We start from the raw sequence: 83,343 nt of genomic DNA, 5'->3' as shown, positions 1-83,343 counted from the left end.
TGATGCCCACCTGGTTGTACTGGCCCCGGTTCAGCGGGTCGTCGGTGAGGATCTTCTGCTCCTGCCGCCACTGCCCCGGCGGAATCCACACGCAGCCGATGGCACCGTTCTGGTTCGCCGTCACGGCCCGCTGGATGGCGTCCGTGTCGTCGATTCCGTCGTTCGGGACGGCTCCGTAGGCGGTGATCGAGGTGCATCCGGCCGGCTGTGCGATCGCCGGTGCCACCTGCTCCAGGTCGACGAGGTCGATGATGTAGAAGGACGCCGAGTCGCCGGCGTCGCGCTGGAGCCGGAACTTCGTACCGGCGGGGTAGCTCTGGCCCAGCAGTGCGTTGGACTCGTCGAACAGCCGCCGCGCGTCACCGCCCGGCCGGTTGGTCAGGCCCTCGGGGCTGTCCGTGTCGCCGTAGAGCCAGCTGTGCTTGGAGGAGAGGGTCAGCTTGCGGGCGAAGGTGCCGTTGACGTAGAGGCTGATCGTGGCCTCCGTCCCACCGCCGCCCGCGGCGTCGGGGATGGAGTTGCGGACCACGATCGAGTTGGACGGAACGGTCGAGGTGACCTCGACGTACTCCCCGGTGGTGTCGAGCCGCACCGACTGACGGCCGGAGGACTCGGTGGCGAAGTTGGTGTGGCCGAAGGTGCGCTTCTTGTCAGAGGTCAGCAGCGTGCCCCGGTAGTCGCCCTTCTCCGCCTCGTACTCGGTGTACGGAACCGCGGCCCCTCGGCCGACGACGATGGCGCGGGAGAAGACGTTGTTGTTCTCGTTCGTCTCGGCGACCGTGCCGGTCGCGTCCGCGGTCGCCGTCAGGTTCGCACCACCGCTCTTCGCGGTCCAGCTCCCGCTGATCGGCACGGTGACCGTGGATCCGGCCGGGATCGCGCCGGTCGTGCCGTTCAGTGTGGTGCTCTCGACGAGAAGACGGGTGACCGTCGGCGTGCTCACCGCGGTGGTCCCGCGGTTGTGTACGGACACGGTGAAGGTGACGGCGGAGCCCACGGCGGGATTCGTCGGGCTGGAGTTGATGCCGACGACCTCCAGGTCGGGGCCGGGGCTCTGCGAGACCACGAGCTTCGACGCGGCGGTACGGCTGTTGTTGGTGTCGTCCTGCTCGATGACCGTGTCGGTCGGGTCGACCACGGCCGAGACGCTGTACGTGCCCATCGGCCGCTTGCCGACATCGACGGACACGGTGTCCGACGCGCCGGCGGCGAGGGCGCTCACCCGTGCGCTGCCGGCCACCACCCCTTCCAGGCTGACATCGACCGTCGTCGCGGCGGCCGGCGCCGTACCCGTGTTGCGTACGGTGGCGGTCACGGTGACGACGTCGGCCTCGGAGGGCGAGGCAGGCGACCACTTCAGTTCGGAGACGGTCAGGTCCGGGTTGGGCGCGGCGGTGCCGACGACCTGGATCTCGGCGACCTGGGCCCCGGGAGCGCCGGTGTTGGAGAAGAACTTGAGCTGGACGTCCGCGTACCGGCCGGTCACCGGGATCGTCACCGTGTTCTCGTTGCCGGTGGGACTGAACGCGTAGTCGGCCCGGTCCTTCAGCGAGGTGAAGCCGGTGGCGGACTGGGAGCGGCCGAGGACCTGGAGACCCTGGGTGCGCGCCGCCCAGGCCTGGTCCGGCGAGAGCTTGACGACGACCGCTTCGAGGTCGGCGTCCGCGCCGAGCTTCACCGTGAGCGTCGCGGGATAGCCGTTCGACTCCCAGTACGTGCCGGTCTTGTCGTCATTGGCGTTGGCCGCCACGAAGTTCTGCGTGGCGGAGGAGGCCTCGATCGGCTTGTTCAGCGCCAGGTTGGAACCGACGGTGGCCGGTGGCCCGGGGTCGTCACCCCCGCTCGCTCCGTAGACCTCCACCTGGGAGAGCTGTGCGGCGTTCCAGCCGGTGTTGGCCGTCACCTGCACCCGGATGTAGCGGGTCTGCTTCGCGGTGAGGCCGATGGTGACGGTGTTTCCCGCCGAAGGGCTGAACACCCTCGCGGCAGACGCCGACAGCGTGCTGAAGCTGCTGCCGTCGCCGCTGCCCTGGACGGCGAGCGTCTGGGTGCGCGCCTCCCAGGTGTTCGGCAGCTTCAGCACCACCTGGTCGACGTCGAACCGGGCCCCGAGGTCGATCCGCACCCACTGCGGGAACGTACCCGGGCTCTCCCAGTACGTCTGCTGGCTGCCGTCGGTGACGTTCGACGCCGAGTAGGCACCGCTCGAAGCACTGGCTGTCGCCTGCTTACCGAGGGCGAGGTCGGGAGCGGGGGCGGCCGCCGAGGCCGTGACCGGCAGGATCCCGACCGTCATCAGTGCGGCTGTCACCGCGCCGATGAGGAACCGCCATCTGAACTGCTTCCATCTCATGCTGTCCTCTGTTCCGTGGGGCTGCGGGACCGGGAGGGCACGACGACGCGTCACCGGCCGCACGGCGCGCAGTGCGTCATGCGGTCGGCCAGGGCCGGGTGGGGGCTGCCGGTGCACCGATGGAGGGACGATCAGGTACGCCGGCAGAAGGGAGAGCGAGCCACCTGCCGGAAAACTCACGCTCATTGCCTAGTATTTTGAGTGATCTGGTCAACTTTTTGCGGCGCTGAGGTGACAGGTTTCTAGCAGGTCACACTTTTGTCAACGGTTCTCGCATCGGCACTCGTCACCGGAGGCGCCCGGTGCCGCCTGTCGTCGGCCTGCCGGTGAATCCATACATCGGATCTCAGTGCGATGAATCCGCGCACGGCACCCCGGTATCGGGAGGGATCACACGATGAGTGATCGCATTTGATCGACTCATCGCAATTTCGAGCATCTCTTGACGCACCTCGATTCATGCACTGCACTAACAGCTCCTACCTTTGTCATGCTCAAGCCGAGTGGCAGGAGTGCCGACGCCATCATGAAGAGAACCCAACGGCGCCACGCGTGGAAGACGATCCTGACCGCCGTAGCCGCCACCGTCGCCCTGGCGGGCACCGTGACCGCACCGACAGCCGAGGCCTCCCCTACGGCAACCAGCCCGAACGGAACCGCCCTCGCCCTCACACCCCCCATGGGGTTCAACAACTGGGCGCGCTACGGCTGCGGAACCAACGTGCCCAACAGCGGAGACCAGGGGCCGAGCCGCCGGCTGATTCTCGATCAGGCCCAGGCACTCGTGGACACCGGCCTCGCCGCGAAGGGCTACGACACCGTCACCGTCGACGACTGCTGGAGCACCATGACGCGTGACGCCGACGGCGGTCTCGTCGCCGATACGAGCAAGTTCCCGGGCGGTATGGCGTCCCTCGGTACGCAACTGCACGCGATGGGCCTCAAGTTCGGCATCTACGGCGACATCGGCACGACGACCTGCGGCGGTTTCCCGGGCAGCTGGGGCCACTTCCAGCAGGACGCGGACCTCTTCGCCTCCTGGGGTGTCGACTTCATCAAGCTCGACGGCTGCAACATGCCGTCCGCAGCGAGCAGCGCCACCGGATACATCGCGGCGTACGACGACTTCGCCGCCGCGATGAAGGCCAACGCCCCGGGGCGCGACATGGTGTTCTCCGAGTCGTCCCCCGCGTACTTCTACATCGGCGCGTCCGATCTGTCCGACTGGTACGACGTGATCGACGGGGCCTCGAAGAGCGGGCAGCTCTGGCGCGGGGGCTACGACGTCAAGATGCACAACATGGGCGGCTCCGCCTGGGACAAGGACACCAACGGTGCCGGAGTCATGGCGCAGTACGCCTACAACTCACCGCTCTCGCGCTATGCCGCGCCCGGCAGCTGGAACGACCCCGATTTCCTCATCCCGGGTGAGTCACTCACCGACGAGGAGTCCAGGTCCCAGTTCGCTCTCTGGTCGATGATGGCCTCGCCGCTGATCCTCAGCGCGGACGTCACCTCGCTCAGCCCCGAATCCCTCGCCACGGTGGGCAACACGGACATCATCGCCATCGACCAGGACCCCCTCGGGCGACAGGCCGGCATCGTCTCCCGCGACGGCACCGTCGACGTGCTGGCCCGGCCGCTGGCCAACGGTGACCGCGCCGTGTCCCTCCTGAACCGCGGCTCCACGGCCGTGCGGGCGAGCACGACACCGGCCGATATCGGCTTCCTGGGCGGCGACGGCTGCTCCGCCTCGGTCAAGGACCTCTGGACCGGGGCCACTTCGACCACGTCGGCCATCGGCGCCACCGTGCCCCCGCACGGCACGGCCATCTTCCGCGTGACGCCCGGCGCGGGCTGCACCGGCCAGCAGCCGACCGGCCAGATCACCGGTATCGGCGGGAAGTGCGTCGACGACAGCGGCGCGGGTACGGCGGCGGGCAACCCGGTCGTCCTGTACAGCTGCAACGCCGGCGCCAACCAGCGCTGGACCCTGCCGGGCGACGGCACCGTCCGCACCCTGGGCAGCTGCCTCGACGCGGAGCACCGGAGCGACAGCACGTACACCGGCTACTGGGCCGTGCTCAGCCCCTGCGACGGGAGCGCCACCCAGAAGTGGACGTACAAGCGCAACGGCTACCTGGAGAACACCGGAGCGCCCGGACGCTGCCTCGACGCCTACGCCTCACGGACCACCGACGGCGATCCCCTGATCGTCGACACCTGCGCCAACTCCCGCCCCAACCAGCAGAACCAGGTCTGGGCCCTCCCCGGATAGCGAGGCGTCCTGATCCAGACGTGCCCGCCCGGACCGACGGCCGCGGTCACCCGCCGCCCGCCGGATCCGGCGGGCGGCGGCTCTCCCCCTGGGACCTGGGACTTGGGACTTGGGACCTGGGACCTGGGACCTGGGACCTGGCAGCTGGCAGCTGGCAGCTGGCAGCTGGGAGCAGCGTGATCGTCGTCGTTGCGGCGCTCCGGGCGGTGCACCAGAATGCCGGTATGACGGGTGAACTCAGGCCGATCGGCGACTCTTCCGGATCCAGCGCGAAGCCCGACATGCGGGCATCGGACCGGGACCGGGACCAGGTCGTTGAGATCCTCCAGGTGGCGGCGGGCGACGGCCGGCTCACCCCCGCCGAGCTGGACGAGCGCCTGGACGCGGCGCTGTCCGCCCGCACCGCCGGCGAACTGGCCCGGCTGACCGCCGACCTGCCCTCGGAAGGAATGCCCCCGCAGGCCAAGGATCTGGTCAGGATCGACCAGCGGTTCGGTGATGTCTCACGCACCGGACGCTGGCTGGTTCCCCGCCGCATGGAGATCCGCCTGATGTTCTGCGACGCGAAGCTCGACTTCACCGACGCGCTGATCACCCACAGCACCCTTCACATCGATGTCGACCTGCGGATCGGGGGGAACCTGATCCTGGTGACCAGGCCCGGAATCGTGGTCGACGCCGACGGCCTGGAGCGCAGCAGCGGCGACATCAAGATCCGCCCGGCGCCGGAGGCCGACGTCCCCACCGCCCTGCGCGTGCTCGTGGCCGGACAGTCCCGCGGCGGCGACTTCACCGCCCGGCCCCCGCGACGGAAGCTCTCTGAGCGGCTGCGCCGTACACCCGGTCAGCTCGGCCGCTGAGCCACGGCCCCGACTGCTCGGGCGCCGATCGATTGAAACCGTTCAATCGGCGCACTCATCTGTAGCGGAAGCGCACATGAATGACGCGCGCCCGATCAAGGCACCGCCAAGAAACTCCCCGCACGCTCATTGACCCCCACCTTGCGCGCCCCTACGTTCGGCTACGTCCAGACTGTGAATCGATTCATCACTTCTCTGTGAGGGGCCGCATTGATCAGCAGGCGGAACATCCTGACGAGCGCCGCCGCCACGGTGGGCGCCGTAGCAGCCGGAATAGCGCCGGCCGGGGCAGCACCGGCACCGGTGCCCGCCCCGGCACCGGTGCGGCGCGGTGCGCCACGCGTCACCGCGCCGACCGTCGAGTACGTGTCGCACCCCCTGGGCCTCGACGCGCGGCACCCGCGGCTCAGCTGGCCGGTCGCCTCGGACAAGCCGGACGTCCAGCAGAGCGCCTATCAGGTCCGGGTCGCCTCCAGCGCCTCCGGCCTGTCGGACCCGGACATCTGGGACAGCGGAAAGGTGATGTCCGGCGAGTCCGTCCTCGTCCCCTACGCGGGGCCCGGGCTCAAGCCGCGGACCCGCTACTTCTGGTCCGTGCGGGTGTGGGACACGGCCGGGGGCGAGTCCCGCTGGAGCGCGCCTTCCTGGTGGGAGACCGGACTCATGAACCCCGCCGAGTGGTCCGCCGCATGGGTATCCGCTCCCCCGGCCCTCACCGACGCGCCCTCGCTGGAGAACAGCTTCTGGATCTGGTTCCCCGAGGGGGACCCGGCCAACAGCGTTCCGGAAGGCACCCGTTGGTTCCGTCACGCCGTCGATCTCGCGGACGGGATCACCGCGGCGACCCTCGCCATCAGCGCGGACAACGTGTACGCGGTCTCCGTGAACGGCACCGAAGTGGCGCGTACGGACCTGGCGACCGACCACGACGGCTGGCGCCGGCCCGCGGTGATCGACGTCCTCGCGCAGCTGCGTACCGGAACGAACGTCCTCGCGGTCGCGGCGGCCAACGCGAGCGAAGGGGCCGCGGGGCTGATCGCCACGCTCGCCCTGCGCACGGCGTCCGGCGAACAGAGCGTCGTCACCGACGCCTCCTGGAAATCGACGGACCAGGAGCCCGCGGACGGCTGGCGCGGGCCCGGCTTCGACGACAGCGGCTGGCCGGCGGCGAAGGAGGCCGCCGCGTGGGGAGCCGGCCCCTGGGGCAGGGTCGTTCCGGCCCTGTTCCCGGCCAACCAGCTGCGGCACGGGTTCGAGCTGCCGCGCAGCAAGAAGGTCGCACGGGCGCGCCTGTACGCGACGGCTCTCGGTCTGTACGAGGCCCATCTCAACGGCCGCCGGGTGGGCCGCGATCAGCTCGCTCCCGGCTGGACGGACTACCGCGAGCGCGTCCAGTACCAGACCTACGACGTCACCGCGCTGCTGCGGCCCGGCGCCAACGCCATCGGCGCGTATCTGGCGCCGGGGTGGTACGCGGGAAGCGTCGGCATGTTCGGGCCCCATCAGTACGGCGAACACCCCTCTCTGCTGGCGCAGTTGGAGATCAAGTTCACGGACGGCACGAGCCGCCGGATCACGTCCGGCACGGACTGGCGGGCCGCCGCCGGGCCGATCCTCTCCGCCGACCTCCTCGCCGGAGAGACGTACGACGCGCGCAAGGAGACGGCCGGCTGGACCTCGCCCGGCTTCGACGACCGCACCTGGTCCGAGGTCAGCGGTGCGGACGAGAAGGCACCGCGCCTGATCGTCGCGCAGGTGGACGGCCCGGTACGGGTGGCGAAGGAGCTCCCCGCCAGGAAGGTGACCGAGCCGTCTCCGGGCGTCTTCGTCTTCGACCTGGGCCAGAACATGGTCGGCTCGGTGCGGCTGCGCCTTTCGGGCGACGCGGGCACGGCGGTGCGTCTGCGGCATGCCGAGGTCCTCAATCCGGACGGCACCGTCTACACCGCGAATCTGCGCAGCGCCGCGGCGACCGACACCTACATCCTCAAGGGCGGCGGCTCCGAGACGTACGAACCGCGCTTCACCTTCCACGGGTTCCGCTACGTCGAGGTGACCGGTCTGCCGAGCGCTCCCCCGGCCAGTGCGCTGACCGGCCGCGTCATGCACACGTCCGCCCCGTTCACCTTCGAGTTCGAGACCGACGTCCCCATGCTCAACAAGCTGCACAGCAACATCACCTGGGGCCAGCGCGGCAACTTCCTCTCCGTCCCCACGGACACGCCCGCACGCGACGAGCGCCTGGGGTGGACGGGCGACATCAACGTCTTCGCGCCGACGGCCTCGTACACGATGGAGTCGGCCCGCTTCCTCACCAAGTGGCTCGTGGACCTGCGCGACGCCCAGACCGCCGAGGGCGCCTTCACGGACGTGGCACCCCTCGTCGGCAACGTCGGCAATGGCGCGGCCGGCTGGGGTGACGCGGGAGTCACGGTCCCCTGGTCGCTGTACCAGGCGTACGGGGACCGGCAGGTCCTCAAGGACGCCTGGCCGTCCATCCGGGCCTGGCTGACGTACCTGGAGAAGAACAGCGACGGCCTGCTGCGGCCGGCCGGTGGCTACGGCGACTGGCTGAACGTCTCCGACGAGACACCGAAGGACGTCATCGCCACCGCGTACTTCGCGCACAGTGCCGACCTCGCGGCCCGGACGGCCACGGAGCTGGGCGAGGACCCGGCGCCGTTCCGCGACCTCTTCACCCGGATACGCACGGCGTTCCGGGCCGCGTACGTCACCGCGGAGGGGCGGGTGAAGGGCGACACCCAGACGGCGTACGTCCTGTCCCTGTCGATGGACCTGCTGCCGGACACCCTGCGCACGGCGGCAGCGGACCGGCTCGTGGCGCTCATCGAGGCCAAGGACTGGCACCTGTCGACGGGCTTCCTCGGTACGCCCAGGCTGCTGCCCGTCCTCACCGACACCGGGCACACCGATGTCGCCTACCGCCTGCTCCAGCAGCGCTCGTTCCCCAGCTGGGGCTACCAGATCGACAAGGGCTCCACCACCATGTGGGAGCGATGGGACTCCATCCAGCCCGACGGCGGCTTCCAGACCCCGGACATGAACTCCTTCAACCACTACGCCTACGGTTCGGTCGGAGAGTGGATGTACACGAACATCGCGGGCATCGCGGCAGGCCGGCCCGGCTTCCGCGAGATCGTCATCCGCCCTCGGCCCGGCGGCGGCGTCACCTCGGCCCGCGCCACGTTCGCCTCGGTCTACGGCCCCGTCTCCACCCAGTGGAAACTCCGTTCGGGCGGCATCGATCTGCGCTGCACCGTGCCCCCCAACACGACCGCCGTTGTGTGGGTGCCCTCGGACACCCCGGGCTCGGTCACCCACACCCGCGCGACGTTCCTGCGCGAGGAGGAGGGCTGCGCGGTGTACCGGGCCGGCTCCGGGAGCCATCATTTTGTCAGCCAGGACGCCCCGTCAGCGTGACTCCGCCGTAAGGTAGTTGTCCCATACATCTCATAGAGGGAGACACTCGTATGCCGATCCCGCTCGGTCTTGGCCTTCCGCAGATGAAGCAGTACGACATCGGCCGCGACGTGCCCGAGGTGGCACGGGCCGCGGAAGCGGCCGGGTACGAGAGCCTGTGGGTGTTCGAGCGGGTTCTGTTCCCCGAACCGGCCACCCAAGGGCTGTACGGAATCCCGGGCCTGGCCTGGCCCGAGCACTACCGCGGCGTCGCTGACCCGTTGATCACCCTGACGCTGGCGGCCGCGGCCACCGACCGCGCCCGGCTCGGCACCAGCGTTCTCGTCGCGCCGCTCCACATCCCCTTCCAGCTGGCCCGCTCGCTCGCCTCGCTGGACGCCGCCAGCGGTGGCCGGGTGGTCGCGGGGCTGGGGACGGGCTGGTCCCTGGACGAGTACGCCGCCGCGTCCGTCGCCCCCTTCGAGCGGCGCGGCGCGGTCCTGGACGAGCTGCTCGACGTGTGCGCGGCCGTCTGGGGTCCCGATCCGGTCTCGTACGAGGGGACCTTGACCACGATCGCCCCGTCCGTCGTGGGGCCCAAGCCCGCTCGCCCCATCCCGGTTCTCCTCGCGGCGAGCGGCCCCCGGGCCGTTCGCCGGCTGGTCGACCGGGCAGACGGCTGGATGCCCGTGGCCATGGGTGCGTCGGCCCTGGCCGAGCAGTGGCAGCGGGTGCGGGACGTCGCCGCCGAGCGAGGGCGTGAGCGGCCGCTCGCCGTCTGCGCCCGTGCCAACGCGCGGTACAGCGCCAAGCCGGTGGAGGGCGACGACCGGCAGCCGTTCCACGGAAGTGTGGCGCAGATCGTCGAGGACCTGGTGGCACACGCCACCACCGGCGTCACGGAGATCATGCTGGACCTCCAGGGCACCACGCGTGACGCCGCGGAACTCATCGACGTGGCGACCGAGGTGTACGAGGCCGCGCGGGCGGCGGGGGTCTGAGCCGTTCCGTCCGGGGCTCGTTGTCGTACCCCTGTGGCAGGGTCTTTGCGGGGCGCCGGACCATGCGTCCTCATCACACTGCCGGAATCCGGCTGCCCGAATCCCGCCGCTGGGATCACGCAGCCGGATTCACCCGGCCGGACGCGGCCGGACGGCCGCCGAAGGAGCGCACACCATGTCCGGTGCCGACGAAGCCCGTACCTCCCTGGCCGCCGTAGCGGCCTTGCTCGCTCCGGCCCATGAGGCTGTCGCCGCGCGGGTACTGCACGCCCACGACGACCCCGCGGGCTACGTACGCGGGCACGCGGACGAGTTGGCCGACCGGGGTATCGAGGGGCCCGTGCCCGGCCTCGCATGGATAGCGCTCGTCGACGCGCTGGCCGGGCACCGGCTGCTGGCGGAGCTGGACTGGAAGGAGGACTCGCAGGAGATCCGGTCCCAGCTGCGCGGACTCGCGTCCCGGCCCTCGGTGGACCCCTGGGTACTGGTCGAGGCGGACGACATGCGTCTGCCCACCCATGAGTTCCTGGAGGCATGCGGCCGGTGTTTCCGCGACGTCGGCGCGGCGCTCGCCGTCCTCGACATCGAGTCCGACTGCTATCCGGTGGTATGCCTGCGGGCCGCGCGGGTGGAGGAGCTGACCGCGCTGGCGGCCCGCGCCGGCTTCACGGCACAGGGCTTCGGTGGCTGATGTCCGCCCAGCGACGGCTGGCCGGAACCCTCGTGGCCCGTCACTGGCCGGACGGGCGTACGAGGCCGGTCTCATAGGCGAACACCGCGGCCTGGGTCCTGTCCCGGAGTCCCAGCTTGACCAGGATCCGGCCGACGTGGGTCTTGACCGTCTGTTCCGCGACCACCAGATTCACGGCTATCTCGGCGTTGGACAGTCCCTGGGCGATGAGCGCCAGGACCTCGGTCTCACGTTCCGTCAGGTCGCCCGCCCGGCCCCGTTCCGGGATGCGGAGTGTCCGGGTGACGCGGGAGAACTCGGCGATCACCCGCTTGGTGACGCTCGGGGCGAGGAGAGCATCACCGGCGGCCACCACCCGGACGGCCTCGGCGAGTTCGGCCGCCGAGGCGTCCTTGAGCAGGAATCCGGACGCACCCGCGCGCAGGGCCTCGTACACGTACTCGTCGAGGTCGAAGGTGGTCAGGACGAGGACCTTGACGGTGGACCCGGCCGGCTCGGTGATGCGGCGCGTGGCCTCGATGCCGCCGACCCCGGGCATGCGGATGTCCATCAGCACGACGTCCGGGGTCAGTTCGGCGACCTTGGCCACGGCGTCCAGGCCGTCGATCGCCTGGCCGACGACCTCGATGCCCGGCTCGGCGCCGAGCAGGACCGTGAACCCCTGGCGGACCATCATCTGGTCGTCGGCGATGACAACACGGATGCTCATACGGGTTCCTCCAGGGGAAGTATCGCCATTACCTCGTAACCGCCGTCGGGAGTCGCACCGTTGGTGAAGTCGCCGCCCAGCATGGCGGTGCGTTCCCGCATGCCGAGCAGGCCGTGGCCGATATCGCGCGGGGGCGGGGCCGGGTCGGCCGGTGCCGTGTTGGTGATCCGGACGGCGAGGCAGCCGGGCCGGTAGGCGATTCCGACGCGCACCGCCGTTCCGGGCGCGTGCCGCATGGCGTTGCTGAGGGATTCCTGCACGATGCGGAACGCGGAGAGATCGACGCCGGGCGGGATGGGCCGCGGTGTGCCCGTGAGCTCTTCGGTGACCCTGAGGCCTGCCCCTCGCACGTTGTCGAGCAGCTCCGACAGGCGGCCGAGGGTGGGCTGGGGGCTGTGTCGCGCCTCGGCGGACAGCGCGTCCTCCGAGCGGAGCACGCCGAGGACCCGTCGCAGTTCGGTGAGTGCGTCCACCGCGTTCTCGCGGATACCCGCGAGGTTCTCCTTGAGCTCGTCGGAGGGGTGCTCCACGAGGTGCGGGGCGACCTGCGCCTGGATGGAGATCACCGACATGTGGTGGGCGACCACGTCGTGGAGTTCGCGGGCGATGCGGTTGCGCTCCTCCAGGAGGGTGCGGCGACTGCGCTCCCGCGCGGTGCGTTCCTCCTGCACCACGAGTTCGGTGCGGGCGACCTGACGGCCGCGCAGCGCCACACCGACCACGACGGCCACGACGAGCACCGCCACGGCGAACCGTGTGTCGGTGGTCGGATGCGCGAAGTCGTCGGGGGTGCAGGCCAGTCCCGCCAGCACGGAGAGGACGAGTGCCTCGACAGCGACCCGGGGACGCAGTCGAAGTGCCGTCATCAGCAGCACCCCCGCCTGTACGACGACTCCGGACACGGTCCAGGGAAGTGAGCCGTCGCCGGCCTCGGGCCGCGCGGTCAGCGCGACCAGGATCATGACCGTGGTCACCGCCCACCAGGCCGGCACCGGCCGGTACAGGGCGGCGATGAGTGCCACGGACTGCAGCACGCCGAGGAGCACGGAGCTGCGGGTGTCCAGTCCGTACTGCGCCACGAGCGTGTTGACGCTGAAGATCGCGAGCGGCACCGCACCCATCACGAGCAGCATCAGGACGGCCGGAAGCCATTCGCGCAGTGTTGGCCGGTCCGGGCGGGGCGGAGGATCGACGGCAGTGGTCCACAGGTCGTGGACGAGGCTGCGCGGGAGATCCCTCAGACGCTCCGTCAGTTGCGCCCCGGCTCCCGCCCATAGCCTGTGCATGGCTGTCACTTTAGGCATGGCGGCTCTCGCAATCGGTACTGGGTCGTCCTTCACGGACCACCGTGGTGCGTCCTTGCCGACGCTGTTCGTACGTTCTGAACGCCGCCCAGCACGCCGTCAGGGCGACGGCGAAGACCGGCAGCCAGAGGAGCCGGGCGATGATCCACTGCGTCCCGTCCGGGCGGGTGTGCAGTCCGGGCAGGGTGCGGCCGGTGAGAAGCCCGGTCGCGGTGACCGCGAGCATCGCCGTCTGGTGCCAGAGGAAGACGGTCATGGCGCTGAGGTTGACCAGAGCCACCGCCGCCCAGGCGGCAGGCCGCACGAGTATCCGCCGCAGCGGCCCCGACAGGAGCAGCGCGGCCCCGCACTGGGCGAGTCCGAAGGTGACCGCGGCCAGGGTGGGCGGGTCGAGATTGGAGATGCCGGCGCCGGGGACCCCGACCATCGACGCGGGGTATCCGGCGAGGAGGACCAGCAGCGCCGTGGCGGTCGCGCCGCCGACGAGCAGGGTCCAGCCGGTCGGACGCGACCGCAGCTCCCCGCGGGCCCAGGCGGCTCCGAGGCAGTACGGCACCAGCCAGCCCGCGGCCACGTTGATCCAGCCGAGCCGGGCGGGGCCGTCGAGTCCGAGCCTGATGATGTCGACGTGGATCACCACGACGAGGGGCCACAGCGGGTGGAGGCGGGCGACGAGCGGGGTCAGCGCGGTGAGCCCGGCGAAGACCAGCAGGAACCAGAGGGGTGAGAGCACGAGTTTGAGCAGTGCGTGCAGATTGTCGTAGCCGACTCCGGAGACGAACATCGTGCCCGCCGTCACGGTCCAGACCACCAGCAGCGCCGCGACCGGCCGGAACAGGCGGGCGGTCCTGGCGCCGAGCCAGCGACCGTAGGTGACGCCCCGGGCGCGGGACGACTCAAAGCTCTTGGCCGCCACCTCTCCGCCCACCAGGAAGAACACCGCGAGGGTCTGGAACACCCAGGAGACCGGGGCGAGTTCGGGTGTGTGCTGGAGCGGGCTGGCGGCGTGGACGCTGCCGCTGTCGACGACCATGGCGGTCACCAGCCAGTGGCCGAGCACGACTCCGAGAATGGCGAGGGCACGCAGCGCGTCGACGGCCCGGTCGCGGTGGTGCGGGGTCGCGGCTTCGATCCGCTCGATGAGCTCACGCATGCCGGCTCCTCCCGGAGGGTGCGGTGCCCGAGACGATGCGGGCGATGTTCTTGAGGGACCGGGAGCCGGGCTTGAGATAGTCGCTGTGCCCGCCGGTCCCCGCGTCGAAGGTGCGGGCGCCGAACCCCGCTGACACGGGGTCCGGTCCGAAACCGATCGAGACGAAGGGGAGGCGGAGCCGGGTGTGCGGAACATCCGCCACCCAGTCCGCCGTTCCCCGGCCGGCCCAGACGGTGGCACGGGTGTGCAGGGCGCTGACGTCGCGGGCACCGGTGCCGGGGCTGGCGTACAGGACGAGGGCGGCCACTCCCCGCAGGCCGGGCGCGGCTCGGGCGCATACGACCGAGCCGTAGGAGTGGCAGAGCAGGGAGATCCTGGCGGCCGGGCCGGCGGTGTGCAGCTCCTCCGTGAACCGCGCCAGTGCGGGTGCCGCCGTGTCGGCCCGGCCGGTGGTGAGCGCAGCGGGGCTCACCGTGGCCGGCGTCTCGTAGCCGAGCCACGCGACGACGGCGGACTTCGGCCCCAGCTCCCTCTCCAGGGCGGCGGAGTCGTTCCTCAGGCGCCAGTACCGGTCGAGGTTGGTATCGGCGCCGGGCACCAGTACGGCGATCCGTTCGGCCCGCGTCAGATCTCCGAAGACCTCGGCCGTGCGGCCCCCGTCGCGGCCGTCGAAGAGGAGGAAGTGACGACGGGGGCCCGCCATCGCCCGCAGCGCCGCGGCCCGCTTGCGGTCACCGTGCCGCGCGGCCATGCGCCCGGCGGCCAGGATGCCTTCGCGGGTGGCGGCGTACCGTGCGTCGAGGGTGCCCTGAGCGGTGTCCCGCAGCGGGGCGAGCGGGGCCGGGACGGGCGCCGGGACCGCCGCGGGGCTGGAGGCTCCGGAGACGGGCGCGGCGACCGAGGCGGCGATGAGCGCGGCCAGCAGGGTGCGGCGCAGCCGGCTGTTGCGGAGGCGGACGGGCATGAGGCTGGGGTCCTTCCGTACCGGATGCGTGAGTTGCATCCGGTACGAAGTTATGAACCGCGCCCTGTAGTCGGCGTCCCTCCCCGGAGCGCACCTGCCGCGTAGCTCTTGAGTACTACGGGTATCCGGGAGGGGGCCGGCGCTCAAGGGGCCTTCGGCGGGGCCGGGTTGACCTGTCTCCGTCCGGCCGCTTGACCGCGGTGATGAACGCGACGACCAGAACGGACGCGCCGGCCGGCTTGCATGGCGACTGGGTCGCCGGCGAGGCCATGCTCCTGGCGTGGCAGCACGTCCACAACGCCTTCGTTCGCACGGCTGCCCTGTCGCTCGTGGAGGTCGAGGAGCGGTCCCGCCGCAACCGGCTGGCCCTCGCGCTGCTGGGCGATGTCGTGGCGGGCTGCTCCACAGCGCGGCCGCCACCGTGATCGCGCGGGTGCTGCCCGCCCACCGCGGCCAGGGGCGCGGCGGGCAGCTGTACGCGCACGGGCTGGCCGAAGCACGACGGCTCGGCGCCCGTGTCATCGAGAGCTGCTGGAGTCCGACCCCGAGGTGCCGCGGTTCGCTGTGCGCCTCGGATGCGTCGAGACCACGAGGTACGTACTCCCGGGCGACAGCGTGCCGTTCATCGGTCTCAGGCTGGCCTGACGGCCCTCGGGGCCGCCCCGGCGCGCCCGCTGTCAGCCCTGGAGGACGGCGAGTTCGCGGACCGTCGCCATGTCGCTGAACGGGATGAGCTGTTCGCCGACGATCTGGTACGGCTCGCTGCCCTTGCCCGCCACCAGGACGATGTCGTCGGGGCCGGCGCTCTCCAGGGCGAAGGCGATCGCGGAGCGCCGGTCCGCGCGGCGTTCGAACCTGGTTCCGGTGGCTTCCAGACCCGGGACGATCTGGTCCATGATCGCTTCGGGGTCCTCGTTCCTGGGGTTGTCCGACGTCAGGACGCACAGGTCGGAGCGGGTTCCGGCGATCTCGCCCATCCGGGCCCGCTTGGTGACGTCCCGGTCTCCGCCGCAGCCGAAGACCGTGATGACCCGGCCGCCCCGCGAGAAGTCCCGGACCGCGCCGAGGACCTTGTCCAGGGAGTCCGGCGAGTGGGCGTAGTCCACGATCACCGCGGTGCCGCGCGGCGTCTCGAAGCGCTCCAGCCGGCCCGGGACGGGAGGCATCCGGTCGAGTGCGGCCACCAGTCCGGCGAGGTCGTGGCCCAGGAGGTGGCAGGCGGCCACGGAGGCCAGCGCGTTGGACACGGAGAACCGTCCGGGGACGGGAATGGCGGCGGGGTACTTGCCGCCCTGGTGGTGGAGGGTGAAGCGGGTGCCGAAGGCGTTCATGCTCAGGTCCGTGGCCCGGTAGTCGGCCTCGCCGTCGATGCCGTAGGTGGTGACCCTGCCCGGCATCGTCGGGGCGATGGCGGCGCCCACCGGGTCGTCCACGTTGACCACGGCGCTCCTGCACAGCCCCTGGAAGAGGCGGAGTTTGGCGTCTCGGTAGTTCTCCATCGTGCCGTGGTCGTCCAGGTGGTCCTGCGTGAGGTTGGTGAAGATGCCCACGTCGAGGAAGGCACGGTCCACCCGGTGGTGCAGGAGGCCCATCGAGGTTGCCTCCAGCACGACCGTGCCGACCTCGTGGTCGCGCATGTGCCCCAGGAGGTACTGGAAGTCCGGTGACTCCGGTGTGGTGAGGACGGAGCGCGGCATCGGGATGAGCTCGTCACCGATCCTGCTGCCCCCGGTGCCGATCACCCCGACCCGTGCGCCCTCGGCGATCCTGAGCACGGACTCGACCATGTACGAGACGGAGGTCTTCCCGTTGGTGCCGGTGACGGCCACCATGTCCATGCTCCTGCCGGGCTCTCCGTAGTAGCGGGAGGTGACCACCGCGGCCGCCGTGCGCGTGTCCGCCACCCGCACCACGCAGGCGCCGCCAGGCGATGCCCGCACCGCCGCCAGGATGTCCGGCCCCTCGGCGCCCACCAGCACGGCCACGGCACCCCGCGCGAGTGCCGGGCCGACGGCCTCCGGACCGCCCTCGCGGTGTCCGGGAACGGCGATGTAGAGCGAACCCGGTGTCACGCGGTGGGCGTCGAAGCAGGCTCCGGCGGTGATCGGGGTCTCCGGATCACCGAGGAGTACCTCGTGATCGTGCCCGGCCAGCAACTCCCTCAGATTCATGCGGGGTCCTCTCGAAGATGCGGCTGGGCCCCGTCGGGCGCCGCCGGAGGGGTGCCGGCGGAACGTCTCGGGAGCTGCGCATGGTGTGGGGTGCTGCTCCGTGCGCAGCGAATGCGGTGGAAGAACTCCGTGGGCGGAGTGGGCGAGCGCGGCCGGAAGCGGAATGACGGCGCGGCGCGGTCGCCGGTGGTGGGTCCTGGTCAGCCGTGGCCGTGCAGGGCGCGGCAGCGCGCCTGGGTGGCGGCGGGGCACAGCAGGTGAGGTGCCTGTCGCAGGCACTCCCCCACCGCATCCATGTGACCCATGAGTGGAGTGTACGTCCCGTGGGCGGCGCCGGATCCACCTCTTCGTCACGGCCGGGAGCAGAGGGCGCCCCGGTGGGGGCGCGAGTGGGGCGCCGGCCGGTCTCCGTACGCGAAGGGCCTGTCGCACGGAGCGGTGTGCTCCGTGCGGCAGGCCCGGGGACCCGGTGTGACGCGGGCCGGGTGGAACGTCAGGTCGCGCTGGACATCAGGCTGTGTGGAGGGTCAGCCCGTACCGGTTCAGGATCTCGTTGATCGGCTGGTGCCAGGTCTCGCCACCCGAGCTGCAGTTGCCCCAACCGCCCGAGGTGACGCCCTGTGCCTGGTCGCCGCTGATGAAGGAGCCGCCCGAGTCGCCCGGCTCCGCGCACACGCTGGTCTTGGTCATCTGGTAGACCGCGCCCTGGCTGTAGTTCACCGTCTCGTTGGTGGCCAGTACATTGCCGCAGTGCCAGTGCGAGGTGGATCCGGATCGGCATATCGAGGCGCCGACGGGGGCCGCGGCGGAGCCGCGTACGAGCTGGTCCGAGACGGTGCCCCAGCCGATGACGACGGGGACGGTCCACCAGCCGTTGCCGACGCTCACCCAGGCGTAGTCGTCGCCGGGGAACGACGAGCCCTGGAAGTTGCCGATGGCGGAGCCGTCCCAGCCGCTGACGGCCGCCCCCGCCTGTCCGCAGTGTCCGGCGGTGACGAAGCCGCCGATCACGGAGAAGCCGATGGAGCACCTCACGTTGCCCGTGTAGTACGGGTCGCCGCCCACGGTCCCGGCGGCGAAGGTCCGCGGCGCCCGGGCGGTCTGTTCGACGACGACCGGTCCGGCCTCGCGGGCCTGCTCGACGAACGCGCGGACATCGTTGTCATCCTGCGCGGAGGCGACGACGTTCACGACGACCTTGTTGGCCTTCGGGTCGACGTGCCAGCTGCTGACCCCGGCGGGCGCGTCGAGCTTGTCGATCCGTGCCTTGACGGCGTCGAGCCGGCGCGCGGTGTGGGTGACCAGGCGGACGCCGGCGCCGGTCGCCCGCACGGCCGCCTTCCGCTTCTCACTGGTGACGGCCACCGTGAGGCCGCCCGTCGACGGATCGAACCAGGAGCCCCCGTAGCTGTCTCCGGCGGCCCGCTTCGCCTTCCCCTGGATGGCGGTCGCCGTCTTCTCCGCGGACAGCCTCGCCTTCGCCTGACTTGCCGTCAGTCCGAAGTCCTTCTGCATGGCGGTCAGCAGTCCGGCGGACGCCGGAAGCGGGTCGGAACCGGTGCGGGAAGCGGTGGCGGGGGTGTCGGCGGCGGAGGCGGAGGGGAAGCCCGCGCCCGCCCAGGCTCCGACGAGGAGCACGGCGGACAGTGCGGTTCGCAGAGCTGTGATGCGTCTCAAGGCATTGGCCCTTCTGTTGTTCCGGCGAAGTGGGGGAGGAACAGCAGGCGTCCGGGAGGCGTCTCGCCTGAGAGCGCTCTCAGATTGTGCCGTTCCGGACTGTAGCCCAGAGTCGTTTGCAGGTCCATGCCAATGGATGAGCGGCTGGACGGATCCTTCCGTTGAGCAGGCGTACTCGTCCCGCGCGCCCGAACTCGCCCTGCAACCACCTCGGATGAACGACGGGCGGCGCCGGAGCAGGCCGGGCGGCGAAGGTCGGGGCAGGGCGAGGAGACGGGCGTGACCGGGTCGCCGGGAACTTGAGGTGCGGGGCCGGGGCGACCGGTGCACTGATGTGCGCGGTCGCGCTCGTGCCCGGCGGCTGCGGGGTGCTGAGCACGAAGGAGGACCGCCGGTTCGCCGAGGCACTGCCGGACGGGCACTACCCGGGATGCTCGAAGTGATCGAGGTACACAAGCTGTTCCCGAAGACGCCCCGTTCGGAGATTGCCTTCTCGGTGGCCGGTCGCCGGTGACCCCGACGCCGTCGTCCGGCTCCGGGTCGGCGCCGAAGCGGGAACGTGCAACACGTACCCCTGCCGGCCGGTCCCCGATGACACGGCGGAGCGCGGACGGTCCGAAGCGGCCCGGCCGCGGATCCTCATCCGGACGTCCAGCCCTCCGAGATCCGGCAGCGGTCCGCCGCGACGCTCCAGGCGGCGGTACGGGAGCGGCTCCGCGCGTCCCGCCCGGGTGTGCAGGTCAGCGGGTACCAGGGGGTGTGGAGGCTGGAACCGGGGACGGTCGACCGGCTCAGCGGGTACGTGCCCTGCTGCGAGCGGCCGGACGGCGGGAAGCGGTGTCCGGGTGACCGGGCCGTCGTGGTGACGACGGATGTGCGGAACGAGCCGGCCGGCCGGGTACGGGAGGCCGGCGGGCTGCGGGAGAGGCCGGGCCTTTTGCGGCTCCCGCCCTTTGCGGCTCCCGCCCTTTGTGGCTCCCGCCCCTGTGGAAGCGGCCGTCCCCGGGGCGGCTGCCCGGTCTCCCGAGGGGCGGTTGGCGTCCCCCGGAGGCGCGGGGCGCCCGGCTCCCCGACCGGCGGATCCTCGGCCCACGCCCAGACGCGTCGAGTCGCGCCAGGGCCGCCTCGCGTCGGGTCAGGGGCGCAGGGGCCGGTAGCCGAAGCTGCGCCACAGCGCGCGGACCGTCCCGCTGTCCGACCAGTGGCCGGGGGCCGGCGCCCTGCCGGTATCCGTTGTCTCCCAGATCCGGGCCGGACCGCCGACCGGCGCGGCGAACGGCTCCCAGCCCGGTTCGCCGGTGGTGGCGAATCCGGCCCAGGCGGCGGCCATCCGGTCCGAGAGGTGATGGTCGGCGGCCGTCGGCGCGCCGCCGATCAGGAACCGGACGCTCTCCTCTTCGAGGTTTCCGAAGGCGAACGGGACGTCCGCGCAGTGCCAGGCGTACGCCACCGGCTGCGATCCGCCGCGCTGCCGCGCGAAACGTGAGAGGAAGGTTCGTCCTCCCGCCCGTGCGTGGGCGTCGGCGAGCCGGCTGCTGTACTCGCCGAACATCAGGTCCCCGTACAGAGCGAGATGGACGTCTCCCACGGGGGCTTCCGGCATGAGCGCTCGGTAGCCGCGCGTCAACGGGTCCGGGAGTCCGAAGTCCGCGGCGAAACGGTTCAGCTGTTCCTCCGTGGTGACCTTCGCGCTGCTGCCGACGGCGTCCAGCAGCCAGTACTCCTGGGTGGTGTGGCAGACGAGCAGGTCGATGTCGCGGGCCGCCCCGCCGGCCAGGAGGGCGAGCGGGTCGCCGCGCAGCCGCACCCCGTCCGCGACCGGGCCGTAGATGACCGGGTCCCAGTGGTGCCGTCCGGAGTGCGGGTCCTGCCGGTATGCGTCCATGACGGCGTCGGACGCCTTGACCAGCGTCTGCGGCGAGGCGGCCGTCAGCCCGGCGGCTGTCGCGGGCACCCCGGCCTCGGCGGCCACCTTCTCCATGAGGTGCCCGGCGAGCTCGGGTGCGTAGCAGGGGCCGACCGCGCTGTGCGCTATCGCGCGCCGGAACAGCCCGGGTGCGCCGTCCATCGCCATCAGGCAGGCCACCGACGTTGCTCCGGAGGACTGCCCGGCCACGGTGACGTTGTCCGGGTCCCCGCCGAAGGCGGCGATCTCCCGGCGCACCCACGCCAGGGCGGCGATCTGGTCGAGCAGCCCGCGATTGGGCGGGCAGGGGCTGGGGCCGTCGGCCGGGACCTGGCCGAAGCCCTCGAATCCGAGGCGGTAGTTGAGTGTCACCACGACCAGGCCGGCACGGGCGAGCGCGGCGCCGTCGAAGTCCGGCTGGGCACCGGAGCCGAAGGTGTAGGCGCCCCCGTGGATCCAGACGAGCACCGGCAGCCGGGCCCCGGCGACCGCGTTCCCCGCCACCGGGGTCCAGATGTTGAGGCTGAGGACGTCCTCCTCGCCGGGCGACCAGCCCGGTGCGCCCGGCAGCCGCGCGGACTGCGGCACGACGGGGCCGAAGTCCACGCAGTCACGGATGCCCGCCCAGGGACTGCGGGGGCGGGGCGCCCGGAACCGGTCCGGTCCGAAGGGCGGCTCGGCGTACGGAAGGCCGAGGACGGCGACGACGTCCCGATCCTGGTCTCTTCCCCGTACCGGGCCGCAGGTGGTTTCGAAGACACTCATCAACGCCGCTCAGCCGTCCTTCACTCCCCGCCCCCGCCGGGCACGGGGATCAGGATGGCAGAGCCTCGGTCGCGGCACGAGCGAATTGACCGGCGCCCGGGGGGGCACGCCGACGCGGCCGCAGGACGGGGCGCCGTCGGCCGGGGACGGAGGCGAGTGTGGTCGCCACCGCGGTCACGTGCGCCGGTCCGGACGCGGGCATGAGCCGGCCCTGCGCCTGCCGTAGACGTCGAAGCCGACGGCGGCCAGCAGCACGAAGCCCTCCGCCCGCCCGGCTGAAACGTATGCCCGTGCCGACGGGCACCGGATCCCCTGCCGGGTTGTGGCCCGTGCGGCGGGCGCCGATGGTGGACGTACGGGCGGTCCGTCACGCCGTACCCCAGGCGACACGGCCCTTCGTACCGGTCCGCCCGACCGACACCCCGGAAAGCGCAGGTGATCGCGGTGACGAACGACCCCTCCTCCATCGACGGCATACGGGTGCCCGATACGGCGCTGGCACGGGAGACAACAGAACTGGTCCGGGACACCACGAGCGAGCTCGTCTTCCATCACTCGCGCCGCGTCTACTGGTTCGGCGCGCTCCAGGGCCGCAACCGCGATCTCGGATACGACCCCGAACTCCTGTACATCGGCGCGATGTTCCATGACCTCGGGCTCGGCGAGCGCTTCCGTACGAGCGGGCGCCGCTTCGAGGTGGACAGCGCGGACGAGGCCCGGCGATTCCTCCAGGGGCACCACGTGCCGGAGGACAGCGTCCGCAGGGTCTGGACGGCCATCGCGCTGCACACCACACCGGGCATCCCGCAGCACATGGAGCCCGAGGTGGCGCTCGTGACCGCGGGGGTCGAGTACGACGTACTGGGCATCGGCTACCAGGACATCTCCGAGGAGGACCGGTCCCGGATCGTCACCCTGCACCCTCGGCCGGACTTCAAACGGCGCATTCTCGGCGCGTTCACCGACGGTGTCCGCCAGAAGCCGGAGACGACGTTCGGCAACGTCAAGGCTGATGTGCTGGAGCACTACGTGCCGGGATTCGAGCGCGGCGACTTCGTCCGTACGATCCTCGACTCGCCCTGGCCGGAATGAGCCGGTACCCCGCGATGCCGGGCCGCCGGATCAGCGGGCCTGGCTGATCGCCGTACGGAGCATCGCCACGGTCGTCGCGGCCGCCGCGCGTTCCGCGTCGTCGTTCGTCGCACGGACCCGCTCCTCCAGCAGCACCACCGCCGCCTGGAGCACACCGACGCGCACCGGAACGCTCTGCATCGCCGTCAGGACCGCCGCGGCCTGTTCGGCCGGGGTCGCGGTCGCGGCCTGCGGGATGAGGGTGGAGATACCGCGCCCGAGCGCACGGTCACGAGGCGGCTGAGCCGCGGCAGTGGTCACCGCAGAAGTCTGCCGCACCGGGCGGACGGAATGGGGCAGTGACCTGGCCGCCGCACCCGGTACCGTCCCGGCCGCGGCCGGGACGGTACCGGGTGCGGATGCGCGCCGGTCAGGCCGGCGTGCCGCCGAGGTCGAAGACGAGGCGTCCGGACACCCGGCCCTTGAGGACCTCGCCGATCGCGGAGTTGATGTCCGCCAGATCCCGGCTCTCGCGGACCACGCGGGTGCGGCCGAGCCGGTGCAGCTGAAAGACCTCGGCCAGGTCCTGGCGGGTTCCGACGATCGAGCCGACGACCTTCGTGCCGTTCAGCACCGTGTCGAAGACCGGGAGTTCGAGCTTGCCCTCCGCGGGAAGGGCCACGAGGACGAGGGTGCCGCCCCGGCGCAGCGCACCGTAGGCCGCGCCGAACGACTCATTGCTCACCGCGAGCGAGATCGCCGCGTCGGCGCCACCGAGCCGGCGGGTCTCCTCCACGACGTCCTGGACGCGGGCGTCGATGACGTGATCGGCGCCCAGCTCCCGGGCCAGGGCCAGCTTCTCGTCGGTGACGTCCACGGCGATGGTCTCGGCGCCGAAGATCCGCGCGTACTGCAGGGCGAGGTGTCCGAGGCCGCCGATGCCGGAGACGAGGGCGCGGGTGCCGGGGCGCGCGCCGGAGAGCTTCACCGCCTTGTAGGTGGTGACGCCCGCGCACGTCAGGGGCGCCGCGTCCAGCGGGTCGATGCCGTCGGGCACGGGCACGACGTAGTCGCCGTGGGCGAGGGCGTACTCGGCGTGGCTGCCGTCGACCGAGTAGCCGCTGTTCTGCTGCGCCAGGCAGAGCGTCTCCCACCCGGAGACGCAGTGGTCGCAGTGCCCGCACGCCTCGCCGAGCCAGGGGATGGCCACCCGGTCGCCCACAGCGAGGTGGGTGACCTGCTCGCCGGCCGCCTCGACGATGCCGATCCCCTCATGGCCGGGGACGAAGGGCGGGCTCGGTCTGACCGGCCAGTCCCCCTGGGCCGCGTGGATGTCGGTGTGGCAGAGCCCGGAAGCCTCCATACGGACCAGGACCTGGTGCCCGGCCGGGGTGGGTACCGGCCGGTCCTCGACGACGAGGGGTTCGGTGAAGCTGCGGACGACGGCGGCCCTCATGCGTACTCCTCCGCTTCGGTGCGGTGTGCCGGGTCCGCCGCACGGAGACGCGCCGGGCAGGCACACAAGCCTCGGAACAGAGTATTTCGGATGGCCGGTTCTCGCCCCTTTTCGGGATCGGCCGGCCGCTATCCCTTCGCCCAGGTACGCATCGCGGCCCGCGAGGAGAAGTCGGCGACATCTTTGTCGAGGGGGTGGTCGGTGTACTGGTGGATGCGCCAGGAAGCCTTGATGCGGGGCTTTCCCGCGGTGACGTAGTCGGCGATCCACAGACCGTCCCCGGCGTACGACGTGGTGTCGTGGTTCAGCCAGAAGTAGCGATTGCAGTACAGCAGGACCCGGTGGTGCGGCCGCAGCCGTTTGACCTCACGGATGAACTGGTCCTTCTCGGCGTTACTGGCCCGGGTGCCCTCACCGTTCTCCTCCCAGTCGACGGCCAGCAGTTCCCCCGCCTTCTCCGGCGCCTTGCTCAGGAAGTACGCCGCCTGCGCCGCGATATTCCCGGGCCACAGGAAGTGGTAGAAGCCGACCACGCATTCCGCGTCCCGTGCGCGCTTGGTCTGCTCGGCCAGGTGCGGATTGACGTACGAGCGTCCCTCGGTGGCCTTGATGAAGACAAAGTCCAGACCGTCCGTGTCGATGGACGACTGATGCGAACTGACATCGACACCGTGGAGCATGGGCACCGCCTTCAAGTGGTCCGGGTGATTCCGCTTTCTCACCGGTTAACTGCCCGCGACTTACGCGTCCCATCCGCCGGTGGGGTAGAGGAATCGTTTCGCCATCACCCGGAATAGCACCGGGCCCGACCGGGTTGGTGAACCGGCGAGAGCCATTTCACCCAGCGCGGGCATCAATTCGGGCGGCGCTGGCACCATCGGAGGTCGGACCCATGAAGATCGGCATCATCGGCGCAGGGAACATCGGCGGTAATCTCACCAGGCGCCTTACGGCACTGGGCCATGAGGTGTCCGTCGCCAACTCACGCGGTCCGGAGACACTCGCCGCGCTGGCCGAGGAGACCGGCGCCACCGCGGTCGACGCGGCGCAGGCCGCCCGGGACGCCCAGGTCGTGGTCGTCACCGTTCCGCTCAAGGCCGTTCCGGCGCTGCCCGCCGGATTCCTGGACGCCGCCGCGGAGGGAGCCGCGGTCATCGACACCGGCAACTACTACCCCCAGCGCGACGGCCGCATCGCCGCCATCGAGGACGGCCTGCCGGAGAGCCGCTGGACGGAGACCCAGATCGGTCACCCCGTCATCAAGGCCTTCAACGGTACTTATGCGCAAGACATCATCACCCGGGGCCTGCCGGCCGGGACCGCGGGCCGGCAGGCCCTGCCGGTGGCCGGTGACGACGCGGCCGCCAAGGCGGTGGTCCGTGAGCTGATCGACGAGCTGGGCTTCGACACCGTGGACGCCGGAGGGCTCGACACGTCGTGGCGTCAGCAGCCGGGGACCCCGGTGTACGGCAGCCAGGGCGATGCGGCGGCCGTCGAGAAGGCCCTGGCCGCGGCGTCCCCCGAGCGCACCGCCGAGTGGCGGGCGTGACGCCTGGTTCGAGGGTCCGGGCCCGATGCCGGACCCGGCGGTCTGTGCCTGACGCCGGGCGCGGGGGTCCGGACCTGGCACCGGGTTCCCGGGTCCGGGCCTGACGCCGGGTTCGAGGGTCCCGGTCTGATGCCGGACACGGGGTCCGGGCCTTGGGCGGAGTTCTGGGCCCGCCCCGGCGGCTCGGTCCTTCAGTCCGCGAAGGCGGTGCTGCGGCTGAGCTTCTCCCAGGTCAGGACCTCGGCACGGGAAGCGTCGAGGGCGGCGAGGACCGCGTCGGTGGCGTCGTTCCCGAGCGGCAGCCGGAGCGGGGTGTCCGGTGCGTCCAGGGCGGTGAGGATCGCCGCCGCCGCCCTGGCCGGGTCCCCCTCCTGCTTGCCGTCCGAGCCGGGGAGATCGGAACGGACCGGGCCCACGGTCGCCTCGTACGCGGGCAGCGGCGCGGACTGGTGCAGGGCGCCGCTTCCGGCGAACCCGGTCCGGAACGATCCGGGCTCGACGATCAGCACCTTGATCCCGTGCGGGGCCACTTCGGCGGCAAGCGCCTCGGACAGCCCCTCCAGCGCGAACTTCGTGGCCGAATAGGCACCGACACCGGGGAAGGTGAAGCGGCCGCCCATGCTGCTCATCTGGACCACGGCGCCGGAGCCGTTGCGGCGCATGTGCGGCAGCACGGCGCGCACCAGCGCGGCCGGCCCGAAGAAGTGCAGGTCCATCAGATCACGCAGCTCGCGGTCGCCGGTCTCCTCCACGGCCCCGATCATTCCCATCCCCGCGTTGTTGACCACCACGTCTATCCGTCCGTACCAGAGCACGGTGTCCGCGACGACGTCCGCGACGCGCGCCGTGTCCGTGACGTCCAGCTGGACCGCGACGGCGCGGTCCGGGTGCGCGGCGACGAGGTCGTCGAGCACCTCCGGCCTGCGGGCCGTGGCGACGACGGTGTCCCCGGCGGCCAGTGCGGCCGAGGCGATGGCACGGCCGAATCCGGAGGAGGCGCCGGTGATCAGCCAGACCCGGCCCGGTGTCCCGTCCCCGGTGGCCGAGGTGTTCCCGGTGTTCCTGCGGTGTTCGGCGTTCATAGCCAACTCCATGTTTTCTCGGGGTGGTTGCGGTGATTCAGTTATGTCATCCGGCTCCACAGGCGGTCCAGGACAGAGACTCGTCGGACCGATAAAGACGACTTATGATGCCTGGATGGAGCTGCGTCAACTGCGCTACCTCACCGTGATCGCCGAGGAGGAGAACCTGGGGCGGGCCGCCCGGCGGCTGTTCGTCAGCCAGCCCGCCCTCTCGTACGCCCTCAAGAGCCTGGAGTCCGAGCTCGGGGTGCGGCTGTTCGACCGGCACGCCGGGGGCGTCTCCGCGACCGCGGCGGGGCAGGACGTGATCGCCGAGGCCTTGCTGACGGTTCGGCAGGCGGAGCGGGTGTCGGCGGCGGCCGAGCGGCACACCCGCGGCGAGACCGGCGTGCTGCGGGTGGGTTTCGAGGCGAGCGGCGCCGGCGAACTCACCACGCGCGCCCGTGCAGAGTTCGCCCGGCACCACCCGGGGGTACGGGTGGTGCCCAAGCGCTACGACTGGGGGCAGGAGGCCGACGCGCTGCGTGACGGCCAGACCGATGTCGCGTTCGTCTGGCTGCCCAATGACCTCAGCGGGCTGCGCAGCGAGCTGGTGCATACCGAACCGCGTGTCGTGGGACTGCCCTGCGGGCACGCGCTGGCGGGCCGTTCGGGCATCTCGGTGCTCGAAGTGGCCGACGAACCACTGCTGTGGACCCAGCGCGCGCCACGTGAGTGGGTGGACTGGTGGGCGGTCAACCCCCGGCCGGACGGTTCGAGTCCGAGGTGGGGGCCGACCAATGACAACGTCGAGGAGATGCTGGAGCAGGTGGCGGAGGGTTCCGCTGTCTGCTTCGCGCCCCTGAGCATGGCCCGGTACTACGCGCGGCCGGACCTCGCCTGGGTCCCGCTGACCGATGTGGAACCGCTGCGGGTGGTGCTCGCCTGGGTGGGCGGCAAGGACACCGCACTGGTGCGCGGCTTCGTCCGGGTCGTCCGGGAGCTCGTCGCCGCGGCGGACGCACCGGCCGGCTGACCGCCGGTCAGGGCCTCACGTCGTCAGGACTTCTCGTCGTCACGGCTTCTCGTCGTCAGGGCGGGCCGGCAGGCTGTCCATGAAGGAGCTGACGGAGAACACCGCGCGTCCGGGACCCGGCGGACCGTAGCCGGGAGGCGACGTCAGCCCGTACTCCTCCATCGTCGAGCGGTAGGCGTCCAGCAGCCGGATGTGGTACTCCAGCGGCGCGCCGTCCGGGTTCGTCTTCCCCAGCGGCGTCGTGGGCTCGGGGCACCAGGTGGTGAAGCGGGGAGTGATGCCGTGCGACATGAAGAACCGCAGGCCCTCTGTGGTGGAGTCGATGGCCTCCTTCACCGTGGTGAAACCGAACGGCTCGGCCATCTCCACGCCTGCGACGAAGTTGGGAATGACGTTGCGGGCACCGAAGACCTCGGCGGAGTCCAGGATGCGGCGGTGCCATTCGTCGCGGCCGACGTAGCGCTCCTTGCCGGGGCAGTACAGCTCGAACAGCCGCGGGTCCCACACCTCGTAGTTCGGGTGGTAGATCTGCACGCCGTAGTCGTGGAAGCGCTGCACATCGGCCTTGGGCAGGGCCTGGGCGACGACCTTGCCGATCCAGCGGCCGGGGAAGCGCTCCTCGATGGCCTTCGCGTACTGGCCGTAGAAGTCGGCCTCGTCCCGGCCCCCGATGTGGGAGGTGATGGCACCGCCGGTGAGCGTGTAGGCCGTGGACGTCTTCGCGGTGTCGTAGCGGTCGATGATGGCCAGCGCCTCAAGGACCTCCTCCACCGGCTTCACTCCGGTGTACGGACGGCCCGCGGCCTTGTGCTGGCGCCAGTTGTGGTTGATGTCGCAGTACTGGCACTCCTCCTTGGCGCCGAAGTACTGGCAGACGCGGAAGACCGTCAGATAGACGAGGTAGCCCCACTGGATGGTGGGCGCCACCTCCATCACGGACTTGCCGTTCTCCAGCGTGTGCCGGTAGTAGTCGGGCATCGGGGGGAGCCCGACGTCGGAGATCCGCCTGCCGTCGAGGTAGAGCCCGAGCACACCGTCGGCGCCGGCCGCGACCCGGTAGGGCGATGCGGGGTTCACCCGCACGGAGACCACGGTGCGCCGCAGTTCGTAGGGGCCGCCGGTGAGGACGATCTCCTCCGGCGGCCGGCGCAGGGCGGCGGCCCCCAGCTCGGGCAGCGTGCCGTGGTCGAAGGAGAAGATGAAGTACGACTTCGGCTTGACGTCACCGCCCTCGTTGTCGCTGAGCGCGGACTCGTCGAAGGCCAGTCCGCCGCGCAGCAGGTCCTCCTTGATCACGGCCTCCCTGGGCACGTGCGGGAACCGCTCCATGAGCCCTTCGACCAGGCGGGTGCGGCCTGCGTCGGTGCTGGCTGGCTCGGTACGGCCGGTGTCTGTGCGGCTGGGCATGTGCGGGGCTCCTCGGTCCGGTTGTCGGTGATGTTCCGGATACGCCACCTGTGCAACGAACAACGGAGCGGATGCGTTCTCGATCCCGCGCACCGGATACGGGGACGGTCATGGCGCCCGCCGCCGCAGCGTATGTGACCGGCCAGTAGGGTGTGGGGCCCGGGAGCCCGTCGGCCGTGCGGCCGCCCCGACGCCCGGTGGTTACCGCAGTCGGCCGCGGATCGGAAGTGCTTCATGACCCGCACCATGTCCGTGTCGGACAGCACAGTGGTCCCCGTCGCGCCCTCGGCGGTGTACGCACAGGTCAGCGACCCGACCGCGATGGGGCGCTGGAGTCCGGAGAACCGGGGCGCGAAGGTGCTCGGCGAGCGCCGGGAGGCGTACGTCGGCATGGTCTTCGAGGGCCGCAACAGGCGCGGCAGGATGAACTGGACGACGCGGTGCACGGTGACCGCGGCCGATCCGGGCGAGCGGTTCGCCTTCCGGGTCCACGCGATCGGCGCCCGGCGGCCGCGGCTCCCCGGCTCGATCGCCACCTGGGAGTACCGGTTCGAGGAGGTGGACGGCGGCACCCTGGTCACCGAGACCTGGACCGACGACCGTCGGCGCTGGCCGGACTTCCTGGCCAACGCCTTCGACCGGGCGGCCACCCGGGGGCACACCTTCGCGGACTTCCAGCGCGGCAACATCCGCACGACGCTCCGGCGGCTCAGGGCGGCGCTGGAGGTTCCGCGCGACGGGGAGGTGTCCGGGGCTTAACCACTCCCCGGCCCCTTCGACGCCCCCGCGGTTCCCTCAGCGCTCCTGCCGGTTGCCTCAACGCTCCCAGTGCGAGGGGCGGCTGAGCGACGCGGGGAGCCGGGTGGCACCGTTGCCCCGGGCCGCGTTCAGCTGTGACTGGGTCAGGAAGAGTGCCCCGGTCAGGTCCGCACCGGACAGTCGCGCGTCCCGGAAGTCCGCGCCGATGAGGTCGGCGAGCCTGAGATCGGCGCCGGTGAGGTCCGCCGCGATGAGGCAGGCGCCGCGCAGGTCGCCGCCGCGCAGGTCGGCTCCCTTGAGCCGGGCACCGATGAGGTCGGCGCCGCGGTGGTCGCGCTTCTTCTTGCGAGGGGCGGTGGCACGGACGAGTTCGCTGGTACGCGCGAGCAGGGCGGCGACGGCGTCCCGGTGCGCCGCGACGTCCAGCTCAGCGAGGGCGGCGGCGTCGAGGTGGGTGAGGCGCTCGGTCTCGTCGAGGGTGCGGCCGATCTCGCCGTGGAGGGGGCGGGCCGGTGCCAGTCCGGCCGCCTCCGTCAGGTACCAGAGCAGCTCGTGCAGCTGCCGCATGACCGGGAAGACCTCGAACATCTGCTGGGCGCTCTCCGGGGCCGCCCGCCAGTCCCGTCCGCCGAAGGTCTCCCCCGACACCTTCTGTCCGGCGCCGAAGCAGTCGTAGACGGTGCAGCCCGGAAAGCCCTCGGAACGCAGTCCGGTGTGGATGCCGCAGCGGAAGTCGTCCTGAAGATTGCGGCAGGGTTTGCCGGCGTCCTTGTTGATGGCGAAGTCGGCGGACCGGGTGAGGGTCAGCGCGACGCAGCACAGCCCGAAGCAGTTCCCGCAGTCGGCGCGCAGGCCTGCCCGGCCGGTGCCGTCCGGGTCGTCGGTGCCGGGAGCTCGGTCGGTATCGGGCACGGTGCCTGCGTCCTCCGGTGTGCGGGGTTCATGAACGACCGAGCCTACCGAGGTTCCCGGCGGGCCCTGTCCACGCGGTGTCCATCCCGGAGAACGGGGCCTCCCCCACGGGCCGGGAACCCGCACGCGACAATGGTGGCTAATACATCTTTATGGGAGGTGGCCACCATCGTGGCGAACGCACCGGTCGAGAGCATTCCGGCCAGGCGAGTACTGACCGATCCGGCGGGCCTGGCCCGGTACCAGCACGACGAGGCCGAGTGGGCTCCGTACGGGATGCCGCGGGCCGTGGTCCGCCCGTCCGGCACCGACGAGGTGCGGGATGTGGTGCGCCACTGTCTCGCCCACCGCATTCCTCTGGTGCCGCGCGGTGCGGGCACCGGCCTGTCCGGCGGTGCGAACGCCGTGGACGGGGCGATCATCCTGTCGTTCGAGGACATGGACCGGATCGTCGATATCGACGCGGCCGAGCGGCTGGCAGTGGTCCAGCCCGGCGTGGTCAACGACGACCTCCGGGCGGCCTGCGCCGAGCACGGGCTCTGGTACCCGCCGGATCCGGCCAGCTCTCCCTGGTCCACGATCGGCGGGAACGTCGCGACCAATGCCGGCGGTATGTGCTGCGTCAAGTACGGCGTGACCCGCGACTACGTGCTGGGCCTCGAAGTGGTCAACGGGCTCGGCGAGGTCGTCTCGCTCGGACGCCGTACCGCGAAGGGTGTGGCGGGGTACGACCTGGCCGGGCTGATGGTGGGCTCCGAGGGCACGCTCGGGGTGATCACGGAGATCACCGTGCGGCTGCGCCCGGCCCGTCTCCAGGAGCGGACGGTCGCGGGCTACTTCTCTTCGGTGGTCGCCGCCGGTGAGGCGGTGAGCGCCGTGACCGCGTCCGGCGTCATCCCGTCCGCGCTCGAACTGGTCGACCGGCACTGCCTCGCCGCCGTGGACGCCTGGAAGAAGATGGGGCTGTCCGCGGACGCGGACGTCGTGCTGCTCGGGCGGGTGGACACTCCGGGGGCCGAGGGTGACGCCGAGGCCGAACTGATCCGGGACTGCTTCGAACGGGCCGGCGCCACCTGGGCCGCGGTCTCCACCGACCAGCACGAGGCCGATGCCCTGTTCCAGGCCCGGCGGCTGGCCTATCCCGCGCTCGAACGGCTCGGCCCGGTCCTGACCGAGGACGTCTGCGTACCGCGGACCGCGGTTCCGGAGATGCTGGCCCGGATCGAGCGGACGGCGGCACGGCACGACGTCCTGATCGCCAACATCGCCCACGCGGGGGACGGCAATCTGCATCCCCTGATCATCACGCCGCCGGGTGACGAAGCGGCGCGTGCCCGCGCGCAGTCCGCCTTCGAGGACATCCTGGACGACGCGATCGCACTGGGCGGCACGGTCACGGGCGAGCACGGGGTGGGTCTGCTGAAGATGCGCGGCATGGACAAGGAGCTGGGAGGCGCGGTGCTCGGCATGCACCACGCGGTGAAGGCGGCGCTCGATCCGCACGGCATCCTGAACCCGGGCAAGGTCCTCACAGCGGGCACCGCCTGACCCGGGGGCTTCGGCCGGAGCCCGCGGCGGCCCGTGCGGCGCCGTTGTCAGTGCGGCGGCGCACACTGGCAAAAAGCGCGTACGGGCCGAGGGGGAAGCGGATGGGCACCGGGGAGGAGGCCGGTTTTGAACCGGCCACTGGTGAGGGGCCGCCGCCTCCGGGCCCGGCTGAGAAGCGGGCCGCCGCGGTACGGACGGCGTTCGCCGGGATGGCGCAGATCCGGCGGCTGGCCAACTCCGGGCACCCCGCCCCGGAGTCGGTTCCGGCCCCGTGGGAAGTGCACAGGCCCGTGCGCGCCGTCGCCCTCACGCTGGAGGCGTCGGGGCTGTCCGCGTCGGCCGTCGACGCGTCGGGGCGGCGTACGGCGACCGGATACCGGGTGGAGGCCGCGACGGCCCCCGGCACCGTACGCGTCGAATGGCTCGGGCCGCCCGGCAGCGGGGCGGCCCACGAGGAGGGCGACGAACTGAACCGGTGCGCGGCGGCGCTGCGGGCGGCGGGCTGGATCGCGCTGCTGTATCACGGGCCGCGCCGCCGAAGATTCCTGGAGGTCGAACCACCGGCCGGCGTGCGGGCCTGACGGTCCGTAGGGGCCACGCCGGGGCTGGGCCCGGGGTGTTGTCAGACCCATGGGGGATGCTTGTGGGTCCGACACCTCTGAGACACCTCTGACCGGGAGATGCTGAGATGCGCGATGACGAACTCGCCGCGGCGCAGGCGTACGTCCGTTTGCTGGAAGCCACCCGGGCCGCCCTCTGCGAGCCGGATGACGCCCCGCTGTACATGCCCCTGCTCGCCGCACCGATCGAGGAGGCCGACGGCGCGCTGCGCCGGGCCGGGCTCTCGGGCAACGAGTCGCGGTTCTTCGACCTCGTCCGGTCGCTCCAGCCGAGCATGTCGGGCAGCGGGCATTGAGCCGAGCCGTGCGGCCGGCGCCGACGCGGTTCGGCAGGCCTCGGGTCCGGGGCCGCCGGGTCCGCTCCGGGCCTTGACGCGATCCGCCGAGGCCCGGAGATCATGTCCGCGGCGTGGCCTGCGCCGCACTCCCCCGGCCGTCCCCAGCTCGGCCTGCCACGGAGGCAAAGGGACTTCCTGTCTCAGGTCGCTGCCGTGGTCCGATCGTCTCGGGTGTGGTCGCTGGGGGGCTCGCGCCCGCGGCGTGGAAGGCCAGATGACAGCCCACAGGAATCTCAAGCGCCGGGTGCGCGCCCGCGCGGCCAGGACCGGCCGGTCCTGTTCGACTGCCCTCCGGCATTCCGTTCGGCTCCCCGAGGAGACGTCATGCCGGAAGAGAACTACGTACGTCTGGGTGGCTCGGACCACGGTCCGTGAGAACCCCCGCAGCAGGACCGAGCTAAGGGACAGCGGCGCCGAGGTGCGGAGCCTGATGCGCGGGGCGCCGGCGGCCGGGGCGAGGGTGGTGCAGTTCCCCGAGGGGACCACCTGCTCCCCGGACGAACGGCCGCTGTCCTTCGACGGCCCTGCCGAGGCCGGCCCGGCCGACTGGAGCAGGTTCCAGTGGGACGTATTCCAGGAGGAGCTGACCCTGACGGCCCGTCTGGCACGTCAGCCGGGGCTGTGGACCGCGCTCGGTTCGGTCCACCGGCTCACCGCGCCCAACCGCCCGCACAACAGTCTGTACGTGATCTCGGACCGCGGCGAGGTGGCGACCCGCTACGGCGAGCGCATGCTGTCGCACACGAAGGTCTCGTACATGTACGCACCAGGGTCGGCACCGGTCACCTTCGAGGCCGACGGGGTCCGGTTCGGCTGCGCGCTCGACATGGAAGCGCACTTTCCCGGGCTCTCCGGCGCATACGAACGGCTCGACGTCGACTGCGTGTTGTTCTCGACCACAGGCGGCCACAGGCGGAGCCACCGGAGGAGGCACGGGCTTCGCGACCGAGATGCGGGCACACGCCGCGACGAACCGGTACTGGACCGGCTTCGCCGTACCGGCTCCTCGGCGGTGGGGCGCAGGCGGGGTCGTCGGCCCCGACGGCGAGTGGGCCGCCCGCTGTCCGGGGGACGGAACGCCTTCGCCGGCGGTCGCGGAGCTGGGCCCGCAGGACCCCGCCGGCGCTCTGGCCAGGCCCTGGCGGCGCAGGGCGCGGGCCGGCCTCTACGCAGGACACCTGGTGGAGGACGCCCGCGGCGTCGACCGCACCGCCTTCCAGAAGCGGCCCTTCCGGCCGGATGACCCCGCCCGGCCTGCCCGAGAAGGCCCTCGGACAGGCCGGGTCCGCCTTCGGCCGGGTCGCCCCGATCCGTGGTGAATTGATTCAAACCCAGGTGCAGAGCGAGAACAAGACCGGCCAGCTGCTTGACTAGTCGTCGGCGTCAAACCTAGCGTACGTTCCAGATGAAACGATTCACATCGTCCTGACGGCCGCGGTCGCCGGATGACTCTGCTTACGAGGTGCTCATGTCTGATGTGTCGGCCGTCAAGGCAGCCCTGAAGTCTCAGGTGATCGAGACTCCTTCGTGGGGTTACGGCAATTCCGGGACTCGTTTCAAGGTGTTCGCGCAGCCGGGGGTGCCACGCGACCCGTTCGAGAAGATGGAGGACGCGGCGCGGGTACACGCGTTCACCGGGGTCGCGCCGAAGGTGTCGCTGCACATTCCCTGGGACAAGGTGACGGACTACGCCGCACTGACCCGGCACGCCGAGAGCCTCGGGCTGCGGATCGGCACGATCAACTCGAACGTCTTCCAGGACGACGACTACAGGCTCGGCTCTGTCACCCACCCCGACGCCGCGGTGCGGCGCAAGGCGACCGGTCATCTGCTGGAATGCATCGACGTCATGGACGAGACCGGCTCGCCCGATCTCAAGCTGTGGTTCTCCGACGGCACCAACTACCCCGGCCAGGACGATATCGCCACCCGCCAGGGCAGGCTGTCCGAGGCGCTGGCGGAGGTGTACGAGCGGCTGGGCGACGACCAGCGGATGCTGCTGGAGTACAAGCTCTTCGAGCCCGCGTTCTACGCGACGGACGTGCCGGACTGGGGCACCGCCTACGCGCACTGCCTGAAGCTCGGCCCGAAGGCCCAGGTGGTCGTGGACACCGGTCACCACGCGCCGGGCACGAACATCGAGTTCATCGTGGCGATCCTGCTGCGAGAGGGCCGGCTCGGCGCGTTCGACTTCAACTCCCGCTTCTACGCGGACGACGATCTGATGGCCGGTGCCGCCGATCCCTTCCAGCTGTTCCGGATCATGCACGAGGTGGTCAAGAACGGCGGCCTCAAGTCCGAGACCAACGTTAACTTCATGCTCGACCAGTGCCACAACATCGAGGCGAAGATCCCGGCGGTGATCCGGTCCGTCGCCAATGTGCAGGAGGCGACAGCGAAGGCGCTGCTGGTGGACGGTGACGCGCTCGGCGCCGCGCAGAGGTCGGGCGATGTGCTCGCGTCGAACGCCGTCCTGATGGATGCATACAACACCGATGTGCGGCCGCTGCTCGCCGAGGTGCGCGAGGAACAGGGCCTGGCCCGTGACCCGTTCGCCGCCTACCTCGCCTCCGGCAACCAGGAACGCATCGCGGCCGCCCGGGTGGGCGGCACGCAGGCCGGCTGGGGCGCCTGAGCCTTGGGCACGCTCCCCGTCCTCCGTACGTCCCCCGCCGTGAACGCACCTCTCACCCCGAAGGAACCCCTATGACGTCCGCGACGCACGCTGAGGTCGCAGCGCTCCTGGAGCGCGCGCACCGGATCGGCTCCGACCCCCGCAACACCAACTACGCCGGAGGCAACGCGTCGGTGAAGGCGGTCGGCGCCGATCCGGTCACCGGTGGCGGGACCGAACTGCTCTGGGTCAAGGGATCCGGGGGCGACCTCGGCACGCTGACGGAGGCGGGGCTCGCCGTCCTCCGCCTGGACCGGGTCCGCGCGCTCAAGGAGGTGTACCGGGGCGTCGGGCACGAGGACGAGATGGTGGCGGCCTTCGACTTCTGCCTGCACGGCAAGGGCGGCGCCGCACCGTCCATCGACACCGCCATGCACGCCCTGGTCGAGGCGGCCCATGTCGACCACCTGCATCCGGATTCGGGGATCGCCCTGGCGTGCGCGGCCGATGGCGAGAAACTGACCGTCGAGTGCTTCGGGGACAAGGTGGCCTGGGTGGGCTGGCGCCGGCCGGGGTTTCAGCTCGGTCTCGACATCGCGGCGGTCAAGGCGGCCAACCCGCAGGCGGTCGGGGTGGTCCTGGGCGGCCACGGAATCACCGCCTGGGGCGAGACGTCCGACGCGTGCGAACAGAACGCGCTGTGGATGATCCGTACCGCCGAGACGTTCCTGCTGGAACGCGGCAGCGCCGAGCCCTTCGGTCCGGTGCTGCCGGACCGGATGCCACTGCCGGAGGCGGCCCGCCGCGAACGGGCCGCCGCGCTCGCACCGTTGATCCGCGGTCTGGCGTCCACGGACCGCCCTCAGGTGGGGCACTTCACCGACGCCGCCCCGGTGCTGGACTTCCTGTCCCGCGCGGAGCATCCGCGCCTCGCCGCGCTCGGCACCTCGTGCCCGGACCACTTCCTCCGTACCAAGGTCAGGCCGCTGGCCCTGGATCTTGCTTCGGACGTGCCACTGGCCGAGGCCGGGGAGCGGCTGCGGGAGCTGCACGCGGAGTACCGCGAGGCGTACCGCGCGTACTACGAGCGGCACGCCGCGCCCGGCTCCCCCGCCATGCGTGGCGCCGATCCGGCGATCGTGCTGGTGCCCGGGGTGGGCATGTTCTCCTTCGGGAACGACAAGCAGACCGCGCGGGTCGCCGGGGAGTTCTACCTCAACGCCGTCAACGTGATGCGCGGCGCCGAGGCCGTCTCCTCGTACGCCCCGATCGGGGAGTCCGAGAAGTTCCGGATCGAGTACTGGGATCTGGAGGAGGCCAAGCTGCGCCGGATGCCGAAGCCGAAGCCACTGGCCACCCGGGTGGCGCTGGTGACCGGTGCGGGCTCGGGGATCGGGAAGGCCATCGCCCGCCGGCTGGCCGCGGAGGGCGCGTGTGTGGTCGTCGCCGACCTGAACGCGGAGAGCGCCGCCGCGGTCGCCGAGGACCTCGGCGGAGCGGACCGGGCGGTCGCGGTGGCGGTCGATGTCACCAGCGAGGAGCAGATCGCCGCCGCGTTCGAGGCCGCCGTGCTCGCCTTCGGCGGTGTGGACCTCGTCGTCAACAACGCGGGGATCTCCATCTCCAAGCCGTTGCTGGAGACGACGGCGCGCGACTGGGATCTGCAGCACGACATCATGGCGCGCGGTTCGTTCCTGGTGTCGCGGGAGGCCGCCCGGGTGATGCGGGCCCAGGGCATCGGCGGCGACATCATCTACATCGCGTCCAAGAACGCCGTGTTCGCGGGTCCGAACAACATCGCGTACTCCGCGACCAAGGCCGACCAGTCCCATCAGGTGCGGCTGCTGGCGGCGGAGCTCGGCGAACACGGGATCCGGGTGAACGGCGTCAACCCGGACGGGGTGGTGCGCGGTTCGGGGATCTTCGCCGGCGGCTGGGGCGCCCAGCGGGCGGCGACGTACGGCATCGAGGAGGAGAAGCTCGGGGAGTTCTACGCCCGGCGGACCCTGCTCAAGCGTGAGGTGCTGCCGGAGCATGTCGCCAATGCCGTGTTCGCGTTGACCGGCGGCGACCTCACGCACACCACCGGTCTGCACATCCCTGTCGACGCCGGTGTGGCAGCGGCTTTCCTGCGATGAACCGGACACGATCTTGATGGCTGTGAACTCCTACGCTCGGCCGGCCGACGAGGCCGTCTTCGCCGCCGTGGATCTCGGTGCCACCAGTGGCCGGGTGATGACGGGCCGGGTCGGCCCCGGCACGTTGGTCCTGACCGAGGCGCACCGGTTCGCCAACGAACCGGTGCGGCTGCCGGACGGGCTGCACTGGGACGTACTGGCCCTGTACCAGGGGATGCTGGACGGGCTGCGGGCGGCCGCGCGCACCGGTCCGGTCGCCTCGGTCGGCATCGACACCTGGGCGGTGGACTACGGTCTGCTGGATGCCGACGGGTCGCTGCTCGGGGTGCCCTTCCACTACCGGGACGGGCGCGGCGACGGCATGTCGCAGCGGTTGCCGGAGGGCTGTGGCGCGGCGGAGCTGTACGCGGTGAGCGGCTTGCAGCACCTGCCGTTCAACACGGTGTTCCAGCTGCTGGCCCACCGTGCCACGGCCCAGTGGGAGGCGGCGCGGACACTGCTGCTGATGCCTGATCTGCTGGTGCACTGGCTGACCGGCTCTGTGGGTGCGGAGATCACGAACGCGTCGACGACCGGACTGTTCGACGCGCGGGCCGGTGGCTGGTCGGATGCGCTGATCGGGCGGCTGGGGCTGGCGCGTTCGCTCTTTCCGCCACTGCGTGAGCCGGGTGATCCGGCGGGGACGCTCCTGGCACACGTCGCCGCGGCCACGGGGCTGCCGGCCGGGACCCCGGTGACCACCGTCGCCTCGCACGACACGGCGTCGGCGGTCGTGGCGGTACCGGCGACGGAGCCGGACTTCGCGTACGTCTCGTGCGGCACCTGGTCGCTGGCCGGTCTGGAGCTGGACGCCCCGGTGCTGTCCGAGGAGTCGCGCGCGGCGAACTTCACCAACGAGCGCGGGGTGGACGGCACCGTCCGGTACCTCCGCAACATCATGGGCATGTGGCTGCTGGAGGAGTGCCGCAGGGCGTGGGACCGCGAGGGCCCCGCCACCGGACTGGACGGGCTGCTGACCGGCGCGGCCGGGGCGGAGCCGTTCGCCGCGGTGATCGATCCCGATGACGAGGCGTTCCTCGCGCCGGACGACATGCCCTCCCGGATCGACGCGCATCTGCTGCGGACGGGGCAGAAGCCTCCGGGGACTCGCGGCGGATATGTGCGATGCGTGCTGGAGAGCCTGGCGCTGGCCCACCGCAGGACGTTGCGGCGGGCCGCGGAGCTGGCGAGCCGCGAGCCGGCACGCATCCATCTGGTCGGCGGCGGCTCACGCAACGAGCTGCTGTGCCAGTGGACGGCGGACGCGAGCGGGCTGCCCGTCACGGCCGGGCCCGCCGAGGCAACGGCACTCGGCAACATCCTGTTGCAGGCCCGCGCCCACGGGCTGGTGGGCGGCCTCGCGGGGGTGCGCCGGCTGGTCGCCCGTACCCAGGAGCTGCGGCACTACGAACCGCGGGGGGACAGACGGGACTGGGACCGCGCGGAGGCCCGGCTCACCAGGAAGACACCTGCGGGGAATGGAAACACCTGATGTCAGACGACCGCGCCGCAGAGCCCGGCGGTGCCCTTGCACGGACGTCCCGGCGCCGGACCCGGGTGGGCCTGGTCTCCGGCGGGCTCGGCGCGTACTGGCCGCAGTTCCCCGGCCTTCTCGAACAGCTGCGGGGGTCGGCCCGGTTCGTGACCGCCCGGATCGAGGAGCTGGGGTGCGAGGTGGTCGACGCGGGGTTCGTCTCGGATCCTCAGGAGTCGGCCAGGGCTGCCGAACAGCTGCGGCGGGCCGACTGCGATCTGGTGGTGACGTTCCTGACGACCTACCTCACCGCGTCGATGGTGCTGCCGGTCGCCCAGCGCACGCACACCCCGGTGCTGGTCATCGACCTCCAGCCGGCCGAGGCCATGGACCACGCCGGCACCGGCACGGGCGAGTGGCTGGCGTACTGCGGTCAGTGCCCGCTGCCGGAGGTCGCCAGCGTGTTCCGGCGCAGCGGCATCCCGTTCCGCTCGGTCTCGGGCCATCTGCGCGACGAGAACGCCTGGGGCAGGATCCGCCGCTGGGTCTCGGCCGCCGCGGTGCGCGGTGCGCTGCGCCACGGCCGCCACGGGCTGATGGGGCATCTGTACCCGGGCATGCTCGACGTCTCCACCGACATGACGCTGGTCTCCGCGCAGCTGGGCGGCCATGTCGAGGTGCTGGAGTTCGACGACCTGCGGGTCAGGGTCTCGGCGGTGACGGACGGGGAGACCGCCGAACGGGTCGCCCTGGCCCGGGGGGTCTTCACCCTGGACGCCTCCGTCGACGAGGGCGATCTCGCCTGGGCGGCACGGGTCTCGGTCGGTCTGGACCGGCTGGTGGCCGATTTCGCGCTCGACAGCCTCGCCTACTACCACCGGGGGCTGGAGGGTGAGGTCCACGAGCGGCTGGGGGCCGGCATGATCCTGGGCGCCTCGCTGCTGACCGCCCGGGGGGTGCCGATGGCCGGTGAGTACGAGCTGCGCACCAGCCTCGCCATGCTGATCGCCGACACCATGGGGGCGGGCGGTTCGTTCACCGAACTGCAGGCGCTCAACTTCCGCGACCGGGTTGTGGAGATGGGGCACGACGGCCCCGCCCATCTGGCGATCAGCGCGAAGGACCCGCTGCTGCGCGGTCTGGGTGTCTACCACGGCAAGCGCGGCTGGGGTGTCAGCGTCGAGTTCGACGTCACCCACGGGCCGGTCACCACGTTCGGTATCGGCCAGGAGGCCGACGGCTCGTTCATCCTGATCGCGTCCGAGGGGGAGGTCGTGCCCGGTCCCCTCCTGGAGATCGGCAACACGACCTCCCGGGTGGACTTCGGCTTCGATCCCGGCGAGTGGACCGATGCCTGGTCCGCCACGGGCATCGGCCACCACTGGGCGCTGTGCACCGGCCACCGTGCGAGGGACTTCCGGGCCGCCGCGGACCTGCTGGGCCTGCCCTTCCGTGCGGTGAACGGGCCCAACGCCCTCTGACGCGGGCGGCCCCCTCAGGGAGCCGCGGGGGCGTCCAGGCCGAGTTCACCGTCGCCGAGGGGGGCGAAGAACCGCTCCACGTCGGCGTCGGTGACCTCGGTGAGCCCGGCGGGGTTCCATCGCGGGTTCCGGTCCTTGTCGACGATCTGGGCGCGTACGCCCTCGACCAGGTCGGGCCGGGTGAAGGCGGTGGCCGAGACCCGGAACTCCTGGTCCAGCACGGCCTCCAGGCGGTCGAGGCGGCGCGCCCTGCGGACGGCTTCGAGGGTGACCTTGAGCGCGGTGGGCGACTTCGCCAGGATCGTGGCGGCGGTCTCCTTGGCTGCGGGCTCGCCGCAGTCGCCGAGGCGCTCGACGATCTCCTCGACCGTTCCGGCGCTGTAGCAGGAGTCGATCCAGCCGCGCTGTGCGGCCAGTTCGCCTCCGGTGGCCGCGCCTTCGTAGCGCCGCACCGCGGCGACGACCTCCGAGGGTGTGGTGCACAGGTCGAGGGCGGCGATCAGACCGGGAAGCTCCCGTGACGGCACGAAGTGGCCGGCGAGTCCGCACAGCAGTGCGTCCGCCGCGCCGACGGCTGCCCCGGTGAGCGCCAGGTGGGTGCCGAGCTCACCGGGCGCCCTGCCCAGCAGGTAGGTGCCGCCCACGTCCGGGACGAACCCGATACCGGTCTCCGGCATCGCGACGCGCGAACGCTCCGTGACGATCCGGATCGAGCCATGGGCCGAGACTCCGACACCGCCGCCCATCACGATGCCGTCCATGATCGCGACGTACGGCTTGGGGAACCGGGCGATACGGGCGTTCAGCCGGTACTCGTCACGCCAGAAGTCCAGTGCGGTCCCGCCGCCGGCCAGGGCGTCGTCCCGGATGGCGCGGATGTCGCCGCCCGCGCACAGCCCCCGCTCCCCCGCCCCCGTGAGCAGCACGGCGGCGACCGATTCGTCGCGTTCCGCCGCGTCCAGTGCTTCCGCCATGCGCAGCACCATGGTGTGGTTCAGCGCGTTGAGGGCCCGGGGCCGGTTGAGCGTGAGGTGGCGGACGCGCCCCTCGGTGTGCAGCAGGACGGGATCCTCGTGGTTCATGCGTGCGCTCCGGTCAGCCCCAGTACGTGCCGTTCCGCCGGTCACGGACGGCCTTGCGCTGCCATTGTGCGCGGCGGTTCCGGAGCGCGGGCACGAGGGGGTGGCGGCGGCCACGGGGCGGGGGCGCGGCCACCGTCCGGGGCGGTCTCCGCTGTGGCAGCCGTAACCGGCCGGCCAGACAATTGGGTCAGGCAGTACGGCAGCCCCGCCGGACGATCTTCGGAGCAGGAATGACCGATCACGACCGGCCACCGATCATCCCCGTCCGGCCCGGCCCGTCGGCCGGGAAGGCACGAAGCGGCGACACCGGGACGGCGGAGCGGCTTGCCATGAACCGCACCGGCAGTTTCGAGTGGGATCTCGATGCCCGGACGCTGGACATCGACGAGGCGGGACTGCTGGTGTTCGGCCTGGACCCGGCCACGTTCGACTCACGGCCGGAGTCGCTGGTGGAGCGGCTGGAGCCGGAGGACCGGGTCCGCCTCGACACGGCGATCGACGAGGCCGTCAAGGGCGGGCGCACCTCGTACAGCGTTCATTTCCGGGTCCCTACGGACGAGAGCGGCGACCAGTGGACGCATATCCAGGCGCGCATCCTGCGCGGCGCCGACGGCCGGGCGCACCGGGTGATCGGGGTGGTGCGGGACGCGACGGCGGAAGTCACCCATTCGGCCTTCGTGCTGGAACTGGAAAAACGCCGTCAGCGCCAGACCGATATTGTTGAACGCACAACGAGTGCCTTGTCGCGGGCGGTGACCGTGGACGACGTGACGGCCGCTCTGACGGGACCGGGCGGTCTGGCCCGGCTGGGCGCCGACGGCCTCGCGCTCGGGCTGCTGGACAACGCCACGCTGAATGTCATCGCGCTGAGCGGCGAGTCCCTGGAGGTCATGGACGAGCTGGGGCAGGGCCGGCTCGACCGGAGCTTCCCACTGGCCGACACCGTTCTCAGCGGCCGGCCGCGCTTCGTGAGCTCACTCGGCGCGCTCACCCGGCGCTATCCGGTGCTGGAGCCGTACGTGGGCCGGCTGAAGTTCCAGGCCGCGGCCTATCTGCCGCTCATCGCACAGGCACGTTCACTCGGCGGGCTGGCGCTCTTCTACCGTGAGCGCACGGCCTTCAACGCCGACGAGCGCAACCTGTGCCTGGGGCTCGCCGCGATCGTCGCCCAGTCCCTCCAGCGGGCCAAGCTCTTCGACGAGGAGCGCGAATTCGCCACCGGCCTCCAGTCCACGATGCTGCCGCGGCGGATCCATGACATCGAGGGCGGCGAGATCGCGGTCCGCTACCACGCGGCGTGGAGCGGCCGCCAGGTCGGCGGTGACTGGTACGACGTGATCCCGCTGCCGAAGGGCCGGTTCGGCATCGTGGTGGGCGACGTGCAGGGCCATGACACGCATGCGGCCGCGATCATGGGCCAGTTGCGGATCGCGCTGCGTGCCTACGCCGGGGAGGGGCACCCGCCGTCGACGGTGCTGGCCCGCGCCTCCCGGTTCCTCGCGGAACTGGACACGGACCGCTTCGCCACCTGCACCTACGCCCAGGTCGATCTCGGCAGCGGAACGGTGCGGGTGGTGCGGGCCGGTCACTTCGGCCCGCTGATCCGGCACACGGACGGCCGGGTGGCCAGTCCGCAGGTACGCGGCGGCCTGCCCCTGGGCATCTCAACCGACTTCGGGGACGAGGAGTACCCCGAGACGCGGCTCGATCTGGTCCCCGGCGAGACGCTGGTCCTGTACACCGACGGGCTGGTCGAGGAGCCCGGCGCCGACATCGACGCGGGGGTGCGCACGCTCGTCAACGAGGTGAGCGCGGGCCCGGCGGGGGCGGAGGCGCTGGCCGACCATCTGTCGGACCGGCTGTGGGAGCGCTGGGGCTCGGGCGACGACGTGGCGCTGCTGGTGTTGCGCCGCACTCCGGACCCGGGCTCGCCCCGGGCGCCACGGCTGCACCAGTACATCCATCAGGCCGACCCGGAAGGACTCTCCGACGCGCGGACGATCGTGCGGCAGGCGCTGACCGACTGGGGCATGGCCGAACTCGCGGACGACGCGGAGCTGGTGACCGGGGAGCTGCTGGTGAACGTGCTGCTTCACACGGAGGGCGGAGCCGTACTCACGCTGGAGGTACTGCCGGAACCGGTGCGGCGGGTACGGCTGTCGGTCCAGGACCGCTCCAGTGTGTGGCCCAGGCGCCGCACACCGGGTGAGACGGCCACTTCAGGACGGGGTCTGCTCCTCCTGGACGCCGTCGCCACGCGGTGGGGCATCGAGCCGCGCGGCGAGGGGAAGGCCGTCTGGTGCGAGATCGGCCCCGCGGCGCCGCCCACGTCGCCGCCGGTCCACCGGGCCACGGACACCAGGTAGTCACCGGTGCGTCCCGCCGCCGGTGTCAGTTGCCTGGGCGCGGTGTCGGTTCGTGGACACGGAGGATGGACAGCGTTGAGGGGCGTGCCGCCACGCCGAACGCGTTGCGGCACGCCCCTCGACCGGACTACCGGGCGCCAGGCGCCCGGACCGCCGGACTACGTCAGTGCTGAGCGGTGCGACGCTTGCGCACGGACCACATGATGCCGCCACCGGCCAGCAGCACGGCGACAGCCGCACCACCGATGATGGGAGTGGCGGACGACGAACCGGTCTCGGCCAGGTCCGGCGAGGAGGGGCTCGGCGTGGCCGCGGCGGGCGCAGACGACGAAGCGGTCTCGCTCGGGGTGTCGGCCGGGGTGGGCGCCGAGGTCGTCGGCGACTTGGACGGCTCAGACGGCTCGGAAGGCTCGGACGGCTCGGACGGCTTCGTCTCGGGAGGCGTGGGCGTGGGCGTCGAGGTCTGGCCCTCGCACACCGGCGCCGTCTTCGTGTCTTCCTTCGAGTACCGCTCGCCGTCACCGGCCTTGACGGACAGATGCACCGTCAGAGCCTTGTCGTGCTCGGGCAGGTCGATCTTCTTGTCGAGCCCCTTGCCGAAGTTCTCCGTCGGCAGCAGCTCCTTACCGTCAACGGTCACGGTCACCTGGTTGGTGACCCTGTCGTTGTACGCGCTGAGGTGAAGGCTCACCTCAGTGCAGGTCACGTCCCAGGTGGGGGTGTGAGCTGCGGCCGGACCGGCGGTGAGAACCACGCCGGTCAGACCGACGACCGCGGCGGCGGCGAGGGTTCCCGCAGCGCGCAGCGATCTCCTGGGTATGGTCATGGATTGTTCCTCCGCATATGTTTCATCGCCCGAATGGCGGTGGGGCGCACAGTACTGCCCCCGTCTCCCGGATGTGCACCCGCCCCACACACCATGCGACGTCACAACTGACAGCAGATCGTCGCTGGTTGGGACATGACGGACACCCCGTCCGGGCAACGGCCGGTCCGGTGGTGGCGCGAAGTGAGCGCACGACACCGGACCGTATCGTTCGGGGCGGCGTCAGAGCGGTCGGTGCATGATGTGCACGCCCACGAACCCGTGCTTCGGGTGCTCGAATCCCTCGGGCAGCGTGCCCAGGACTTCGAAGCCGAGCGAGCGGTAGAGCCCGACGGCGGCGACGTTGGTCTCCACCACCGCGTTGAACTGCATGGCCCGGAACCCCGCCGTGCGGGCCCAGTCGATCGTGTACTCGCACAGGGCCCGCCCCACGCCGCGTCCGGCGTGCCGGGGGTCGACCATGTAGCTGGCGCTCGCGATGTGCGAACCGTTGCCCATGTGGTTCCTGTTCATCTTCGCCGTACCCAGAACCGTCCCGTCGTCGGCGACGGCGACGACCGCACGACTGGGTGCCTTGACGAGCCACCATTCGTCGGCCTCCTCCTCCCCCAGGTCGAGGGGGTAGGTGAAGGTCTCGCCCGCGGAGACGATTTCGTGAAAGAACGGCCAAATAGCGGGCCAATCATTGCTGGTTGCTTCCCTGATCAACATTGCGCAAAGACTGTCAGCTCCGGTCCTCTTTCGCGACCTCCTGGCCCCTGTCCGCGACGCCCATCGCACGTGGGCCCGACTGCGGACCGGCCGGCGGGCGGTTCCTGCCGTGCCAACCGCGCCCGCCGCGCGGACGGCGCTCGGCGGAGTGGGCCGCCGGGCGCGGAGCACGCCCCTGACGACGCCGCTCGCCACGCGCCCGGCGCAGTCGGAACCGGGCCAGCAGGCCAAGGGGTTTCCCGCTCACGGCCGGCCGGGCGGGCCCGACCGGACCGCCGTCCGGTTCGGCCTGTCGCGGAGGCTCAGCGGGTCCGCCCGGCGCCACCGGCCCGGCTGGCTCCTCCGATCGCTCCGGTTCCGCCGGTTCCTCCGGTGCCGCCCGTTCTGTCCATTCCTCCGGTGGCGCCGGGTCCACTCGTCCGGCTGGGGCGACCGGGTCAGACCGATCGAACGTCCCGGCTGCCGCCGGCGGCCGGCCGAACGCCTCCAGGTCCGTACGCCGTTCGTCACCGGGCCGCGGCGCCTGGCGGTCCTCCCGGGCGCTGTCCAGCTCCATGATGAGGTTGACCCGCCGCCAGAGGATCTCGTCGGGTTCGTCGGCCAGCATCAGGCGCCCCATCGCGTCCTGAGTGGCCGCCGACCCCCGCCGGCCGAAGACCGGTTCGGGCAGGACCCGGGCGAAGTAGGCGCGCTCGTAAGGATCGTCCACCACTTCCGCCAGCTGCGCCGGGTCGAGCGCCTGGGCCACGATCGCCGTGCGCGCCCAGGGATCCTCGGCGAGGCTCAGGAGCCTTTCGATCCGCCGCGAGCGCCAGTTGCGCGGGCGGCAGTCCCTGCCGGAGTCCAGCCGGTCGCGCATCCAGACCGGGCTCCTGCCCACCAGCAGTTCGGGCGAGCGGGCGGCCAGCGCGCCCAGCTCCTGAGCGAGATAGAGCCACACCACCGCCCGGTAGCGGTTGAGGTAGAACGCGACCGGCGTGACACATCCCGCACGGGCCAGCCGGGTGAAGCGGACCGGGCTGATGCCGAGCAGCCGCGCGCCTTCCGCCGTCCCCACCGTTCGTACCCGCTCCCGGAGGGCGCCCGGGAAGCCGTCCTGCGACCGGAGCCGGTCGAGCTCCTCCTGACGGACCCCGGGCCGCCCGCCACTCCGCCGCACCTCCACCCGGACGATACCCAGGTGCACCGCGAGCTCGAACTCCCCTCGCTTGAGGACAAGTTCCGCAGCGGCCCGGCCGGCGGCGACCATGTGCGCCCCGTTCGTACCTACCGCATCCGTCACCGGCATCACGATTCTCCCCCGTGAGATTCGAATACTCTCTGTGACCAAAGGTAGCTCAGGGAGAGCGACGGCCGCCCGGCCTGTGGATAACTACCGGGCCGGGCAGCGAGGCCGGACAAGGGCCGGGCAGCGGCACTGAGCACCGGACCCGATGGCGGCGCTGAGCGGCAGTGCCGAGCGGTTGACTCGTCAGAGTCGGTCGAAACCGCCCATTTCGTCCTGTCGTGCCGCCACACCGAGGTGCTCCCCGACCTTGTTGACCAGCAGCGTCATCTCGTACGCCACCTGCCCCACGTCGGCTTCGGCCTCGCTCAGCACACACAGGCAGCTGCCGTCCCCGGCGGCCGTCACGAAGAGCAGTGCCTCGTCGAACTCCACCATGGTCTGCCGGGCCCTTCCCGCGCGGAAGTGCCGTCCTGATCCGCGGGCGAGGCTGTGCAGGCCGGACGAGACCGCCGCCAGATGTTCCGCGTCCTCGCGCGCCAGACCCGTACTCGCTCCGGTCACCAGACCGTCGTTCGACAGCACCAGGGCGTGCCGTATGTGTTCCACCCGGCTGGTGAGATCGTCAAGGAGCCAGTCGAGTCCCCTGTCCAGTGCCATTCCGTTCCTCCCCGTTCATACGTTCCCCGTGCCCCACTTACGTGTAAGCCTTGCGCACGGGTCACGTCCGGGCAAGCACCCCTCCGCGGATCGGACAGGGCGAAATCGGGCCAAGTCTGCTGAGCCCACTGCGCCGGGAAGCCGGGCCCCGCGTGGCCCGGCCCGGGACCGACGACAGCTCGCCCCGGGCGTTCCGCGTCCGGCGCCTACACTGGTCCCCTCGGGTGCGAGGAGTCGGCCCACGCGGACGGGAGCAAAAGAGTGTCGACAGGTGCCGGCGGCGGTTTCCAGGATCCGCCCGCAGAGGTGCTGGCCCAGGCGGCCGCCGCGTTCGGTCTGCTGGCGACACCCGCCCGGCTGCACATCGTGTGGGCGCTGGCCCAGGGCGAGAGTGATGTGACGGGGCTGGCGGAGCGGGTGGGGGGCACGCTGCCGTCCGTGAGCCAGCATCTGACGAAGCTGAAGCTGGCCGGTCTCGTCCGCTCCCGGCGCGAGGGCCGCCGGCAGGTGTACCTGGTCGATGACCCCGAAGTGGTGACGGTCGTACGGCTCATGGTCGGCCAGCTCGCGGAGCGGGCCGGGTACCCGGCCTCGCAACCGGTACGGCTCCATGAGCTCGGTGCCTGAGAACGCTGCCGCGGCGGGAACGGGCGACGGGCCGGGCGTCGTCGTGCCGATGCCCGGCACCACCGCCGCCACCTCGGCCACGCCCCAGCCGCCGGCGGCGCCCACGTCGCTGCAGGTCCTGCGCGCGCTGGACAGCGGGCCCCGGGGGCTGGTCGAAGCGGAGGCGGAGGAGCGGCTGGCCCGGTTCGGCGAGAACATCCTTCCCGCGTGGCGCCCGGTCCCCTGGCCACTGCGCTTCCTGCGCACCTTGCGGGACCCCTTCACTTCCGTCCTGTTCTGCCTCGGGCTGGTCTCGGCAGCGGTGAACGCGTGGGGTACGGCGTCCGTGACGCTGGTGCTGGTGCTGGTCAGCTGTCTGCTGCGGTCGGCGGAGGAGCACCGGGCCGACCGGGCGACCGCCGCACTGCGCGAGCTGGTCGCGACGACAGCCACGGTGCTGCGCCGCAGCGGCCCCGGTGCGGTGCCGCGGACCCGCGACGTGCCGGTCGGTGAGCTCGTTCCCGGCGACGTGATCAGGCTCGGCCCCGGAGACCTCGTACCGGCCGACGTGCAGCTGCTGCGCGCGAGCGGCCTCACCGTGCACCAGTCCGCCCTCACCGGGGAGTCCGCGCCCGTCGGGAAGCGCCCCGCGGACGACCTCCAGCGGCAGCAGGGCCCGCCCGCGCTGCACAGCGTGCCCGAGGAGGCGGGGGGTGTGTTCGCCCAGCGCCGGCTGTGCTTCCAGGGCAGCAGTGTGGCGTCCGGGAGCGGCACGGCGGTGGTGGTCGCGACCGGTGGGGACACCCGGTTCGCCGCCGCCTACGACCGCTCGGCGCACCTCCGCGGAGCCAGCGCGTTCGACCGGTCGGTGCAGGGGATCTCCTGGACCTTGATCCGCTTCATGCTGCTCACCCCACCACTGGTCCTGATGGCCAATGCCGCGCTGCGCGGCCGGGGGCTGGAGACGCTGCCCTTCGCCGTGGCGGTGGCGGTGGGGCTGACCCCGGAGATGCTGCCGGTCATCGTCACCACGGCACTGGCGCGAGGAGCTTCGCAGCTCGCCCGGAACAGCGGGGTGATCGTCAAGCGGCTGCCCGCGCTGCACGACCTGGGCGCGATCGATGTGCTCTGCCTGGACAAGACCGGAACCCTCACCCAGGACCGGCCCGTCGTCGACCGCTCGCTGGACCGGGCGGGGAGTCCGGATCCTGAGGTGCTGCACTGGGCGGCGGTCAACGCGCTGTGGACGCTCCAGCTCGCCGACCTGCCGGCGCCCGACGCGCTCGACGAGGCGGTGCTGGACGCCTCGGAGCAGCAGGAGGAGTCCGGTTCCGGCGGCGGAAGCCCGCGCACCGCTGTCGGCTCGTACGACGCGGTGGCCGCCCTGCCCTTCGATCCGGTGCGGCGTCTGTCCACCGCGGTCGTCCGGCTCCCCGGCGGGCTCGGCACCCATGTGCTGGTCACCAAGGGCGCCGTGGAGGCCGTCCTGGAGCGGTGTGAGCTGGAACCGGCGGAACGGGAGCGGCTGGCCGGCGTGGCGGCGCGCGAGGCCGCCGAAGGACTGCGGCTGCTCGCCGTCGCCCGTACCGAGCGGCCCGCGCGGCTGGGAACGTACACCCCGGCGGACGAGCACGGGCTCGCCTTTCTCGGCTTCGTGGCCCTGCGGGACGCGCTCACGCCGAGCGCTGCCGACGCGCTGGACGTACTGGCACGCCGTGGTGTCGCCGTGAAGGTGCTCACCGGGGACCACCCGGGCACCGCGGCCCGTGCCTGCCGGGATCTGGGACTGGATCCGGGACAGGTCGTCGCCGCGGAGGAGATCGACGCGCTGACCGAGGCCGAGCTCGCCCGCACGGCCGACCGCGCGACCGTCTTCGCCCGCTGCACCCCCGGGCACAAGGCCCGGATCGTCGCCGCGCTGCGTACCTCAGGGCACACCACCGGGTTCCTCGGTGACGGCGTCAACGACCTGCCCGCCCTGCACGCCGCCGATGTGGGCATCTGCCCGCGCAACGCGGTCGACGTGGCTCGGGAGACCGCCGATGTGGTCCTCGCGGAGAAGGATCTCGGCGCCATCGACCACGCGATCACCGCGGGCCGGCGCAGCAGCGGCAACATCGCCACCTATCTGCGCATCACGCTCTCCTCGAACCTCGGAAACGTGATCGCGATGCTGGCCGCGGGTCTGCTGCTGCCCTTCCTGCCGATGCTTCCGGCGCAGGTCCTGGTCCAGAACCTGTGTTTCGACGCGGCGCAGCTCGCTTTCGCCTTCGACCGTCCCGCCTCCTCCGTACTGCGGCGGCCGACGGTGCTGCGCCCGCGTGACTTCCTCCGGTTCATCACCCGGTTCGGGCTGCTGAACGCCGCCGCCGACCTGGCGACCTTCGTCGTGCTGGCCCTTGCCCTGCACGATTTCCGGGCAGACGACCAGGCGGCTTTCCACTCCGGATGGTTCACCGAGAACCTCCTCACCCAGGCCCTGGTGATGCTGCTGCTGCGCACCGGCCGACGGGCCGCGGAGGGGCGCACCGGCGGCCCGCTGCGGGCGGCAGCGGCCGGTCTGGCGGTCGTCGGCGTCCTGCTGCCGCTCACTCCGCTCGGCCCGCCACTGGGCATGAGCGCGCTGCCGCCGCTCTACTACCTGTTGCTCGCCAGCGTCCTCGCGCTGTACGCGTGCGGCCTCACCGCGGCGCGCAACCGCTACGAACGGAATCGGGGGCTCTCGTGACCACGGCAAGGACCGGCCGGACGGGTTCCGGGGCGGGAGCAGTGGCGGGAACCGGCGCGGAACCGCCGGAATCCCCTGCGGCACGCACTCCCTGCCGCCCGGTGCGGGCAAGACGCGCCACCTCGGAGGACATTCCGGCGCTGGTCCGGATGCGCGCGCTGATGCTGTCCGACATGGGGTTCGACACCGGCGACGAGCGCGCGCCGTGGCGCGCCGCCGCGGCACAGTGGTTCGCCGACCGGATGCCGCTGACGGACGAGTTCGCCGCGTTCCTGGTCGAGGATCCCGAGCTGGGCGTGGTGGCGTGCGCGGTCGGCGCCTGCGACGCGCACGCGCCGGGTCCGGCCAACCCGAGCGGGCTGCACGGGCACGTGTCCAACGTCAGCACCGATCCTCGGCGGCGCAGGCTCGGCCATGCCCGCGTCTGCCTCGACGCGCTGCTCACCTGGTTCGAGCGGGAGACGCGGGCGGCCGTGGTCAGCCTCAATGCCACCGGGGACGGCGCCGGACTCTATGAGTCGTTCGGATTCGCGCCGCCCCCGCACCCCTCGTTGCAGCTGCGGACCGCCGGGCCGGCGGTCTGAGCCGTCACCGCGCGGCTCAGCCGTACGAGAGGTCGCTGCACAGGTCGTCGTCGGCCGATCGGGCTTCGCCGGCGACGGCGGACGGTACGGCGTCGGGGGCCGGCGCCACCGGGGCGGCCGCGGGGTTCTGGGCGTAGTCACTGCCGACGATGACCTGGATGCCGGCGTCCGCCGACTCCGTGGCGCGCGCTCCCCTGAAGAGCCGGGCGGTGTTCTCGGCCTTGTCCCGGAGGCCGGGGCCGTAGGTGACCAGGGTCCGGGTCTGGTCCTGTGAGTCCGCTGTGGCCGTGCCGGTGACGGTGAAGCCGTGCGAGCGCAGCAGCTCAGCCGCCTTGGCCGCGAGCCCGGTCACCGTGGTGCCGTTGTACACGGCCACGTCGGTGCCCGCGCCGGAGACCGGAGCGGTGGGAGAGGGCGACGCCCCGCCGGACGCCGCCGAGTCGCCGCTCCCCTTGCCGGCGGCGTTCTGCCCGTCGAGTGTGCGGTCGGCCTTGAGTGACGCCCACAGTGCGTCGGCGTCCGGTTCCACGATCGCGACGCGGGCGCCCTCGTAGCGCCAGGGGATGGTGACGAACTTCGTGTTGTGCAGGTCGACGTTCTTCATCGACATGGCGAACGACAGCAGCCGGTCGGCCGAACCGAGCCCCGGGTCCACGGTCATCGCGTCGGTGGCCGCGTTGGCGAGCGGCAGCAGGGTGGTCGGGTTCAGCCCTCGGGACTTGACCTTCTTCACGAGGGAGCCGACGAAGGCCTGCTGCCGCTTGATGCGCCCTATGTCGGATCCGTCACCGATGCCGTGCCGGATCCGTACGTAGTCGAGAGCCCGCTGTCCGGAGACCGTCTGCGGGCCCTTGGCGAAGATCAGGGACCCCCGGGTGGCCCGCTTGGGGTTCAGGTCGCGCTGGTAGATGTCCTGCGGCAGGCAGACGGGTATCCCCCCGACGGCCGAGGTCAGCGAGGAGAATCCGGCGAAGTCGACCACGATGGTGTGGTCGACGCGGAGTCCGGTGAGGTGCTCGACGGTGTTCTGGGTGCAGGCGGGGTTGCCCTCGGCCGTCTCCCCCACCGAGAACGCGGCGTTGAACATGGCGTTCCGCTGCGGAGCGGTCCAGCTGCCGTCGGGCTTCTTGCAGGCCGGGATGGAGACCAGGGTGTCGCGGGGGATGGACACCGCGACGGCGTGTCTGTGGTCGGCGTAGACATGGAGCAGGAACGCGGTGTCGGAGCGCCCGACGTCGCCCGTCCCACCGCCGAGCCCGCTGTTGGCACCCGATCGTGAGTCCGATCCGATCACCAGGACGTTCTGCCCCTCGGAGGTGTCGGGCGGGCGGTCGCCGGAGACTCCGTCGGCGCTGAACGTGTCGATGCTTCCGTTCAGCTTGAGGTACCCCCAGCCGACCCCGGCGACCAGCAGTACGAGGAGTGAGAGCCCGAACAGGCCCGTCCGCCGCAGGCGGCTCCCGCGCCCCCCTGTTCCCGCGCCTTTGTGACTGCCCGCCATGTCCCACCCCAGTTCGTCCGGCTTCCATGGAGTCGGACTCGCACCGCCCACACATGGTTGTACAGTTGCGCAATGTAGCAAGTGTTCATGTCCGAATGGATCACCGGACCCGTCCATGGTCGGCCCCATCCAGCGCCCGCGAACACCTGCCGGAATCATTGACCGGAAGACACCCGAAGAAAGGGCGTGGAGCGCATGCTGCGCAACGGCCTCGAACCCTGGCACCTGCTGATCATCGCGCTCGTCGTGGTCATGCTGTTCGGCGCGAAGAAGCTGCCGGACACCGCGCGCGCCCTGGGCAAATCCATGCGGATCCTGAAGAGTGAGGCGAAGGCCATGAAGGAGGAATCGCCTCAGTGAGCGGTGCGGCCACAGGTTCTGTGGCACCTCCCCACTTCATAGCTTGCGCAATCGGGGAACCGCAGGGGACGGGCCGTCGTTCAACTCGGTGACGGCCGAAGCAGTACTGATCAACGGATCACTGGATCATTGGAGGAAGTTCATGGGTGTGACCCTGGCCAAGGGCGGCAATGTCTCCTTGTCGAAGGAGGCACCCGGCCTGACCGCGGTGACGGTCGGCCTGGGCTGGGACGTACGGACGACGACGGGCGCCGATCACGACCTCGACGCCAGCGCGCTGCTCTGCTCCGAGGCCGGCAAGGTCCTCTCCGACCTTCACTTCGTCTTCTACAACAACCTCAACAGCCCCGACGGTTCGGTCCAGCACACCGGTGACAACCTGACGGGTGAGGGCGAGGGCGACGACGAGTCCATCAACGTGGACCTGGCGGGTGTCCCGGCGGATGTCGCGAAGATCGTCTTCCCCGTCTCCATCCATGACGCGCAGAGCCGTGGACAGAGTTTCGGCCAGGTGCGCAACGCGTTCATCCGCGTGGTGAACCAGGCCAACGGGGTGGAGCTCGCCCGTTACGACCTGAGCGAGGACGCCTCGACGGAGACAGCGATGGTGTTCGGCGAGCTGTACCGGCACGGGGCGGAGTGGAAGTTCCGCGCGGTCGGTCAGGGATACGCCTCCGGCCTGGCGGGGATCGCCTCCGACTACGGCGTCAACGTCTGACCTCTTCCGCACGGTGACCGGCCTCTCCGGCGCGGTGACCGCGTTCGTACGGGCCCCGGCCCGCTCTCCTGTCCGCGGAGTGCGGGCCGGGGCCCGTTCCGCACTCCGCGGGCGATCCGGGGCGCTGCCAAGAACGGCGTTACGCGATCATGTCCGTATGGCCGATGACCACACGCACGTCCAGGACTTCTTCAGCGTCCGCGCCGCGGACTGGGACGCCCGCTTTCCCGACGACGGGCCGGCCTTCGCCGCGGCGGTCTCCGCCCTGGGCCTGCGCGCGGGCGACGCCGTGCTCGACGCGGGCTGCGGTACGGGACGGGCACTGCCCGCTCTGCGGTCCGCGGTCGGCCCCCGGGGCACCGTGCTGGGGGCCGACCTCACCGCGGCCATGCTGCGGGCCGCGGCACGCGCGGGCCGCGACCGCAGCGGGCTGCTGATCCAGGCCGACGCCGCCCGGCTGCCGGTGCGGACCCAGGCGCTCGACGCGGTGTTCGCGGCCGGGCTGATCGCCCATCTGCCACGGCCGGAACGGAACCTGGCGGAACTCGCCCGGGTGGTGCGGCCCGGCGGGCTGCTGGCGCTGTTCCATCCCATCGGCAGGGCGGCGCTGGCCGCGCGCCACCGCCGCACGCTCACCGACGACGACCTACGGGCGGAGCCCAACCTCGTCCCCGTGCTGGCCCGTTCGGGCTGGCGGCTGAACACGTACCTCGACGAAGAGGCCCGCTTCCTCGTCCTGGCCGAACGGATGAGCTGATCCCCGCACTCCGTGCCGGCCTGCTCACTCGGCCGGTGCGTCCGGGCGGCTCAGGTGCCGGACCGGGCAGCCGCCCCTGCCGGGCGTGGGGTACGTACCGAGTCCGGACACCTCGTAGCCGCCCGGATACCCCTTGATCTCGGGATTCTGGCGGGCGTGGTGCGGGGTGGCGCGGGGCGGCAGCAGCCGCACCGCGCGGGCCCTCAGCCGCAGGGCGCCCCGGGTGAGCCCGCGTGCCACCGGTCCCGGGCGCTCGTAGCGGAAGGCCCGTAGCAGCGAGTCGTCGAGGAGCGCGAGGCTCGCGCCGCGCACCATCCGCGCGAGGGGGCGCGGATACCAGGAGGCCATCAGCGCGAGCGTGGCGTCCGACACCTCGCGCGCCCCCTCGTCCCAGCCGAAGTGCTCCTTCTCGTAGGCGTCGAGGGTGCGCTCGAACTCCTCGTACGTCTGCGGCAGGTGCTTGATGCCCATGTGTGCGCCCAAGGTCCGGTAGTAGGCGGCGCACGCCGCCTTCTCGTGCCCGGACAGCCGGCGCCAGCCGTAGGTGTCGAGCCACCGCTTCGGGGTGACGACGAAGGTGCACAGCACATAGCGCATGTCGTCGTCGCTGATGTCGTAGCTGCGGTGCATCTGGTTGATCCGGCGGATGGCCGTACGCCCGGGGACGCTGTCGAATCCGTGCTCGACCACGGCGTCCAGGAGGAGCGCGGTGTCGTCGTAGCGCTTCTGCGAACGGTCCGTCAGCTCCGCTGTCTCGGCGAGCAGACGGCCGATGCTGGGAACCGCATACGTCCGGTACAGGGCGAGTTCGAGAGCCCGGGTGATGTCCCAGGGGAACTCGTACGTGGCCGTGATCCGGTAGATCTCCAGGAAGTCCCTTTCCGGATCGAGGCGTTGAATATCCTTCAGCCGGTCGTAGCGCTTCACAGAACTGTTCCCCTCTTCGTCCGGGCCACGTGTCCAAACCTCCGTGCGCGGGCAAGACCGTGAGTACGCGCGCAGGACAGGGAGTGCCGCGCAGGCGCGGCACATTCTCCCGCGTGCGCACGATCCCTGTCAGGCACATCCATGTCCAGGAAGGGCGGTCCCCATGACCGACATGTTCGGCATAATCCGCAGAGCTGTGAACCCGGGCCGCAAGGACGGCAGGCCCGCCGGTGCCACCAAGGCACCGGAGCGCCGGCAGCACAATCTGTTCGAGGCGGCAGCCACGTTCGTCGCGGCGTCGGCGGAGGACGACCAGGAGCGGATGGACGAGGCGAGCGGCTGGGTGTCACCGGAAGCGCTCTCCTTCGGCGTCGGAGAACTGGCCTGCCGGGCGGTCATCGCCCTCGCCCGCGAGCGCGGTGAATCACCCGACGCGGTGGCCCGCGACCTCCTCGGGCTGACCGCCGAGTAGGGGTTCCGTCCTCGGCACACCTGGCACGGGGCTGCCGGGCGTTCCGCCTTGTCAGGGCCTCGACGAGTGGGTTACCCACTGGTTAAGGTGCGCCGACGGACAACCACGACGGACGAGGAGGGTGCAGTGACCGGGACAGACGACGCAGTCGCCGAGGACACGCTGTACGTACTGACTGCGGTCCTGCTGACCCCGGCGCAGTTCCCCAGCGTGCTCGGCGACGACTATCCGGCGGCCTGCACGGCACTGGGTCTCGACCCCCGTGCCACGGGGTACGGGCTGGTCATGGGCCAGGACGGCGACGGGGCCAGGTGGACCGTCGTCGTCGATGACGTGTCCCTGGTGGCCGTGGCGGTAGCGTCCTGGGACTGCGGGATGGAGTACGAACTCTCTCCCGACGAAGACTCGGTGGTCTGCGCTCTTCCCGGCTGGCCGCTCGCCGTGGCGGTCGCCGCGCCGGGCGTGGCCGCTCCGCACGACCCGGCCCCTGACCCTCGGGCGGACGGCGGGGAGCTGCCGCCGCTGGCTCCGCCGGACCCCGGTGCGTGGGGCCCGGCCCAGCGCCGGCTCGGCGCGGACGCGGTCGCCTCGCAGTGGGCGGGCTGGCGCGAACAGATCGACGAGAGCGCGGTGGCGGGGGACGGGAGCGCGGCGAAGACCGCCGAGAACGGTGAAGCGCCCGGTGGGAACGGTACGGGCGGTGAGAACGCGAGCCGCGCGGACGCGGGCGCCGGCACCGCGGGCGGCGGAGACTCGGAAGCCGGGCCCACCGACGGTGGGAGCGTAGCCCCGGACACCGGCTCCACAGACGGTGAGGTCATCGTGCCGGACAGCGCGCACGGTGCCTCCTCCGGCTCGCATCCCGGTGTCCGGCGGGCTCTGGCCGAAGCCCGTGCCTACCTCGACGCCCCGCCGCCGCCCGGCCGGGTCCGGTCCTCGTTCGCCCCGGGAGACGCCCGGACGATCCGGGCCGACGGCCCCGGCTGGTCCATGGTGGCCAGGACCGACGACATGGCGTTTCTGCTGCTGGACGAGGTGCCGGGCGAGATACTGCCGGTCCGGCGCGGCGCGGAACTGCCCGGTCTGCTCAAGGCTCTGGACGCGCTGGCCGTACGGCCCTCCTGAGGCGTCCCGGACGCGGACGCCGCCTGCCGAGCGGTGCGTGCCCCGCCCCGGGCCCCTCCGGCCAGGGGCCGCCCGGCACCACTCAGCGGCCGATCTCCCTGCGGCTGATCCTGCGGAGCCTGCGCCGCTGACCGGGATCCAGTGCCAGGTAGGCGATCGCGGGAACTCCGATGAGCACCAGCAGTGACAGCCAGAACCCGATGAACGGCATCAGGACGACTGCGACGACGACTCCCCCGATGGCGATCTTTGCTCTGTTCGACATCGTCCACGCCTCCTTCGCGGCCACTGGCCGCTCCTGCTGTGAGAACGCCTGTGCGTGCTCATCGGTTCCAGCCTGCCCCGAACCCGTGGGGAACGGTCACCTGAGCGGTGCGCCGACCTCATGCATGTGGTCGAGTGCCTGGCGGTAGGACTCGATGAGTCCGGTTTCCGCGTAGGGCATGCCGAGCGTTTCGCAGTGGGCCTTGACCAGGGGCTGCGCCAGCCGCAGATGGGGGCGGGGCATGCTCGGGAAGAGGTGGTGCTCGATCTGGTAGTTGAGCCCGCCGAGGAACCAGTCGGTGAGGACGGCACCCCGCACGTTGCGCGAGGTGAGGACCTGGCGCTGCAGGTGCCCCCAGCGATCGCCGTCCGGGTCGGGCATCTCCATGCCCTTGTGGTTCGGGGCGAAGGCCATGCCCAGGTGGAGGCCGAAGAGCGCGTGGTGCACGAGAGCGAAGACGACGGCCTTGCCCGGCGACATGACGGTGAGCAGCAGCGCGGCGTAGAGGCCGAGGTGGGCGACGAGCAGCAGGGCGGAGAGGGCGCGCTCACGGACGGGCTGGTGCCGCAGGTACTGGAAGCCGGAGACCTTCAGGGCGATGCCCTCCAGGAGCAGCATCGGGAAGAACAGCCGGGCCTGGTTGCGGGTGAGCCAGCGGGCGAAGCCCTCGCGCTGTGCGGCCTGCTTCTGGGTCCAGACGAGGGCGCCGACGCCGACGTCGGGGTCCTTGTCCACGTGGTTGGGGTTGGCGTGGTGGCGTACGTGCTTGTCGTTCCACCAGGCCTCGTTCATGCCGAGGAGCAGGTTGGCGTGCACCAGGCCGATGGCCCGGCTCGCCCTGCGGTCACCGGATATCTGGGCGTGTCCGGCGTCGTGCCCGACGAACGCGGTGCGGGACCAGAAGACGGCGAGGGGCAGCGCGAGCAGCAGGGTCCACCAGGTGTCGCCGAGGAGGAACATGCCCGTGAGCACGGCGCCCAGGGCGAGCAGATTGGCGGCGATGCCTGCCGCGTACCAACCGGTGCGGCGTTCGAGGAGCCCTTGCCCCTTGACGGCCCGCAGCAGTGGCGCGAAGTCGCTTCCTGCACTTCCGACACTTCCGGCACTTCCGGCACCGTCACGGGTTCGTTCCGCGACGGTGGTTGCGGCCTGAGGCATGATGTCTCCGGTCTTAAGGGATGCGCTGACCTGATGAAACGTACGGGTCGCAGATATACGGCGGCCATGGAGCCACCACCCGAGGTTTCCTGGTGCCAGCCCCCTCATTCCGGTGGGGGGCCGGCTACACCTGGCCGACATACCGGACACAGGCGTGTGATCTAAAACATGCGGCGACTAGCCCCGTCGCCGGATGCGATGGAGTACCCTCGGCGACCTCAGCCAACTAGTCAAATTTGAGGAATCTGACATCGCTGTGCACAGCCTCCCCGCAGCAACGCTCTCCGAGATCTCCGCACTCATCGGCTGTTCCGTGGTGTTCCTGCCCGCGGATCCCTCCCGGACCGGACGCGTCGCCTTCTGGTGCCCAGACGGTAGCAGTCCGCCCGATGCCCCGGGGACCGTCGAGGCCCTGACCGTGACCGATGCCGACGCCGAGCCGTACGAAGCACCCGCGCGGCTGCTCCCCGTGCGGGACGCCCTGCCGGTACTGACCCGGGCGCGGGCCTCCGCGCATGCCTCGGCGTCGGCCTCCTTCTGGGGCGCGGCCGGACTGCTGGCCCTTCAGTTCACCGCGCGTGGGCTGCTGTTGCCGGGGCTGAGCGGCACCGACCAGGACGCGTGGCGGGCCGGACCGCTCACCGCGGACGATCAGGACCGGATCCGCGCTCTGGCCGCCTCCATGCCGCCAAGTGCCCATGCGGTTCCACTGGATGCGACTGCCGAGCCGCTGCTGCTGCCCGAACCGGAGTGGCTGGTAAGGGCGTTCCTGGACGCGGTGGCCGACGGCCTGCCGCGCACGCCCGCCGCGGCCCTCGCCAACGGTGGCCCGGCCTTCACCGCGGACGCTCCGCGGCGGCTGCCGGACCACCGCGCCTGGGCCGCGGATGTCGCGGCCGGTCACGACGCGGGCGTCCGGCTCTCGCTGCGCGTGGAGGTGTCCGGGCTCGACCGGGCCGACGAGGGGCCCCACGGGCGGCTGACCGGCCCGTCCTTCCGGGTGGTCCCGCAGATCCACAGCGTCAGCGACCCCACGCTGGTCACCGATGCCGCCCTGATCTGGACGGGCAGCGGTCCGGCCGCCGCCGCCCTCGGGCCGAGGGCCCGGATGGACGCCCTGCTGATGCTGCGCCGGGCCGCCCGCGCCTGGCCGCCCCTGACCCCGCTGCTGTCGGCCGCCGTGCCGGACGCAGTGGAGCCGGCCGACGAGGAGATCGGGGAACTGCTGGGCCCCGCCTCACGGGCGCTCGCGGCGACGGGCGTCCAGGTGCACTGGCCCAGGGAGCTGGCCCGCAAGCTCACCGCGCGTGCCGTGATCGGCCCGCCCGACGACGAGAACGACGGGGCCGGACCGGACGGTTTCCGGCCAGCTGCCCGTACCGGCTCCGACCGTGCACCGCTCCTGTCGGCGGACGCCCTGCTCGCGTTCGACTGGCGGTTCGCGCTCGGGGACCGGAGCCTCAGCCGCGCCGAGCTGGACCGGCTGGCCGAGGCCGGCCGTCCGCTGGTGCGGCTGCGCGACCAGTGGGTGCTGATCGATCCGGAGGAGGCGCGTCGCGCCCGGGAGACCAGGGACCGCAAGGTCACCCCCATCGACGCGCTCGGGGCAGTACTGACCGGCTCCACCGAGCTCGACGGCCGTCGGATCGAGGTCCGGGCCACCGGCTGGCTGGAGACCCTGCGACAGCGGATCGCCGATCCGGAGTCCCGGCGGGGGCAGGACGGCGAGGCAGTGCTCGGGCAGCCCGCGGCCCTCGCCGCGACCCTGCGCGACTACCAGCTCCGTGGCCTGAACTGGCTGCACACGATGACCTCGCTCGGGCTCGGCGGCTGCCTCGCGGACGACATGGGGCTCGGCAAGACCATCACGCTGATCGCGCTGCATCTGCACCGGCAGACCATCGAATCGGCCGCGGGCCCCACCCTGGTGGTCTGTCCGACCTCTCTGATGGGCAACTGGCAGCGGGAGATCGAGAAGTTCGCCCCCGGCACCCCGGTGCGCCGCTTCCACGGCAGCGCACGGAGCCTGGAGGACCTCCCCGACGGCGAGTTCGTCCTCACCACGTACGGGACGATGCGGCTGGACGCTCCGCGGCTCGCGGCCACCCGGTGGGGCATGGTCGTCGCCGACGAGGCGCAGCACGTGAAGAATCCGTACTCGGCGACGGCCAAGCAGCTGCGCACGATCGGCGCGCGGGCCCGGGTCGCCCTCACCGGCACTCCGGTGGAGAACAACCTCTCCGAACTGTGGGCGATCCTCGACTGGACGACCCCGGGCCTGCTCGGCCGGCTCGGCACGTTCCGCACCCGGTACGCGCGAGCGGTGGAGGACGGCAGCGACCCCGCGGCGGCCGAGCGGCTCGGCGCGCTGGTGCGTCCGTTCCTGCTGCGCCGGCGCAAGTCCGATCCGGGCATCGCTCCGGAGCTGCCGCCGAAGACCGAGACGGACCGTGCGGTCTCCCTGACGGCCGAGCAGGCGGGCCTGTACGAGGCGGTGGTACGCGAGACCCTGGCGGCGATCTCCGCCGCCGACGGCATCGCCCGGCGGGGTCTGGTGGTGAAGCTGCTGACCGCGCTCAAACAGATCTGCAACCATCCCGCGCAGTACCTCAAGGAGGAGAAGCCGCAGATCGCCGGGCGTTCGGGAAAGCTGGAGCTGCTCGACGAGCTGCTGGACACCATCCTGGCGGAGGGTGCGGCCGTCCTGGTGTTCACCCAGTACGTACAGATGGCCCGGCTCCTCGAACAGCACCTGGCGGCACGCGGGGTCCGTACCCAGTTCCTGCACGGCGGCACTCCGGTCGCCGCGCGGGAGGCGACGGTGAACCGTTTCCAGGCGGGCGAGGCCGCCGTCTTCCTGCTATCGCTCAAGGCAGCCGGCACGGGGCTCAACCTCACCCGGGCGGGCCACGTGGTGCACTTCGACCGCTGGTGGAACCCCGCGGTGGAGGCGCAGGCCACCGACCGCGCGTACCGCATCGGGCAGACCCAGCCGGTGCAGGTCCACCGGCTGATCGCCGAGGGCACCATCGAGGACCGGATCGCCGGGATGCTGGCCCGAAAACAGGGGCTCGCGGACTCGGTCCTCGGGTCCGGCGAGAGCGCCCTGACCGAACTCAGCGACGCGGAACTGGCCGATCTGGTCGAGCTGCGAGGGGGTGCGCGATGAGCGGCGGATACGAGTCCGGCGCCTACGGGCCGGACGGCTACGAACCGGACGGCTACGAATCCGACGGATACTCCGGGCCCTACGACGACAACGACGCCTACGAGGGCGGCGGGCCGGACGGAACGGCTCCCCCGCCCGCATCGCAGGAGCGCACGTTCGCCGCACTGCCGCCCGCGAGCGGGCGCGCCTTCGCGGAGTCCTGGTGGGGCCGGGCCTGGCTGAAGGCGCTGGAGGACACCGCGCTGGACGGACAGCAGCTCAAGAAGGGACGCCGGCTCGCCCGTGAGGGCGGGGTCGGTGTGGTGTCCGTGCGGCCCGGCCGGATCACGGCCGTGGTGCAGGACCGGGACACGAGCGCGTACCGCAGTGACGTGCTGCTCCAGGAGCTGAGCGAGGAGGAGTGGGACCGGTTCCTGGACATGGCGGTCGACCGGGCCGGGCACATCGCGGCGCTGCTCGACCGCGAGATGCCGCCGCACCTGGTCGAGGACGCGTCCGCGGCGGGCGTGGAACTGCTCCCGGCCATCGGTGACCTCGATCCGGAGTGCACCTGCGAGGCCTGGGACCACTGCCCGCACACCGCCGCCCTCTGCTACCAGGTCGCGCGGCTGCTGGACCAGGACCCGTTCGTCCTGCTGCTGATGCGGGGACGCGGCGAGCGCCGGCTGCTCGACGAGCTCCAGGTGCGGATCACCGCCCGCGCCGCGGGACACGAGCCGTCCGGGCCCGCCGACGCACCGGCGGCCGGTCCGGCGAACCGGGTGGTGCGCGGGGTCCCGGCGGCGGAGGCGCATGCGGCGGCCGGCATCCTCCCGCCGCTGCCCCCTCCCCCGGCGCTTCCCGCAGAGGCGGGCGTGTCGCCCTCGCTGGACACGGAGACCGACCCGGAGCCCGGCGTGGACCCGACGGCGCTGGAGATGCTGGCGACGGACAGCGCCGCACGCGCTCACCGGATGCTCGCGGACGCGCTGGCACCGGGCCACGAACTACAGCCCGTCCCGGCCGCCCTGACACCGGAACAGGACGCGGTACGGCTGGCCGCCACCGCGCGTCCCGAGCCGTGGATCGTGACCCGGCTGGCGGCCGGCTCGGGGCGCGGACCGGCCGGACTGCGGGTCGCCGTCCACGCCTGGCGGTACGGCGGCGCCGCCGCGCTCTCCGTCCTCGACGAACTGTGGACGCCGGACGCCGCTTCGCTGGCCCACGCCAGGACACAGCTCGCCGCCGCCTGGGACGAGGACGAGGCGCCCCGGCTGCGGGCCGAGCACAACCGCTGGACGTCGGTGGACGGCGCGCTCCAGCTCCGCTACGGGCGGGACGGGCGCTGGTACCCGTACCGCAAGGAGGGCGGCCGGTGGACCCCGGCCGGTCCCGCCGACGACGATCCGGCAACGGCCCTGGCCGGCGCGGGCCGGAGTGATACGGGTCAGAGCGAGATCTGACGAGGCCTCACCGGCGTTCGGGGGTGGGATCATCGCCCCGGCCGCCGGGACGAGTCCTCCGGCCCCTCACCCGACCGGGCGTGAATCGGGCTGCCGTCTTCCGCCGCTCGCGCGGCCCCCGTACCGTGGGGCCCGCGAGCCGCTCGGCCGTACATCGGACAGCCCGTTCCGGCCATCGGACAGGAGAAACCGACCCGGTACCCGGGGAACCGGCGGAAGGCAGTCTCCCCCACGGTGATCTGCCGCGCGGAACACACGGTGTCCCGCGACCCCTGACAGCCGGACCCCTGCCCCCGCCCCTCCGAACCGGCCCTCCTCTCGCCTCTGCCCGCTCCCCCACACAGCTGGAGTACACATGCACCGGAGAAGGATCCTTCAGGGCGCGGCGGCCACGGCCGCCGCCACGCTGCTCCCCGCCTCCGTGCGGGCCACCGCGGCGGCAGCGGCCGGCAGCACGGACTATCCGTCGGCCCACTGGGCACCCGCCTCGACTTCCAACTACACCGTCTCGAAGCGCCCTTCGGCGTATCCCGTCCAGTACGTGATCATCCATGTCACCCAGGAGACCTTCTCGGACGCGGTCGCGATCTTCCAGAATCCGGCGAAACAGGTCTCCGCGCACTACGTCGTCCGCTCGGTGGACGGCTACATCGACCAGTGCGTCAGGGAGCAGAACATCGCCTGGCACGCGGGCAACTGGGACTACAACACCCGGAGCATCGGCATCGAGCACGAGGGCTACGTGGACCAGCCCCAGTACTTCACCGACGCCATGTACGAGAAGTCGGCGCTGCTGACCGCCTCGGTCTGCGACCGCTACGGCATCCCCAAGGACCGCGCGCACATTCTCGGCCATGTGGAGGTCCCGGGCACCGACCACACCGATCCGGGCCCGAACTGGGACTGGGTCCGGTACATCCGCCTCGTCAACCTCCTGGGAACGGGCTGAGCGACAGCCGGGCGGCCCGGTTCGGGTCCGTCCGATCTGCCCGCCGCACCACGGTTGTCGCAGGCCCCCGCTGCGACGACGATGGGGGTGTACGGCACCCCTGGACGGGAGGGTGAGTTGACGGACCCCTGGCTGGCCCTGGCAGCCGACGCGGACCCCGGTGAACGGCTCGGCGAACTGCGCCACGCGCACGAGGTGTTCACCGCGGCCGGCCGCCTTGAGCGGCCGGTGCGCCCGGTGGTGGGCGAATCCTGGCGCCGCTCCGCGCGGGCCCGCGTCTGCCCGGACGGCGCCGCGCTCGTCGATCTGGACGCCGACGACGTCGGCCCGTACCGGGAGTCCCATCCGCTCGCCCGCGCCATGCCGGTGATCCGGGAACTGATGAGCGCCTACGCGACGGACGGGGAGCACCTGCTGGCGGTGTGCGACGCGCACGGCAGGCTGCTGTGGGTCGAGGGGCACCCGGTGACCCGACGGCGGGCCGGCCGGATGAACTTCGTGGAGGGCGCCCGCTGGGCGGAGTCCGTCGCCGGGACCAACGCGCCGGGGACGGCCATCGCCGTGGACCGCCCGGTCCAGGTGTTCGCGGCCGAGCACTTCCTGCGCCCGGTGCAGCAGTGGACGTGCGCGGCCGCGCCGCTGCACGACCCGCACACCGGACGGGTCCTCGGTGCGGTCGACATCACCGGCGGGAACGGTCTCGCGCATCCGCACAGCCTGGCGTTCGTGCAGGCCGTCGCCCGCGCCGCCGAGTCCCAACTGGCCCTCCTCACGCCGCTCCCGGCCGCCGGGACCGTACAGCTCAGCGCGCTCGGCAGGAACGAGGCGGTGCTGACCGTGGCCGGCCGGGCGCTCCGCCTCAGTCCGCGGCACAGCGAGATCCTGGTGGCGCTGGCCAGGCGCCCCGAGGGCATCGGCGGCGAGGAACTCCTGGTCGAGCTGTACGAGGACGAGTCGGTCACCCCGGTGACGCTGCGGGCCGAACTCTCCCGGCTGCGCCGGCTGCTCGGCCCCGATCTGCTGCTCTCCCGCCCCTACCGTCTCGCCTGCCGCGTCGACGCGGACTTCGACACGGTCGCACGCCGGCTGGCCTCGGGTGCGGTCGCCTCGGCCATGAGCGCCTACGCGGGCCCCCTGCTGCCCGGTTCGCAGGCCCCGTCGGTCGTGCGGCTGCGGCGCCGGCTCGACGATTCGCTGCGGGCCGCGCTGATCGCACGCGGCGATCCGGGGCTGCTGGCCGACTGGGCGTCGAGCCCGTGGGGCGAGGACGACCTCCCCGTGTGGCGGGCGCTGGCCGCGGCCGCTCCCGCGGCCCAGCGGCCGGCGCTGCTCGCCAGGGCCAGGTCGCTGGACGCGGAACTGCGCTAGGCGTGCTGTTCCTGGAGGTTGGGTGCGGTGACGGTGATCACCGCGCCCAGTCTCCGTGGACAGCACCCCTGGGGTCTTGCTCGCGGTACGCAACGGGGTTGCAACGTCGCGCTGCCTAGCCTCGCGCCGAGGGCCGCCCAACGGCGGGCGGCACCGGATCCGGGAGGCCACAGAGATGACCCGTTACGCTGCGCCGGGCACCGAGGGCGCGATCGTCTCGTACGAGTCGCGCTACGACCACTGGATCGGTGGCGCCTACGTACCGCCGGCCCGGGGCCAGTACTTCGAGAACCCGAGCCCCGTCAACGGCCGCCCGTTCACCGAGATCGCCCGCGGCACCGCCGAGGACGTCGAGCTGGCCCTGGACGCGGCACACGCCGCGGCACCGGCCTGGGGTGCCACGTCGGCGGGCGACCGGGCCTTGGTCCTGAACCGGATCGCGGACCGGATGGAGGCTCGTCTGGAGGAACTGGCGGTCGCCGAGAGCTGGGAGAACGGCAAGCCGGTACGGGAGACCCTGGCGGCCGACATCCCGCTGGCCATCGACCACTTCCGTTACTTCGCGGGCGCGCTGCGAGCCCAGGAGGGTTCGCTCAGCCAGCTCGACGAGGACACCGTCGCGTACCACTTCCACGAGCCGCTCGGCGTGGTCGCGCAGATCATTCCGTGGAACTTCCCCATCCTGATGGCAACCTGGAAACTGGCCCCGGCCCTCGCGGCGGGCAACGCGGTGGTCCTCAAGCCGGCCGAGCAGACCCCCGCGTCCATCCACTTCTGGCTGAGCCTGGTGGCGGACCTGCTTCCGGCGGGCGTCGTGAACATCGTCAACGGCTTCGGCGCGGAGGCCGGCAAGCCACTGGCGTCCAGCCCGCGCGTCGCGAAGATCGCGTTCACCGGGGAGACCACGACGGGGCGGCTGATCATGCAGTACGCCTCCGAGAACATCAAGCCGGTGACCCTGGAGCTGGGCGGCAAGTCCCCGAACATCTTCTTCGACGACGTCTGGTCGGCCGACGACGACTTCCGCGACAAGGCCCTTGAGGGCTTCACCATGTTCGCCCTCAACCAGGGCGAGGTCTGCACCTGCCCGTCCCGGGCACTGATCCAGCGCGGCCACTACGGCGAGTTCCTGGAAGCCGGCATCGCCCGCACCGAACAGATCGTTCCGGGCCATCCACTGGATACGGACACGATGGTCGGCGCCCAGGCCTCCAACGACCAGCTCCAGAAGATCCTCTCCTACCTCGACATCGGCCGGCAGGAGGGCGCGAAGGTCCTCACGGGCGGCGAGCGGATCGAGTACGACGGGGAGCTGGCGGGCGGCTACTACGTGCAGCCGACGATCTTCGAGGGCGACAACCGGATGCGGGTCTTCCAGGAGGAGATCTTCGGACCGGTCGTCGCCGTCACGTCCTTCTCGGACTTCGACGACGCGATCCGCACGGCGAACGACACCCTGTACGGGCTCGGGGCGGGTGTGTGGACCCGCGACACGAACACCGCGTACCGGGCGGGCCGGGCCATCCAGGCGGGCCGGGTCTGGACGAACTGCTACCACGCCTACCCGGCACACGCGGCGTTCGGCGGGTACAAGCAGTCCGGGATCGGCCGGGAGAACCACCGGATGATGCTGGAGCACTACCAGCAGACGAAGAACCTCCTCGTGTCGTACTCGCCGAAGAAGCTCGGGTTCTTCTAGGGAGACAAGGAGCGGTGCCTGACCAGGCATGTCGCTGGTCAGGCACCTGGCGCTCGGTGCGTTACCGACCGGGAGCGATCCGCCTGGAAGCTCCCGGTCGCTTCCGGACCCGTCCCGCTCCGGGCCGGCTGAGAGGGACTACCGGCGCGGGTCATGGCCCGCGCCACCTCGTGCGCGGTGTGTGCGAAGAGCTCGATCGCCCGGCTACCGCCGTCGGACCGCCACATCAGGCCGTATCCGAGGGGCTCGCCGCCTTCCACCGGTACGTACACGACGCCGGGACGGCCGTGGTAGAGCGGCATATGGGCCCCCGCCAGCAGTGCCCCCTGGCCGCCGGCGACCAGGGTCAGCGCCTCCTGGATGTTGGTGACGGCCGGTCCCTGCTCGATCGGAAGGCCGCCCGGTGTGTGCGTGGGCCGATGGTGCTCCTTCCAGTACTCCGGAACGCTCCCCTCGACGGTCAGCAACGGCACACGGGCCAGCTCCTCCAGCGTCACCGACCTCCGCCCGGCCAGCGGGTGCCCGGACGCGACGGCCAGTACCCTGCTCTCGGTGAGCAGCGTGGGCCCTCGCGTCAGATCGGCCTCGCGTCCGGGAAAGTCCGTCAGCTGAAGGTCGTACTCCCCTCTGCGCAGCATCCCGTACGGATCCGAGAGCGGCACCTCGCAGACCTCCACGGCGAGTTCGGGGTGGCCGGCGCGCAGTCGCCCGGCCGTCCGCATCACCATTTCTCCCGCCAGGGGCGTGGAGAAGCCCACGAACAGCGTTCCCCCGATGAGGCGCCCCGCGGAGACCGCGCGGGCCAGCGCCTCCTGGAGACCCAGGTAGTGCGGTTCCAGGTCGTCCCGGAGCCGTACGCCCAGCTCTGTGAGGGCGACCCGGCGGCTGGTCCGCGTGAACAGGGGTGCACCGACACGCCGTTCCAGCCGCTGGATGAGCTGGCTCACCCGGGCGCGCGAGAAGTGCAGGCGGTCCGCGGTACGGCCGAAGTGCAGCTCCTCGGAGAGGACGAGAAAGGAACGGAGCTCGTTCTGGTCCACGTGCTTCTCCGGGGGCGTGGGGAAGGGGGATCGGTAAGTCTGGCTGAACAACCGTTGCGATCATCGCTGTTGTTCCCGGATACGCCGTGGCGAAGGCTGGAGGCACCGAAAACGCCTCGTACTCCGGAAGGAGTCCATCGTCATGAGTTCCCTGAGCCCCGCAAAGGACATGGACGCGCGCAAGTGGGGCATCCTGCTCGTCCTGTGCGGCGCCATCTTCCTCGAAGGCGTGGACGTGGCCATGCTCAACGTGGCGCTGCCGTCGATCCGTGCCGATCTCGGCCTGTCCACCAGCGAGCTGCAGTGGGTGATGAGTGCCTACGTCCTCGGCTACGGCGGCTTCATGCTCCTCGGCGGCCGGGCGGCCGACCTGTTCGGGCGGCGTCGGATGTTCCTCGCCTGGCTCGCCGTGTTCCTGCTCTTCTCCGGGCTGGGCGGCCTCGCCACCGAGGGATGGACGCTGGTCCTGGCCAGATTCACCACGGGCGTCGCCGCCGCCTTCATGACTCCGGCGGGCCTGTCCGTCATCTCCACGGGATTCACCGAGGGACCGCAGCGGAACAGGGCGCTGCTCATCTACTCGGGCACGGCTGCCGGCGGGTTCACGATCGGGCTGGTGGCGGGCGGACTGCTCACCGCGATCGGCTGGCGGTGGGTCTTCTTCGCCCCGGTGGTGCTGTCCTTCGTCATCCTGGTCGCCGCAGCCGTTCTCGTTCCCCGGTCGGGGCGGCCCGACCGGTCGGGCAAGCGCCTCGACGCGGCCGGGGCGCTCACCGTCACCGCCGCCCTCGTGCTGATCGTGCTGGGAGTCGAACGCGCGGCGCACACCGGGATCGTCCTCAGCCTGGCCACGCTTCTCGCCGGACTGGGGCTCCTCGGGATCTTCCTCTTCCTCGAACGGCGGGCCGCCGAGCCCCTGGTACGTCTGGGTATCTTCCGCAGCGGCGTCCTGGTGCGGGCCAATCTCGTCGCGATCCTGTTCGCGGCCGGATTCTTCGGATTCCAGTTCCTGGTGGTGCTCTACCTCCAGGAACTGCGCGGCTGGACGACGCTCCGGACGAGCTTCGCGATGCTGATCATGAGCATCGACGCCGTTCTCTCCCCGACCCTCACCCCCCGGCTCGTCGCCCGCTTCGGCAACGCGCGGGTGATTCTCGGCGGCCTCGTACTCGGAGTGCTGTCTTATGGCTTGTTCCTTCCGCTGGGAGCCGACTGGAGTTACGCGGCGATGGTTCCGAGCTTCCTCCTCCTCGGGCTCTGCTTCGCCCTGGCGTACGGCCCGCTCACCATCGTGGCCACGGAGGGGGTCGCGGACGAGGAGCAGGGGCTCGCGGGCGGCCTTCTCTACACCGCCTTCCAGTTCGGTGCCGCCGTCGGGCTGTCGGCCGTCACCGCCGTCAGCGTCGCCGCAACCCGGGGGGACACGTCCGCCGCTGTGCTGGACGGCTACCGGGCCGCCCTGCTCGTCCCGTTCGCGACGGCCGTCGCCGCGGCGGTCATCGGGTCCTTCGGCCTCCGGGCACGCCGCGGCGGGGCGCCGCCCGCCGCCGGGGGCGGGCTGACCGGGACCGCCGCGGTCCCGGTCAGCCGCTGACCGCCACGCGTCCGCCGCTCACTCCGCGGCTGCCAGGAGCGTCGTACGGGCTCCCAGCGCGGCGGAGAAGCGGTCGGTCACCTCGGCAAGGGCCTCGGCGGAGCCCGGGGCCACGGTCAACGCGCCGTCGTGGCCGACGCTGATGTCCTTGTCGAGCGTGAACCACCCCGGCACGATGTGGGCGGCGCCCATGGAGCTCAGCACGGGGCGCAGCGCGTAGTCGATCGCCAGGACGTGGGCCAGGCTGCCGCCGGTGGCCAGCGGCAATACGGTCTTGCCGGTCAGCGCGTACTGGGGAAGCAGATCGAGCAGCGACTTGAGCAGCCCGGAGTAGGCGGCCTTGTAGACCGGGGTGCCGATCACCACCCCGTCCGCCTGCTCGAAGAGCTTGGTGGCCGCGACGATCTCCGGATGGCCGAACTGCGCGCCGAGCAGCGCGTCCGCGGGCAGAGTGCGGACCTCCAGCGAGATCACCTCGTGCCCCTGGTCCCTCAGCCGGCCGTCCAGGTCACGCAGCAGCCGGGCGGTTCGGGAGGTCGGGGAGGGGCTTCCGGAGACGGACAGGACGGTGGCCATGAGGGCACCTTTCTGGTCGGGGGTTCGGAGGGGCCGGACGACGGGTCCGGCGGGGCACGGCTTCGGACGGTGTGACCGGACGGCGGCACTCACCAGTCACTGGACTCGACCGCGATCACGGAGGTCAGTCCGTTGCGCAGGGTCTCCAGGAACGTGATGATCTCGGCCGCGACCGAGCGGTGCTGGAGGTCGTTCAGGACATCGTGATGGGCGTCCCGGACCACCGAGAGCCGGGCCCGGGAAAGGGACTTCGCCGTACGGGCCACGGCATCCCGGTCCGCGAGCGGATCGGCGTCGCCCACGAGGACCAGCGCCGGGACGCCCACGTCGCCGCCGTAGGCCGCCGTGAGCAGGGCGTCCGGCACCGCGTCCCGGAGGGAGCCCCGCCGGACCCCGGCGTCCTCGGTGAGCGTGCCCCGGTGTGCGGGACAGGAGGTGCGTACGTCGAGCTCCTCGTCCCAGTCGCCGGACACGGCGGCCGTGTGCCCCGGGAGCCCCGCGAGCACGACGGCCTCCGGCCGCCGGGCGGCAGGGGTCTCCTCCTGGCCGAGCAGCGCGGCGACCGCGGCCGCGCCGGTGTCGGCCCCCACGAGCACGACGGGGCGGACGACACCGTCCCGTGCCGCGGTCCCTTCGAGCGCCGCGGCGAGCCGGGCACCGAATCCGGCCAGCGAGCCGGTCAGGTCCTCGGCGTCGATCTCCGGCGCGTCGATGATCCGGACCCGGTAGGCGTCGGCGGCGAGGCGCCTGCCGAACCGGGCGTAGGCCGCCCGGGTCTCCCCGCGGCCGGGCACCACGAGGACGGTGCCGCGGACGCGGAGGCCCTCGGGGCCGAAGTGGTCGCTGTACTCGGGCATTTCAGACTCCTGCGGGTTCGGTGGCGGGTTCGGCCGCGGTGGCGGCCCGGGGCTTCCAGCCGAGGGCCGGTGCCACCTCGGTCGCGATGAGTTCGAGGGCCCGGATGGCGGCGTCGTGGTCGGGGACCGCGGGGTTGAACTGGGTGATCAGATCCGTCGCGACGGGCAGCACCTGCTCCTGCCGGAGCGCGGTGACGATCTCCTCGGGAGCGCCGTGGAACGAGTGGAATCGCCGCAGCGCCTCTTCCCTGTCCAGCCCCCTGGGGAAGGAGCCGCTCTCCGCCATGCGCAGGGCGGCCCGGTGGACGTCGTCGCCGATCTGCCGGAGCGCCGTGCGCTTGTCCTTGGCGGGGAAGACGAACCGGGAGAGGCCTATCCGTGGCCGGCGAGGCCGGTCCCAGGCGGCGAGGAACGCGTCGGCCCAGGGGCGCTGCACCTCGTCCGTGGGCGCGTCGAAACCGTAGGCCGCCCGGTTGAGGAGCAGGTTCGAGCCGCCGGCGGCGGCGTACTGCGCACCGCTGCCGCTGAAGACGCCCTGCCAGATCCGGTCGCCGAAGCCCCCGGCAGCCGGCTGGATACGGAAGCCGGCCGCACCCACTTCCCCGTTGGCCAGGGCCGTGCGCAGAACATGGAGGTTCTCGCTGGTCAGCTCGCGCCTGCGGTCGAAGTCCCTGCCGAGGGCGGCGTACTCCGCGGCGGCTGCCCCGCTGCCCACGCCGATCTCGACGCGTCCGCCGCTGAGCAGGTCGACGGTGGCGACATCCTCCGCGAGGCGGACCGGGTCCTCCAGCGGGAGGATGGTGATGGCGGTGCCGAGCCGTATCCGGGTGGTCCGTGCCGCGGCGTGCGCCAGGAAGGGCCAGGGTGAGGACAGGCCGCCTCCGCCCCGGGTGACGTGGTGCTGGGCGACCCAGCCGACGTCGAAGCCGAGTTCGTCGGCGGCGACGAAGAGTTCCTGGGCATCGCGGTACGTCCGGGCCAGGTCGCCGCCCCGGCCCTGGACGTGGGTGAGGAAGCCGAGTCTGAAGCGCGGTGTCTCGTCGGTCATGAGGTGAATGCCTTTCAGCGATCAGGCGTCGTCAACAGGGCGTCCGCGGCCGGGCCGTGGGACGGCCCGGAGCTGTGGGCACCCGGCGTGCTCAGTCGCGTACGAGCTCGCGGTCGAGCGCGTGCCGGTTGGCGGGGACCGGCAGGCCGAGGTTGCCGCGCAGCGTGTCGGCCTCGTACTCCGTGCGGAACAGACCGCGCTTCTGGAGGAGCGGAACCACGCCGTCCACGAAGAGGCTGAGGTCGTCGTTGTTCCGGAAGGCGAGATTGATGCCGTCGAAGGTGCCGGCGTCGAACCACTGCTCGATGGTGTCGGCGACGGTCTCCGGGGCACCGACGAACGGCGAGCGGCGGAACGCGTTGACCGACTCGGCGACCTGGCGCAGCGTCAGGTTCTCCGTGCGGGCGCGCTCGATGATCTTCGCGGCGCCCGTACGGCCGCCCTTCTCCGCGAGGTGGGAGACGTCCGGGAAGGGGGCGTCCAGGTCGTGGCCGGAGAAGTCGTACGCGCCGAAGGAACGGCCCAGGAGCGCGAGGTTGCTCGCGAAGTCGTTGTCCTCCTCGAAGATCTCCCGTTCGCGGTTCCTGGCGTCCTGGTCGGTCGCGCCGACGATCGGGCCGCCGTGGATGAACACCTTGATGTGGCCGGGATCGCGGCCGTAGGCCGCGGTACGCCGCTTGATGTCGGCGTAGTACTCCTGTGCCTGTTCCAGGGAGCCGCCCGGGGCGTAGATGCCCTCGGCCACCCGCGCGGCGAGATCGCGCCCCTCGGGCGAGACCCCGGCCTGGAAGATGACCGGCTGGCCCTGGGCCGAGCGGGAGATGTTGAGCGGGCCGGCGACCTTGAAGTGCTCCCCGGAGTGGTCGAGGGCGTGCAGCCGGGCCGGATCGAGGAAGACACCGCGGTCCACATCGGCGGGGAAGGCGTCGTCCTCGTAGGAGTCCCACAGACCCCTGGCCACCTCGACGAACTCCAGCGCCCGGCCGTACCGGGTCGCGTAGTCCAGGTGCTCGTCCAGACCGTAGTTCCTGGAGGTGCCGGTGTCGAAGCTGGTCACCACGTTCCATCCGGCGCGCCCGCCGCTGATGTGGTCGAGGGAGGCGAAGCGGCGGGCGAGGTTGAACGGCGAGTTGTACGTGGAGCTCGCCGTGCCGACCAGGCCTATGTGCTTGGTGTGGGTGGCGACCGCGGACAGGAGCGTGAGGGGCTCCAGCCGGTTGAGGTAGTGCGACGGGTAGGTGCTGTTGATGAACTGGCTGTCGACGATGAAGAGCGCGTCGAAGAGCGCGTGCTCGGCCGCTTGCGCCTGCCGGATGTAGTAGTTGATGTCGATGCTGGCGTTCTTGGCCACGCGCGGGTCCTTCCACAGACCGTGCTGTCCGGGGCCTCCGACGCCGTAGGGGTGCAGTGCGAGGTGGATCGTGCGGGACATCGCTGTTCCTCTCAAGGAGTTCAAGGAGTTCAAGGAGTGTTGTGGGGGCGGGTTGTACGGGTGACGCCGTGCTCAGGCGTTCAGCAGCGCGCGCAGGGCCTCGCGCTCGGACCGGTCGGCCGCGCCCGTGCGCAGGGTCGGTGCCGAGCTGACGAGCAGTCGGGTATAGGCGTGCCGGGGGTGGTTGATGACGTCCGGAGAGGAGCCGACCTCGACGAGTTGGCCCCGGTAGAGCACCGCGATGCGATCCGCGGTCCCCGCCACGGACCCGAGGTCGTGGGAGATGAGGACGAGGGCCACGCCGGTGGCTCGTAGCTCCTTGAGGATTTCCAGTACCTTGACGCGGTTGGCGGAGTCCAGCGCGCTGACCGGCTCGTCGAGGATGACCAGCCGGGGCCCGGTGACCAGCGCCCTGGCCACGGCGACACGTTGGCGCTGGCCGCCGGAGAGCTCGCCGGGCAACCGCTCGAACAGTTCTCCGGAGAGGTGGACGCGGTCCAGGAACGACCGTGCCCGCGCGGTCGCCTCCTTACGCGGTACGCCCTGGACGAGCAGGGGTTCGGTCAGGGAGTCCTCGACGGTGAGATCGGGGTCGAGGCTGCGCAGCGGGTCCTGGAAGACGTACTGGACGACGCCGCGGCGGCGCAGGGCGCGCCACTGGCGGCGGCCGTAGGCGCTCACGTCCTGCCCGTCGATGAGGACCGTTCCGGCCGAGGCCGGAACCAGCCCGAGAACGGCGCGGGCGAGGGTGGACTTGCCCGATCCCGTCTCACCGATGACGCCGACGGTCTCGCCGGGTGCGACGCTCAGCGAGACTCCGTGCAGGGCGTGGCGGCGCCGGCGGCCCCGTCCGTAGCGCACGTCCAGTCCGCTGACGTCGAGCACCGGCCCGGCGTCTCCCCCACGGCCGGCTGCCGCTGCCTCCGCTTCGGCGAACTCGGCGGTCATGATGCCTCCTTGGGGGTGAGGAACTTCTCCAGGCCGTACTGGTTGTGCTCGGCGATGAGCAGCCGGGTGTACTCGTGCCGCGGATCGTGGAGCACCGCCCGTGTCGGGCCGTGCTCCACCACGTCGCCCTGCTTCATCACGAGGACCTCGTCGCACAGCTGGGCGACGACGGCCAGGTCGTGGGAGACGACCACGAGCGCCAGTCCGGTCCGTTCCCTCAGCTCGGCGAGCAGATCGAGGATCTCGGCCTGGACGGTGACGTCGAGGGCCGTGGTGGCCTCGTCCGCGATGAGGGTGCGCGGTTCGACGGCGATGGCCGCCGCGATCAGGACGCGCTGGAGCATGCCTCCCGACAGCTCGTAGGTGTACTGGCTGTAGACGAGTTCCGGGTCGCGCAGACGTACCGCCCGGAGCAGTTCGACGGCCCGGTGCCGTGCCTCGCGCCGCTTCAGCCCCTGCTTGGCCCGCAGGACCTCGGCGATCTGGGCGCCCACCCGGATCGAGGGGTTGAGGTAGGACGCCGGGTCCTGGAAGACCGCGCCGATCGTGGCGCCGCGCAGGGCCGTCCACTGCCGGGACGTGAGGGTCGCGATGTCGGTGCCGGCGATCTCTATCGAGCCGCCGGATACCTCGAAGTGCGCGGGCAGGATGCCGAGCGCGGCCCGGCAGGTGAGCGTCTTGCCGCTGCCGGACTCACCGACGATGCCGACCGCCCTGCCCGGTGTGAGGTCGAAGGTGACGCCGTGCACGATCTCCCGGTCGGTGACGCGGTCGCTGATGCGTACGTCGCGCAGGGAGAGCACCGGCTCGGCCACCGGGCCGGGCCTGGCGGCGGTGACGGCGGGCTCGGCCCGCCCGGGAGCGGTGTTCTGGGACACGGTCGTCACAGGGAACCTCCGGTGGGTACGGGACCGCTCCGCTCCAGGCGGTTGGCACGGGCCTTGCGGTTGTTGACCAGGGCCCGGCCGGCCTCGCCGGAGACATCGCGGATGGCGTCGGCGAGGAGGTTGCAGGCCCAGACGGTGACCATGATCAGCAGCGCGGGCGCCACCGGTGCCCACGGCTGGTGGCTGAGGTAGCCCAGGTCGGAGGCGAGCAGCCCGCCCCAGGTGGGCGCCGGGGGCTGGACGCCGATGCCGAGGAACGTCAGGCTCGACACGATGACGAAGCCGACGCCGATGGTCTGTGCGAGTGCGATCGCGATCGGCGGGAGCACCTTGACCCAGACGTGCCGGCGTACGACCCAGCCGACCGAGGCACCGGAGATGATCGCGGCCTCGACGTACGGGGAGCGGGCGACGGCCAGCGTCGCCGCGCGGGACACCCGGTAGAAGAGGGGCGATACCAGCGCTCCGGTGACGAGCATGGCCTGGGTGAGGCCGTTGCCCAGCAGGGCGATCACGGCGATGGCGAACAGCAGGAACGGCAGGGCCACGAGTGTGTCGGCAAGGCGGAGGGTGAACCACTCGAAGGCCCGGCCGAGGTAGACCGACAGGATGCCCGGCACGGCGCCTACGACCAGGGCCGTCAGCGCGACCTCCAGCGAGCCGAGCACGCTGACGCGCGAGCCGTCCAGCAGCCGGCTGAGCACGTCGCGGCCGAGGTAGTCGGTGCCCAGCCAGTGGGCGCCCGAGACATCGGCGAGCGGGTTGTCGCTGGTGGCCAGGGGATTCTGCGGGGCGAGCCACGGTCCGAGTACCGCGAGCAGTGCGATCACCACGAGGATGACGACGGCGATCCGGCCGGACACGAGTGCGAGCACGCGGCGCACCATGGTCACACCCCCCGCTGCGATGCGGGCATGACGCGTGCCAGCACCAGATTGATGATCAGGTTGAAGGAGACGACCAGCACGATCGACACCACGAGGACGCCCTGCACCGCGGGTACGTCACCGGCCTGGGCGGAGTCGTTGGCGAATCTGCCGAAGCCCTGGAGGCCGAAGATCCACTCCGTGACGACGGAGGCGCCGACCAGGGCGGGGAACTTCTGGCCGAGTGTGGCGAGCGCGGGCCCGAGTCCGTTGCGCAGTACGTGGCCGAAGAAGATCCGCCGGGGGCTCAGTCCCCGTACCACCGCGCCGGTCACATAGTTCTCGTCGTAGGCCGAGATGAGGCTGGTGCGCAGCTGGCGGGCGACGTCGGCGATGACGTCGAAGCTCAGCGCGAGCGCGGGGAGGGTGATGTGGGCGAGCCAGCGGCCGAAGCCCTGCTCCGCCGGGATGTAGCCGGCCGAGGGGAACAGCTGGAGTCCGACCGCGAGGACCGCGACCAGCACGATGCCGACGACGAAGGCCGGCATCACCGAGATCACGGTGACGAACCCGGTGATCGCGCGGTCGATGACGGTGGTGCGCCGGAGGGCGGCCAGGGTGCCGAGACCGAACCCGGCCACCACCCCGATGATCAGCGCGAACGTGGCGACCGACAGGCTGACACCCAGGCCGAGGCCGATGAGGGTGGAGATGTCGGCCCCGTTGACCCAGCTGGTGCCGAGCTGTCCGTGCAGAACGCCGGTGAACCAGTCCCAGTACTGGGTCAGGAAGGGCTTGTCGAGGCCCCACTGTGCCTCGATCCGGTGGATCGCCTCGGGGGTCGCCTCCTCGCCCAGCTGGATGCGTGCCGGGCTGAGGCCGCTCAGCGACCGCAGGGCGAACGTCACGAACGTCGCGACCAGGAAAACCGGTACGAAGATCGCGACCGACCGGCCGAGGGCGGCCAGGACCCGGCCGGTGGCGTGCCGGGCCCCGGCCGCGGCGAGCCCGCGACGGCGGGCCGGAGCCACCGGTGGAGCGCTCGTCGTCATCGGGCTTGCCCCTCTCTCATCGAATACATGTCAGTTGCCTCGTGAGCCGGATCAGTTGGTGCCGTCGACAGTCACGCCGGTCCAGTCGATGTGGGCCGGGTTCTTCGGCAGTCCGGAGATCTGCTTGCTCTTGGCGATGAGGTTCGGCGCGGAGTAGGTGAAGACCAGCGCCTTGCTCCCGAGTCCGGCCCGGGTCGCCTGCTGAAGGGTTTCGGTGTACTTCGGCGAGTCCAGCGGCGTCCGGCGGACCTTGGCCACGGCCTCCTCGAAACCGTCCGGCTCGTACGGGGTGCTGAGGTTGAGCGGGCCGTCGGGGCCGAAGTGCGCCGTGAGGGTCTGCACGGCGGAGTCGCGGCCCGTGGTCGAGTACAGCGAGAACGTCAGGTTCTTGGCGAAGAACGGGGTGGCCCAGTTCTTGTCGATCCTGATGGTCACCTTGATGCCCACCGCGGCCAGCTGCGACTGCACGATCTCGGCCGCCGGGTCCTCGGCCGGGATGACCAGGGTGAGCTTGATGTCGCCGGCCTTGTGACCGGCGTCGGCCAGCAGTTGCCTGGACTTGTCCGGGTCGAAGGGGTAGTCGTTCGCCGACTTCGGGTCGTAGGCGACGTATCCCTTCGGGAAGGGCTGGTTGGTCGCCTCGCCGTAGCCGAAGGTCAGCTTGTCCACGAACTCCTTGCGGTTGACCGCGTAGCGGACGGCGTCGACGACCCGGTCGTCGTCGAACGGCGCCTTGTTGACGTTGAGGCTGATGTTGGAGGCGTTGAAGCCCGGCTGGGAGAAGACGTCCAGCCCGGCCTTCTTCGCGGCGTCCGCCTGGCTCGGATCGAGGTCCGCGAAGTTGTAGACACCGGTCTGCAGGCCGGAGACGACCGTCGAGGCGTCGGGGGCGGAGTTCAGCTCGACGTCGTCGATGTGGATGTTCTTCGCGTCCCAGTAGCCGGGGTTCTTGGTCAGAACGGCCTTGGTTCCGGGGACCAGTTGCTTGACGATGAACGGTCCTGCCCCGACCGGGTTCTGGTCCAGCCGGGCCGGGTCCGCGGCCGCCTTGGGGCTGGCGATCTGCAGGACGCGCTCGCCGAGCAGTTGCGGTATCTGGTAGTCGACCTGGGTGAGGTGGAGAACCGCGTCCAGTCCGTTGGCGTCCACGGATCTGATCGACGTCAGGTCGCCGAAGAGGGCGGAGTTCTTCTGCTTCTTGGCCCGTTCGACGGCGGCCTTGACCGCACTGGCGTCGACCGGCTCACCGTCGCTGAACTTCAGTCCGGGGCGTACGTGAAAGGTGATCCGGTCGCCGGCGGCGTTGTACTCCCAGCTCTCGGCGAGGTCGGGCACGGCCTTGCCGGACTCGTCGGTCCGTGTCAACGAGGCGTATACCAGAGCGAGTTCACGGAACTGGGCCCCGCTGCCGGAGACCACCGGATCCCAGTGGGCGGGGAAGTAGGAGGAGGCCCACTTCAGCGTGGCACCGCCGGACGAGGCGGCGACGTCGCCGCCGCAGGCGCTCAGGGCAGGGGTGAGCAGGGCGACGAAGGCGGTTCCCAGGGCCGCGGACCGAAGGCCGCCGGCCCGTCGGGCCGGCCGGACGCGGTGTCCGGGGCGGAGCGTCGTGAGTCGAGGGGACATCTCATTCTCTCTGTGACAGTCCCGCCCTGTTCCGGCCCGGATCGGGGCGGGAGGCCGGGGAAGGGCAGGCGGCTGGGCACCCGCGCCGGACCGGCACACGGGCATGCGGACAGCGGCGGTGGTGCGGGCCTTCGGGCAGGCCGGCCCTCGGCCAGGGGCGGGCGGGGAGGAGGGTGGGAGGCCCGGCCGTGCGTGGGACGGCGCTCCATGGGAAGCGCCGGGGCTCAGGGGCGGGCCGGGGTGCGGGATCCGGTGCGCGACGGTGCGCGGCGGAACGCGAAGGCAGGAAGTGCGGGGACAGGCGCGGCTCGGCGCCGCAACGGGCAGTCAGTGCTGCCGGCGGGCGTCAGGCGGGGCCTGTGGATCGGAGCGGTGGCCGATCAGCGACAGAGTGCGCTGGAGGTGCGCCGAAGATCCACGTATCGGCACACCACACCGGGGTGCGTCGTGAACATGGTGCACATCCTGCTGGCAGGCGTCGGCGTCTGTCAATGGACACCAATTGGTGTCTCATTCGGTGGAACGGTCTCTGACCGCAGATCAGAGCCCTGCCGGGGGCCGGGGACCGGTGGCCGGGTGCACCGCGGCCTCCCCGGGGTGCAGCCACACCGGCCCGTTCCCGGTATCCACCCGGACCGCGCCCGACGGCGGCAGGCCCCCTTCGGTGAGCAGCTCCGCCTCCGGCCCGGTCAGGCTCCGGTAACGCTCCAGGGCCTCGGCCGGCGGCAGGGGCACCGGAGGCTCCAGCAGCCCGGGGCAGAGCTCCTCGACCGCCGCCGCGTAGGCCGCGAAGGGCCGCCAGCCGGGCACCACCCGGTACCCGGCCGCCGAGCGGAACAGAAGGGTCGGGAGCGCGTACCGGAACCCGTCGTCGGGGGTCGGCCTGGCCGCGCCGGGGTGCGGCGATCCGTCGCGCACGGACAGCACTTCGGCGACCGGGCGGCGCGCCTCCGCCCGGTCGGCCCGTACCCGTTCGAGCACTTCGCCCGAGGCCGCGTCGGACTTCAGCCGGCCCGGATCCAGTCCGGGCACACCTCGCGCCGCGGACAGCGCGAGCGCGCCGGTGTCCGCCGGCTCCCCGAGCACGAACACGCTCTCCCGCAGCCGCCGCAGCACCCGCTCGGCCACGCCGGGCCCTTGGAGCTCCGCGGCCTTCGCGACGAGCGAGGAGGGCCAGGAGCTTGCCGCGACCCGGCTCAGCCGGGCCGCGCGGGGCGCCAGGGTGTGCGAGCTGATCTCCTCCACGTAGCCCGCGTACCAGGCCGTCTCGGCCGCCGGGTCGGGCGGCGGATCGTCATCGACGTCGAACAGGACGGCGTACGACCGCCGCCAGTGGACCCGCCCCGCCAGGGCCGCCCGCAGGCGGCGGAACACGGGCTCGGAGCCCCAGGCCCAGGGACACATCGGATCGGTGTACTCCACCACCTCCACCAAGGGCGGCGGCTGCGGCGTGCCCGTCACGAGACGCCGACCCCGGACTGCCGCTCCAGCGCACCCGCGGGCAGCAGGGAGGCCAGGGTGCGTCCGCCCAGGACCGCCGCCGCCTCCGCCTCGACCTGCCGCCACACACCGGGCAGGCCGACAGCCGGGCCGGGGTAGTCGAGCGCGGCCAGGGACTCACCGCGCAAGGTGATCACTTCGCCGTCGACGGCACGCACGATATCCAGAAGGGCGATCTCGCCGGCCGGCCTGCCGAGCCAGTAGCCGCCCTCGCAGCCGCGCTGGCTGCGCACCAGGCCGGCCCTGCGCAGTTCGCCCACGACGGACTTCAGGAACCGGAACGGGATTTCCTGTGAGGAAGCGATGGCCTCACAGGTGAGTGGACGGCCAGGCTCACGGGCGAGCTCCAGGAGGGCCCGCGTGGCGTAGTCCGCCTTCGCGGAGATATGCATGCCCACATCATGCCCGACACCCCTCCCGCGACAAGGGCTTCGCGGCGTCCCGGACCTGCATTGCGGCAACATTGCCGCAGGTGAAGGGTAATGGACACCTCTTGACATCCTTTTCCGTACCGCTCTAGCGTCCCTGCCATGAGCGAGCCGCTGACGACCCCCGGTGAAGGGTTCCACCCTCACCTCCACGACTCCCCCGGCCAGTCGGTCGCGCCCCTGAGCAGCCGGGTGCACCACATCCGTGCGGACGCCCTGGACGGCGACACCGCCCAGACCGGAGGCATGCGCAGGTTCGCAGCGGTCAGCGGAAAGACCGTAGGAGCGGAGAGGCTGTGGATGGGCCAGACCCACGTGGCCCCCGCGACCGCCTCCTCCGACCACCACCACGGTGAGTCCGAGACCGCCATCCATGTGGTCAGCGGACACCCCGAGTTCGTCTTCCTGGACGACTCGGGCGGCGAGCCGGAGGAGGTGCGGCTGCGCACGTCACCCGGCGACTACATCTTCGTCCCGCCCTTCGTGCCGCACCGGGAGGAGAACCCCGACCCGGCAGAGGAGGCCGTGGTCGTCATCGCCCGCAGCACGCAGGAGGCGATCGTCGTCAACCTTCCCCGGCTGTACGCGCTCGGCGACCCGCAGGCGTGACGGCCGGGACGCGACCGCGGAGTCAGCGCCAGGGGATGTTCCGCCACGGGCTGCCTCCGCTCTCCGTCAGCAGACGGTGCGCCGTGACATTGCTCCGGTAGTAGTCGCCGTAGTCCTCGCCGTCGAACCGCAGTACGCGGCCCAGCGCGTACCCCGCGGAGAAGTCCTCCCAGGAACGGTAGTCCGATCTGCTCAGCGCGCCGGCGTGGACGATGGCCTGCTCCGCCTCGTGCGGAACGCAGAATCGGGCGGACAGCCCCCATCTGGCCAGATTCACCGCCCGTCCGTAGTCGTAGGCGACGGTCGTGGTGACCCGGCCGTCCGGCGGGAGCAGCCCGTCGGCTCGGAACCGGGCCTCGTACCTGACGATGCGCCGTACGAGTTCCTCGATGCCCCTGACCGTGTCATGGCCCACCCCGATGTCCTGGGCGTGTCCGGCGGCCGTTTCGCGCCACAGGTCCGCGGACGGCGGCTCGCCCAGTCCGGCCCCGAGCTGTTCACGCACCCTGAGTACGAAGTCGGGCTCGGCCGGGCCGGTGCGCGCGTCCAGGAGGGCGTCCGACTCCTTTCGCCAGCCCGTCGGTTCGGTAATGCCCCAGGAGTCGCGCAGCAGCTCCAGCTCGCACACGTACTCGTGGTAGACGGTGCCCACCTCGTTCCAGGGCACGCCGTTGCCGACCGCCAGATGCGCTCCGCAGGCCAGCCCGTAGGCCAGCGGGCCGCGCAGCGCCCCGTGGCGAAGCGCGATCAGCCGGTCCTTTCCCGGGCGGTCGTTCTCCGCGTGGTAGCGCCGCCACATCGCGCGGTGCGGGGGTGTGGCCGGGAAGAGCAGCTGGGCGGGGGTGCCCGTGTTGACGGACAGCAGCTGGTGCGGGTCGCGCCAGTCGAACTCCGCCACCCACCTCAGGGAGACGCCGTGGAACACCCAGTCCGGGTGCCAGGGCGGCAGCATCCCACGGGTGAGTACCGGCCGGCAGTTCCGGCCGGTCCCGTCCCGGTACGGGCGCCAGGTGATCAGGTCGGGAGCGGCGTCCGCCTCGGACTTCGGCGCGACGATGTACAGCTCCTCACCGGCCAGCACCCGCAGTTGGGCCTCCGCGTCACCGCGTGCTCCCGCCTCGTACAGCAGATGTTCCGTTATCGACGGCGGCACCCAGGGGACGCCGTGGGCAGGGTGGCCGGGGTACGAGGGCGGAGTACTCATGACCATGCGATGTTCCGGTAGGGGCTGTCGGGGTCCTGCGTCAGGATCCGGTGCTGCGCGAGTGACTGCTCGTACGTCACCCCGGACTGGTCGTCCTCGTCGAAGTGCATCGCGCGGGCCAGCGAGTAGCCGAGCGAGAACCGCGACCAGGAGCTGTATGCCTGCCCGGCCAGGGCGCCGATCCGCAGCACGGCCTGTTCGGCTTCGTACGGGTCGCAGAGGC

At 71.6% G+C, this 83,343-nt stretch carries 70 protein-coding genes and 1 pseudogene (1 of these 71 running past the window's edge); 34 read left to right on the top strand and 37 right to left on the bottom strand.

Annotation, left to right across the window (positions count from 1 at the left end):
* On the bottom strand, nt 1–2,353 hold a 2,353-nt coding region (locus ACIP89_RS25100), incomplete at its 3' end, for a CARDB domain-containing protein (protein ID WP_402116822.1).
* Between the two features lie 526 nt (nt 2,354–2,879).
* Between ACIP89_RS25100 and ACIP89_RS25095 the strand changes: the two genes are divergently transcribed.
* From ACIP89_RS25095 to ACIP89_RS25075, 5 genes are all read left to right on the top strand, one after another.
* A complete protein-coding gene (locus tag ACIP89_RS25095; protein WP_402116821.1) occupies nt 2,880–4,631 on the top strand; it encodes a ricin-type beta-trefoil lectin domain protein in 1,752 nt (583 codons plus the stop codon).
* Between the two features lie 224 nt (nt 4,632–4,855).
* Entirely contained in the window at nt 4,856–5,491 is a 636-nt protein-coding gene (locus ACIP89_RS25090; protein WP_402116819.1) for a DUF1707 domain-containing protein, read from the top strand.
* 210 nt (nt 5,492–5,701) lie between these two features.
* Nucleotides 5,702–8,932: an alpha-L-rhamnosidase gene (locus ACIP89_RS25085; RefSeq protein ID WP_402116817.1), complete on the top strand. Its 3,231-nt coding sequence runs from the start codon at nt 5,702–5,704 to the stop codon at nt 8,930–8,932.
* A 50-nt stretch (nt 8,933–8,982) separates the two neighbouring features.
* On the top strand, nt 8,983–9,912 hold the full coding sequence (locus ACIP89_RS25080; protein ID WP_401926083.1) for an LLM class F420-dependent oxidoreductase: 930 nt from the start codon (nt 8,983–8,985) through the stop codon (nt 9,910–9,912).
* Nucleotides 9,913–10,087: 175 nt separating this feature from the next.
* Nucleotides 10,088–10,603, top strand: a complete 516-nt coding sequence (locus ACIP89_RS25075) for a DUF6630 family protein (protein WP_402116816.1) — start codon at nt 10,088–10,090, stop codon at nt 10,601–10,603.
* Between the two features lie 40 nt (nt 10,604–10,643).
* Here the strand turns inward: ACIP89_RS25075 and ACIP89_RS25070 are convergent, their stop codons facing one another.
* Genes ACIP89_RS25070 through ACIP89_RS25055 form a run of 4 tightly spaced genes read right to left on the bottom strand, consistent with a single transcriptional unit; the run spans nt 10,644 to nt 14,733 of the window.
* Complete coding sequence (locus tag ACIP89_RS25070) at nt 10,644–11,312, bottom strand: response regulator (protein WP_402116815.1); 669 nt, start codon at nt 11,310–11,312, stop codon at nt 10,644–10,646.
* Nucleotides 11,309–12,598, bottom strand: coding sequence for a sensor histidine kinase (locus tag ACIP89_RS25065; RefSeq protein ID WP_402116812.1), 1,290 nt, complete (start codon nt 12,596–12,598; stop codon nt 11,309–11,311). Before ACIP89_RS25065 ends, ACIP89_RS25070 begins: the two co-directional genes overlap by 4 nt.
* Nucleotides 12,599–12,608: 10 nt before the next feature.
* Nucleotides 12,609–13,769, bottom strand: coding sequence for an acyltransferase (locus tag ACIP89_RS25060; RefSeq protein WP_402116810.1), 1,161 nt, complete (start codon nt 13,767–13,769; stop codon nt 12,609–12,611).
* Complete coding sequence (locus ACIP89_RS25055; protein WP_402116809.1) at nt 13,762–14,733, bottom strand: alpha/beta hydrolase; 972 nt, start codon at nt 14,731–14,733, stop codon at nt 13,762–13,764. The genes ACIP89_RS25060 and ACIP89_RS25055 overlap by 8 nt, the downstream gene beginning before the upstream one ends.
* Nucleotides 14,734–15,002: 269 nt before the next feature.
* Between ACIP89_RS25055 and ACIP89_RS25050 the strand changes: the two are divergent.
* Nucleotides 15,003–15,378, top strand: a pseudogene (locus tag ACIP89_RS25050) (GNAT family N-acetyltransferase).
* 32 nt (nt 15,379–15,410) lie between these two features.
* Here the strand turns inward: ACIP89_RS25050 and ACIP89_RS25045 are convergent.
* The 3 genes from ACIP89_RS25045 to ACIP89_RS25035 form a co-directional block, all read right to left on the bottom strand.
* On the bottom strand, nt 15,411–16,904 hold the full coding sequence (locus ACIP89_RS25045; protein ID WP_401924053.1) for a UDP-N-acetylmuramoyl-L-alanyl-D-glutamate--2,6-diaminopimelate ligase: 1,494 nt from the start codon (nt 16,902–16,904) through the stop codon (nt 15,411–15,413).
* A gap of 510 nt (nt 16,905–17,414) precedes the next feature.
* Nucleotides 17,415–18,563, bottom strand: a complete 1,149-nt coding sequence (locus ACIP89_RS25040) for a S1 family peptidase (protein WP_401925531.1) — start codon at nt 18,561–18,563, stop codon at nt 17,415–17,417.
* Between the two features lie 1,153 nt (nt 18,564–19,716).
* Nucleotides 19,717–21,252, bottom strand: a complete 1,536-nt coding sequence (locus ACIP89_RS25035) for a carboxylesterase/lipase family protein (protein ID WP_402116807.1) — start codon at nt 21,250–21,252, stop codon at nt 19,717–19,719.
* Nucleotides 21,253–21,696: 444 nt separating this feature from the next.
* Between ACIP89_RS25035 and ACIP89_RS25030 the strand changes: the two genes are divergently transcribed.
* Nucleotides 21,697–22,344: an HD domain-containing protein gene (locus tag ACIP89_RS25030; RefSeq protein ID WP_401924058.1), complete on the top strand. Its 648-nt coding sequence runs from the start codon at nt 21,697–21,699 to the stop codon at nt 22,342–22,344.
* Nucleotides 22,345–22,374: 30 nt separating this feature from the next.
* Here ACIP89_RS25030 and ACIP89_RS25025 read toward each other — a convergent pair whose 3' ends face one another.
* The 3 genes from ACIP89_RS25025 to ACIP89_RS25015 all read right to left on the bottom strand — a co-directional run bounded on the left by ACIP89_RS25025 (nt 22,375) and on the right by ACIP89_RS25015 (nt 24,459).
* A complete protein-coding gene (locus ACIP89_RS25025; protein WP_024489358.1) occupies nt 22,375–22,644 on the bottom strand; it encodes a hypothetical protein in 270 nt (89 codons plus the stop codon).
* Between the two features lie 109 nt (nt 22,645–22,753).
* Entirely contained in the window at nt 22,754–23,779 is a 1,026-nt protein-coding gene (adhP, locus tag ACIP89_RS25020; RefSeq protein WP_401924060.1) for an alcohol dehydrogenase AdhP, read from the bottom strand.
* A gap of 128 nt (nt 23,780–23,907) precedes the next feature.
* Nucleotides 23,908–24,459 (bottom strand): glycoside hydrolase family 25 protein, encoded by a 552-nt coding sequence (locus tag ACIP89_RS25015; RefSeq protein ID WP_390083159.1) that lies wholly within the window; start codon nt 24,457–24,459, stop codon nt 23,908–23,910.
* A 188-nt stretch (nt 24,460–24,647) separates the two neighbouring features.
* Between ACIP89_RS25015 and ACIP89_RS25010 the strand changes: the two genes are divergently transcribed.
* The gene (locus tag ACIP89_RS25010; protein WP_401926502.1) at nt 24,648–25,328 is read left to right on the top strand and encodes an NADPH-dependent F420 reductase; all 681 of its coding nucleotides are present in this window, start codon (nt 24,648–24,650) and stop codon (nt 25,326–25,328) included.
* 191 nt (nt 25,329–25,519) lie between these two features.
* Here ACIP89_RS25010 and ACIP89_RS25005 read toward each other — a convergent pair whose 3' ends face one another.
* Nucleotides 25,520–26,410, bottom strand: coding sequence for an oxidoreductase (locus tag ACIP89_RS25005; RefSeq protein WP_402116805.1), 891 nt, complete (start codon nt 26,408–26,410; stop codon nt 25,520–25,522).
* Between the two features lie 115 nt (nt 26,411–26,525).
* Between ACIP89_RS25005 and ACIP89_RS25000 the strand changes: the two genes are divergently transcribed.
* On the top strand, nt 26,526–27,425 hold the full coding sequence (locus ACIP89_RS25000) for a LysR family transcriptional regulator (RefSeq protein WP_402116802.1): 900 nt from the start codon (nt 26,526–26,528) through the stop codon (nt 27,423–27,425).
* A 39-nt stretch (nt 27,426–27,464) separates the two neighbouring features.
* Here the strand turns inward: ACIP89_RS25000 and ACIP89_RS24995 are convergent, their stop codons facing one another.
* Nucleotides 27,465–28,832, bottom strand: coding sequence for a radical SAM protein (locus ACIP89_RS24995; protein WP_401924069.1), 1,368 nt, complete (start codon nt 28,830–28,832; stop codon nt 27,465–27,467).
* A gap of 234 nt (nt 28,833–29,066) precedes the next feature.
* Between ACIP89_RS24995 and ACIP89_RS24990 the strand changes: the two genes are divergently transcribed.
* Nucleotides 29,067–29,591, top strand: a complete 525-nt coding sequence (locus ACIP89_RS24990) for an SRPBCC family protein (protein WP_402116800.1) — start codon at nt 29,067–29,069, stop codon at nt 29,589–29,591.
* A gap of 57 nt (nt 29,592–29,648) precedes the next feature.
* Here the strand turns inward: ACIP89_RS24990 and ACIP89_RS24985 are convergent, their stop codons facing one another.
* Nucleotides 29,649–30,503, bottom strand: a complete 855-nt coding sequence (locus ACIP89_RS24985) for a pentapeptide repeat-containing protein (RefSeq protein ID WP_402116799.1) — start codon at nt 30,501–30,503, stop codon at nt 29,649–29,651.
* A 171-nt stretch (nt 30,504–30,674) separates the two neighbouring features.
* Here ACIP89_RS24985 and ACIP89_RS24980 point away from each other — a divergent pair, with 171 nt between their 5' ends.
* The 8 genes from ACIP89_RS24980 (at nt 30,675) to ACIP89_RS24945 (ending at nt 40,755) form a co-directional block, all read left to right on the top strand.
* Nucleotides 30,675–32,051 carry an FAD-binding oxidoreductase gene (locus ACIP89_RS24980; protein ID WP_402116797.1) on the top strand — a complete coding sequence of 459 codons (1,377 nt, stop codon included), beginning with the start codon at nt 30,675–30,677 and terminating at the stop codon, nt 32,049–32,051.
* Nucleotides 32,052–32,152: 101 nt separating this feature from the next.
* The gene (locus tag ACIP89_RS24975) at nt 32,153–32,632 is read left to right on the top strand and encodes a hypothetical protein (RefSeq protein WP_401926111.1); all 480 of its coding nucleotides are present in this window, start codon (nt 32,153–32,155) and stop codon (nt 32,630–32,632) included.
* 107 nt (nt 32,633–32,739) lie between these two features.
* Nucleotides 32,740–32,967, top strand: a complete 228-nt coding sequence (locus ACIP89_RS24970) for a hypothetical protein (RefSeq protein ID WP_024489347.1) — start codon at nt 32,740–32,742, stop codon at nt 32,965–32,967.
* A 256-nt stretch (nt 32,968–33,223) separates the two neighbouring features.
* Nucleotides 33,224–34,252, top strand: coding sequence for a carbon-nitrogen hydrolase family protein (locus ACIP89_RS24965; protein ID WP_402116795.1), 1,029 nt, complete (start codon nt 33,224–33,226; stop codon nt 34,250–34,252).
* A gap of 225 nt (nt 34,253–34,477) precedes the next feature.
* The gene (rhaI, locus tag ACIP89_RS24960) at nt 34,478–35,644 is read left to right on the top strand and encodes an L-rhamnose isomerase (protein ID WP_402116793.1); all 1,167 of its coding nucleotides are present in this window, start codon (nt 34,478–34,480) and stop codon (nt 35,642–35,644) included.
* A gap of 71 nt (nt 35,645–35,715) precedes the next feature.
* Nucleotides 35,716–37,761, top strand: a complete 2,046-nt coding sequence (locus ACIP89_RS24955) for a bifunctional aldolase/short-chain dehydrogenase (protein WP_402116791.1) — start codon at nt 35,716–35,718, stop codon at nt 37,759–37,761.
* A gap of 22 nt (nt 37,762–37,783) precedes the next feature.
* Nucleotides 37,784–39,292 (top strand): rhamnulokinase family protein, encoded by a 1,509-nt coding sequence (locus ACIP89_RS24950; protein ID WP_402116790.1) that lies wholly within the window; start codon nt 37,784–37,786, stop codon nt 39,290–39,292.
* The gene (locus ACIP89_RS24945; protein WP_402116788.1) at nt 39,292–40,755 is read left to right on the top strand and encodes an arabinose isomerase; all 1,464 of its coding nucleotides are present in this window, start codon (nt 39,292–39,294) and stop codon (nt 40,753–40,755) included. The genes ACIP89_RS24950 and ACIP89_RS24945 overlap by 1 nt, the downstream gene beginning before the upstream one ends.
* A gap of 14 nt (nt 40,756–40,769) precedes the next feature.
* Here ACIP89_RS24945 and ACIP89_RS24940 read toward each other — a convergent pair whose 3' ends face one another.
* The gene (locus ACIP89_RS24940) at nt 40,770–41,837 is read right to left on the bottom strand and encodes an enoyl-CoA hydratase/isomerase family protein (RefSeq protein ID WP_401926124.1); all 1,068 of its coding nucleotides are present in this window, start codon (nt 41,835–41,837) and stop codon (nt 40,770–40,772) included.
* A gap of 230 nt (nt 41,838–42,067) precedes the next feature.
* Between ACIP89_RS24940 and ACIP89_RS24935 the strand changes: the two genes are divergently transcribed.
* Complete coding sequence (locus ACIP89_RS24935; RefSeq protein WP_402116786.1) at nt 42,068–44,203, top strand: SpoIIE family protein phosphatase; 2,136 nt, start codon at nt 42,068–42,070, stop codon at nt 44,201–44,203.
* A 163-nt stretch (nt 44,204–44,366) separates the two neighbouring features.
* Here ACIP89_RS24935 and ACIP89_RS24930 read toward each other — a convergent pair whose 3' ends face one another.
* From ACIP89_RS24930 to ACIP89_RS24915, 4 genes are all read right to left on the bottom strand, one after another.
* Nucleotides 44,367–45,029, bottom strand: a complete 663-nt coding sequence (locus tag ACIP89_RS24930; RefSeq protein WP_402116783.1) for an LAETG motif-containing sortase-dependent surface protein — start codon at nt 45,027–45,029, stop codon at nt 44,367–44,369.
* Between the two features lie 222 nt (nt 45,030–45,251).
* Nucleotides 45,252–45,740 carry a GNAT family N-acetyltransferase gene (locus ACIP89_RS24925; protein WP_402116781.1) on the bottom strand — a complete coding sequence of 163 codons (489 nt, stop codon included), beginning with the start codon at nt 45,738–45,740 and terminating at the stop codon, nt 45,252–45,254.
* Between the two features lie 13 nt (nt 45,741–45,753).
* Nucleotides 45,754–47,028 carry a DUF6397 family protein gene (locus ACIP89_RS24920; protein WP_402116779.1) on the bottom strand — a complete coding sequence of 425 codons (1,275 nt, stop codon included), beginning with the start codon at nt 47,026–47,028 and terminating at the stop codon, nt 45,754–45,756.
* A 183-nt stretch (nt 47,029–47,211) separates the two neighbouring features.
* Nucleotides 47,212–47,625 (bottom strand): roadblock/LC7 domain-containing protein, encoded by a 414-nt coding sequence (locus tag ACIP89_RS24915; protein ID WP_401926135.1) that lies wholly within the window; start codon nt 47,623–47,625, stop codon nt 47,212–47,214.
* A 261-nt stretch (nt 47,626–47,886) separates the two neighbouring features.
* Here ACIP89_RS24915 and ACIP89_RS24910 point away from each other — a divergent pair, with 261 nt between their 5' ends.
* From ACIP89_RS24910 to ACIP89_RS24900, 3 genes are all read left to right on the top strand, one after another.
* Nucleotides 47,887–48,252 (top strand): metalloregulator ArsR/SmtB family transcription factor, encoded by a 366-nt coding sequence (locus ACIP89_RS24910; RefSeq protein WP_073733875.1) that lies wholly within the window; start codon nt 47,887–47,889, stop codon nt 48,250–48,252.
* On the top strand, nt 48,236–50,959 hold the full coding sequence (mgtA, locus tag ACIP89_RS24905; protein ID WP_402116777.1) for a magnesium-translocating P-type ATPase: 2,724 nt from the start codon (nt 48,236–48,238) through the stop codon (nt 50,957–50,959). Before ACIP89_RS24910 ends, mgtA begins: the two co-directional genes overlap by 17 nt.
* Nucleotides 50,960–51,060: 101 nt before the next feature.
* The gene (locus tag ACIP89_RS24900; RefSeq protein ID WP_401924115.1) at nt 51,061–51,543 is read left to right on the top strand and encodes a GNAT family N-acetyltransferase; all 483 of its coding nucleotides are present in this window, start codon (nt 51,061–51,063) and stop codon (nt 51,541–51,543) included.
* Between the two features lie 16 nt (nt 51,544–51,559).
* Here ACIP89_RS24900 and ACIP89_RS24895 read toward each other — a convergent pair whose 3' ends face one another.
* Entirely contained in the window at nt 51,560–53,044 is a 1,485-nt protein-coding gene (locus ACIP89_RS24895; RefSeq protein ID WP_402116775.1) for an LCP family protein, read from the bottom strand.
* A 195-nt stretch (nt 53,045–53,239) separates the two neighbouring features.
* Here ACIP89_RS24895 and tatA point away from each other — a divergent pair, with 195 nt between their 5' ends.
* The 3 genes from tatA (at nt 53,240) to ACIP89_RS24880 (ending at nt 54,879) form a co-directional block, all read left to right on the top strand.
* On the top strand, nt 53,240–53,404 hold the full coding sequence (gene tatA, locus ACIP89_RS24890) for a Sec-independent protein translocase subunit TatA (protein ID WP_073734671.1): 165 nt from the start codon (nt 53,240–53,242) through the stop codon (nt 53,402–53,404).
* Nucleotides 53,405–53,546: 142 nt separating this feature from the next.
* Entirely contained in the window at nt 53,547–54,122 is a 576-nt protein-coding gene (locus ACIP89_RS24885) for a TerD family protein (protein WP_311301510.1), read from the top strand.
* Nucleotides 54,123–54,279: 157 nt separating this feature from the next.
* Entirely contained in the window at nt 54,280–54,879 is a 600-nt protein-coding gene (locus tag ACIP89_RS24880; RefSeq protein ID WP_401924121.1) for a class I SAM-dependent methyltransferase, read from the top strand.
* Between the two features lie 24 nt (nt 54,880–54,903).
* Here the strand turns inward: ACIP89_RS24880 and ACIP89_RS24875 are convergent, their stop codons facing one another.
* Entirely contained in the window at nt 54,904–55,806 is a 903-nt protein-coding gene (locus tag ACIP89_RS24875; RefSeq protein WP_402116774.1) for an oxygenase MpaB family protein, read from the bottom strand.
* 163 nt (nt 55,807–55,969) lie between these two features.
* Here ACIP89_RS24875 and ACIP89_RS24870 point away from each other — a divergent pair, with 163 nt between their 5' ends.
* Both ACIP89_RS24870 and ACIP89_RS24865 read left to right on the top strand, forming a co-directional pair.
* Nucleotides 55,970–56,278, top strand: a complete 309-nt coding sequence (locus ACIP89_RS24870; protein WP_402116772.1) for a hypothetical protein — start codon at nt 55,970–55,972, stop codon at nt 56,276–56,278.
* A 126-nt stretch (nt 56,279–56,404) separates the two neighbouring features.
* Nucleotides 56,405–57,403, top strand: coding sequence for a hypothetical protein (locus tag ACIP89_RS24865; protein ID WP_402116770.1), 999 nt, complete (start codon nt 56,405–56,407; stop codon nt 57,401–57,403).
* Nucleotides 57,404–57,485: 82 nt separating this feature from the next.
* Here ACIP89_RS24865 and ACIP89_RS24860 read toward each other — a convergent pair whose 3' ends face one another.
* Nucleotides 57,486–57,668 (bottom strand): hypothetical protein, encoded by a 183-nt coding sequence (locus ACIP89_RS24860; protein ID WP_402116769.1) that lies wholly within the window; start codon nt 57,666–57,668, stop codon nt 57,486–57,488.
* 96 nt (nt 57,669–57,764) lie between these two features.
* Nucleotides 57,765–58,826, bottom strand: a complete 1,062-nt coding sequence (locus tag ACIP89_RS24855) for a fatty acid desaturase family protein (protein ID WP_401924132.1) — start codon at nt 58,824–58,826, stop codon at nt 57,765–57,767.
* A gap of 256 nt (nt 58,827–59,082) precedes the next feature.
* On the opposite strand from ACIP89_RS24855, the gene ACIP89_RS24850 reads away from it, so the two are divergent.
* The 5 genes from ACIP89_RS24850 (at nt 59,083) to ACIP89_RS24830 (ending at nt 67,453) form a co-directional block, all read left to right on the top strand.
* On the top strand, nt 59,083–61,995 hold the full coding sequence (locus tag ACIP89_RS24850; RefSeq protein ID WP_402116766.1) for a DEAD/DEAH box helicase: 2,913 nt from the start codon (nt 59,083–59,085) through the stop codon (nt 61,993–61,995).
* Complete coding sequence (locus tag ACIP89_RS24845) at nt 61,992–63,437, top strand: SWF or SNF family helicase (protein ID WP_401926147.1); 1,446 nt, start codon at nt 61,992–61,994, stop codon at nt 63,435–63,437. The genes ACIP89_RS24850 and ACIP89_RS24845 overlap by 4 nt, the downstream gene beginning before the upstream one ends.
* Before the next feature lie 355 nt (nt 63,438–63,792).
* Nucleotides 63,793–64,386 (top strand): N-acetylmuramoyl-L-alanine amidase, encoded by a 594-nt coding sequence (locus ACIP89_RS24840; RefSeq protein ID WP_401926150.1) that lies wholly within the window; start codon nt 63,793–63,795, stop codon nt 64,384–64,386.
* A 117-nt stretch (nt 64,387–64,503) separates the two neighbouring features.
* Nucleotides 64,504–65,754: a GAF domain-containing protein gene (locus ACIP89_RS24835; protein WP_402116764.1), complete on the top strand. Its 1,251-nt coding sequence runs from the start codon at nt 64,504–64,506 to the stop codon at nt 65,752–65,754.
* A 175-nt stretch (nt 65,755–65,929) separates the two neighbouring features.
* The gene (locus tag ACIP89_RS24830; RefSeq protein WP_402116762.1) at nt 65,930–67,453 is read left to right on the top strand and encodes an aldehyde dehydrogenase family protein; all 1,524 of its coding nucleotides are present in this window, start codon (nt 65,930–65,932) and stop codon (nt 67,451–67,453) included.
* A 38-nt stretch (nt 67,454–67,491) separates the two neighbouring features.
* On the opposite strand, the gene ACIP89_RS24825 is transcribed toward ACIP89_RS24830, so the two are convergent.
* The gene (locus tag ACIP89_RS24825) at nt 67,492–68,493 is read right to left on the bottom strand and encodes a LysR family transcriptional regulator (RefSeq protein WP_402116760.1); all 1,002 of its coding nucleotides are present in this window, start codon (nt 68,491–68,493) and stop codon (nt 67,492–67,494) included.
* A gap of 142 nt (nt 68,494–68,635) precedes the next feature.
* Here ACIP89_RS24825 and ACIP89_RS24820 point away from each other — a divergent pair, with 142 nt between their 5' ends.
* The gene (locus tag ACIP89_RS24820; protein ID WP_402116758.1) at nt 68,636–70,087 is read left to right on the top strand and encodes an MFS transporter; all 1,452 of its coding nucleotides are present in this window, start codon (nt 68,636–68,638) and stop codon (nt 70,085–70,087) included.
* A gap of 18 nt (nt 70,088–70,105) precedes the next feature.
* On the opposite strand, the gene ssuE is transcribed toward ACIP89_RS24820, so the two are convergent.
* The 11 genes from ssuE to ACIP89_RS24765 form a co-directional block, all read right to left on the bottom strand.
* A complete protein-coding gene (ssuE, locus tag ACIP89_RS24815) occupies nt 70,106–70,663 on the bottom strand; it encodes an NADPH-dependent FMN reductase (protein ID WP_401924150.1) in 558 nt (185 codons plus the stop codon).
* Between the two features lie 89 nt (nt 70,664–70,752).
* On the bottom strand, nt 70,753–71,520 hold the full coding sequence (locus ACIP89_RS24810) for an alpha/beta hydrolase (protein ID WP_402116756.1): 768 nt from the start codon (nt 71,518–71,520) through the stop codon (nt 70,753–70,755).
* Nucleotide 71,521: 1 nt separating this feature from the next.
* Entirely contained in the window at nt 71,522–72,568 is a 1,047-nt protein-coding gene (locus ACIP89_RS24805) for an LLM class flavin-dependent oxidoreductase (RefSeq protein WP_402116754.1), read from the bottom strand.
* 91 nt (nt 72,569–72,659) lie between these two features.
* Nucleotides 72,660–74,000 (bottom strand): LLM class flavin-dependent oxidoreductase, encoded by a 1,341-nt coding sequence (locus ACIP89_RS24800; protein WP_401926164.1) that lies wholly within the window; start codon nt 73,998–74,000, stop codon nt 72,660–72,662.
* Between the two features lie 72 nt (nt 74,001–74,072).
* Entirely contained in the window at nt 74,073–74,948 is an 876-nt protein-coding gene (locus tag ACIP89_RS24795; RefSeq protein WP_401926166.1) for an ABC transporter ATP-binding protein, read from the bottom strand.
* On the bottom strand, nt 74,945–75,763 hold the full coding sequence (locus ACIP89_RS24790; RefSeq protein ID WP_401925537.1) for an ABC transporter ATP-binding protein: 819 nt from the start codon (nt 75,761–75,763) through the stop codon (nt 74,945–74,947). Before ACIP89_RS24790 ends, ACIP89_RS24795 begins: the two co-directional genes overlap by 4 nt.
* 68 nt (nt 75,764–75,831) lie before the next feature.
* The gene (locus ACIP89_RS24785) at nt 75,832–76,722 is read right to left on the bottom strand and encodes an ABC transporter permease (RefSeq protein ID WP_402116752.1); all 891 of its coding nucleotides are present in this window, start codon (nt 76,720–76,722) and stop codon (nt 75,832–75,834) included.
* Nucleotides 76,723–76,724: 2 nt separating this feature from the next.
* The gene (locus tag ACIP89_RS24780; protein ID WP_402116750.1) at nt 76,725–77,753 is read right to left on the bottom strand and encodes an ABC transporter permease; all 1,029 of its coding nucleotides are present in this window, start codon (nt 77,751–77,753) and stop codon (nt 76,725–76,727) included.
* Between the two features lie 51 nt (nt 77,754–77,804).
* Nucleotides 77,805–79,379 carry an ABC transporter substrate-binding protein gene (locus ACIP89_RS24775; protein ID WP_401924165.1) on the bottom strand — a complete coding sequence of 525 codons (1,575 nt, stop codon included), beginning with the start codon at nt 79,377–79,379 and terminating at the stop codon, nt 77,805–77,807.
* Between the two features lie 540 nt (nt 79,380–79,919).
* Complete coding sequence (locus ACIP89_RS24770; RefSeq protein WP_402116838.1) at nt 79,920–80,783, bottom strand: DsbA family protein; 864 nt, start codon at nt 80,781–80,783, stop codon at nt 79,920–79,922.
* A 53-nt stretch (nt 80,784–80,836) separates the two neighbouring features.
* Nucleotides 80,837–81,271: an RrF2 family transcriptional regulator gene (locus ACIP89_RS24765; protein WP_401926174.1), complete on the bottom strand. Its 435-nt coding sequence runs from the start codon at nt 81,269–81,271 to the stop codon at nt 80,837–80,839.
* A 138-nt stretch (nt 81,272–81,409) separates the two neighbouring features.
* Here ACIP89_RS24765 and ACIP89_RS24760 point away from each other — a divergent pair, with 138 nt between their 5' ends.
* On the top strand, nt 81,410–81,916 hold the full coding sequence (locus ACIP89_RS24760) for a cupin domain-containing protein (protein ID WP_401924170.1): 507 nt from the start codon (nt 81,410–81,412) through the stop codon (nt 81,914–81,916).
* A 22-nt stretch (nt 81,917–81,938) separates the two neighbouring features.
* On the opposite strand, the gene ACIP89_RS24755 is transcribed toward ACIP89_RS24760, so the two are convergent.
* Both ACIP89_RS24755 and ACIP89_RS24750 read right to left on the bottom strand, forming a co-directional pair.
* On the bottom strand, nt 81,939–83,120 hold the full coding sequence (locus ACIP89_RS24755) for a DUF1266 domain-containing protein (protein WP_402116747.1): 1,182 nt from the start codon (nt 83,118–83,120) through the stop codon (nt 81,939–81,941).
* Nucleotides 83,117–83,343, bottom strand: partial view of a DUF1266 domain-containing protein gene (locus tag ACIP89_RS24750; RefSeq protein WP_402116745.1) — the end only. It continues 508 nt past the right edge of the window; the window shows 227 of its 735 coding nt (coding positions 509–735); its start codon lies beyond the right edge, outside the window; the stop codon is at nt 83,117–83,119. Before ACIP89_RS24750 ends, ACIP89_RS24755 begins: the two co-directional genes overlap by 4 nt.

It is taken from the genome of Streptomyces sp. NPDC088730, assembly GCF_044751215.1.
In the GTDB taxonomy this organism is placed as follows: domain Bacteria; phylum Actinomycetota; class Actinomycetes; order Streptomycetales; family Streptomycetaceae; genus Streptomyces.
This window is presented reverse-complemented; position numbering and strand designations above follow the sequence as displayed.

What these genes read in the sequence shown, in the direction of transcription:
- ACIP89_RS25095 (WP_402116821.1), top strand. Translation starts at nt 2,880, where the DNA reads ATGAAGAGAACCCAACGGCGCCACGCGTGGAAGACGATCCTGACCGCC.
- ACIP89_RS25090 (WP_402116819.1), top strand. Translation starts at nt 4,856, where the DNA reads ATGACGGGTGAACTCAGGCCGATCGGCGACTCTTCCGGATCCAGCGCG.
- ACIP89_RS25080 (WP_401926083.1), top strand. Translation starts at nt 8,983, where the DNA reads ATGCCGATCCCGCTCGGTCTTGGCCTTCCGCAGATGAAGCAGTACGAC.
- ACIP89_RS25075 (WP_402116816.1), top strand. Translation starts at nt 10,088, where the DNA reads ATGTCCGGTGCCGACGAAGCCCGTACCTCCCTGGCCGCCGTAGCGGCC.
- ACIP89_RS25070 (WP_402116815.1), bottom strand. Translation starts at nt 11,312, where the DNA reads ATGAGCATCCGTGTTGTCATCGCCGACGACCAGATGATGGTCCGCCAG.
- ACIP89_RS25065 (WP_402116812.1), bottom strand. Translation starts at nt 12,598, where the DNA reads ATGCACAGGCTATGGGCGGGAGCCGGGGCGCAACTGACGGAGCGTCTG.
- ACIP89_RS25060 (WP_402116810.1), bottom strand. Translation starts at nt 13,769, where the DNA reads ATGCGTGAGCTCATCGAGCGGATCGAAGCCGCGACCCCGCACCACCGC.
- ACIP89_RS25055 (WP_402116809.1), bottom strand. Translation starts at nt 14,733, where the DNA reads ATGCCCGTCCGCCTCCGCAACAGCCGGCTGCGCCGCACCCTGCTGGCC.
- ACIP89_RS25045 (WP_401924053.1), bottom strand. Translation starts at nt 16,904, where the DNA reads ATGAATCTGAGGGAGTTGCTGGCCGGGCACGATCACGAGGTACTCCTC.
- ACIP89_RS25035 (WP_402116807.1), bottom strand. Translation starts at nt 21,252, where the DNA reads ATGAGTGTCTTCGAAACCACCTGCGGCCCGGTACGGGGAAGAGACCAG.
- adhP (WP_401924060.1), bottom strand. Translation starts at nt 23,779, where the DNA reads ATGAGGGCCGCCGTCGTCCGCAGCTTCACCGAACCCCTCGTCGTCGAG.
- ACIP89_RS25015 (WP_390083159.1), bottom strand. Translation starts at nt 24,459, where the DNA reads ATGCTCCACGGTGTCGATGTCAGTTCGCATCAGTCGTCCATCGACACG.
- ACIP89_RS25005 (WP_402116805.1), bottom strand. Translation starts at nt 26,410, where the DNA reads ATGAACGCCGAACACCGCAGGAACACCGGGAACACCTCGGCCACCGGG.
- ACIP89_RS25000 (WP_402116802.1), top strand. Translation starts at nt 26,526, where the DNA reads ATGGAGCTGCGTCAACTGCGCTACCTCACCGTGATCGCCGAGGAGGAG.
- ACIP89_RS24995 (WP_401924069.1), bottom strand. Translation starts at nt 28,832, where the DNA reads ATGCCCAGCCGCACAGACACCGGCCGTACCGAGCCAGCCAGCACCGAC.
- ACIP89_RS24990 (WP_402116800.1), top strand. Translation starts at nt 29,067, where the DNA reads ATGACCCGCACCATGTCCGTGTCGGACAGCACAGTGGTCCCCGTCGCG.
- ACIP89_RS24975 (WP_401926111.1), top strand. Translation starts at nt 32,153, where the DNA reads ATGGGCACCGGGGAGGAGGCCGGTTTTGAACCGGCCACTGGTGAGGGG.
- ACIP89_RS24970 (WP_024489347.1), top strand. Translation starts at nt 32,740, where the DNA reads ATGCGCGATGACGAACTCGCCGCGGCGCAGGCGTACGTCCGTTTGCTG.
- ACIP89_RS24965 (WP_402116795.1), top strand. Translation starts at nt 33,224, where the DNA reads ATGACAGCCCACAGGAATCTCAAGCGCCGGGTGCGCGCCCGCGCGGCC.
- rhaI (WP_402116793.1), top strand. Translation starts at nt 34,478, where the DNA reads ATGTCTGATGTGTCGGCCGTCAAGGCAGCCCTGAAGTCTCAGGTGATC.
- ACIP89_RS24955 (WP_402116791.1), top strand. Translation starts at nt 35,716, where the DNA reads ATGACGTCCGCGACGCACGCTGAGGTCGCAGCGCTCCTGGAGCGCGCG.
- ACIP89_RS24945 (WP_402116788.1), top strand. Translation starts at nt 39,292, where the DNA reads ATGTCAGACGACCGCGCCGCAGAGCCCGGCGGTGCCCTTGCACGGACG.
- ACIP89_RS24940 (WP_401926124.1), bottom strand. Translation starts at nt 41,837, where the DNA reads ATGAACCACGAGGATCCCGTCCTGCTGCACACCGAGGGGCGCGTCCGC.
- ACIP89_RS24935 (WP_402116786.1), top strand. Translation starts at nt 42,068, where the DNA reads ATGACCGATCACGACCGGCCACCGATCATCCCCGTCCGGCCCGGCCCG.
- ACIP89_RS24930 (WP_402116783.1), bottom strand. Translation starts at nt 45,029, where the DNA reads ATGACCATACCCAGGAGATCGCTGCGCGCTGCGGGAACCCTCGCCGCC.
- ACIP89_RS24925 (WP_402116781.1), bottom strand. Translation starts at nt 45,740, where the DNA reads ATGTTGATCAGGGAAGCAACCAGCAATGATTGGCCCGCTATTTGGCCG.
- ACIP89_RS24920 (WP_402116779.1), bottom strand. Translation starts at nt 47,028, where the DNA reads ATGCCGGTGACGGATGCGGTAGGTACGAACGGGGCGCACATGGTCGCC.
- ACIP89_RS24915 (WP_401926135.1), bottom strand. Translation starts at nt 47,625, where the DNA reads ATGGCACTGGACAGGGGACTCGACTGGCTCCTTGACGATCTCACCAGC.
- mgtA (WP_402116777.1), top strand. Translation starts at nt 48,236, where the DNA reads ATGAGCTCGGTGCCTGAGAACGCTGCCGCGGCGGGAACGGGCGACGGG.
- ACIP89_RS24895 (WP_402116775.1), bottom strand. Translation starts at nt 53,044, where the DNA reads ATGGCGGGCAGTCACAAAGGCGCGGGAACAGGGGGGCGCGGGAGCCGC.
- tatA (WP_073734671.1), top strand. Translation starts at nt 53,240, where the DNA reads ATGCTGCGCAACGGCCTCGAACCCTGGCACCTGCTGATCATCGCGCTC.
- ACIP89_RS24885 (WP_311301510.1), top strand. Translation starts at nt 53,547, where the DNA reads ATGGGTGTGACCCTGGCCAAGGGCGGCAATGTCTCCTTGTCGAAGGAG.
- ACIP89_RS24880 (WP_401924121.1), top strand. Translation starts at nt 54,280, where the DNA reads ATGGCCGATGACCACACGCACGTCCAGGACTTCTTCAGCGTCCGCGCC.
- ACIP89_RS24870 (WP_402116772.1), top strand. Translation starts at nt 55,970, where the DNA reads ATGACCGACATGTTCGGCATAATCCGCAGAGCTGTGAACCCGGGCCGC.
- ACIP89_RS24860 (WP_402116769.1), bottom strand. Translation starts at nt 57,668, where the DNA reads ATGTCGAACAGAGCAAAGATCGCCATCGGGGGAGTCGTCGTCGCAGTC.
- ACIP89_RS24855 (WP_401924132.1), bottom strand. Translation starts at nt 58,826, where the DNA reads ATGCCTCAGGCCGCAACCACCGTCGCGGAACGAACCCGTGACGGTGCC.
- ACIP89_RS24845 (WP_401926147.1), top strand. Translation starts at nt 61,992, where the DNA reads ATGAGCGGCGGATACGAGTCCGGCGCCTACGGGCCGGACGGCTACGAA.
- ACIP89_RS24840 (WP_401926150.1), top strand. Translation starts at nt 63,793, where the DNA reads ATGCACCGGAGAAGGATCCTTCAGGGCGCGGCGGCCACGGCCGCCGCC.
- ACIP89_RS24830 (WP_402116762.1), top strand. Translation starts at nt 65,930, where the DNA reads ATGACCCGTTACGCTGCGCCGGGCACCGAGGGCGCGATCGTCTCGTAC.
- ACIP89_RS24820 (WP_402116758.1), top strand. Translation starts at nt 68,636, where the DNA reads ATGAGTTCCCTGAGCCCCGCAAAGGACATGGACGCGCGCAAGTGGGGC.
- ssuE (WP_401924150.1), bottom strand. Translation starts at nt 70,663, where the DNA reads ATGGCCACCGTCCTGTCCGTCTCCGGAAGCCCCTCCCCGACCTCCCGA.
- ACIP89_RS24810 (WP_402116756.1), bottom strand. Translation starts at nt 71,520, where the DNA reads ATGCCCGAGTACAGCGACCACTTCGGCCCCGAGGGCCTCCGCGTCCGC.
- ACIP89_RS24805 (WP_402116754.1), bottom strand. Translation starts at nt 72,568, where the DNA reads ATGACCGACGAGACACCGCGCTTCAGACTCGGCTTCCTCACCCACGTC.
- ACIP89_RS24800 (WP_401926164.1), bottom strand. Translation starts at nt 74,000, where the DNA reads ATGTCCCGCACGATCCACCTCGCACTGCACCCCTACGGCGTCGGAGGC.
- ACIP89_RS24795 (WP_401926166.1), bottom strand. Translation starts at nt 74,948, where the DNA reads ATGACCGCCGAGTTCGCCGAAGCGGAGGCAGCGGCAGCCGGCCGTGGG.
- ACIP89_RS24785 (WP_402116752.1), bottom strand. Translation starts at nt 76,722, where the DNA reads ATGGTGCGCCGCGTGCTCGCACTCGTGTCCGGCCGGATCGCCGTCGTC.
- ACIP89_RS24780 (WP_402116750.1), bottom strand. Translation starts at nt 77,753, where the DNA reads ATGACGACGAGCGCTCCACCGGTGGCTCCGGCCCGCCGTCGCGGGCTC.
- ACIP89_RS24775 (WP_401924165.1), bottom strand. Translation starts at nt 79,379, where the DNA reads ATGTCCCCTCGACTCACGACGCTCCGCCCCGGACACCGCGTCCGGCCG.
- ACIP89_RS24770 (WP_402116838.1), bottom strand. Translation starts at nt 80,783, where the DNA reads ATGTGTCCCTGGGCCTGGGGCTCCGAGCCCGTGTTCCGCCGCCTGCGG.
- ACIP89_RS24765 (WP_401926174.1), bottom strand. Translation starts at nt 81,271, where the DNA reads ATGCATATCTCCGCGAAGGCGGACTACGCCACGCGGGCCCTCCTGGAG.
- ACIP89_RS24760 (WP_401924170.1), top strand. Translation starts at nt 81,410, where the DNA reads ATGAGCGAGCCGCTGACGACCCCCGGTGAAGGGTTCCACCCTCACCTC.
- ACIP89_RS24755 (WP_402116747.1), bottom strand. Translation starts at nt 83,120, where the DNA reads ATGAGTACTCCGCCCTCGTACCCCGGCCACCCTGCCCACGGCGTCCCC.